Here is a 113,237-nt window from a genome sequence, read left to right on the forward strand (position 1 = left end):
TGTCGTGACCAATACTCAGTGGGCAGGGAAGAGGCGGTTCACAGATGAACCGCTGGGCGTAGCTGCCGGCGGGATCGTGGCCGCCCCGCCCCTCGTCGGACGGTCGCCGTCAGGACGCCACCGCCACCGCCCCCACCGCCGGAGTGCGCAGCATCCGCCGGGCCGTCGCCAGGCTCGTGCCCAGCGTCACCGTCGCCGCGATCGCGACGACCGCCGCGCCGATACCGAGGAACTCACCCGGCAGCACCCCGTCGGTGCGGACCACGGTGAAGGGGACGATCCCCGCCAGCGCGGCCGGCGCGCCGAACAGGACACCCGTGACCGTCAGGATCAGCCCCTCGGCACCCACCGTCCCGAGCACCTGACCCGCAGTCGCCCCCGCGAGCCGCTGCTGCCCGAACTCCCGGGCACGGTAACTGGTCGCCGCGTACAGCGAGTTGACCAGCATCACGCAGACGAAGACCACGATGATGCCGACGACCGTGAAGTTGAGGGTCTCAAGGGTCTTGTCGTCGACCGACTTGGTGGCGCCCAGCTTCTCGACCGTGTCGCTCTCCACCGCCTGCATGGTGAGCGTGGCCGTGGCCACCGCCGTGAACAGGATCAACGACACCAGGATCCCGGCCAGATGACCGGCCCGCTCCCGCAGATTCCGCACGGCCAGCCAGCCGCTCGCCCCGCTCAGCGGCAGCCGGTCCAGCACGGCTTCCAGCAGCCGCGGCGCCCTCAGCGCGCACCCCACCGAAAGGAGGATCGCCCCATAGGCCGGCGGCGCCATCAGGGCCGCGTCCGCCGCCGAGAACGCGAAGGTGGAGCAGACCGCCCCGGCACCGGTGAGCAGCGCGGCGTACGCGAGGAACGTCCGCGCCCGGTCCCGCCGTTCGTGCCCGCGCGTCGCCCGCCGCACGGCGAGGAAGGCAGCGCCCGCCGACGCGAGCAGCGTGATGCCGAGGCCCGTCAGATACGCGATCGGCCCGAAGGAGTGGTCGACGGACCCGGCGACCTGGCCGCTGTCGCGGAACACCTCCAGCAGCGCCCCGCCGCCCAGCATCGCCGGACCGATCGCCGACGCCGCGCCCACCAGCGCCACGGCCACCGCCTCACCCACGACCATCCGCCTGAGCTGCGCCGCAGTCGCCCCCGAGCAGCGCAGCAGCGCCAACTCGGCGGCGCGCTGACGGACGTTGACCGTCAGGGCCGAGGCGACGGCGAAGAACACCAGCAGCGTGCCGTAACCCCCGACGACGCCCGCCGCGGTGGACAACGTCTCCGCGCTGGTCGCGTCGACGCCGTCCTGCGCCGCCGTGTCGTGCATCGAGTTGAACGTCATGATGACCGCCGCGCCCAGGAAGGCGGACAGCAGGGTGGCGAGGAACCGCCCGGGACGGTGCCGGATCGACCGCATGGCCAGCATGAACATCGCTCAGACCCCCATCGCCACGTCGTCGCCCAGGTGCGCCAGGCGCTCGGCCACCGCGTCCGCCGTCGGCGCGTCCATCCGGCCCGCCAGCCGGCCGTCCGCCAGGAACAGCACCGAGTCCGCGTAGGAGGCGGCGACCGGGTCGTGGGTCACCATCACCACCGTCCGGCCGTGCACCCGCACCGCCTCCTGGAGCAACCGCAGCACAGCGCGGGCGCTGCGCGAGTCGAGGGCGCCCGTCGGCTCGTCCGCGAAGATCACCCGGGGTTCGGTCACCAGGGCACGGGCGATCGCGACACGCTGCCGCTGCCCGCCGGACAGCTGGTCGGGGCGGTGCCCGAGCCGGTCGCCGAGGCCGACGGACGCCAGGACCCGCTCGGCCCGCCCGCGGTCGACGCGCCGCCCGGCGAGCTTGAGCGGCAGCACCGTGTTCTGGGCGACGGTCAGCGTCTCCAGCAGGTTGTACTGCTGGAACACGAACCCGATCCGGCCGCGCCGGAACTTCGTCAGCTCCGCCTCGCCGCCCCCGGTCAGCTCCGTGCCGTCCACACGGACGATGCCGCTGTCGGGCCGGTCCAGGCCGGCCGCGCAGTGCAGCAGCGTGGTCTTGCCGGAACCCGACGGCCCCATCACCGCGGTGAACGTGCCGCGGCCCAGACCGAACGTCACCCCGTCCAGAGCGGTCACGGCACTGTCGCGCGCGCCATGGGTCTTGGTGACCTTGACCAGCCGGAGCGCCTCGGCGGCGGGTCCCTGGTCGTGGTCGCGTCGCGAGCCTGCGCGAAACATCGTCATCACTCTCCGTCCGGCACTCCCTGTGCCCTGCCGAAGACGCTACGGAGACGGCGGTCTGACGGCATTGGGCGCAGAACCCGTATCGCGGGGTGTACTTGGCGACACCCTCCGGTCGAACCTCCGGTCGAACGTGGGCGACCCCGCCGACGCCCGGCGACAGCCCGCGCGGGACCGAGGACGACACCCGGACCGCCCTGCTCCGGTCACGCGAGCCCGGCCTCCACGACTCCCAGGCCCGCCGCCTGCTCGTCGGCCGACCCGCGCCCTCGGCTGATCCGGACACCGTCGTGTGGCCGAGCCGGTCCGGGGAACTCGGCCGCCATGGACGATCAGGCCCGCACCCACACGTCGTACTGGATCGAGACGGCACCCCCCGGCGACCTCGCGCCCCCGCCGGACGGTGACCTCACCGTCGAGGTCGCCGTGGTCGGCGCGGGCATCGCCGGACTCAGCACGGCCTGGGAACTGACCCGGCGGGGCCACTCCGTCGCCCTGCTGGAGGCGGACCGGGTCGCCGCAGGGGTCACCGGGCACACGACCGCCAAGGTGAGCGCCCAGCACACCCTGATCTACGACCGGCTCCGCCGCACCCGCGGCAAGGACGGTGCACGCCTGTTCGCGGCCTCCCAGATGGACGCGATCCGGCACGCCGCCGAGACCGCGGACGCCCTCGGCATCGATTGCGACTGGGAGGCCACGGCGGCGTACACCTATGCCGAGGACGGCGACCGCACCGACGAGCTGCGGGCGGAGGCCGCCGCGGCCCGGGAGGCGGGCCTGACCGCCGAGTACGTCACCGACACGGACCTGCCGTTCCCGGTCGCGGGCGCGGTCCGGGTCGAGGGGCAGGCACAGTTCCACCCCCGCAAGTACCTGCTGGGACTGGCCGAGGACCTGCGCCGCCTGGGCGGCCGCGTGCACGAGCACACGCGCGTGGTCGGCCTCTCCGAGGGCGACCCCTGTGTGCTGACGACCGAGGACGGGGTCAAGGTGACCGCGCGGTCCGTCGTGGTCGCCACCCACTATCCGATCTTCGACCGGGCGCTGCTGTTCACCCGGCTCTCCCCCCGCCGCGAACTGGTGGTCGCCGCTCCCATCGAGGCGACCGCCGCGCCGACCGGCATGTACATCACCCCCGAGCAGAACACCCGCTCGGTCCGCACAGCACCCTACGAGGACGGCAGGCGCCTGCTCATCGTCACCGGAGAGCACTTCACGCCGGGCACCGGCGGCGATGTCGAGGCCCGGTTCGAGGCCCTGTCCGGCTGGGCGGTGGAGCGCTTCGGGGACCTCGACTTCACGCACCGGTGGGCCACGCAGGACAACGACCCCACCGACTCGGTGCCCCTCGTCGGCCCGCTGCACCCGGCGAGCCGGCACGCCTACGTGGCCACCGGCTTCGGCGGCTGGGGAATGGCGAGCGGGATCATGGCGGGCCGTCTGCTCTGCGATCAGATCACCGGCCGCGAGAACCCCTGGAGCGGCCTGTACGACCCGCGCCGCGTGGCGTCCGTCCTCCGCGAGGGCATGGACTTCGTCAAGCAGCAGGCCGAGGTGGCCCGCCACTTCGTGGGCGACCGGCTCCAGCACCTGCCCGGCCCCTCGCGCGCGTCGGTGGACGACATCGAGCCGGGCGACGGCGCCGTCGTCCACCTCGCCGGAAAGCGCTGCGCCGTCCACCGCGACGAGGACGGCAAGCTGCACGCCGTCTCCGCGAAGTGCACGCACCTGGGCTGCGTCGTCTCCTTCAACCGCGCCGAACGTGCCTGGGAATGCCCGTGCCACGGCTCCCGCTTCGATCCGGACGGCCGAGTGGTGCAGGGCCCGGCGGTGCGGCCCCTGGAGCCGCGGGACATCTGAGACGCGCCCCTCAGCCGACCAGGACCACCTCCAGCGTCCGCGGCCCGTGCACGCCCTCCACCCGGTCCAACTCGATGTCGCTGGTCGCCGAAGGGCCGGAGATCCACGTCGACGGGCGGACCGGATCGAGCCGTTCGAGCGCCAGCGGCACGGACGACACAACCTGCTCGGGGACCCGTACGACACAGATGTGATGGTCGGGCACGAGCGTGATGCGGCGTCGGCCCTGGTCGGGGGAGCCGTCCAGGACGATGGTCCCGGTCTCGGCGATGGCGAGCGCGCAGCCCGTCACCACGCTGTCGACGCGGTCCAGCTCGTGCGGGGTGCTCTCCGCCCGGTCCGGGACCCGCTCGACGTCGGCCTCCGCGAGCCACCCGGCCTCCAGCCCCGGCGGCACCAGCACCGTCCTCGCGCCCCGCGCGGCGAGCATCCCGGCGATCGTCGCCGCGAGGTCGGCGGGCGTGCAGCGGTGCACGACGGCCCGGTAGTCCGCCAGGTTCTCGGCGAGCAACCCGACCGTCTCCTCGACGCTCCGCTCCCCGTGTTCGCGCAGATAGTCCCGCGCAACCGCCTGCTCGTACGGCGTGTCGCCCTGCCGTACGTCCTCCGGGACGTCCGCCAGCGCGCGCCGCACCCGGCCCAGGATCCTCTCCCTGCCGCTCACTCGCCACCGTCCTTCCCACTCCGCGTCCGCTGCCACCAGTCCCGGAACGGCTCCTGAGGCACCGTCGGCAGATCCCGGGTCCCGCTCCACGCCCTGCCCGGACCCGGCAGCGACCGCGGATGCAGACGCCGGGTGCGCGAGGCGAGCCGCTGACCGGCGCGCAGGGCGCCCGGGCGGCTGAACGCCCAGCGCGCCGCCCGCATCGCGGCCCGCTCGGCGGCATGCCCCTTCGCGGGCTTCAGCACCACCTTGTTGCCCCGCGAGGTGACCGCGCCGCCCTCCACCACCCGCTCCCGCAGATGCACCAGCACCTCGGGGATGTCGATGGCGACCGGGCACACCTCGTAGCAGGCGCCGCACAGGGACGACGCGTACGGCAGCGAGGCGTCGATCTCACTGGTCACGCCCCGGAGTTGAGGGCTGAGGATGGCGCCGATCGGGCCCGGGTAGACCGAGCCGTAGGCGTGGCCGCCCGCCCGCTCGTACACCGGGCAGACGTTGAGGCACGCCGAGCAGCGGATGCAGCGCAGCGCCTGGCGGCCGACCTCGTCGGCGAGCGTGTCGGTGCGGCCGTTGTCGAGCAGGACCAGATGGAAGTCCTTCGGCCCGTCCTCGTCGGTGGTCCCGGTCCACATGGACGTGTACGGGTTCATGCGCTCGGCCGTGGAGGAGCGGGGGAGTGTCTGCAGGAACACCTCCAGGTCCCGCCAGGTGGGCACGATCTTCTCGATGCCGACGACCGAGATCAGCGTCTCGGGCAGGGTCAGGCACATCCGCCCGTTGCCCTCGGACTCCACGACGACCAGCGTGCCGGTCTCGGCGACCATGAAGTTGGCGCCGGAGACGCCGACCTTGGCGCGCAGGAACTTCTCGCGCAGGTGCAGCCGGGCGGCCTCGGCGAGTTCGGCGGGAGTGTCCGTGAGGCCCTCGGGCGCCGGCCGGCCCCACGCGCCCATCTCACCGCGGAAGATGTCCCGGATCTCACCCCGGTTGCGATGGATCGCCGGAACGAGGATGTGCGAGGGCCGGTCCTTGCCCAACTGCACGATGAGCTCGGCGAGATCGGTCTCGTAGGCGCGGATGCCCTCGGCCTCCAGGGCCTCGTTGAGCCCGATCTCCTGCGTGGCCATCGACTTGACCTTGACGACCTCGGTCTCACCGGTCGCCTTGACGAGGTCCGCCACGATCCGGTTGGCCTCGTCGGCGTCGGCGGCCCAGTGGACCGTACCGCCCGCCGCCGCGACGGACTCCTCCAACTGCACGAGATAGCGGTCGAGATGACGCAGCGTATGGTCCTTGATCCGCTTCCCGGCCTCCCGCAGTGCCGCCCAGTCGGACACCTCCGCGACGGCCTTCGCGCGCTTGGCGCGGATGGTGTGCGTGGCGTGCCGCAGATTGCCCCGCAGCGTCGTGTCGTGCACGGCCTCGTGCGCGGCCTTCGGAAAGGCCGGCATCCCCACGAACGTCCCGCTCATTCGGCCGGTGCCTCCTCCGTGCTCGCCAGGATCTCCGCGATGTGCACCGGCCGCATGCCGGTGCTGAGCCGCGCCATCGTGCCGCCGATGTGCATCAGACAGGAGTTGTCGGCCGCGCACAGCACCTCGGCGCCCGTCGACTCGGCGTTGCGCACCTTGTCCGCGCCCATCGCAGCCGAGACGTCGGCGTTCTTCAGCGCGAAGGTGCCGCCGAACCCGCAGCACTCCTCGGCCCCCGGCAACTCGACCAGCTCCAGTCCCTTGACGGCCTGGAGCAGCCGCCGGGGCCGGTCGCCGAGCCCCAGCCCGCGCAGCCCGTGGCAGGTCGGGTGGTAGGTCACCTTGTGCGGGTAGTAGGCCCCGACGTCCGTCACACCCAGCACGTCCACCAGGAACTCGGTGAGTTCGTACGTCTTCGGCACCACGGGCGCCAGCGTCGCCGCGAGCGTGTCCCCGCGCCCCTCGGCCCGCGCCCGCTCACCCATCCGCGGATACAGCTCCCGCACCATCGCCCCGCATGAGCCGGAGGGGGTGACGATCGCCTCGTACTTCCCGAAGACATCGGAGAAATGCCGGGCGAGCGGCTCGGCCTCATGCCGGTAGCCCGTGTTGTAGTGCGCCTGCCCGCAGCAGGTCTGAGCCATCGGGAAGTCCACCTCGACGCCCAGCCTGGTCAGCAGGTTCACCACGGCGCGCCCGGTGTCCGGATAGAGCGTGTCGTTGACACAGGTCAGGAACAGGGCGACACGCATCGCGGCTCCTAGTGATCGATCATCGGATGAGTGCAGGGTAGTGCGGGCGCGCGGCCCGGGGGAGACCCCGCTCACCGTGCGGTGAGCCGGGCCTCCGCCTCGTCCCAGCGTGCCGTGTCCCCCCGCGGCTCGTACCGTGTCAACGGCTGCGTACGGGTGAGCAGGCGCCGCCCGTCCGCGAGGTCGCCGACCAGCCCGTGGACCCGCGCCTGCACGAGGACGTTCCCGAGGGCGGCGGCCTCGGTCGGACCGGCCACCACCGGCAGCCCGCAGGCGTCGGCGGTCAGCTGGCACAGCAGGGCGTTGCGGGTACCGCCACCGACCACGTGCACGACGTCGACCGGGTGACCGGCCAGCCGCTGTGCGTCCGCGATCGCCCGGCGATGAGCGAGGGCGAGCGAGTCGAGGATGCAGCGCGTGATCTCACCGGGCGACTCCGGCACCGGCTGCCCCGACGCCCGGCACGCCTCGGCGATCCGCTCCGGCATCCGCCCCGGCGCGAGGAACGCCGCGTCCCCCGCGTCCACGACCGACCGCAGCGCCGGCACCTTGGACGCCTCCAGCAGCAACCCGCCCAGGTCAGGGTCCCCCCAGGCCCGTACGCACTCCTGGAGCAGCCACAGCCCCATGATGTTGCGCAGATAGCGGACCGTGCCGTCCAGCCCCAGCTCGTTGGTGAAGTTGGCGGCCCGGCTCTCCTCGGTGAGCACGGGGGCGTCGAGCTCCAGCCCCGCCAGCGACCAGGTGCCGGTGCAGATGTACGCGAACCGCTCACCGTCCCCGGCCGGTACGGCGGCCACCGCGGAGGCGGTGTCGTGCGAGCCCACCGCGGTCACCGGAACCGGTCCGGACAGGCCCGTCTCCTCCAGCACCTCGGGCCGCAACAGCCCGGCCGGATCGCCCGGTTGCCGCAACGGCGCGAACAGATCCAGATCGATGTCGAGCCGTTCGGCGATCCCGTACGCCCAGGTGCGGGTCCGGGGATCGATGAGCTGGGTGGTGGAGGCGTTGGTCAGCTCGGTGCCCTGCTCGCCGGTCAGCCAGTACGTCAGCAGGTCGGGGATGAGCAACAGCCGCTGGGCGTGGGACAGTTGCCGTGTCTCACGGGCTGCCGTCAGCTGGTACAGGGTGTTGAAGGGCGCGTACTGCAACCCGGTGGCCGCGTACAGCTCATGAGTCGGCACGGTCGCCCACACCTTCTCCGCGACCCCGTCCGTGCGGGAGTCCCGGTAGTGCACCGGATTCCCGAGCAGGGCCCCGTCGGCGTCCAGGAGGCCGTAGTCCACGGCCCAGCTGTCGATGCCGACGGAGTCGACCTGCCCGGCCGCCTTCAGCCCGTCCAGCACCCCGGCATACAGCCCGAGCACGTCCCAGCGCAGCCCCTCGGGCACCCGCACGGGCCGGTTCGCGAACCGGTGTGCCTCGCTCAGCTCCAGGCTGTCGGGTCCGACGCGGCCGACCATGACCCGCCCGCTGGAGGCGCCCAGGTCGACCGCGGCGTACGACTTCACGGCCGCGTTCACCGCAGGAAGGCGGCCGCGACGCCGGCGTCGACCGGGATGTGCAGCCCGGTGGTGTGGGTCAGGTCGCCGCCGGTCAGCGCGAAGACGGCGTTCGCGACATGCTCGGGCAGCACCTCCCGCTTGAGGATGGTCCGCTGGGCGTAGAACTCACCGAGCTTCTCCTCCTCGACCCCGTACACGGCGGCCCGCTTGGCGCCCCATCCGCCGGCGAAGATCCCGGAGCCGCGCACGACGCCGTCGGGGTTGATCCCGTTGACACGGACGCCGTGCTCACCCAGCTCGGCGGCCAGCAGCCGTACCTGGTGGGCCTGGTCGGCCTTGGTGGCGGAGTAGGCGATGTTGTTGGGCCCGGCGAAGACGGCGTTCTTGGAGGCGATGTACACGATGTCGCCGCCCAGCCCCTGCGCGATCATCACCCGCGCCGCTTCCCGCGACACGAGGAAGGACCCCCGCGCCATGATGTCGTGCTGGAGGTCCCAGTCCTTGGCGGAGGTCTCCAGCAGCGGCTTGGAGATGGAGATGCCGGCGTTGTTCACGACGAGATCGACCCCGCCGAAGGCCAGCACGGCGGTCTTGAAGGCCGCGGCGATCTGCTCCTCGGACGTGACGTCGACGGTCACGGCGACGGCCTTGTCCGATCCGCCCAGCTCCTCGGCGACGGCCCGCGCGTTCTCGGCATCGAGATCGGCGACGACCACACACGCCCCCTCCGCGACGAGCCGGTGCGCGATGGCCTTCCCGATCCCGCTTCCGGCACCCGTGACGAGCGCGACCCGCGTCGCGAGCGGCTTGGGCCTCGGCATCCGCTGGAGCTTGGCCTCCTCAAGGGCCCAGTACTCGATACGGAACTTCTCGGACTCCTCGATGGGCGCGTACGTGGAGACCGCCTCGGCGCCCCGCATCACATTGATGGCGTTGACGTAGAACTCCCCGGCCACCCGGGCGGTCTGCTTGTCCTTGCCGAAGCTGAACATGCCGACCCCGGGGATCAGCACGATCGCCGGGTCGGCGCCGCGCATGGCGGGGGAGTCGGGCAGTGCGTGCCGCTGGTAGTAGGCGGCGTACTCGTCGCGGTACTCGGCGTGCAGCTCCTTGAGCCGGGCGACGGCCTCGTCGAGGGGCGCGGTCGGCGGCAGGTCGAGGACGAGCGGCCGCACCTTGGTCCGCAGGAAGTGGTCCGGGCACGAGGTGCCCAGGGCCGCGAGCCGCGGGTGCTCGGCGCTCGCGAGGAAGTCGAGGACGACTTCGGAGTCGTTGAAGTGACCGACCTGCGGACGGTCCTGCGAGGCGATGGCGCGGATGGCCGGCGCCAGCGCCGCGGCCCGCTCCCGACGCTCGTCGGCGCCCAGCGCCGCGTAGCCCTCGACCACCGGCCCGAAGGGCTCCGGCTTCCCTCGCTCGGCGAGGAACGCCTCGGCGGTCCGGATGATGTGCAGCGAGTTCCGCTCGCACTCCTCGGAGGTGTCACCCCAGGCGGTGATCCCGTGGCCCCCGAGAACGCACCCGATGGCCTGCGGGTTGGCGGCCTTCACCGCGGCGATGTCGAGCCCGAGCTGGAACCCGGGCCGCCGCCACGGCACCCACACCACGGTGTCACCGAAGCACTCTGCGGTCAGCTTCTCACCATCGGCGGCACAGGCCAGCGCGATGCCGGAGTCGGGGTGCAGATGGTCCACGTGCGCGGCCTCGACGAGCCCGTGCATGGCGGTGTCGATGGACGGAGCCGCCCCACCCTTCCCATGCAGGCAGTAGTCGAAGGCGGCGACCATCTCGTCCTCACGCTCGACGCCGGGGTAGACGTCGACGAGCGCCCGCATCCGGTCCAGCCGCAGCACGGCGAGCCCCGCCTCGGTGAGCGTCCCGAGGTCACCACCGGACCCCTTGACCCACATCAGCTCGACGTCACCACCGGTGACGGGGTCGGTGGCGGTGCCCTTGGCCGACGCGTTTCCGCCGGCGTAGTTGGTGTTACGGGGGTCGGAGCCGAGCCGGTGGGAACGGGCGAGGAGGGCGGCGGCTTCGGGGTGGGGTGCCATGAGTAACAGTCCTATCTGAGAGGGGGAGCGGTTATGCCCCTAGGGGCGCGGGGAACTGCGCGACCAGCCACACACGGCCCGCAGTCCGCAGACAACAGAACTCGGCAGATGCTTACGCCCCCCACCCGGCTTGCTCCCCACCAACCCGCTCGGCCACGATCTTCTCGGCCCACCCGGACCGGCGGTACGCGGCAATCGGGTCGGCATCGAGGCCCATCTCCTCCCGCACCTCACCCAGCAGCGGCCGCACATCCGTGTTGTACGCGTCCATCAGCACGGCATTCGCCTCCAGCACGTCACCAGAGGCCTGCGCCTCGGCCAACGCCGACCGGTCGACCAGCAGCGCCTTCGCCGTGGCCTCCTGCACGTTCATCACCGACCGGATGATCGCCGGGATCTTCGCCTCGATGTTGTGGCACTGATCGAGCATGAACGCGACCTCGGGAGTGAACCCACCCCCACGCACGACCTCGTACATGATCCGGAACAACTGGAACGGGTCCGCCGCCCCCACCATCAGGTCGTCGTCGGCGTAGAACCGCGAGTTGAAGTCGAACCCACCGAGCTTCCCCTCCCGGAGCAGCGTCGCGACGATGAACTCGATGTTGGTGCCGGGCGCGTGGTGCCCGGTGTCGACCACGACCTGCGCCTTGTCTCCGAGCTTCAGACAGTGCGCGTACGCCGTCCCCCAGTCCGGCACATCCGTCGCGTAGAACGCCGGCTCGAAGAACTTGTACTCCAGCAGCATCCGCTGCCCCTCGCCCAGCCGCCCGTACACCTCCAAGAGGCCCTCGGCCAGCCGGTCCTGCCGCGCCCGGATGTCGTCCTGCCCGGGGTAGTTGGTGCCGTCCGCGAACCACAGCTTCAGATCCCGGGACCCCGTCGCATCCATGATGTCGACGCACTCCAGCAGATGGTCCACGGCCTTGCGCCGCACCACCGCGTCCGGATGACAGATGCTGCCCAGCTTGTAGTCGTCGTCCTGGAAGGTGTTGGAGTTGATCGCGCCCAGTTTCACGCCGCGCTCCTCGGCGAACTTCGCCAGCGCCGCGTAGTCGTCGACCTTGTCCCAGGGGATGTGCAGCGCGACGGTCGGGGCCACGCCGGTGAACGCGTGCACCTGAGCGGCGTCCTCCAGCTTCTCCCGCGGCGTACGCGGAACGCCCTGCTGGGCGAACACCTTGAAGCGCGTCCCCGAGTTCCCGTACGCCCACGACGGCGTTTCGACTGCCTGGGTCTTGAGTGCGGCCTTCACCGCGGCGAGCTCGGTCACTGAGGGCTCCTGTGACGTCGGGACGGAAGTCGGACGGTAGGCATCTGAAAGGCTTCGCTGTGAAACGATTCAAGACGGGAACGTATGAGTAGGCCGGAGGGGTGTCAACCCCCGCGACCAAGGCTGTTCGTCGTGGCCTGACCGTGACCTTCATTCATCGAAACTTTTTCGACACGGACCCATTGACGTGACATGCCGTCCATGCCTAACGTCCCGGCAACCAAGTTGAAACCTTTCACGACGCCGATAGGGCCGTCCCGCCGGCGTCGTCGAGGAGCCCCCATGACCCACCCGTCCACCACGGGTCCGGCCCCGGTTCTGGCGCTCAGGGACGTCTCCAAGTCCTTCGGCGCGGTCCGCGCCCTGCGGGACGTCTCCCTGGAGCTGTTCCCCGGGGAGGTGCACGCCCTCGCCGGCGAGAACGGCGCGGGCAAGTCGACCCTCATCAAGACGCTCGCCGGCGTGCACCGGCCCGACGCGGGCCAGGTGCTGCTCGACGGCGCCCCCGTCGTCTTCCACGGCCCCGGTGACGCCCGCGACGCCGGCATCGCCGTGATCTACCAGGAGCCGACCCTCTTCCCCGACCTGTCGATCGCCGAGAACATCTTCATGGGCCGTCAGCCCAAGCGCGCCCTCGGCCGCATCGACCACAAGGCCACGCACGCCGCGACCCTCGCCCTGATGCGGCGGCTCGGCGTCGAACTCGACCCCGACCGCCCCGCGCGCGGCCTGTCCATCGCCGACCAGCAGATCGTCGAGATCGCCAAGGCGCTCTCCTTCGACGCCCGCGTCCTGATCATGGATGAGCCGACCGCCGCCCTCACGGGCAGCGAGGTCGCCCGCCTTTTCGGAGTCGTCCGCACCCTGCGCGAACAGGGCGCCGCCGTCCTGTTCATCTCCCACCGGCTGGAGGAGATCTTCCAGATCTGCCGACGGGTGACCACCCTGCGCGACGGCGCCTGGATCGCCAGCGAGCCGCTGGAGGGGATGACCGAGGACGACCTGGTGCGCCGGATGGTCGGCCGCGACCTCGACGAGCTGTACCCGAAGCAGCACGTGAAGCCGGGCGAGGTCGCCCTGAGCGTGCGCCGGCTGACCCGCGAGGGCGTCTTCACCGACGTCTCCTTCGAGGTACGCCGCGGTGAGATCGTCGGCTTGGCGGGCCTCGTCGGCGCCGGCCGTACCGAAGTCGCGCGAGCCGTGTTCGGCATCGACCGCTGGGACGCCGGCGAGGTCTCCGTCGACGGCAAGGCCCTGATCAACGGCGCCCCGTCCACCGCCATGGCCTCCGGCCTCGCCCTCGTCCCCGAGGACCGCCGCGCCCAGGGCCTGGTGATGGACATGTCCATCGAGCGCAACATCGGCCTCACCGGACTCCGTACGACCGTCAAGGCGGGGTTGATGGACCGCGGCGCCGAACGCAGCCGCTCCCTCGACTGGGCCGTCAAGCTCCAGGTCAAGTACGCCCGGATCGCCGACACGGTCAACACCCTGTCCGGCGGCAACCAGCAGAAGGTCGTCCTCGCCAAGTGGCTCGCCACCGGCCCCAAGGTGCTGATCGTCGACGAGCCCACCCGGGGCATCGACGTCGGCACCAAGGCCGAGGTGCACCGGCTGCTCAGCGAACTCGCCGCCGACGGCGTGGCCGTCCTGATGATCTCCTCCGACCTGCCCGAGATCCTCGGCATGGCCGACCGCGTGCTCGTGATGCACGAGGGCCGCCTCACCGCCGAGATCCCGCGCTCCGACGCCACCGAGGAAACCGTGATGGCCGCAGCCACCGGGAGGGCCGCCGCATGACGGTGACCACTCCCCAAGAGGCTCCCGTGACCGACGTACCCAAGTCCGGCGGCACCCGTCTCGTCGACCGCGTCTTCAAGATGCGCGAACTCGCCATCCTGGTCGTCTTCCTGGTGATGATCGTCGTCACCCAGCTGGGCAACAGCGAGTTCCTCACCGAACAGGGCATCAAGGACCTGCTCCTGAACGCGACGATCCTCGTCCTGGTCGCCACCGGTCAGTCCCTGGTCGTCATCACCCGCAACGTCGACCTGTCGGTCGGCTCCACCCTCGGCATCAGCGCCTTCGCCGCCGGTACGTATCTCCAGGGCGGCGGGAACCCGGTCGTCGCCGTGCTCCTGGCGGTGCTGATGGGCGTCGGCTTCGGTCTGCTCAACGGCCTCCTCGTCAGCCTCGGCCAGGTGCCCGCCCTCGTCGTCACCCTGGGCACGCTCTACATCATCCGCGGCATCGACTCCATCTGGGTCGGCTCCCGCCAGATCACGGCGGCCGACCTCCCGGACGGGTTCGTGAACTTCGGCTCCGGCGGCGTCTCGGCGGTGCCGTGGCTGGCGCTGATCGCCGTCACCGTCCTGGTGGCGACCGCGTACTACCTCAAGCACTTCGGCAGCGGCCGCGAGCTGTACGCCCTCGGCTCCAACCCGGAGGCCGCCCGCCTCGCCGGCATCCCCGTGCGCAAGCGGATCCTGGCCGCGTACACGTTCTGCGGTGCGCTGGCCGGACTCGCGGGCGCCATGTACCTGGCCCGCTTCGGCAACGTCGACTCCGGCACCGGCACCGGCTACGAACTCACCGTCGTCAGCGCGGTCGTCGTCGGCGGTGTCGTCTTCACCGGCGGCTCCGGCAGCGTCTACGGCGCGGCGCTCGGCGCGCTGCTGCTGACCTCCATCAACAGCGTGCTGCCCGCCCTCGGCGTCAGCTCCGTCTGGGTGCTCGCCATCAACGGCATCCTGCTCATCCTCGCCATCGCCGTCGACCGGATCGTCGCGCTGCGCGTGGCCTCCGCCCTGAAGAAGAGGAACGCCCGCCATGGCTGACGTCTCCCTTGGCCGCGCGATCCGCTGGTCCTCCGTCAAAAGGTGGGATTCAGCCGTCGGCGCCCTCCTCGTCGTGGTCCTGCTGCTGTCCTTCGGCACCGTCGACGGCTTCGGCAACGCCCTCAACCTGTCGTTCCTCATCGGCAACACACTGCCGATCGCCCTCATCGCCCTGCCGATGACCCTGCTCGTGGTCTCCGGCGAGATCGACCTCTCCGTCGCCTCGACGGCCGGTCTGTCGGGTGCCGTGATGGGAGCCCTGTGGAACCAGGGCATGGCGATCGAGACGATCATCCCGATCTGTCTGCTGCTCGGCGTCGTGTGCGGACTGATCAACGGTCTGCTGGTGACCAAGCTGGGCCTGCCCTCCCTCGCCGTCACCATCGGCACCCTCGCCGCCTACCGGGGCATCGCGCAGATCGTGCTCGGCTCGGACGCGGTGACCGACTTCCCCACCCCGTACCTGGACTTCGCGTCCGGACGCATCGGCGACACCTTCGTCCCGTACGCCTTCCTGCCCTTCCTGGTCCTGCTCGCGATCGCCGTGGTCGTCCTGCACGCCACCCCGTTCGGGCGGTCGCTGTTCGCGATCGGCGCCAGCGAGGAGGCCGCCCGGTTCGCCGGTATCCGCGTCAAGCGGCAGAAGCTGATCCTGTTCACGGTGACCGGCCTGATGGCCGCCCTCACCGGCGTCTTCTGGGCCCTGCACTTCGCCAGCGCCCGCTACGACAACGCCACCGGCCTCGAACTCTCCGTCGTCGCCGCCGTGTTGCTCGGCGGCATCGACTTCGACGGCGGCAAGGGCACGCTCGGCGGCGCCATCGCGGGAGTCTTCCTGCTCGGCGCGCTGCAGAACGTGATGAGCCTCCAGGACGTCTCCGCCCAGTCGCAGATCGTCGTCACCGGTGTCCTGCTCGTCCTCTCCGTGCTCGGCCCCCGGGTCGCACGCCAGATCTCCGTAGCGAGGGCGGGCCGCAGAGCCGCCGCCTCGACTCCGGCCTCGTAACCCAGCCCTTCCTCGTAAAGGACCATCGCCATGCGCAAGTCATCCCTCCGCCGCACCTGCGCGGCCCTCGCCGCCGTCACCTCCCTCGCCCTCGCCGCCACCGCCTGCGGCGGCACCACCAAGGAGGACGTCAAGAACGAGGGCGGCTCCGCGGCCTCGGCCGGCAAGGCGAACCCGAACGCCGAGCTGAAGAAGGGCCTGACCGTCGGCTTCCTGCCCAAGCAGGTCAACAACCCCTACTTCACCGCCGCCGACAAGGGCGGCGAGGCGGCCCTGAAGGAGCTGGGCTCCAGCTACAAGGAGGTCGGCCCGTCCAGCGCCACCGACACCGCCGGCCAGGTCTCCTACGTCAACACGCTCACCCAGCAGCAGGTCGACGCGATGGCCGTCTCCGCGCAGGACCCGGGCGCCCTGTGCACCGCGCTCAAGCAGGCCATGAAGAACGGCATCAAGGTCGTCACCTACGACTCCGACACCACCGCCGACTGCCGCAACGCCTTCGTCTCGCAGGCATCCGCCGAGGACCTCGGCCGCACCGAGGTGCAGCTGCTCGCGAAGCAGATCGGCTACAAGGGCGAGATCGCGATCCTGTCCGCCGCGCAGACCGCGACGAACCAGAACATCTGGATCGACTTCATGAAGGAGGAGCTGAAGGACCCCAAGTACAAGGACATCAAGCTCGTCAAGGTCGCCTACGGTGACGACGACGCCCAGAAGTCCTTCCAGCAGACCCAGGGCCTGCTCCAGGAGTACCCGAACCTGAAGGGGATCATCTCCCCGACCACGGTGGGCATCAAGGCCGCCGCCCAGTACCTGTCGGGCTCCAAGTACAAGGGCAAGGTCAAGCTGACCGGTCTCGGCACCCCCAACGACATGCGCAAGTACGTCAAGAACGGCACCGTCGAGGCGTTCGAGCTGTGGGACCCGGCCAAGCTCGGCGACCTGGCCGCCCGCACCGCCGTCGCCCTGGTCTCCGGCCAGATCACCGGCAAGGAGGGCGAGACCTTCAAGGCCGGCGACACCACCTACACCATCGGCAAGGACGGCGTGATCAGCCTCGGCAAGCCCACCGTCTTCGACGCCAAGAACATCGACCAGTACAACTTCTGACACCCGGAGGGTTGTTGATGCAGCGCGTGTGCTTCCTGCTGAAGGTCAGGGCGGACCGCCTCGACGAGTACCGCGAGCGGCACGCCGCCGTGTGGCCCGAGATGCTCGAAGCGCTCTCGGCCACCGGCTGGCACAACTACTCGCTCTTCCTGCGCGAGGACGGCCTGCTCGTCGGCTACCTGGAGACCGAGGACTTCGCCACCGCCGTGGCCGGTATGGAAGCCACCGACGTCAACGCCCGCTGGCAGGCGGAGATGGCGCCGTTCTTCGAGTCGCTGGACGGCGCCCGGCCCGACGAGGCCATGAAACCGCTCACCGAGGTGTTCCACCTCGCCTGACCCACCCCGCGACACCCGCGTTCCCACCCCGTTCCCCTCCCGCACCTCGCCGACAACGGAGTCCCCCGAGATGAAGAGACGTACGCTGCTGGGCGCCGCCCTCGCAGGAGCCGTGATGACCCCAGCCCTCGCCTCCGGAACCGCCCGCGCCGCCGACCCCGGTCCGTCGGTCACCCTGACCGGCACCACCACCCTCGACACGCAGGCCATCTTCTTCGTGTCGTACGACGGCCTGGTCAACAACAACGCCTTCCAGAAGAACGGCCTGCTGACCTACAAGGGCTACCAGTACGCCGTCTGGTACACGGCCGACCGCAACGCCGTCGTCGGCCGTCGCGCGCTCGGCGCCGGCACCTGGTCCACGGTCAAGGTCGGCCACACCCTGCGCTACAACGACTCCCACAACGTCATCTCGATGGGGATCTCCAAGGTCGACGGCCGTCTCCACCTGAACATGGACTCGCACAGCGACGGCTTCACCTACGTCAAGTCGGTCGCCGGCCTCATGGACAACCCGTCCGGCCTGAGCTGGACCACGAGCCGCTTCGGCGCCCCCCAGTCCACGCTGGACGGCCTCGCGCTCACCTCGCAGTTCACCTACCCGCAGTTCGTCTCCACACCCGACGGCAAGCTGCAGCTCAGCTACCGGGTCGCCGTCTCCGGCAACGGCCGCAACGCCCTCGCGGAATACGACGGTTCGAAGTGGACCAGCCTCGGCGAGTGGACCAGCTCCACGGGCACGTACACCAGCGAGCACGGCTCCTCCACGGCCCGCAACATGTACCTGCACGGCATCGACTACGACCGGAACGGCCGCCTGCACTCCTTCTTCACCTGGCGTGAGCAGAACGGCGCCGTGATGTGCTCGGGCGGCGGCATCACCAACCACGACACCGGCTACGTCTACTCCGACGACCGCGGCCGCACCTGGCGCAACGACGCGGGCACCGTGGTGGGCGTCACCGGCGGCTCCGACAAGGTGTCCGTGAACGACGCCGGCCTGGTCGTGGACCCGCTCAACCCGGACCACTCCCTGATGAACCAGGAGAGCCAGTTCACCGACTCCGCCGGCCGCCCGCACGCGATCATCTCCTACGTCCCGGGCCGCTTCGGCCAGTGCACGACGAACTACGTCGCCGACCGCACGAGGAACGGCCGCGCCTTCCACGTCCGCAAGAACGCCTCCGGCACCTGGCAGAAGACCGAGATCCCCGTCCCGCTGAACTCCAGCCAGCGCACCAAGCTGATCCTGGACAAGTACGACAACGCGTACGCGATCTTCCCGTTCTGTCGTATAGCCGGCGCCTCCAAGGCCTCCGGATACACGGACTGGACGATGCTGTACGACGGCGTCACGGCCGGGCTGAACGCCTTCGGCGAGGTCGTGATCGACGAGACGCGCGTCGGACAGGACCACTTCCTGTCGATCATGTACCAGGAGAAGTCCAGCGGTACGACGCCCTCGGCGCTGCGTAACCTCAACTTCCGTCTGCCTGCCTGATCGCAGCCGTTGCGGGCGGCGTGACGGTAATGTGAAGACCTTCCCGCCGCCCACGTCTCAACTGTCTTCCTGGAGGTCCCTGCCCGATGGCCCAGTCGGTGGGTATCAAGGACGTCGCCCGCGCCGCCGGAGTCTCCGTCGGCACGGTCTCGAACGTCATCAACCGTCCGGACACGGTCGCGACCGAGACCCGGGCGCGGGTGCAGTCCGCGATAGACCGGCTGGGTTACGTCCGCAGCGAGTCCGCGCGCCAGCTGCGCGCGGGCCGCAGCCGGATCATGGGGTTGCTCGTCCTCGACATGGGCAACCCCTTCTTCGTCGACGTCGCGCGCGGCGCCGAGCGGGCCGCGCGGGAAGCCGGGCTCGGCGTCATGGTCTGCAACAGCGCCCAGAGCGCGAGCGAGGAGGCCGACTACCTCTCGCTGTTCGCCGAGCAGCGGGTCCGCGGCGTCCTGCTGACCCCGGCCGACGCCACCGGCCGCAACATCGAGATGTTCCGGCGGCACAACATCCCCTTCGTCCTCGTCGACCGGGTCGCCGAGGGCACCACCGAGTGCTCGGTCTCCGTCGACGACGTCGCGGGCGGGGCGCTGGCGGTGCGCCATCTCGTCGACGCCGGGCACCGCTCCATCGCGTACGTCAGCGGCCCGCCCGGCCTCAACCAGGTCCGTGACCGCCGCACGGGCGCCCTGAACGCGCTGCGGGAGGCCGGCCTCGGCCCCGAGCACCTGCGCGAACTGCCCACCGAGCGGCTCGACGTCGCCGCCGGCCGCGACGCCGGTGCCCGCCTGCTCGGCCTGGCCGAGCGTCCCACCGCCGTCTTCTGCGCCAACGACCTGCTCGCCCTCGGCGTCCTCCAGGCCATGTACGCCGCGGGCGTCGGCGTCCCCGACGACCTCGCGATCGTCGGCTACGACGACATCGAGTTCGCGGCCGCCGCGGCCGTCCCCCTCACCTCCGTACGGCAGCCCGCGGTCACCATGGGCACCCTCGCGGCGGAGATGCTGCTGGAGGAGACGGAGGAGGAGACCGCGGCGAAGAAGCACGAGCACCGGCGGGTCGTCCTCCAGCCGGAGCTGGTGGTCCGGCGCTCCAGCCTGTCGGCCCGCTGATCCGCCGTTCCGTACGATTTCATGATCCCGGGGCTCGGTCGGCGGACGACCATGTGCTGAACTGGGACGCGGCCCGAAAACCATCCGTCCCGGGAGCCCTGTTGACCCTCAGCTACCGCCAGCCCGGCGTCGTCCTCACCGACCGTCACTTCACCGTGCCCCTCGACCACGACGCCCCGACGGGAGAGACGATCGAGCTCTACGCCCGTGAGGTCGTCGCCGCCGACAAGGCGCAGCAGGACCTGCCGTGGCTGGTCTACCTCCAGGGCGGCCCCGGCTTCGGCGCCAACCGCTTCGTCGGCAAGGGCGCCTGGCTCGGCCGCGCGCTGAAGGAGTTCCGCGTCCTGCTCCTCGACCAGCGCGGCACCGGCCACTCCACTCCCGCGGGCCGCCAGACGCTCCCGCTGCGCGGCGGCCCCGCCGAACAGGCCGACTACCTCACGCACTTCCGCGCCGACTCGATCGTCCGCGACTGCGAGGCGATCCGCCGGGAGGTGACCGGCGGCGCCCCCTGGACCGTCCTCGGCCAGAGCTTCGGCGGTTTCTGCACCGTCACCTACCTCTCCACCGCCCCCGAGGCCCTGACCGCCGCCGTCATCACCGGCGGCCTGCCCTCCCTCGACGCGCACGCCGACGACGTCTACCGGGCCGCGTACCCCCGCATCGAGCGCAAGGTCGCCGCGCACTACGCCCGCTACCCGCAGGACGTCGAGCGCGCCCGCCGTATCGCCGACCACCTCCTCGCGCACGACGTGGTCCTGCCGAACGGCTACCGCCTCACCGCCGAGGCCTTCCAGTCCCTCGGCATCCTCCTCGGCGGCAGCGAGGGCAGCCACCGCCTGCACTACCTGCTGGAACACGCCTTCGTCCGCACACCGCAGGGCCCCGCCCTCTCGGACGCGTTCCAGGAGGAGGTCCAGGGCCTGCTGTCGTACGCGAGCCACCCGCTGTACGCCCTCGTCCACGAGGCGATCTACGGCCAGGACGCGCGCCCCACCGCCTGGTCCGCCGAGCGTGTGCGCGCCGAGTTCCCGCAGTTCGACGCGGCCAAGACCCTCGCGGGCGACGGGCCGCTGCTGTTCACCGGCGAGACCATCCACCCCTGGATGTTCGAGTGCGACCCGGCGCTGCGCCCGCTGCGCGAGACCGCCGAACTCCTCGCCGCCCGCGCCGACTGGAAACCCCTGTACGACTCCACACGCCTCGCCGCCAACGAGGTGCCGGTCGCCGCGGCCGTCTACCACGACGACATGTACGTCGACACCGCCCACTCCCTCGCCACCGCCCGCGCGATCCGCGGGCTGCGCACCTGGGTCACCGACGAGTTCGAGCACGACGGCGTACGGGCCGGCGGTCCGCGCGTCCTGGACCGGCTGCTGGCGCTCACACGTGACGAAGCGTGATGTCGGTGTCACGCGTTAGTGTGCGGGCATGACCGAGCCGACGACCACTCGACTGAAGCCCATGCCCGCCGACTGGCAGCGCGCGCTCGCCGTCGTCGCGCACCCGGACGACCTCGAGTACGGCTGCTCGGCGGCGATCGCCGCCTGGACCGACGCCGGCCGTGAGGTGGCCTACGTCCTGGCGACCCGCGGCGAGGCCGGCATCGACACCCTGGAGCCCGCGAAGTGCGGCCCGCTGCGCGAGCGTGAGCAGCGGGCGAGCGCTGCGGTGGTCGGTGTGTCGGCGGTGGAGTTCCTCGACCACAAGGACGGCGTCATCGAGTACGGCACCGCGCTGCGCCGCGACATCGCGGCCGCGATCCGCAGGCACCGGCCCGAGCTGGTGATCACCCTCAACCACCGGGACACCTGGGGCGGCGTCGCCTGGAACACCCCGGACCACGTGGCGGTCGGTCGCGCCACGCTGGACGCGGCCGGTGACGCGGGCAACCGCTGGATCTTCCCGGAGCTGGTGGAGCAGGGCCTGCAGCCCTGGGACGGCGTCCGCTGGGTCGCCGTCGCGGGCTCCAGCACACCGACGCACGCGGAGGACGCGACGCCGGGCCTGGAACGCGCGGTGCGCTCGCTGCTCGAACACCGCACCTACATCGAGGCGTTGACGAACGAGGACCCGGAGGCGTACGCCCGTGGTTTCCTGACCGAGCACGCCAGGGCGACGGGGGAGCGGTTCGGCGGGAAGCCGGCCGTCGCCTTCGAACTGTTCGGCCGCTAGGGCCTGTTGCGAAAGTGGCGCGGTCCCGTCTCCAGGCGGACATGACGCTGATGGCATGAACGATCATCCAGCCGCCCTGGCCGACCTGCGCGGGACTGCGCCACTGCCTGCCGGAACCTCCAGGACGCCCACCGCTGCGGCAGCCACGCGCGGCTCCGGCAGCGGGGCTTCACCGGCTGCACCGTCTACGACTGCTTCGGCGCGGGTCAGAAGGTTTCGCAGCTCACCTTCGGCGGCCAGGACCGGCACACCGGCTCCCGAGCGCACGCCCGGCGCATGTTCGCTGTCTTCCCGGTCGTCCGCCGGCTCCACGAGCTGCTCTGGTACCTGACGGAGGCGCTGGCGTTCCGGTCCCCCGAGGAGCTCGCGGAGGTGGACGTGACCGCCCATCGGCAGGAGGTCAACCAGCTCCTGCTGAAGACCAGCGAGCCGGCACGGGCGGGCGTACGCAGCCGCAAGAAGGACCGCCGGGGCGCGGACCTGATCGGCGCCCGCCTCAGTCAGCCGCCCCGCGCACGGGACAGCGGACGCCTGAGGGCTTGTCCTCGACGGACCCGGGAGCGTCGGGTGCGGTGTTCGGGGTGTCTGGCGCCGCCCGCCGCTCCAGGTGCAGCCGCAGCCCCTCCGGCATCAGCGTCAGCCGCTCCGTCACCCGCAGGCGATAGCCCGGGTCGGCCCGCAACTCGTAGCGGCGCAGCAGCAACCCCAGCACCAGCGTGGCCTCGTGCAGCGCGAACTGCCGACCGATGCACGCCCGCGCCCCCGTACCGAACGGCTTGAAGGTGTGCGGCGGCCGCGTCCGTACGGCCCCCGCCTCGAAGCGGTCCGGGTCGAACCGCTCGGCGTTCGCGCCCCACACCTCGGGATCCCGGTGCAGCATCGCGGTGAGCACCAGCGCCCAGGCACCCCGCCGCATCGGATGGACCCCGCCCAGCACGGTGTCCTCGCGTGCCTCGCGGGCGAAGGCGGGCGCCGTCGGCCACAGCCGCAGCGACTCGTCGAGGACGCGGCGCACGTACCGCAGCCTCGCCACCTGGTCGTACGCGGGCGCCGCCGTGTCGCCCCAGACGCGGTCCACCTCGGCGCGGGCGCGGGCCGCGACGTCCGGGTGCCGCGACAGGTAGTGCAGGGCGAAGGAGAGCGCGCCCGAGGTGGTCTCGTGTCCGGCCACCAGGAAGGTGATCACCTGGCGGCGCACATTCTGCGCGGAGAGCCGCTCGCCCGTCTCCGGATGGGCCGTCTCCAGCATCCGGTCCAGCAGGTCCCCGTCCCCGGGCCCGCCCGCCGTACGGGCGCGGACCAGGTCGTCGACCGTGCGGTTGAGGTACGCGATGTCGGCGTCGTTGCGGCGCCCGGCACGCCGGAGCAGGAAGGGCCACGGCACGGCGTTGAGCCGCTGCGCGTAGCTCAGCGTACCGACCATCGCCGTCACGAAGGGATGCGGACGGGCGCGTTCGAAGGAGCCGAAGTCGTGCCCGAACCCGGTGCGTGCGATGGTCTCCAGGGTCAGCTTGGTCATGTCGCCGGGCACGTCCACCGCCCGGCCCGCCGCCCGTTCGCGGTCCCAGTGGTCCATGAGCCGGTCCGCGACGGCCAGCATCATCGGGTGGTAGCCGGTCATGGCCTCCCGGCTGAAGCCCGGGGCGAGGACGTCGTGCGCCAACCGCCAGTTCGGCTCGTGGTTGTAGGCCGTGAACAGCCCGTCCTTGACGACCGGCCGCAGATTGGCGATGCCCAGCCCGACATGCTTGGCGAAGCGCGCCTCGTCCGCCATGTCGGCCGTCAGGCCGGCGCCCCACACGAACACGAACTCCCTGGTGAACGCCTTGCGCCGGAAGATCGGACCCAACTGACGGGCGTGGCGCAGCGAGTCCTGCAGCGGCGTGCGCCGGTCGGCGCCGAGCACGTCGCCGAGCAGCGGGAGCCGGTGCGGGGGGTGGGGTATGCGGTGCAGCTCGGGCCAGCCCTGCTCGGCGCTGCGGAACCCCTTCGGCAGTCCGTTCCCGGTCGTGGTGTCCGCCATGACGCGATCTCCCTAGATCCAGCGGCAGTTGAGCTAGTTGTACATGGGTTCAATAACGCGCTCCAGTGTGGTCCCGTCGTTGAATCCACGTCAAGTAAAGTGCGGGCATGGCCGCGAACCAGGGCGAGCGCACCCGCCGCCGGCTCAGCACGCAGGAGCGCCGTGAGCAACTCCTCGCGGTCGGGGCCCGCCTGTTCTCGGAGAGCCCGTACGACGACGTGTGGATCGAGCAGGTCGCCGAGATCGCCGGTGTCTCGCGCGGGCTGCTCTACCACTACTTCCCGACCAAGCGGGACTTCTTCGCGGCCGTCGTCGAGCGGGAGAGCGAGCGCATGCTGCGGATGACCGCGGCCGTGCCCGGGGTTCCGGTGCGCGAGCAACTCGCCGCGGGGCTCGACACCTTTCTGGAGTACGTGCACGCCCACGCCCACGGCTACCGCGCCTTCCACCGCGCCGACGCGGCGGGCGACCAGGCCGTACGCAAGGTCTACCAACGCGCCCTGGCGGCCCAGGAGGAGCAGATCCTGGCGGCGATGGCGGCGGACCCCGAGTTCGGCGCGGCCTTCGAGGACCGGCCCGACGCCCGGCTCGCCGTGCGGGGCTGGCTGGCGTTCACCACCGCCGTCTGCCTGGAGTGGCTGAGGGGCTCGGAGCTCTCCCGGGCGCAGGTGCGCGACCTGTGCGCCCGCGCCCTGCTGGGTGTCATCGCGCCCTGAGTGCCTCGTGCGCAGGCAAAGAGATCGCACAGGATCGCGTGGGTCGGTTGGCGTGCGGCTCGATCTTCGATAGGTTAGGTGAGGCTTACCTAAGGAGGCATGGGATGGGTGACAGCCAGACCTGGGCGGCCGCGCCTTCCACCGCGGAACGGGCCCGCTCGATGCTCGCCGCCGCGTGGTCCTGCGCGGTGACCGCGGAGGGCTGCCGCGAGGAGCTCGTCGGCGCGCACACCGTGACCGAGGACGGCCGCGTCCTGCTGGACGTGCCGGAGGACAGCGTGCTCGTGACGGCGGCGATCTGCGCTCCCCGCGGAGAGCCCTCCGCCGTCCTGGAGTTCGCCGACGTCGCCCCCGTACCCGTACGCAAACGGATCCGCGCCCGGCTGTGGCTGTCCGGCTGGTTCACCCCCGAGGACGGCAAACTCGCCTTCCACGCCACCCGCGTGGTGCTGCGGCAGCCGTCCGGTGCCGTGGTCGTCGACCTCGACGAGTTCGCCGCCGCCGCGCCCGACCCGCTGGCCACCGCCGAGGCCCGGCTGCTCACCCACCTCGCCGACTGCCACCCGGACGCCGTCGAGCGGCTCACCCGCCTCGTCGAGTCCGTCAGCCTGCACGGCGCCGTGCGCGTCCAGCCCCTCGCCGTCGACCGGCACGGACTGACGCTGCGCATCGAGCGCGCCCGCGCCCAGGGCGACGTACGACTGCCGTTCCACCGGCCCGCCGACGACGTCGCACAGCTCACCGAGCGCATGCACATCCTGCTCGCCCAGGCCAGCGCCGCCGCCTGCCCCCGCGCCCTACAGCGGCAGCGCGCAGACGGCGACGGGTGACGCGAACGGCTCCCCCGCGAGCCGCAGTTCACCGCTGTCCCCGTCGATCTGGAAGACGCTGACGGTGCTCGACCGCTGGTTCGCCGCGAACAGCAGCGCACCGTCCGGCGAGAGGGCGATCTGGCGTGGGAAGTCCCCGGCGACCGGCACCGTGCCGAGGAGCCTGAGCCGGGCGCCGTCCGACTCCACCGCGTAGCGCGCGAGACTGTCGTGGCCCCGGTTGGCGAGATAGGCGTACCGGCCGTTCGGCGTCACCACGATCTGCGCCGGATAGTTCGTGCCCGAGCCCGTGCCCGTGGACTGCTCGTCGCCGATCGTCAGCCGACCCGACTCGGGGTCGTACGCGCAGACCGCGACGGTGTTGTCGGCCTCGTTGGCCAGATACGCGTACCGGCCGCCCGGGTGGAAGGTGAGATGGCGCGGCCCCGCGCCCGGCTTCGCCTGCGCGCGCCCGACGGCGGTGAGCGTGCCGGCCTTCTGGTCGAGGCGGTAGCTGTAGACGGTGTCCGTGCCCAGGTCGACGGCGAGCACATGGCCGCCGTCGGGGCTGGTGAGGAACTGGTGGGCGTGCGGACCCTCCTGGCCCGGGCCGGGCGGCGGACTGGAGTGCGTGACCAGGTCGGTGCGCTCGCCGAGCGCGCCCGAGGCGTCGATCGGGTGCACGGCCACGCTGCCCGTGCCGTAGTTGGCGCTCAGCAGCCAGCGCCCGCTCGGGTGCACCGACAGGTGGCACGGCGCCGCCCCGCCGGTGCTCCGGCTCCCGAGAACCTTGCGGTCGCCGAGGCGGACGGCGGTCACGGCACCTTCCTCCCGCTCGTCGACCGCGTACAGCGTCCGGCCGCTCGGGTGCAGGGCCAGATACGACGGGTCGCCGACACCCCCGATCGTTCCGGTGCCGGTGATCCGGCCCGTGGCCGGGTCGTAGGTGGCGAGGCCGATGCCCGTGCCGCCGCCCTCGACGGAGGTGTAGGTGCCGAGGTAGAGGGGGCGCGGGCCGGACGGCGCACGGCTCTCGGTCTGGGCGCTCGGACGTGGCCCGGGCGAGGTCGCCTCGGGAGCCGCCGTGTCGGGCGGGTCCGCCGGGGCCGGCGCGTCGTCGCACGCCGTGGCCGCCGGGAGTGTCACGCCGGCGGCCGAGCCCGCGAGGGTTCCGACGAATCGGCGCCTGCTCAGCCCACCACTGCCCATGTCCACACCTCAGGTCGTCGGTCGTCGTGGTCGCGACAGCCACCTTGGCGTGGATCACCCGCGGAGCGCAAGAAAAGCAACGCTCGTTGCGCAGGGCGCAACGGACTCAGGGCTTCGCGCCGCCCACCGTTCCCCTCACCACTCCCCGTCCGCCACCGGCTTCCCCGGTGCGTGCCCCAGCGGCGTCACCTGGTCGGGCGAGGGCGCCTGCCAGGGCTCGTGGTCGTCGCCGAGCCAGTCACCGACCGGCTGCACCGCCTCCAGTGTGTCCGTGGGCGCGAGATCCTCGGCGTCCTGGTCGTAGTAGTCGAACCAGGGCAGCCCCGCGCGCGTGTACGCCGCCCGGTCCACCGGCGACGGCGGGGGAGCCTCGCCCGTGATCCGCCGCCACTCGGGAGGCGTCACCAGATGGACGAAGACCCGGCCGGCGGGGCGGTCGGCCCAGTCCGACAGCGGGCGGTCGTCCTCGTAGACCTCCTGGCGCATCGAACCGCCGACGCCCAGGCCCATGGCCGCGGCGGCCCGGTGCCGCCGGCCCCCGGGAGCGGCGGCCGGTGCCGGGACCGAGCCGGGGGCGGGCGGCGCGGCCATCATCGGCATGGCGGCTCCCCAACCTCCGTGCTGCGGCATCGCCTGCGCCTGGGCCCGCCCGCGCGCCGACTCCGCCCGGCGCCGCTCCTCCGCACGCCAGCCGGCCAGCGGCTCCTCCTTCAGCGGGAACGACTGAAGCTGTACGCCGCCCCAGACCTCCTCGCCGGTGACCTGGCCCTCGACGGTCGCCCCCAGTCCCAGCGGGACCGCCACGAACTGGCGGACGGTGCCCTTGCCGGAGCTGATGCCGTCCAGCCAGGGCTGCCGGGGCAGCACGACGTAGTTCTGCGGCGTGCGGGCCGGCCGGTCGCTCCACGGTTTCCCGGAGACCGCGCACACCTTGCCCACCCCGACCTGAAGGGCCGCCGGCTCCGTCGTGCCCCCGAAACTCAGCCACATCGCCTCGCGCAGATACACGGGCAGCATCACACCGCCGCGCGCCCGCCACTCCTCGGGAACCGTGTCCGCGTAGTCCGCCACCCGCCGCACCGGGAACTCGCCGAGCCCCGGCGGCAGCGGATGCGTGCCGGACTCGGGCAGCCGCAGCGTACGGATGAACCGCACCGCCACACCGCCCGGCAGCCGCAGTGTGTTTCCGTCGATCCGCACGGTGGCGTCGGCCATCGGCCCGCTCCTCGCATCCCCGCGCCGGCCCCGTACCGGCCTTCTCTCACCGATAACGCCCGCCCATCCCCGTACGGTTCCGCCACAGCTGCTCCTGAACGCCCATGCGCTCGCGCAGCCGGTTCAGGCGCGGCATCCGGGCGCGCTGCTCCTGCGAGACGCGGTCCAGTTCCTCCAGCAGTCGACGCGAGCGGTGCTCGGTGTCGAGCTCGTCGAGGATGCGGTTCACCTCGGTCAGGACGGCCCCGAGCAGTTGCCAGTGCCGCGTCTCGCGCTCGGCCTCCTCACGCAGCAGCAGGGCGAGCTTGTCGCGGGTGCCCGTCGCCGTGCGCAACTCCGCGGACAGCCGGGACTCGGCCGCGTCCGCGTTGCTGCTGACGTGCGTGGTGACCAGCACCGAGAAGCTGACCACCGCGTCGGCGATCTCGGACAGCAACTGCTCCACGACGGTGCCGGTCTCCTTCGCGAACAGCGGCTCGGGCTCCCGCTCCTTCGCGAGATCGGTGAGCGTGCGCGCGAGCACCCGCAGGACGACCGTGCAGATCTCCAGCGTGTCCAGCCCGGTGCGCAGCACGACCCGGTGCAGCAGGCTGTCACGTACGCGCGGATTGAGTCGCAGGCTGTCCTCCGCCTGCTTCAGCGCCGCGTCCACCTCGACGATGTCGTGGTCGAGCCGACGCGCCTCGTGCAACCGTGCCGCGGCCTGCTCGAACGCTGTGCGGCCGGCGGCCTCCTCGCCGATGCGCAGCATCAACTGCCGCAGCCTGCGGGCCAGTCCCTCCAGCGACTCGCCGGCCTCGTCCACCCACACGGGCGGCGCGAGGAGCAGATTGAAGCCGAGCCCGACCACCGCGCCGATCAGTGTCTCCAGCACCCGCGCCCACGCGGTGTCCCCGACGGTCGTGACCCCGAGGACCAGCATCGCGCTGATCGCCACTTCGGGCACGTACTCGTTGACCCGCACCAGATGCCCGACCGCCAGCGCGGCGACGATCAGCAGCGCGAGACTCCACCAGGTCAGGCCGACCAGGAGGCTGAAGGCGATGGCGACCAGCACCCCGGCGACCACGGAGTTCACCCGGCGGATGCCGTTGGTGAGCGTGGCGTAGAAGGTGACCTGGACGACCAGCAGCGCTGTCAGGGGCGCGGTCAGCGGCGCGGCCTCCGGACTCAGGCGCAGTGCGATGACATAGGCGATCGTCGCCGCGGCCGCCGACCGCAGCGTCTGGACCACCACGGGATCCCGGCGCAGCCTTCCGAGCCACTCCCGGAACTCCGTCCCCTCACTCACGTCTTGCATCCTCGGGTCGTTCCCTTTCCACAGATGCGTCGGCCCACCGCTTGCGGAACGTAACCGTCCGCAAGGAACCCCAGACTGATCGCAGCGGCCGAGTACGGCAAGGGGCCGGGCTGGTGATCATCGACACCCGCGCGAAGCCTGGGGAGAACCCCCGCCGCCACCGGGTGGCTGTCCGCACCCGGGGACGGAGGACCGCCCCATGGTCCCCCGCCGGTCCGGAGCGCAAGCCTTGGATCATGCATCGTCATCGGACCGGACTGTTACTGACCCTGTTCATCATCCTCGCCGCCCTGACGACCGGCATCCCGGCCGCGGCGGCCCCGTACCCCGCCTCCGCCGCCGCTTCCTCCTCCACCACCACCGTCGTCGACGCACTCGACCGCGCCGCCCACCCGCTGCGGACGGTCGAACCGGGCGGCGACAGCGGTGATCTGCGGCCCCTGGACCGGATGATCGGCGGCGCCCGGGTCGTCGGCCTGGGCGAGGCCACCCATGGCTCGCACGACTTCTTCGCCCTCAAGGACCGCGTCTTCCGCCACCTCGTCGAGGAGAGGGGTTTCCGCACCTTCGCGCTGGAGGCCCCCTGGAGCACCGGTCTGCGCCTCAACGACTACGTGCTGTACGGCAAGGGCGATCCGCGGCGCATCATGCGCGAGGAGTTCCAGCGGGACTTCCTGTGGTGGAACAACACCGACTATCTGCGGCTCGTGGAGTGGATGCGTGCCTACAACCGGCACCATCCGGACGATCCGGTCCAGTTCATGGGCGACGACTTCGCCTGGGCCGGTCCCGAGCTGTACGACGAGGTCACGGACTACGTGGCGGGTGCGCACTCGGGCCTCCTGGCCCGCTTCACGGACCTGTACCGGGGGTTGCGGCCCACGACGGCGACGGGTGCGTACATCGAGCAGTACCTGAACAGGCCGTACGCCGAGCGCCAGCAGATGGCGGCCCGGACCGGCGAGGCGCTGGCGCTGTTGCGGCGACAGGCGCCGGGCGCCGACCGGGAGGCGTACGACTGGGCGGTCCAGCACGCCACCGCCATCGACCAGACGGCCCGGGGCTACGCGTTCGACTTCGAGGACGCGCAGCAGCTCAGGGCAGCCATGCGCTACCGCGACTCGGTCATGGCCGACAACGTGGCCTGGTGGGCGCGGCACACGGGCACCAAGATCCTGCTGTCGGCGCACAACGCACACGTCGCCTATGTGCCGGACGACCCCGCCCACTACCCGAAGATGCAGGGCGCGTTCCTGCGTGACCGGCTCGGTGACGCGTACGTCAGCGTCGGCTTCACCTTCTACCGCGGCTCGTTCAACGCCACCGCGCCGGACGGGAACGTGCGGGAGTTCACCCTGGGGCCGGCGGGACACGGCAGCAATGAGGCGACGCTCGACCGTGTACGCCATCGTGACTACGTCGTCGACCTGCGGACCGTGCCGCCACCGGCCCGTACCTGGGTGAGGGAGGCGAGGCCGACCCGCAGCATCGGCACGGCGTACCCGGAACCGGAGTACGACACAGCCCTCGCCCGGAGCCACGACGTCCTGATCCACCTGCACAGCGTGGCGGCGGCCAGGCTGCTGGACCGCTGACCGGTCAGGTGTACAGCTGGTCCAGGAAGGCCGCCAGATTGCCCGTCGCCCGCGCGATCTGCTCCTCCAGCGTCAGGCTCTCCTCGATCCGCGGGCCCGCCTCCGGGATCTTCTTGCCGCGGAGGTAGAGCGAGCAGGCGAGGTCGGTGCACATGTACAGGCCGACCGAGTTGCCCTCACGGCCCGCGGCCCCCGCCTTGCGGGCCGTCATCAGGGAGACGCCGCCGCGCGGATGGGACGTCAGGCACAGGGAGCACATGCTGCGGTGCAGGAAGCCGCGTTGCGAGGACGGGAAGCGGAGGGTGACGCCCACCGGGCGCCCCTCCCGCTCGACGACCAGGTAGCTGCGGTCGGGCGCACCCGGATCCCGCCAGCCGAGGAAGTCGAGGTCGTCCCAAGGGCGTTCGTCGAGATCACGGGGTACGGACAGACGCTTGGCCTCGCCTTTCGAGCAGTTGATGAAAGAGTTGCGGATGTCCTGCTCGGTGAGTGGCCTCATGGGAGCTCCTGGGAGTCGTTCGACAGGGTTGTTCGGTAAAGTCGTTCCGCAAACCTAGGGTCCCTAGGTTGTTGGCTAGGGTAGGCAGCTTGTTGAAGGGGGAGCCAGTGAATTTCGGCGCGGTCGGGTCACCTCGGGCCCGGGCGGCACTGCGGCATGTCGCGGCTGCCTCCGCGGGTCCGGCCCTCGACCCCGACGTCCGCATCACCCTCAATTTCCACCCGGACCGGCTGGTGCGGGGCGTGCCGATCCTGCGGGCACTGGCCGAGGACGGCACGTATCACTCGCAGTTCGTGACCGGCACCAGCAACGGCGGCCTCACCGCCCACCCCGGCGGCGATCGCTGGCGCTGGGAGAGCCGGATCTTCGGCGGCGTCTACGACGACGCCGCCGACGACGAGCGGCCCGTGTACGGCGCGCTGAACTTCCGCCGCCAAGTGGTGGGCGCCGCGCCGCGGTTCGGCTCCTCGCACTTCAGGCTGACCGGCGCCGCGCTCGCCCGCGCCACCTTCTGCTACCCCGACAGCGCGGCCGAGCCGACGGACTTCGGCGTCGCCGCCGGTACGCACCTCGTCGCACTCGCCGAGGCCGACGAACAGGACGCCCTCAACGACTACATCGAGGCGCAGGTCCACGGCGGGGTCGTCCTCGCCCGTGACGTCGAGGCCGTCGTCCTGGACTCCTGCTACCGGGGCACGCCCGTCGAGGCCGCGGCTCGCGAGCTGTCCCGCCCCGTCGAGTGGCACCCGGGCTACCGGCTCACCATGGCGCAGTTGCGCCGCCACGCGGACTACCGCGGCCAGGAGTACGCCGAGCTGGGCGCGCGGATCGCCGAGGACGGCCGCGTCGACCCGCGTGTCATCGGGGACGCCGCCCGCACGGGCCGGTACGAGCTCCAGGACCTGAAGATGGTGTGGCACACCCTGGCCCGCTTCGGCGCACCGCGGGGCGCGGGCACCGCCTACTCCGGCTCGACCGAGGAGGCGGGCGTCGGAGGCCACACCCCGGGAGCCAGCACGCCCAGCGCATAGGCCCGGGCGACCAGTTCCGTACGGTTCGCCGCGCCCCACCGCGCAGACAGGCGCCGCAGGTGGTAGTTCACGCCGTCCACCGTGAGGCCGCCTCCCGGGCGGCCCGCGCGGTGGTGGCGCCCCCGGCGAGCAGCGCCAGGACGCGCGCCTGCATCGGCGCCATCCGCACGGGCCTGTGCTCATGCGCCTCGCGCTCACCCAGGACGCGGAGCATCACCAGCAGCGCCGGCGTCTCCTCCACGGTGTCGCTCACCGGGTCCGCCGTCAGCTCCCCGTACCGCTCAGCACCGCCCGGCCCCTCCCAGCGCACCGACACCTGGTACCGCGACCGGTGCCGCAGCCGCAGCGCCTCGGCGATCCGCTCCACCTGCGTCGCCTCCTGCGGCCGGAACAGGTCCAGCCCGTCCCGCCCGCGCAGCCACCCCGGAGTCGTACCGCACTCCGCCGCCATCGCCGGATTGGCCAGCTGGACCGCGCCGTACACATCACACACCGCGACCGGCACCGAGACGCAAACTCGCCCCGGCCCTCTGCTACTTCGGCTGCGACGCCCCGGACGCCGACTTCCTGCACGCCGACGAGGTCTGGAAGCTGCTCGGCGCGGGCGCCCGGGTGTACGTGTGCGGCGACGGTTCCCGAATGGCGCCGGGCGTACGGGAGGCGTTCCGTACGCTGTACCGGGAGCGCACACCGGGCGCCGACGACGCGGCGGCCGGGCGGTGGCTCGACGGGCTGATCGCGGACGGCCGTTACGTCGAGGACGTCTACGCGGCCGGCTGACCGAAAGAGGGGTGGGCGCACGGTGGTGGACTCCTGGGAACGGGCCCGGCAGGTCCTGGAGGCGGCGGGCCTGCCGCCGGGACACCTCGCCCACCTGCGGCCGCTGTCGGGGGGCACGTACAACACGGTCGAGGAGCTGCTCCTGACCGACGGCCGCCGGTACGTGCTGAAGGTGCCGCCCGCGCCGACCGTCCCGGGGCTGACCTACGAGAGTGAACTCCTGGTGTCCGAGGCCGAGTTCTACCGGGTGGCAGCGCAGGCGGACGTCCCGGCGCCGCGTGTCGTGGCCCTGGGGAGCCACCTGCTGATGACGGCCTGCCCCGGGGACCCGTGGAACGGCTCGCTCACGGACCCGGAACGGGCGGCCCTGCGTACCGAGTTGGGCCGTCAGGTCGCCCGACTCCACACCCTCACGGGCCCGGGCTTCGGCTACCCCTCCGGTGCCCTCGGCCCGCTCGCCCCCGACTGGCGCACCGCCTTCACGGCCATGCTCGACGCCGTCCTCGACGACGCCCGCCGGTACGCGGCCCGGCTGCCGCGCCCCGCCGACGCCGTAGCCCGCATGCTCCGGGCCGCGTACGACGCCCTGGACGAGGTCACCGTCCCGCGTCCGGTCCACTTCGACCTGTGGCCGGGCAACATCCTGGTGGACCGTGCGTCGGGGGAGGCCCGGATCGGCGGGCTCATCGACGGGGAACGCATGTTCTGGGGCGATCCGCTCGCCGACTTCGTCTCCCTGGCGCTGCTCGGGGACATCAAGAGGGACGAGGCGTTCCTGGCGGGGTACCGGGAGGCCGGCGGCCGGGCCGACTTCGACGTACCGGCCCGCCTCCGGCTGGCCCTCTACCGCTCCTACCTCTACCTGATCATGCTCACGGAGACGGTTCCCCGGGCGGTCGACACCGCACAGGACCGCTGGGTCCAGGAGACGGTCGCTCCCGAACTGGCGGCGGCGCTGGCCGAGGTCGAGGACCTCGCGTCGTAGTGGTGCTGATCGACGGTTGGCGCGAGGGGCGGGCGGGTGAGTTGTCGGCGGGTCCGCGGGCTGGCGCACGGCGCCGGCGGAGCGGTGTCGCGCTGAGGTTTCGCCGGTGGCCGGGGCGGTACTCGCGGGTCCTTCGAACGGCCTTGGACGAGACGAGGGAGGTGCGCCATGGCCGACGACCGTCACAAGACTCCGGGCCAGACCGCCGAGCCGATACCGCGGGACATGCCGGACCAGCAGGCGGCAGAGGGGGAGGACCCCTGGGAGGCGCCTGTCGAGTCCACGGACGCCGGGGAGCGGTCGGACGACGTCCCCGACACCGACGAGGCGGGCACGGGCCGCCAGGGAGAATCCCGGTCGGACACGGCCCATCCCGAGCATCCGGAACCCGAGGAGCCGACCGGCTGAGAGGATCCCTGGGGCAGACGGGCGTCAGCCCACCTTGCGGCCGCGCAGGGGCTCCGTCTCCGCGCCCTCGCCGCGCTGCAGGCCCTGCAGGAACTCCTCCAGCACCTCGGGCGCGGTCCGTTCCGGGCGCCAGCCCAGCTCCGTACGCGCGCGTGTGCAGTCCATCAGGGGCAGCCTGAGGACCGCGTCGAAGAGGTGCGGGGAAGCCGGCAGCAGGTGCAGCCCCCACGCGGCGGCGATCGCCGAGCGGGCCGCCGTACGCGGGAGCCGGACCCGGCGCGTGGTGCCGAGCACCTCGCTGAGCAGGTCCGCGTCGACCGGCGGTTCGGCGGCGAGGTTGAACGCCCCGCGGACGTCGGACTTCAGGGCGAGTCGATACGCCGTGGCCGCGTCGTCGGTGTGCAGGGCCTGCACCCGCAGGCCCGGAATGTCGGGCAGGAACGGCAGCAGCTCCGGGCGCGCCAGCGGACCCGGCAGGAAGCGGCCGCCGAAGATACGGCGCTGCTCGCTCGCCGACTCCCGCTTGAACAGGAAAGCCGGCCGCATCCGCACCACACGCACCTCGGGGTGCGTCCGGTCGAAGGCGTCCAGCGCCCGTTCCAGATAGGCTTTCTCCCGGCAGTACGCGGCGTCGGGCCAGCCGTGCGTCGGCCACGACTCGTCCACGGCGTGGTTCTTCGGCCCCGGAGAGTACGCACCGACCGAGGACGCGTGCACCAGCGTCGGGACCTGCGCGGCGGCCACCGCCTCGAACACGCGGATACTGCCCAGTACGTTCGTCCGCCAGGTCACCGCCGGATCGTGCGTGGGCTGGAACGCCCAGGCCAGATGCACGACGGCCGAGGCGCCCTCGAAGAGGCTCACCAGATCGGCCTGCGCGGACGCCAGGTCCACCGCGGCCCAGTCCGTCTTCGGCGGCGACCACTCGGGAGTCCGGCGGGCCAGCCCCAGGAGGGAGCCGACCTCCGGATCCTCCGAGAGGAGCCGCACCACGCTCGTACCGACATTGCCCGTGGCACCGGTGACCACGATCCTGAGGGCCGATTCGCTGCTCACCTGCGGCTCCTCTCAAGGAGTGGGGACGGGAGCCCCGAGTACCCGCTCCGGGACGCCCGCACGCTCCCGACCCGCATCGCATGGCATCGCATCGCGCCGCGAACGCGTGCACGTCCGTCAGCCCGGCCGACGGCGGTCCGCGTCACCCTCACCGGATGTCGGTCAAGGGGCTGTCCGCCAGGGACGCCAGCAGGTGGGCCGGGTCGTCGTAGACCGCCTGCGCGCCCGCGTCCAGCAGGTCGGCGCGGGGGATGCCGCCGCACAGGACGCCCACACACCGCACACCGGCCAGGGTCCCGGCCCGCATGTCCCACACGGTGTCGCCGACGAAGACCGCGCGCTCGGCGGGCACGCCCACCAGTTCCAGGGCGTGCTCGACGGGCTCCGGCGCGGGCTTGCCCTCCTCGACGTCGTCGGCGCTCGCGGTGGCGGTGATCGCGTCGTCCGCGGAGATCGCCCGGCGCAGGGCGGACAGCTCCGCGCCCCCGGCCGAGGTCGCGAGGACGACACGCCAGCCGTCGCGGTCCAGGCGCCGCAGCAACCGGCCGGCGTCCCGCAGCGGGGGCAGCCGGTCGAAATACTGGCCGTACAGGGCCTTGTGGGCGGCGCTCAGCTCGGCGTCCCGGTCCTTGTCGCGGTCGTCACCGAGGAGGTGGGCGATCAGGTCGGTGGCGCCGAGGCCGACGGCCCGGTGGACGGCGTGCATGGGCACCTGGTGGCCCGCCTGCCGGAAAGCCTCCCACCAGGTCGTCACATGGAGGTGGTTGGTGTCGACGAGGGTGCCGTCGACGTCGAACACGGCCGCCCGTTCCATGGACCGCCCCTTCCTGCGCGGGCCGTTCTTCCCACTTCTCGTGTCGCTTCCCGCACCACTTCCCGCACTGCTTCCCGCATCGCTCTCGCGCCGGCCGGGTACCACGTCAGGCGCCCGCCACTCGGGACGGTGTCCGGCCCTCGCGGGTCCAGGCCAGCAGTTCCTCCAGGGCCCAGGTGGTCACCACCCGCTCGGCCGGCACCCCGCACTCCTCCGCGCGGGCGCAGCCGAGGATCTGCCAGTCCAGCTGGCCGGGCGCGTGCGCGTCGGTGTCGATCGAGAACAGCACGCCCGCGTCGACGGCTCGGCGCAGCAGCCGGCGCGGCGGGTCCAGCCGCTCCGGGCGGCTGTTGATCTCCACCGCCGTGCCCGACTCGGCACACGCGGCGAACACCTCGTCCGCGTCGAACTCCGACTCCGGCCGCCCGCGCCCGCTGACCAGCCTGCCCGTGCAGTGCCCCAGGACGTCCGCGTGCGGATCCCGTACGGCCCGCACCATGCGCCGGGTCATGGAGCGGGCGTCCATGCGCAGCTTGGAGTGCACGGACACCACCACGACGTCCAGACGGTCCAGCAGCTCCGGCTCCTGGTCCAGCGAACCGTCCTCGAGGATGTCGCACTCGATGCCGGTGAGCAGCCGGAACGGCGCCCAGGTCGCGTTCAGCCCGGCCACCACGTCCAGCTGCCGCAGCAGCCGCTCGGGAGACAGGCCACGGGCCACGGTCAGCCGCGGCGAGTGGTCGGTGAGCGCCGCCCACTCGTGGCCGAGCTCCGCCGCGGTCCTGCCCATCTCCTCGATCGGGCTGCCGCCGTCCGACCAGTCGGAGTGCAGATGGCAGTCCCCGCGCAGCAGCGCCCGCAGCCGCTCGCCGGCCCGGCCCCCGGGCGGTGCGGCGGACTCTCCCTCCAGCTTCTCCAGATAGCCCGGCGTCCCCCCGGCCAGCGCCTCGCGGACCACTTGGGCGGTCTTCGGGCCGACGCCCTTGAGAGACTCCAGCGACCCGTCCTCCGCCCGTTCGCGCACCTCGCCCTCGGGCAGCCGGGCCAGCACGCGGGCCGCCGTGCGGAAGGCACGGACACGGTAGGTCGGCGCCAGGGACCGCTCCAGCAGGAAGGCGATCCGGTCCAGTGCCTCGACGGGGTCCATCGCCACCTCCTCCTCCAGAGTTGCCCAGGCGCACGGGGACCGCACGACGGGCGGAGGAGTCGGTTCGTGGAGTCGGTTCGTGGAGTCGGTTCGTGGGTCGGCGCGGCGGGGGGCGTCCGTTCGTGTGCGACCCGGTGTGGTGGTGGCGCCGGTTTGTCCGTCGGCCGGCCGGGTACTGCGATCGGCCGGTACTGCGATGCCTCATCGCTCTCGGACCGTCCACGAGGAGGCCCTGCCATGTCCGCACCCACCGCACCGCGCAGCAAGGTGGCCGTGATCACCGGTTCCGACTCGGGGATCGGGAAGGCGACCGCCGTCCGCCTGGCCCGGGCGGGCATGGACGTCGGCATCACCTGGCACAGCGACCTCAAGGGCGCCGAGGAGACCGCCGAGGAGGTCCGCGCCCACGGGCAGCGGGCGGCCGTGGCGCAACTGGACCTCACCCGGCTGCCCACCGCCGCCGGCACCGTCGACGAGCTGTGCGACCGGCTCGGCCGGCTCGACGTCCTGGTCAACAACGCCGGGACGGGCACGATGACGCCGTTCCTCGACCTGGAGCTGGACACCTTCCGCGAGGTCATCGACGTCGACCTGATCGGCCCCTTCCTGTGCGGACAACGGGCGGCCCGGCACATGATCCGCCAGGGTGACGGCGGCCGGATCGTCAACGTCACCTCCGTCCACGAACACCAGCCGCGCGTCGGCGCCGCCCCCTACTGCGCGGCCAAGGGGGGCCTCGGCCTGCTCACCCAGGTCATGGCCCTGGAACTCGCCGAGTACGGCATCACCGTCAACGCCGTCGCGCCCGGCGAGATCGCCACGCCCATGACCGGCCAGGAGGACACCGACGTACACACCGAGGACCGCCCCGGCGTCCCGCTGGGCCGTCCTGGCGACGCCCGCGAGGTCGCCGCCGTGATCGCCTTCCTCGCCGGTCCCGATGCCTCCTACGTCACCGGCGCCTCCTGGAGCGTGGACGGCGGCATGCTCCGCATGGGCCCGCAGGCCGGCTCCCACCTCGGGGACGACGAGTGGCGGCGCCCCTGAGCCCGGACCGCCCGTACCGCGGCCTCATCCTCATCCTCATCCCGGCCACGCCGCCGCCCGCGTCGCGCTCCGCGTCCGCTTCGCGGATGACTGGAGGATCCCTTGACGCGGGTTGCGCTCTACGCTCTATGCATGACCGAAATCGCGAGCCCGCACATTTCACACCCGCGGATCATGGTGCTCGGGGTTCAGCCGGGCACGCCTCCGTTCCGCATCATGGAGATCGACGGTGTGGTCGTCGGCGAGGCCAGGACCATCACCGACGTCCTGGAGACCGCCGCCGCCTTCGGCATCACGGTCCATGACCTGGACGACCCGGACGTGGTCCGCTGGGTCGGCGGAGACAAGTTCACCTGGCACCACCACTAGACGCCCGACCGGTCGGCCGACCATCCCTTCGCCGGTCACGTCCAGGCGCCGTTGCGGTCGTGGAGCCGTCCGCGACGAGGTGCGGCCCGCGCCGGTGAACGCCTGCGCGTTTGCCCGTGATCCTTCGGCCACCGCCGAAGTGTTCGGTTTCTAAGCTGTCCGCCATGAGTGCCGCAGAGCTGTGGGAGATGAGCGCCGTCCTCGGCGCGGGCATCGCCGCGGGCGCCGTCAACGTCGTCGTCGGCTCGGGGACGCTGATCACGTTCCCTGTGCTGCTGGCGACCGGCCTGCCGCCCGTCACCGCCACGGTCTCCAACGCGCTCGGCCTGATCCCCGGCTCGATCAGCGGGGCCGTCGGATACCGACGCGAGCTGCGCGGTCAGCGCCGGCGCATCCTGAAGTGGGGCGCCGGCGCCCTGTTCGGCGGCGTCACCGGGGCCGCGCTGCTGCTGTCCCTGCCCGCCTCGGCGTTCGAGCGGATCGTGCCGGTCCTGGTGGGGCTCGCCCTCGTGCTGGTCGTCCTCCAGCCCCTGATCGGCAGGAGGCTGCGCGATCGCCGGGAGCGGCAGGGGAGATCCGCACGCGCCGACGGAGGCCCGCTCCTGCTCGCCGGACTGACCCTGGCCAGCGTCTACGGCGGCTACTTCTCGGCCGCCCAGGGCATCATCTACGTCGCCCTGATGGGCATGCTTCTGGACGACGACCTGCAACGCCTCACCGCCGTCAAGAACGTCCTCGTCGCCGTGGTCAACTCCGTCGCCGCGCTTTTCTTCCTCATCGCCGCGGACTTCGACTGGACGGCCGTGGCCCTCCTCGCCGTCGGGTCCGCGATCGGCGGCCACGTCGGCGCCACCGTGGGCCGCCGCCTGCGCCCTGCCGTCCTGCGCGCGTTCATCGTGGTGGTCGGCACGGCGGCCATCGTCCAGTTGGTGCTGCGCTAGGGCCTGTTGCGAAAGTGGCGTCGCGCGGCAGGCGCCACTTTCGCAACAGACCCTAGGACCTACGACCGACGCTCCCGGGCGTGCACGGCCCGGCTCAGTCGCCGGCCCAGCACGAGGTAGCCGATCAGGGCGCCGGTGGTGTTGAGGATGACGTCGTCGATGTCGAAGGCCCGCCCCGTCACCAGGGCGCCCTGGGCGAACTCGACGAGGAGCATCACGGTCGCCGTCAGCAGCAGGACGCGCAGGACACCGCGCGTCCGTGGGGCGACGACGGGCACCAGGATGCCGAACGGAACGCCCAGCAGCAGATTCCCGCCGATCTGCCGGACGGCGTCGCGCAGTTCGGGCTGGTCCAGATAGGCCCGCAGGGAACGGCCGGGCCGCAGGTTGGTGTGCGTCAGCGCCTCCGACGCGGGCGACGGCTGGAGGGTGAGCTTCGCCAGGACGACGGCGAAGGCGACCATGAACGCGAAGGCGCACAGCATCGCGAGGAGCCGGGCGAGGAAACGCAGGGGAGCGCCGGGGCGCAACGCGGCGCGCGAACGTGCGGTGTCACGGGCCATGCGGTCCTCCAGTCTTCAACTTCCCTTCGTGGTAAGCGGATTACCCCGGAACCGCGCCCCGATGCCACCGCACTGGAGCCCGGCCGGGGTGCTGCCGGACCTCGCAGGGATCAGGCCCCGTACGTCACCTTCACCTCCTTGAACCCGAGGGAGTGCAGCAGCCCTTCGAGCATGTCGGTGGTGTTGGTCTCGGCGCGTGCGGTCAGCCCGCTCTGCTTCGCCGCCTCGCCTATGTGCTCGACCGCCAGTTTCTGCACGGCCTGCTCGCTGTTCGGGTTGTCCGAGAAGAGATCGCCGAGGCGGTCGAGGAGCCCGCGCTCCTTGGACACGGCGTAGGAGCGCGCGGGGTCGAGGGACGGTGTGCCGAGGGCGGCGTGCGGCAGCCGGAGGGTGGCGGACGTACGGTCGTCGTTGACCGTGACGTCGTCCTCGCCGACCTTCCCGAGGTCGACATAGGCGTCCACGGTGCCCGCGCCGACGTACAGCGTGCGGGTGCCGCGGATCGCGTCGGGCAGGAACTTGGCGTCCTTCTCCAGATCCACGACGATCTGGAAGTTGCCGGAGGCGGCGTCGTAGCGGCTCATGTCCTGGATGGACTGGAGCAGTGCGGGGCCCGAGCGGTCGTTGGTCTCCGTGCCGAACAGGTCCTTGAGGCCGGGGAGCACGCTCAGCCGGATCCCGGCGAAGAAGACGACGAGCACCAGTACGACGGCGCTCACCGCCTTCGCCCAGCCGGGCATGCGCTTGTCGATGCGCTTGTTGGGAGTCGTCATGTCGACGTCCCTCCTTCCCTGCTGTTCGGATACCCGCAAATGCCTTGCGGGACCTGTCCGTTGGCCGACTTTGGCCCCCTGACCGGAGCGGGGACGGCGCGACGGCCGGACGACGCACAGCCCCGCCGGTGAGCCGCAACGTTTCTGCCGAGGTCAGTAGCATGAGTCCGCCATCCGGAATGATCATGCGAGGAGCGGATCGTGCGAGAGATCGCCGTGTTCAGCGGTAGTGCCCACCCCGAACTGGCGGCGGAGGTCTGCGCGCACCTGGGAGTGCCGCTCAGCCCCAGCCGGGTCAGCCGGTTCGCCAACGACTGCCTGGAGGTACAGCTCCAGGCCAACTGCCGGGAACGGGACGTCTTCCTGATCCAGCCGCTGGTCCGGCCGGTCCAGGAGCACCTCGTCGAGCTGCTGCTGATGTGCGACGCCGCCCGCGGGGCGTCCGCCAGCCGGATCACCGTCGTCATGCCGCACTACTCCTACGCCCGCTCCGACAAGAAGGACGCCCCCCGTATCTCGCTGGGCGGCCGGCTCGTCGCCGACCTGATGGTGGCGGCCGGCGCCGGCCGTGTCCTCGCCATGACGCTGCACTCGCCCCAGGTGCACGGCTTCTTCACGGTGCCGGTCGACCACCTGCACGCGCTACGGGAACTCGCCGCGCACTTCCGGCAGTACGACCTCTCGCGCACGACCGTGGTCTCCCCGGATCTCGGCAACGCCAAGGAGGCCGCCGCGTTCGCGCGGATGATCGGCGCCCAGGTGGCCGCCGGCGCCAAGCAGCGATTCGCGGACGACCGGGTCAGCATCAACTCCGTCATCGGCGAGGTCACCGGGCGGGACGTCATCGTCCTGGACGACGAGATCGCCAAGGGCAGCACGGTGCTCGAACTGCTCGACAGGCTGCGGGAGTTGGAGCCGCGATCGATCCGGGTGGCCTGTACGCACGGCCTGTTCGCGTCCGGCGCGCTGAAGCGGATCGGCGAGCAGCCCGACGTACTGGAGATCGTGTGCACCAACACCGTGCCCGTCGCGGCGGAGGAACGTACCGACAAGCTGCGGATCCTGTCCATCGCCCCCGCGCTCGCCGAGGCCGTGCGCCGCATTCACAACGGGGAGTCCGTCAGCGCCCTGTTCGACGCGCCGGGCACCTGATAGACGCCCCATCACGTGCCGGACGTGGCCTCGGACTGATCCAGTGCCGCGTCCGGCGTCGGATGCGGGGGCAGCAGCCGGGACAGGCCGGTGATCCTCAGGACGCGCAGGGTGAGCGGGTGGGTGCAGACCAGGTGCAGCCGGCCGCCGTGGTCGAGCACCCGGCTGCGGGCCCGGTACAGCAGGCGCAGCCCGGAGCAGTCGAAGAACTCGACGCTCCTGAGGTCGATCACGATACGGGCGTCGGGGTGGCTCGTCACCCGGTCCAGGTACGGGGCTATCTCCACCGCCGCCGCGATGTCGATCTCGCCGCGGAACTCCAGCACCGTGTGGCCCCGGTGCCGATGGACGCGCAGATGCCGACTGAACGGCGCAGGACCCTGCTGCACGACGACATCGCCTCCCACCTGCTCACTGCGGCGGATGCTCAAATCCCGCCCCCGCACTGCAAGTTACCCTCGATCGAGCGAATTTGAGCATGTTCGATTGACATATGTCTTCGAATTGCGACAGAGGATTCGCCGGACGTGGCGGAACTTGGCAGCGGCGGCGCTACGACAGCGCGTGCCAGGCCCTGGAGAGTGCCTGGCGGAACTGCTCGGTCTGATGGGCCGTGAGGTCCCGCACCATCCGCTCCTCCAGTTCCCGTACGGGCCCCTCGTGCCGGGCGAGCAGCTCACGCCCCGCGTCGGTCAGCAGGATCAGCAGCTCCCGGCGATTGCGCGGATTGCGCTCCCGGCGGATGAGCCCGCGGCTCTCCAGGCTCCGTACCAGATCGGCGATCGACTGAGCCGTGACGAACGAGTCGCGGGCGAGCTGCGCGGCCGACAGTCCGTCGTGCCGCTCCAGGACGGTGAGCGCGGTGTACTGCAATGCCGTGATCCCGGACGGCTTGACCAGCTCGTCCAGGTGGGAGCGAACGACGAGCTCCACCTGTTTCACCATGTAGAGGAGCGAGGGAGTCGCCTTGGCCGCCTGGGTGTCGAGCATGGGTTCAGCCTAGAGCATTGACAGGAAACCTGTCTGTAAAGAGACTGCGCAACAACAGGAATCCTGATGGTTGAAATCTTGGCGACGGAGCTGAGGAGCGGCGATGACCCCCTACGAGATCGAACCCGGCCGGCTGTTCATCGGGGGCCGGTGGCGCGAAGCCGTCGACGGAGCGCGCACCGAGGTGGTCGATCCGTCCCGCGGCGCGGCCGTCACCACCGTCGCCGACGCGGGTGCCGCCGACGTGGACGCGGCCGTGCGCGCGGCACGGGAAGCCTTCGACGACGGCGCCTGGTCCGGGCTCAGCGGCCGGGAGCGCGGCAGGGTGCTGCACCGGGTCGCGGCGCTGATCCGGGAGAACGCCGACACCATCGCCGAGCTGGAGAGCCGTGACGTCGGCAAGCCGATCACGCTCGCCCACGCCGTCGACGTCACCAACGCGGCCAACGACTACGAGCACTTCGCCGCCCTCGCCCACGCCCTGGACGGCTCCGTCCGCGACACCCCCATGAACGCCCTCGCCTATGTCCGGCGCCGGCCGATCGGCGTGGTCGCGGCGATCACGCCGTACAACTTCCCGCTGATCCTGGCCGGGTCGAAGATCGCCCCGGCGCTCGCGGCCGGCAACACGGTGGTGCACAAGCCCGCCGAGGAGACCCCGCTCAGCGCCCTGTACATGGCCGAGATCTTCAAGCGGGCCGGTGTTCCCGACGGTGTGGTCAACGTCGTCACCGGCGGACCCGCGGCCGGTGAGGCGCTGCTGCGGCACGCCGGGGTCGACAAGATCGCCTTCACCGGCTCGACGGCGGTCGGCCGGAAGGTCGCGGGCATCGCCGGCGAGTCGCTCAAGCCGGTCACCATGGAACTCGGCGGCAACGCGGCCCACGTCGTCTTCGAGGACGCCGACCTGGAGAAGGCGGTCGGCGCGGTCATCAAGGCGTTCGTCTTCAACACCGGGCAGTTCTGCATGGGCGGACCCCGGCTGCTGGTGGCGCGGCAGGTCTACGGCACGCTGCTCGGCATCCTCGCCGACGCCGTGCCCGCCGTGCCGCTCGGCGACCCCCGCGAGCCCGAGACCGTGATCGGCCCGATGGCGGGGGAGCGGCACCTGCGCAAGGTCGAGGAGTACGTCGACCTCGCCCGCAAGGAGGGCGGCCGCATCGTCTGCGGCGGCGAACGGCTCGACCTCGACGGCGGCTACTACTACCGGCCCACGGTGATCGCCGACCTGCCGAACGACTCCCGAGTCGTCCAGGAGGAGATCTTCGGCCCCGTCCTCACCGTGCAGCCCTTCGACTCCGAGGACGAGGCCGTCGAACTCGCCAACTCCACGCCGTACGGCCTGGCGTCCGGTGTCCAGACCGGCAACCTGGCCCGCGCCCACCGCGTCGCCGACCGGCTGGACGCCGGCATCGTCTGGGTCAACGACTGGGCGATGCTCGACCCCTCGGTCCCCTTCGGCGGCGTCAAGGACTCCGGCTTCGGCCGCGAGTACGGTCCCGAGGCGCTCGACGCCTACACCACCACCAAGTCCGTCGTCGTCTCGCTCGACTGAGCGCACTGCCGAGGAGATCGGTCCGATGTCCATCCCCACCCGTGCCGCCGTCGTCGAGTCCGGCGGCGCCCCCTTCACCCTCTGCGACGTCGAGCTCGACGAACCCGGCCCGCACGAGGCCGTCGTCCGCATGGTCGCGACCGGCCTGTGCCACACCGACCTCGGCGTGGCGAGCGGCGGACTGCCCTTCCCCCTGCCCGGCGTCCTCGGCCACGAGGGCGCGGGCGTCGTCGAGGCCGTCGGCCCGGCCGTGACCGGCGTCGCGCCGGGCGACCATGTCGTGCTGTCCTTCACCTCCTGCGGCGACTGCCGCAACTGCCGGGGCGGTCACCCCGCGTACTGCGCGACCTGGCTGCCGCTGAACCTCATCGGCGGCCGACGGGCCGACGGCACCCGCACGATCAGCCGGGGCGGTGAGGCGATCGGAGGACACTTCTTCGGGCAGTCCTCCTTCGCCGAGCGGGCGTTGGTGGACGAGCGCAGCCTCGTGACGGTCGACCCGGAGGTGCCGCTGGCCTCGATCGCCCCGCTGGGCTGTGGGGTGCAGACCGGCGTCGGCGCGGTCTGGAACGTACTGAAGCCGGTCACCGGCGGCACGATCGTCGTGCTCGGCGCCGGAGCCGTCGGCCTGTCCGCCGTCATGGCCGCCGCGCTCACCCCCGCCACCGCCATCGTCGCCGTCGACAGGATCGGCGAACGCCTGTCGCTGGCAAGGGAGTTGGGCGCCACTCACACCGTCGACGCCGCCGAGGCCGATCTCGGCGAGGCGCTCGCCGAGATCACCGGCGGCCAGGGCGCCGACGGCGTCGTGGAGACCACCGGCAACGTCGCCGTCCTGCGCCAGGGCGTCGACGCGCTCGCCGCGCGCGGCACCGTGGTCGTCGTCGGCGCCCCGCCCTTCGGCACCGAAGTCGCCCTCGACGTCAACGGATTGCTCGGCGGCAAGCGGATCGTCGGTCTGACCCTCGGCGACGCCGAGACGCAGACCTTCGTCCCCGCCCTGGTCCGGCTGGTGAAGGAGGGGCGGCTCCCGCTGCACCGCCTGGTCAGCACCTATCCGTTCACGGACATCGACCGGGCGGTACGGGACATGGGGGCGGGCAAGACGATCAAGCCCGTGCTCACGTTCTGACTCAGTCGACCGTGAGGACCAGCTTGCCGGTGGTCCGGCCGGTGTCACCGAGCGCGTGTGCCTCGGCGGCATCGGCCAGCGGGAACGTCCCGGCGATCTCCGCGCGCAACTCACCCTTCTCGACCAGGTCCACGATCGCCCGCAGATCGGCACGATCGGCGTCCACGAGCATCCGCACGGCCCGCACGCCGAGCCGCGCGGCCTCCTCGGAGAACTCGTCCGATCCGACCGGCAGGATCGAGACGACGATGCCTCCCGGGCGCAGCACGCGCAGAGAGCGCACGGACGTCTCACCGCCCAGGGTGTCCAGCACGACGTCCACCTCCTTGACGGCGTCGGCGAAGTCCGTCTCCCGGTAGTCGATCAACTCATCGGCGCCGAGGCTCCGCAGGAAGGCATGCTTGCCCGCGCTCGCCGTACCGATCACATACGCGCCGCGCGCCTTCGCTATCTGCACGGCCACGTGCCCGACCCCGCCGGCCGCCGCGTGGATCACCACGCGCTGACCGGGCCGCACGTCGGCGTACTCGACCAGGGCCTGCCAGGCGGTGAGGGAGACGAGCGGCAGCGCGCCCGCCTGCGTGTGGTCGATCGAGGCCGGCTTGTGCGCGAAGACGCGGGCCGGCGCGGTGACGTACTCCGCGTGCGAGCCGTGGCCGAACGGGTAGGACAGCATGCCGAAGACCTCGTCGCCGGGCTCGAAGCGGGCGACGCCGACGCCGACCGCCTCGACCACGCCGGAGACGTCCCAGCCCAGGACGAAGGGCGGCTCGCCCAGGAAGCCGCCGGTCGCGCGGTGCTTCCAGTCGGTCGGGTTCACGCCCGCCGCGCGCACGCGGACCAGTACCTCGTTCGGGCGCGGGGCCGGGCGCTCGACTTCCACTTCCTTGAGGACCTCGGGGCCGCCGAGGACGTCCTGGCTGATGGCTCGCATCGTGTTCACAGTGCTCATGGTCAGACAGCCTGCCCGGGAGCCGCCTCTCCGGAAAATGGCACGATTGCCAACCTTCGATAGGATCGTGCCATGAGGCGAGAACGAAGCGGTGAGCGGCGAGTGGAACGGGTCGTCGTGCTGGCCCTGGACGGCGTCTACCCCTTCGAGCTGGGCATCCCCAGCCGGATCCTCGGCGCGGCCGACGGCCACTACGAGGTGCTGACCTGCAGCGTCGACGGCCGGCCGGTGCGCACCAACGCGGACTTCACGATCGGCGTCCTGCACGGCCCGGAGATCCTCGCCACGGCCGACACCGTGGTGGTCGCCTCCATGGCCACCGCCTGCATCCCCACGGAGCTGTCCGTCGAGCTCGCCGACGCGCTCGCGCTGATCCGCCCGGACGCACGCATCGTGTCGATCTGCACCGCCGCGTTCGTCCTCGCCGCGGCCGGCCTCCTCGACGGGCGCAGGGCCACCACGCACTGGCAGGTGACCGAACCGTTCCGGCGCCGCTACCCGCACGTCGACCTGGACCCGGACGTCCTCTTCGTCCACGACGGCCGCATCCTCACCTCGGCCGGCGCCGCCTCCGGCGTCGACGTCTGCCTGCACATCGTCCGCACCGACCACGGCAGCGAGCTGGCCAACGCCGTCGCCCGGCGCTGTGTCGTGCCCCCCTTCCGGGACGGCGGCCAGGCCCAGTACATCGAGCAGCCGGTGCCGGTCAGCGCAGCCGCGAGCACCGCCGCCACCCGCGCCTGGGCCCTGGAGCGCCTCGACGAACCCCTCACCCTGGCCGACCTCGCCGCCCACGCCCGGATGAGCCTGCGCACCTTCGCCCGCCGCTTCAACGAGGAGGTCGGGCTCAGCCCCGGCCGCTGGCTGATCCAGCAGCGCGTCGCCCGCGCCCGGCATCTGCTGGAGTCCAGCGACCTGTCGGTGGACCGGATCGCCGGCCAGGTCGGCTTCGCCACGGGCGCCTCGCTGCGCCAGCATCTGCACGCCGCCATCGGGGTGTCGCCACAGGCTTATCGGCGTACGTTCCAGGCGGCGACCCGATAGACGCGAACGTTCCTGCCCACCGCCGCGTCGAAGGATCAAGGCAGCGGAGTGAACAGGGGGAGCAGGTCATGCGCGGAGGGATCGTGGCGGCGGCGGTGCTGGCGGCGACGGCCGTCGTGGGATGCGGTGCCGCTGACCGGAGCGCGGTCGTCGAGGGCACACCGCCGGCCACGCCGTACGACGGACCCCTGTACGTGCCCGCCCGCGACCTCGACGAGGACGGTCCGCGGGCGACCCGCGTGGAGTCGGGCGCCGCGGGCCGGGCCCTGGAGTGCGACGGGGAGATCTACTCCGGCGGCGGCAGCGAGGCGTGGAGCGAGGGGGACGGCGGATCGACGCCGGAGGAGGGCTTGACGGCGTACTTCGACTTCGAGCAGCCCGATGTGCCGCGATCCGGCTACCGCGTGGAGCGGGAGGAGAAGGGCCGGGTCCTGTTCTCCTACGACGTCGACGGACGCACCAAGGTCGCCGTCGTCATCGCCGAGGACGGGAAGAACCGCCCGGGTTGGGGCCCGGAGACCAGCGCCTCCTGCGACCCCGCCGAGCTCCCCGAGAGCTTCACGGCCTCCCTGGAGTACGAGATCTGGACGGACGAGCACGGCCGCCGCGTGCCCACCACCGAGATCAGCGGCTCCGTGGGGTCGGCCCACTGCGGCTGGGAGAAGGTGCACTTCCTGGCCCTCGGCGAGTACCGGGACCGCCGGATGTACGCCCGCGATCCCGACGGTGTGCTCGAACCCGGCATGCTGACCGCCGCGTACGACGGCGACGTCCCCATGCCCGCCGACGCGCGCGACACCGGATACCGGCTCGGCGACCGGCGGTTGTGGCTGACCGGTGGCAGGTCGACGGCGTACGTGCGCACCCCCGACGGCGTCGAGGCATGGCCCCTGGTGAAGGACGGCGTGGGCTGCAGGTGAGCCCCCTTTTTTCGAGCCCTTTGCGGACGGTGACGGAATCCTCACTTCTGTCAATCGGTGAGGTTGATCCTTTTGCGTTCAAGACCCGATGGGCTCCCGTGCGGCGCTTCGGGTTGACTGGGTCGAGATCGACCTTCGCGGTGCGTACTCATGAGTGCGATCGCCCTGCACACCCCCCTTGATCGATCGACGCCCTGCGCCAGTTGCGGCCGACCCTCAACGGCGCCGGAGTGCCGCAGGCCCGCCGGGCCGCACCGCCGACGCCCCAGCTGGACCAGCTCGCGCAGTCGCCTGATCAGCCCCCAGCAAGGCGTCGATGTTCCGCAGACGCCGCAAGGCATCGAGTCACGCGGCGGGCAGGTCACGCGGGATTGCCTCGCCGTTGGTCATGCCATCACCCGACTCGCTGCAGGGCGCGCTCGCGGCGTTCGGCCACGGCCGAGCCGGATTCCCGGCGTGCCATTCGCCGCAGTACGACCGGCGCCACGAGCAGGCCGAGCACCGCCCAGGCGCCCAGCACGCCCGCGGTCTCGAGGTGCCGCCAGGACTCGTCGATCTCGACCGCGGCCGCCGATTCCGGCAGCAGAGCCGAGCGCATGCCGAGGCCGAGCCAGTAGATCGGGAAGCCCTGGGCGAGCCACTGCACCCACTCCGGCAGCACGGTGACCGGGTAGAAGATCCCGGAGATCGCGATCAAGGCGAGTATCGGGAGCGTGAGAAGTCCCTGGCTGCGGACACTGGTGAACACCGATCCCAGCACCGCGCCGAGCGGCAGGGTTGCCACCAGGCCCAATGCCAGCACCCAGATCAGGGTCAGCCAGGGCCCCGGGCCACCGACCGCGAGGCCGGAAATGAGGAACAGGGCGGGGATCAGAAAGAGCGCGAGGTCGACCAGCAAGCCGCCGGACACCGAGACGACCTTGCTGACCAGGTATCCCTGCATGCCGTGCGGTGTCGCCTTGGCGCGCAGCAGAGTTCCGTCCTCGCGGTCGGCGGTGAGGGTCTGGCTCATGGTGACCATACCCATCGCGGCGTTCATGCCAAGGATGCTGGGCAGCACAAGGGCACCGAGCATGAATCCGCTCTGCTCGAAGGACACGTCCCGCATGAAGAACAGCGTGGCCAGCATCACCACGGGCCAGAAGAAGTGGTTGAACAGATCCCCGCCGTTGGTGAACGTCTGCCGCAGCTCGATCAGGCCGCGGGACCAGCCGGCCCGCAGCGCCGTCGCCGTCGCTGTCGGATTCATCGAGCCACCTTTTCCTCGGACTTGTTCCCGTGCGCTGCTTTGTCGTCGCCGGACTCGGCTTGCCGCACCAGCGAGAGATAGGTGTCCTCCAGTGAGGCCCGGCGGATTTCGAGGTTCTCGATCGCCGCGCCGTACTGCTGGAACAGGTCGAAGGCGAACGCGGTCGACTCGGTGGTCGAGTGCCGGAAGTGCCGGCCGTCGCGGGTCCAGCGCACCTGGTCCTCACCCGCGATCTGCCGGGCGAGTTCCGCTGCCGTACCGTCGGCGACGATCCGGCCGTGGTTGAGGACCAGGATGCGGTCGGCGAGGTTCTCAGCCTCGTTCAGATCGTGGGTGGTGAGCAGGATCGTGGTCTCGCCTTCATCGGCGAGGCCCTGGACGAGGTCGTGGAACTCCCGCCGGGCAACCGGGTCGAGTCCGGCGGTGGGCTCGTCGAGGAACACCAGCTCGGGGCGGCCCACGAGGCCGATCGCCACATCCAGCCGGCGCCGTTGCCCCCCAGAGAGTGTGCTGATCTTCTGGTTCGCGTGCTCGGTCAGACCGACCACCGCTATGAGGTCATCCGCGGCCCAGGGGCGGGTGATCCGTGCGGTGGAGTAGCCGGCGTAGTAGGAGCCGAGGTGGGCGAGTAATTCACGCACCCGCCATTTTCCGTGGTCCCGCCAGGACTGCAGGACGACACCCACCCGCGCCCGCCACCGCTCGTCGCCGTGGGCTGGATCGGCGCCGAGCACCTCGACCCGGCCGGCCGACCGCCTCCGGAAACCCTCCAGGATCTCGATCGTGGTGGTCTTGCCCGCCCCGTTCGGCCCCAGCAGGGCCAGCACTTCGCCGTGGCGGACCTGGAAGGTGACGTCGCGCAGGACGTCGACCGGGCCGTAGCGCATGCGCAGCCCGTCGACGTCGAGCACGACTGTCTCGCTCGTCGTCATGAGATGACCTCTCTTCGTGAGTGGATGCCCTCGCGTCGCGACGCGTGTCGGCCGGACTCGTCGCGAGGGCATGGCGCATCACGGTCCTGACTGACCGGCCCACACCACTGGGCGGGCGGCCGTGGCAAGGCCCGTGGCATACAGGGATTACGGTGGGGAATCAGGCAGCTCGCAGGCTGCCTGGCCGCGCATCGCCGGAGAAACCGAACGGCTTGACCGCATCGGCCGGATCGAACCGGAGGAGGAAGGGGCGGTTCAGCCCTGGTCGAACGGGCTGTGCGGGCAAGTGCATCGGTGGGCCCGATTCACCAGCTGCCGTCGGCGAGTGTCTCCCGGGCGCGTGCCATCAGGTCCACCCGGTCGACGCCGGCCAGGGCGAGCGCGCGCGGTACGGTGCCGATCTCGGTGTCCAGGACGCCGAGCAGCACATGCGTGGGACGCAGGTCCTTCTTACCGGTGGAGGCGGCGAAGCCGCGTTCGAGCGCGAGTCTGCCGGAGGCACCGAGCTTTGGCGGACGCTTGGAGTACCGGCTCGGCTTCGGGAGGTTGAAGGAGGCGAGGGACACCCCGACCGCGTTCAGACTGTGCTCGAACTCCCGGTCCAGTGCGTTCCTGATCGGCTGCCGTCCGAGCCCCACCGCCGTCAGTACGCGGTGCGCGGCGGTTCCCTCGTGGGTGGCGATCGCCAGCAGGAGGTGGTGGGCCTCGGTCGCTGCGGAGCCGTCCTCCTGCGCCTCCGCCATCCCCTGCTCAATGATCGCGTTGATGTAGTGGTCGATCGCGCTCACGGTCGCCTCCTCAGCGTGACGCCGGCGGCGATGAGCCGCTTGGCATGCTTCTTGTGGACCGCCTGACGGGTGACGCCGAGGGCCTCGGCGACGTCGGGCCAGCTCCAGCCCGCGCGCATGGCCTGCTCCACGGCAGCGTCCTCCAGTTGGTCGGCCAGGCGCCGCAGCGCCGCGACGGCCGCCAGCGCGTCGGCGGGGCCCTTGGGCTCGGGTACGTCTTCTGCCGGCATGTAAGCAACTCTAGTTGACTATTGCCAATAGTCAACCTCGGTTGCTTGATGCGACTCGATGAGGCAGACCGGAACGAGCAATCCGCGACGGGGGAAATGGGTACGGGGCGCGGTGCGGCAGTTGATCGAGTCGGTGAATGACACCCTGAAAGGCCAGCTCGTCCTGGAACAGCACGGCGGCCGGACTTTTCGAGGGCGTCACCGTGCGCGTCGCTCAGCGCCTCCTCGCGCCGGCCGGCAGCCCGACCGGTCGGAACCTGACAGCGACCGGTAGAACCCGCCTGGGCCTCGGGCCGGCTGCGACCCGCGTCGACTCACCACGCCCTACCTGTACTTCCGCGTCCGGCCGACGGCGCGTGCAGGCGTGGCGTGAGGCCGACGAGCTGGCCGGGCGGGAGCTGATCAGGGAAGGGGAGTGGCTGGTGGCGGACTGAAACGGCCGGGCGGGGACACCCGGAGGGAACAGGGCGCGGGACAGGACCGTCCCGCGCCCAGGACACTCCGGAGGAGCCATGCCATTGGTGAAAGCGGGCTTGGTGGTGCTCGACTGTGCCGAGCCCGAGAAGCTCGCCGTGTTCTACACAGAACTGCTGGAAGGCGAGCAGACGGACGCCACCGCCAACCGTGTGGAGATCAGGGGCGCCGACGGGACCCGGCTGGCGTTCCGCCGCGACATGAACGCCACCCCGCCGAGCTGGCCGCGCCCCGAGAACTCCCTCCAGGCCCATCTGGACTTCATGGTCGAGGACCTGGACGAGGCCGAGCGCAAGATCGTCGGGCTCGGCGGCCGCCCGCTGGAGGCGAAGGAGGCGCCAGGCCCGTACGAGGAACGCGGCTACGCCGACCCGGCCGGCCACTCCTTCACCCTGCGCCGCGTCGCGGCCACGGCGCCGAAGCAGGGCTGAGCCGGTTCCGGCCGGTCCGGCGAGGAGCGCCCCTCAGTCACGCCCGCCCTTCTCGCTGACCGGCCACACACCCGTCGAGCGCTCGATGGCCTTCGCGCCCGTGCGGTCCGCCAGGCTGCGGGCCACCGCGAAGAGAGCCCCCTGGACCGCGGCCGCCAGCAGGATCTCCCCCCAGCCGCGATCGCGGTCCAGGGCGTCGGGGGCGTCCTCCTCGTGCCGGATCGCCATCCAGGTCTTGCGGAAGGCGAGCCCGGCGAGCGCCCCGCTCGCCCAGCCCAGCGCGAATCCCAAGGGCTTGTAGGCAAGGGGCAGCTTCATCTTCTTCTGACTCCTCTTCTTGGCCATGTGTGCCTGCGCCTCCTTCATGGTCAGGGCAGTCCCCGCCGCGGGACCCGCTCGGCCGCGGGAACCGGCCCGGGCGGCGTGCCGTCACCGAACGGCCTGCCGCCCAGCTCCTCACGGCGGTGCGGTGTCAGCCAGCCCGACAGATCCGGCCCGAGGGGCACGATGCCGGTCGGGTTGATGCCGCTGTGCACCTGGTAGTAGTGCCGCTTGATGTGGTCGAAGTCGACGGTGTCACCGAACCCGGGCGTCTGGTAGAGATCGCGGACATACGCCCACAGCACCTGATTCTCCGTCAACTTCCAGCGGTTGCACTTGAAGTGACCGTGATACACGGCGTCGAAACGCACCAGCGTGGTGAACAGCCGGATGTCCGCCTCGGTGATCGTGTCGCCGACGAGATAACGCTGCTCCGCCAACCGCTCCGCGAGCAGCTCCAGCCGCTGGAACAGCCGCGCGCACGCCCCCTCGTACTCTTCCTGGCCGGTGGCGAAGCCCGCCCGGTAGACACCGTTGTTGACATCCTCGTAGACGTCCGCCGTCACGGCGTCGATCTCGTCGCGCAGCGCCTGCGGGTAGAGGTCGGGCGCCCCCTGCCGGTGCAGGGCCGTCCACTCGGTGGCGAGGTCGAGCGTGATCCGCTGGTAGTCGTTGGTGACCAGCTCGCCGCTCGGCACGTCCACGATCGCGGGCACGCTGACACCGCCCGGGTAGTCGGTCTCCCGCTTGTCGTAGGCCTCGCTGAGGAAGCGGATGCCGAGCACCGGGTCACGGCCGTCCGGGTCCAGGGTGAAGCGCCAGCTGCGGTCGTCCTGGATCGGGTCGGCGATCGCCATCGGCAAGGCGTCCTCCAGGCCGAGCAACCGACGGGAGATCACCGCCCGGCTCGCCCACGGACAGGCACGGCTCACCACCAGCCGGTAGCGGCCCGCCTCCACCGGCCAGCCGTCCCGGCCGTCCGCGGTGATCCGGTCGGTGAAATGGGCCTTCGACCGCTGGAACGACTTCCTCCCATAGGCGGTGTTGCCCCCGCCGCTCATGATCGGACTCCTCTCCGGCATACGCCCTGTGCGGTACCCGGGTTCCCCGTCCACCGGGTCTCCCGCTGTACCGACGGGTCCCCCGATTTACGCCGACGGCACGGGTGTGAGCCCGATCGGCCGGGGCAAACGGCGTTGAATGAGCGACACGCCCAAGGCTCCGAGGACGGACCGCAGGACCCGAGTGACCGTGCTGGTGGCTCTCGCGGCCAACCTCGTCATCGCACTCGCCAAGACGATCGGCGGCCTCCTCGCCCACTCGCCCGCGCTGCTGTCGGAGGCGGCGCACTCCGTGGCGGACAGCATGAACGAGGTCTTCCTTTTGGCCGCGCTGCGCCGCAGCCGCCGCCCCGCCGACGACCGCCACCCCTTCGGCTACGGCAAGGAGCGCTTCTTCTGGTCGTTGCTCGCGGCCGTCGGCATCTTCGTGATGGGCGGCTGCTTCTCCTTCTTCCAGGGCTTCGAGGCGCTGCACGGCGGCGCCGAGGCCGAGTTCAGCGGCTATGTGGCGGGCATGATCGTGCTCGGCGTCGCCTTCGTCGCCGAGGGCCTGTCGCTGGTGCGGGCGCTGTACCAGGTACGCCGGCAGGGCGGTGTCGGCAACGGTCTGCGCGACCCGGCTCTGCGCACCGTCGTCGCCGAGGACGGCACGGCGGTGCTCGGCGTGACCCTCGCCCTCACCGGCATGGTGCTGCATCTGATCACCGGGCAGGTCGTGTGGGAGGCGTCCGCCTCGCTCGCCATCGGCGCGCTGCTCGTGTACGTCGCCTACCGGCTGGGGCGCGACGCCCGCGACCAGCTGATCGGGCAGGCCGCCGACCCCGAGGCAGACGCCCGGATCCGCGCCCTGCTTCAGGCGCAGCCCGAGATCGACAGCGTGGAGGCGCTGTACACGATGAAGACCGGCCTGGAAACGGCCCTGGTGGCGGCCCGCGTCGACCTGGTGCCCGGCCTCGACAGCGAACAGGTGGAGGAGGTCGCCGTACGGATCAAGCGGTCCATCGGCCTTGCCGTCGCCGAGGCGGACCAGATCTTCCTCGACGTGACCGAACGCTCCGCCCGCGAGGCACAAGGAAGCCCCGCCGCGACGGGGGAGCGCGGCGGGGCCTGACGCACGTGTGCCCGGCGAACGCGGGTTCATGCGCCCCGACAGAAAAAAATCCGAGAAACCGAATCGGCCCCCGGTCGGGACCCTTCAGTCCTGGTCGAACGGCTCCAGCACGAACACCGGGATCACCCGGTCCGTCTTCTTCTGGTAGTCGGCGTACGGCGGGTACGCGGCGACGGCACGCTCCCACCACTCGGCCTTCTCCGCACCGGTGACCTCGCGGGCCCTCATGTCCCGCTTCACCGGGCCGTCCTGGAGCTCGACATGGGGCCCGGCCTTGACGTTGTGGTACCAGACGGGGTGCTCGGGCGCCCCGCCCAGCGAGGCCACCGCGGCATAACGGCCCTCGTGCTCGACGCGCATCAGCGGTGTCTTGCGTATCTTCCCGCTCCTGGCACCCCGGGTGGTGAGCAGGATGACCGGCATTCCCTGAATGGTCGTCCCCTTGGTGCCGCCGGAGCTCTCGTACAGCTCCACCTGGTTGCGCACCCACTTGGTCGGGCTGGGCTCGTACTCGCCCTCGAGAGGCATCTGATCGGTCCCATCGTCGTGTTCCGCGCACTGACGCCGGTCTTCAACACCGGGACGCGCGGGATTCATCCTGCCCGCCGCCACCGAGCACCCGTACGGCTACGCGAGCATCCGCACCGCCAGCGCCAGGATCACGCCGCTCGACACCAGCGCCGTCACCAACCGCCCCCGACGCCCCGTCAGCACCCGCCCCAGCAGCGCCCCGCCGCCGGCCAGCAGCAGTTGCCAGCTCGCCGACGCGGCGAACGCGGCCAGGACGAACACGCCCTGATCCAGCGGCGATACGGCGTCCGCGGCGCGGGTGCCGAGGACGAGGGCCGCGAAGTAGATCACGGTGGTGGGGTTGAGCAGGGTGATGCCGAGCAGCGCCAGGTAGGCGCGCGCCGGGCTCGGGGGAGGGGGCGCGGAGCGGGTGGCGAGCCGGTGGTCGCGGTAGTGGCGTACGGCGGTGACCGCGCCCCGTACCGCCAGGACGGCCAGCACCAGGGCGGAGGCCCACCGCAGCGGCACCAGCACCGGACGCAGCACGGCGGCGAGCGCGGAGCCGCCGACGGTGGCCGCGAGGGCGTAGAGCCCGTCGGCGGTCGCGACGCCGAGCGCGGCGCAGATCCCGGTCCGCAGGGACGTGCGGGCGGTGAGGGAGACGAGGTAGGTCGCGACCGCGCCGACCGGGACGGCGATGCCGTAGCCGGCTAGCAGGCCCGCGACGAGCGCGGCGGTCACGACGCGGGAAGCGTCGGCCTCCGGGGGACGCCGGGCTGCTGCTGGTACCGCACCGGGAAGGCGGCGGTGGTCAGCGGCAGGAAGGCGATGGTCGTAGGCATGGCCGGATTCTGCGCGTGACGGCCGCTCGCCGACAAGCGCTTTTCGGTGGCCGCTCGCCCGCTTGCTCGCCGTCCCTGCGGAGGAAATCCCCTTCAAACCCGGCGACACGATCCAGGGGATGCTGGAACTCCCCGTGGCCTGGTAAGAGGCTCCGGTCATGGACAACAAAACGCACGAAACAAACGAAACAAACGAAACGCGCGAATCACGCGAAGCGCGCGATCTGCACATCGACATCGACCACGACCTCTGCGTCGGCGCCGGCCAGTGCGCCCTGGCCGCCCCGTCCGTCTTCACCCAGGACGACGACGGCTTCAGCGCCCTGCTGCCCGGCATGGAAGACGGCGGCGGCGACCCGATGGTGCGGGAGGCCGCCCGGGCGTGCCCGGTCAGCGCCATCACCGTGTCGGAAACGGGGAGTTGACGCCGGGCTCGTCGCTCGTCGTCCACCGCCGTGGGCCGGCCCGCGCCTGAGGTCGGGCCCGCCCGCGGCGGCCGGTCCCGGCCTCAGCGCGCCGCCAGCAGCGACCGCGCCGCCTCCCGGGCCTCGGCCGCCGGCCGCGTACCGCCCGTGACGCCCGCCGTGACCATGGCACCCTCGGCCAGCAGATACAACGGCCCGGTCAGGGCCTCGGGCAGCCCCGCCCCGGCCACCAGCGAGGCGAGGTAGTCGCGGAACGCCCGCTTGTGCGCCCGGACCTGGTCCGCCACCCGCGGGGACCGGGCGCCCAGTTCGCCGTACGAGTTGATCCAGGCGCACCCACGGAAGTCCTCCTCGGCGAACCACTCCTCCAGCCAGTCGAACACGGCCAGGATCCGCTGCTCGGGCTCCGCCCGCTGCTCCACATGGGCGGCGAGCCGCTCGCGCCAGCGCACGTCGCGCCTCTCCAGATACGCCTCGACCAACTGCTCCTTCGCCGGGAACAGCTGATAGAGCCGCTTGAGCGAGACCCCGGACGCGCCCCGGATGTCGTCCATGCCGACGGACTGGATGCCGCGCCCGTAGAACAGCTTCTCCGCGGCGTCCAGTGCCTGCTCCCGAGCGGTTGCGCTGTCCATGTACGGCCTCTCCTTGACGCGAGAACGAGCGTGGGCTGTCCTTCCCGGTGCGCTAGGGCCGGTCGAGTGCGTTCAGTAGAGTTCCCGAGTGACCCGACAGGCCCGCACTCCCTTCCTCTACGTCGTCGTCTGCGCCGCCGGGATCGCTGCGGACGTGAGCAAGCTGATCACCGCCGCGCAGGAGCGGGACTGGGAGGTCGGCGTCATCGCGACGCCGGTCGCCATGAATGGCTTCTTCGACAGCGCCGCCGTAGAGGCCCTGACCGGCCGCCCGGTCCGCTCCGCCTGGCGCACGCCCGCCGACCCGCGCCCCTTCCCGCCGCCGGACGCCGTCGTGGTCGCACCGGCCACCTTCAACACGATCAACAAGTGGGCCGCCGGCATCGCCGACACCCTCGCCCTGGGCACCCTGTGCGAGGCGTACGGCCTCGGCGTCCCCATCGCGGCGCTGCCGTGCGTCGCCGACGCGCTGGCCGCCCATCCCGCCTACCGGGACAGCCTGATACGGCTGCGGGGGATGGGCGTGCGCTTCGGGGAGCCGCACACCGGCGCGGTGGGGTCGGACGGCGGACGGCCGGACTTCGGGTGGGAACGGGCCCTGGACCTGCTGGGGTGAACCGGACGACCCGGGGCTCAGCGCCCCGGGTCGCGGTCCGTCAGCCGATGACTCGGCCCAGTTCGATCCGGTCGATGTTCGGCGCCCAGGCGGTCGCGTTGCCGAACGTCACCTCGTTGGCACCCTTCTCCAGGTCGACCGGGACACCCACGGTCCAGTAGTCGTCCCAGCTCCAGGTGTTCTTGAAGGTGACCTTCACCGGAGCCGCGGACCCCACCCTGATGTCCGCCGTACGGGACATGATGTCCGTGTTGTAGGCGTGGCCGTTGTCCCGGCGGTCGTTGTGCGCGTAGTGGACGACCAGCAGATAGCGGCCGGACCGGGGCGCGTCCACCGTGAACTCGGCGGTGCTGGAGGGGCTGTTGCCCAGCCAGCCGATGTAGGAGCCGGCGGACGCGTGCGGGGAGTCGACCAGCCTGGCACCGCCCGCGAGGGTGGCCTCGGCCCCCTCGTAGGACAGGGTGCCGGTCGCCGACCCGTCGCCGGAGACGTCGAGGGAGCGGACGGCGGCGTGGCCCGACGTCATCGCGACGCGGTTGTTGCCCGCGACCAGGTAGAGCCGCAGCGGGCGTCCGGGTGCCGCCGTGACCGTCTCGCCGTGCAGCGCGAGCTTGACGGCCGCCGTGGACCGCGGCGTCACCGTGTAGTAGCCGTCCCGCGGGGCGTAGACGTCGAACACCGCCTTGTCGCCGGAACGCAGGACCAGGGCGCCCGTACCGACGCCGGTCGACGACGAGTAGTCGTACGACGGCCTGCCGCTGATGTCCGCCAGCGTCGCCTCGTACGACGCGGAGGCCGCGCCCGTGCGCGTGGTCAGGTCGATCCGGTCGAGCGTCACCTCGGCGTCACCCTTGGCCAGGGTCAACTGGTGGGTGCCCGCCGTGAGGTGGACGCCGACGTCCTTCTTGGCGCGGTAAGTCCAGTTCTCGGTGGACGGGTAGCCGACCGTCACCGGGGCGCCCCCGTCGACCGACAGTTTCTGCGTGGCGGGGCCGCCGGACTGGTTGCCGTACAGGATCGCCAGATCGTACGTGCCGTCCTTCGGCACCGTCACCGTGAAGGCGACCTTGCTGCCGGGCCGGTTGAGCGAGCCGACGTCCTTGGTGCCGGAGGCCGCGTAGCCGTTGGCGTTGCTCACCGTGCCCTGGGTGTAGACCCTGCCGTCGGTGATGGCCGCGTCCTCGGCCTCGTACGACGCCGACCAGGGGACCGAGGAGGGGGAGGGGCTGCCGGAGCCGCCGGGGGTGAGGACGATCCGGTAGGCCGACATCTTCCGCATGCCGCGCAGCGGGACCGTCACCGAACCGTCGTCCGCCACCCGCACCTTGGTGCGCGCGAGGACCCGCGGCGTCGCGTGCTGTCCCTCGTAACCCGACCAGGCGGCCTCGGCCACGGTCGCCGTGACCGTACGGCCGAAGACGGACCGGGGGACGTTGCGCACCACGACGTCGGAGTCACCCGCGGAGCCGCCGAGCAGCACCTGGGCCTGGCGGCGGGAGGTGTCGAGGGAGGCGAGACCCTGGAGGGTGTCGATGGTGTGGGGCTGCGGCGGAGTCACCTTCACGGTGTCGCCGGTCAGGCCCGCGTACCAGCGGAACAACCACCAGCCGCCGTTGGGGATGTTGGATCGCACCACATGGCCGCTGAGGTTGCCGGCGGCGTCCCAGTAGGCCATGTTGGCGTACACCTTGTTGCGCTCGAACATCGACACCCACTGCACGAGCTGCCCGGGTACGGACAGGTCGCGGCGGTTGGCGTACTCGTCGATGTTGATCTTCAGAGGGGCGATGCCCAACTCCCGCTCCAGCGAGCGGTAGTGGTCGTAGTGCGCCTGGAAGTCCCGCAGCGAGCCCGAGTCAAGTTCGTGCCAGGTCATGATCTGCGGCAGGACGTTCTCCCGCTTGGCGAAGGTCAGGAAGTCCTTCAACAGGCGTCTGTCGTAATACGCTTCGTTGGGGCCCGCGATCCTCGCGTCGGGATCGATCGCACGGATGCGCTGGTACACCGTCTTCCAGTCCTTGAGGAACCGGTCGCGGTTGGTCTCGTACTGGGCCTGGTCGGAGACGTTGAGCTTGTACCAGATCCAGTCCGGCTCGTTGAACGGGATGTAGACGAACCGGTCGCTGTCCGGGCTCGCCGACACATCCTTGGCGATCTTGTCGACCTTCTGGAGGTAGTCCTGGATGCCGAGGTCCTCGTACGGCCACTTGGCGTAGATGTCCTGCATCATCACGTTGATCTCGCCGCCGCCGTTGCGGAAGAACGACTTGGAGACCGTGAGCGCGTCGCCGTTCGGGTGCTGGGCGCCGCCCTCGGGCTTCTGCGAGATGCTGGTGATCTTCAGCGGCTCCATCGCGGCGTCGCTGGGCACCCCGTCGTCGCTGAGCCCGTACAGCGAGCCGTTGGCGCCGAGCATCACCGGCCCTTCGGAGGCGTTGAGGTCGACGGTGAGGCGCTGCGGGTCGGCCGCTGCAGCGGGACCTGCCGCGGGGAGTGTGCCTGCCATGGCGGCTGCTCCGAGTAGTGCGGTGATGAGCGCGGTTCTTGTTCGGGTTCTCGTGCGGGCGGGGTTGCTCACGCTGCTGGACCTCCGGTCACTTGACGGCTCCACTGGTGATTCCGGACACGATCTTTCGCTGGCCGACGAGGAAGACGGCGACCATGGGCAGGCTCATCACCACGACGTACGCGAAGACGAGATGCCAGTTGTTGAGGTAGAGCTGGGCGCTGGCGACCTGGTAGAGGTTGAGCGGCAGGGTCGCCCGCTCTCCGCCGCCGAGGACGAAGAACGCGTAGAAGATGTCGCTCCAGGCGTAGAGCATCACCATGATCGTCGCGGTGGCGATCACCGGCCGGAGCAGCGGCAGGACGATCCGCCAGAAGATCCGCCCCGGCGTCGCCCCGTCGATCCTGGCCGCCTCCTCCAACTCCATCGGGATGGCGCGGATGAAGCCGGTCATGAAGAAGATCGACGTGGACAGGTACATGCCGGTGTAGACGGCGATCATCCCCGGCCGGGTGTTGGCCAGCCCCAACTGCCGCAGTTCCATCACGATGGTGATGACGGCGGGCGGCAGCAGCAGTCCGCTGATGCACAGCGCGTACGCCGCCGAGACCAGCTTCGACTTGCGGCGGGCGAAGACCCAGGCGGCGCCTGCCCCGAGGATCAGCACCAGGACGACCGAGGGCACCACGACCAGCAGCGAGTTGAGGAAGCCGCGCAGCATCTCGCCCTGGCCGACGGCGTCCGCGTAGTTGCTGCCGGGCTGCCAGTGCCGGGGCAGGTCGAGGTTCGGCTTGATGGCCTCGGCCTGCGGCTTGGCCGACGTGACGGCGACCAGCCACAGCGGTACGCCGACCGCCAGCCCGGCGAGCAGGACGACGAGGGAAGGGCGGCCGTACCGCCACACCGTGGTCACAGCATCTGCTCCCTTCGCCGCAACCCCACGACCAGCGGAATCGCCACCGCGACCACCACCAGGAACAGGACGAGGCTCATCGCGGAGGCCTGGGCGTACAGGCCCTGCCCGAAGATCCGGAACATGTAGATGTTGAAGACCTCCGTGGAGGCCGCCGGACCGCCGCCCGTCGTGGCCTGCACGATGTCGAAGGTGTTCATCGAACCGATCAGCGCGGTGGTGACGTTGAAGGTGACCGCCGGGGCGAGCATCGGCCAGCGCACCGACCAGAAGGTCCGCCACGGCCCGGCGCCGTCCATCCGGGCGGCCTCCAGCATGTCGCCCGGAATGCCCTTCAGCCCCGCCAGGTAGATCAGCATCGACAGGCCCATCCACTTCCACCCGTGGATGAGCGTGACGATCACCAGCGTCCAGGTCGTCGACCCCAGCCACGGAAAGTCCGTACCGAGGACGGAGTTGAGAGCGCCGTCCTGGTCGAGCAGCGCCTGGAAGACGTAACCGGTCGCCAGCGCCGAGATCAGCACCGGCAGGAAGAAGACCGCGCGGAAGAACCGGTTGAAGCGGCTGTCGTCCTCCAGCAGCAGGGCGAGCACCAGCCCGAACCCGTTCTGGAACAGCGCCGCCAGCAGCGCGTACAGCAACGTCGTACGGATCGCGCGCAGCAGCGAGCCGTCGTCGGCGATGGTCCGGAAGTTGTCCAGGCCCGTGAAGGCGATGTCCGCGTGGTACGAGGACCAGTTGGTGAACGGGTAGTAGAAGTTCAGCAGGTTCGGCACCAGGAAGAAGCCCGCGAAGACCGCGATGGCGGGCAGCGCGAACCACCAGGGGTGGTGCACGGCGGCGCGCGGAAGTCGTCCCACGCCCTTGGGCGCGCCTTGCACGGATGGCTGCTTGCGCGTACGTACGACCGTGTCCGCCATGGTCAGAACCCGGGTGCGCCCTGGGCCTTGGCCACCTGCGCGAACTGGTCCTGGATCGCCTGCGCGACCTGCTGCGGGTTCTTCTTGCCGAAGATCATGTCGGCCAGGTACAGGTGCGTGTCGGGGGCGACGATCGCCTTGGCCTGGAAGACGCCGATGGCCTGGGGCAGGGCCGCGACCTGGGCCTTCGACGTCCCGGGCAGACCGTCGGGGGTGGGCACGGACGGCTGCACGGACGGGATCTTCATCGTCTTGATGTAGTCCGGGTAGTCCGGTCCGAGCCAGAAGGCGAGGAACTGCCGGGCCGCGTTCTGCCGCTTGTCGTCACCGGTCTTGAAGGCGACCACGCCGTTGGTCTGGTCGGGGGAGTACAGGCCGGTGGCCGAGGAGTTGGCGACCGGGAACCAGCCGATCTTCTTGTCGATCTCGGCGGTGGAGTACTTGGCCTGCAACTGGCTCTGGAAGGAGGTGACGTTGAGGACCATGCCGGCCTCGCCCTTCCAGAGCGCGTCGGCCTGCCCGGTGAAGGTGCCCGTCCGGAAGTTCTTCTGGGCGAGCCCGGCGTCGAGCAGCTTCTCCTTGTACTTCTTGATCGCGCCGACGACGACCGGGTCGGTCCACTTCTTCTTGTTCTGGTTCAGATCGGCCCACCACTGCTTGTCGAGGTCGGTGAGCTGGACCTGCATCTGCCACTGCAGGGGCCACTTGTCGCCGCCGGCCTCGTAGAAGGCGGCCGCGTCGGTCTTGTCGACGACCTTGTGGCCGAGGGCGAGCAGTTCGTCGTAGGACTTCGGGAAGTCCTTCTCGGTCAGACCGGCCCGCTTGAAGACGTCCTTGTTGTAGTAGACGCCGAGCATGGCGGGGCTGGTGACGATCGCCGCGTACCGCTTGCCGTCGATCATGCCGAGCGACTTCTCGGTGTCGCCGAGCTCGGCCTCCCACGGCTCCCCGTCGAGGGTGAGGAGGTTCTTCTGGGGCTGGACGAAGGGCAGCGTGGAGATCGACGGCTGCCAGAACATCAGGTCGGGACGGTCGCCGGAGGCCAGCTTCGTCGGCACGTTCTGCTCGTAGAGGTCCGGGATCGCCTGCGTCTCCACCTGGGCGCCGGTGGCCTTCTCGAAGGCGTCGATGACCTGTTTGGGCGCGTTGACCGTGTTCTGCGCGGTCCACATGGTCAGCTTCACGCCGTCCAGCCGCGCGGTCGGGTTCACCGCCGTCCGCTCGGCGTCCGAACCGGAGTCCCCGGCGGTCGGGTCACTGCACGCGGTGGCGGCCAGACCGGCGGCACATATCAGCGCCAGTGCGGGGAGAGCTCTTGTCTTCATCTCGTGCCTTTCGGAGCAGGCGGTTCGGTTCGGATGCGGGACTCACAACTGCTGGGCGCGCGGGGGACGTTCAGTCGCCGGGAGCGGGCGGTGGCCCCGAGCTCTCCCGCACCACCAGTTCCGGTACGGACACGGGATGCGGGGCGACCGGCGCGGACTCCTCCAGCACGCCGTGCAGCAGGGCGAACGCGGCCCGTCCGAGCCCGGTGAAGTCCAGGCGTACGGTCGTCAGGGACGGGGTCAGGAAGGCGGAGTGCGGGGCGTCGTCGAAACCGGCCACGCTGACCTCGCCCGGCACCGGCCGGCCCGACTCGTGCAGGGCGCGGAGCACGCCGAGCGCGAGGTCGTCGTTGCCGCACAGGACCGCCGTGACGGACGGGTCCTTCGCCAGCCTCAGCCCGGCCGCGTGACCGCCCGCCGGTCCCCAACTGCCCTGCACGGGGCGGGGTTCGGGGGCGCCGGCCTCCTTCAGGGCCTGCCGCCAGCCGCTGGTGCGGGCGCTGGTGCGGCGGGTGCTGGACGGGATGGCGACGTAGTGCACGGTCTCGTGGCCCAGGGCGAGCAGATGGCGGGTCGCCTGGTAGGCGGCCTCGCGGTCGTCGGTCCACACCCAGGGGCGGTCACCGCCGGGCGGGCTCGCCGGGGTCTCGACGACGCCGACGACCGGCAGCCCGGCGGGCACGGCTCCCAGCGCCCGTACCCCGGCCGGATCGTAGGCGATCACGATGAGTCCGCCGCCCGCGTCCGCCGCGCGCTGCACCTCGGCGGCGACGGCGGCCTCGTCGGCCGATTCCAGGACGCCGATCCCGACCGCGTAGGACGCCGCACGGGCGGCCTCCTCGATGCCCTGGAGGATCGAGGCGTAGCCGTAGTGAGTGGTGTTGGCGGTGAGCACGGTCACGGCGCGGCTGCGCCCGCTGGCCAGGGCGAGCGCGGTGGCGTTGCGGCGGAAGCCCAGCTCGTCGATGGCCGCGAGAACCCGTTCCCGGGTGGCCGGCCGGACGCTCGGGTGGCCGTTGATGACCCGGGAGACCGTCTGGTAGGAGACCCCGGCGGCGGCCGCGACGTCCCTGATGCTCGCCGGGCTCCTTGTGTGACCGGTCACATTCATGCCAGGATTGTGACCGGTCACACAGGGGTCGTCAAGAGAACGCAACGAGGGATTCACGAGGGGGCAGCACCTTGACCGGTACGGCGGACACGGACGTCAACGACGCGCAGAAGGCGTTCACTTGGGGGCACACGGCCCTGGAGGCCGAGTTCGCCGTCGCCTCCGACGGAACGCCGCGGCTGGTCAGGCTGGGTGACACCGATGCCGCCGACCCGGAAGCCGCCCTCCCGCTCGTCGAGCTGACCGCGCTCGGCCACGGCAGCGGCTGGTCGGGCCCGCGCTTCACCGGGACGGCCTTCGGCTCACGCCTGAAGTACCGGGGCCACCGCACCGGAACACGCGGCGACTGGGACTGGCTGACCGTCGAACTCCACGACGAGAGAACCGGGTTGAGCGCCTTCGCCGAACTGTCCTCCCCCTCCGGACTGCCGGTGCTCCGCTCCCGCGTCCGGCTCCGCAACGACGGCGGCGAACCCCTCGTCCTGCAGTCCGTCAGCAGTCTGCTGCTCGGCGGCCTGCCCTCCCCGGACGCCCTGGACGTGCACCGGGCCCGCAACGACTGGCTCGCGGAGTGCCGTTGGCAGTCCGAGCCGCTGCGCCGGACCGTCGCCGACATCAACGTCGACGCCCATCAGCACGACAGCCGGGCCGCGCTCGTCCTCACGGGGCGCGGAAGCTGGCCGACCGACGGCCATCTGGCGATGGGGGCGCTGACCCGGCGGGACAGCGGCCTGACCTGGCTGTGGCAGATCGAGTCCCCGGCCGGCTGGCGCTGGGACCTCGGCGAACGCGCCCACGGCACGTGTCTCGCGCTGAACGGCCCCACCGACGCCGAGCACCAGTGGCGGGTCCGGCTCGCGCCGGGCGAGGAGTTCACCACGGTGCCGGGGGCGCTGGCGCTGGGCTCCGGGTTGGACGCGGCGATGGGCGCGCTCACCTCCTACCGCCGAGCCGTACGCCGCCCGCACCCGGATCACACCGCGCTCCCGGTCGTCTTCAACGACTACATGAACACGCTGATGGGCGACCCGACGACCGAGAAGCTGCTGCCGCTGATCGACGCGGCCGCCGAGGCCGGGGCGGAGTACTTCTGCGTCGACTCCGGCTGGTACGACGACTGGGCGGACGGCGGCTGGTGGGACAGCGTCGGCGCATGGCTGCCCTCCGCGCGACGCTTCCCCGACGGCGGGATCCAGCGCGTCCTGGACCGGATCCGGGAGCGCGGCATGGTACCCGGGCTGTGGCTGGAGCCCGAGGTCGTCGGCGTCCGCAGCCCCGTCGCGTCCGCGCTCCCGCCGGAGGCCTTCTTCCAGCGGGACGGTGTCCGCCTCACCGAGCAGGGCCGCCACCAGCTCGACCTGCGGCACCCGGCCGCCCGCGCCCACCTCGACAGGACGGTGGACCGGATCGTCGGCGAATGGGGCGTCGGCTATCTCAAGCTCGACTACAACATCGTCGTCGACCCGGGGACCTGCGCGCCCGGCGACATCGCCCCCGGCGCCGGGCTGCTCGGACACGCCGAGGCGTACCTGGACTGGCTGACGGCCATCCTGGACCGCCACCCCGGACTGGTCGTCGAGAACTGTGCCTCCGGCGGCATGCGCATGGACGGCGCCACCCTGGCCGTCACCCAGCTCCAGTCCACCAGCGACCAGCAGGACCCCCTCCTCTTCCCTCCCATCGCCGCCGCCGCGCCGACCGCGGTCCCGCCCGAGCAAGGCGCCGTCTGGGCCTACCCGCAGCCCGAGTACGACGACGACCTGATCGCCTTCACCCTGGGCGGGGCGCTGCTCGGCCGCATCCATCTGTCCGGCCATCTGAACCGGATGTCCGAGCACCAGCGCGCCCTCGTCCGGGACGCGGTGAGCGCGTACAAGACGATCCGGGGGGATCTCGCGTCGGCCGTACCGTTCTGGCCGCTCGGCCTGCCGGGCTGGACGGACGCGTGGCTGGCGCTGGGGATGCGGGTGCCCGGCGGCCGTGCGGCGTACCTCTCGGTGTGGCGGCGGGGCGGGGAGCGTGAGCTTCGGGTGCCGGTCGCGCACTTGGCGGGCCGGGAGGTGCGCACGGAGATCCTGCATCCGTCCGGGGCGGCTGCGGGCACGGCGGTCTGGGAGGGAGAGGGGCTGCGGGTGACTCTGCCCCGTTCTCCCGGCGTGGTGTTGATCCGGCTGACATCGGACGTATAGGGACGCAGGGCCGTTGACGTACGCTCCCCCTGTTACTCCACCCCCCGAAGGCAGGAGCAGCAAGGATGCAGTACGTGAAGCTCGGTTCGACGGGCCTGGACGTGTCGCGGATCTGTCTGGGCTGCATGACCTACGGGCTCCCCGACCGCGGCGCGCACGAGTGGACCCTCGACGAGGGGGCGTCGCGGCCGCTGATCCGGCAGGCGCTGGACGCCGGGATCAACTTCTTCGACACCGCCAACGTCTACTCCGACGGCACCAGCGAGGAGATCGTCGGCAAGGCGCTGCGCGACTTCGCCCGCCGGGACGAGATCGTGCTGGCGACGAAGGTGAACGGCCGGATGCGGCCCGGACCCAACGGCGCCGGCCTCTCCCGCAAGGCGATCATGACGGAGATCGACCACAGCCTCACCCGCCTCGGCACCGACCACGTCGACCTCTACCAGATCCACCGCTTCGACCCGCACACCCCGGTCGAAGAGACGATGGAGGCCCTGCACGACCTGGTCAAGGCGGGCAAGGTGCGCTACATCGGGGCGAGTTCGATGTACGCGTGGCAGTTCTCCAAGATGCAGTACACGGCCGAGCGGCACGGCTGGACCACGTTCGTCTCGATGCAGAACTACTACAACCTCCTCTACCGCGAGGAGGAGCGCGAGATGCTGCCGCTCTGCGCGGACCAGGGCGTCGGCGTACTGCCCTGGAGCCCGCTGGCGCGCGGCCGGCTCACCCGGGACTGGGGCACGGTCACCGAGCGCAGCGCGGGCGACACCTTCGGCAGCCGCCTGTACGTCGACGGTGACCGCACCGTCGTCGAGGCCGTCACCCGCGTGGCGGACGAACGCGGCGTCCCGCGCGCCCAGGTCGCCCTCGCCTGGCTGCTGCACCAGGACACGGTGGCGGCCCCGATCGTCGGCGCCGCCAAGCCGCACCACATCCAGGACGCGGCGGCCGCCGTCGAACTCCGGTTGAGCGAGAAGGAGTTGGAGGAACTCCAGCAGCCCTACGTGCCGCACCCGATCATCGGCCACTGACGGTCCGAGGTGTCTCAGTGAGGTCCGTGCGGTTCGAACTCCGTGCCGCACGGGCCCGCGCCCTCGCTCTCCGGCAGCGGGACGCGGTCGCCGCTCATCGTCAGCGTGCGGTAGTAGCGGCCGATGCGCTCGGCGGAACGCCCCACGTAGTGGCCGATGAACGAGCGGCGGAAGCGGTCGGCCGTACGGTTGGGCTGTGAGCCGTGCACCAGGCTGCCGTTGAAGAACAGGACGTCACCCGGCTCCATGTCGACGGGTACGGCCGCCAGGCCGGGCGGCGGCGGCACGTACTCGCGGGCGAAGGACACCTCGGCGTCCGCGGTCTCCGGACAGAACAGGTCCATCTCATGCGTGCCGGGCACGACTTCGAGACCGCCGTTGCCCCGGTCGATCACATCGCAGGCGATCCACGCCGCCACACAGGTGCCCGGCTCGACCCGCAGATAGAAGTTGTCCTGGTGCAGCGCCTGTCCCCGGGCTCCCGGCGGCTTGAAGTAGAACATGCTCTGCGCGGCCAGCACCTCCTCCCCGAGTAGCACCTCCAGCACGCCCCGCAGCCGGGAGTCGAGCAGCACCCGCCGTGACAGCTCGTCGATCTCGTGCGGGTGCATCACCCTCGGATACACGCGCAGCGGGTCGGTGTCCGAAGGCCGGGGCTCGAAGTGCCCGGGCACCGGCCCGGCCGCGTGCAGCGCCGTGAACCGGTCGCACAGTGCCTCGATCTCGTCGCGGCCGAACAGCCCGCGTACGACGGTGAAGCCGTCCTCGCGGAACCGGCGGAGCCCGGCCTCGGGCAGGATGGGGGCGCCGGCGGCGCCGATGTCCGTGGCTGTCATGCGTCCACTCCTCGGTCAGGTGTCCTCGCCCGCCACGCTAGGCCGACCTGCGCCCGAGGAGGATGACCGTGAGCGCTGACGCATTGCCCGAGACTGCCGCGCCCGGCGACCCCGCCCCGCCCCCGGGCCTGGTGGTGGTCGGGCATTACGACCAGCCGCCGGGATACGGGGTCGACCGGCCGCGCGGCGCGGACAGCTGGCTGGTCACATGGACGACCGGCGGCCGGGGCCGGCTGCGGCACGGGTCGGCCAGGACGCGGGCCACGGCGGGCGCCCTGGTGGTGCTCGCGCCGGGTGTCCCGCACGGCTACGGCGTCGAACCGGGCGCACGGCACTGGGAGTTCTGGTGGGTGCACTGCCAGGCCCGGCCGTCCTGGCGGACCTGGCTGCGCCCGTACGACACCGGCGCCGGCCTGTACGTCGTGACGCCGACGCCGGATTCGGTGCACAGCCGTGTCGAGGCGGCGTTCCGCCGGATGCTCGCCGACGCCCGCTGGACGGGGACGGAGGCGCCGCCCGTCCTGGTGCCGGGGGACGAGTCCGTCGCCGTGGCCCACGGCACCGCTGCCCGTGAACTCGCCCTGTGCGCACTGGAGGAGATCGTCCTGCTCACGACGGGCACCGCGCGGGCACCGCGGCCCAGCCCCGGCGTGGACGCGCGGATCAGCCGGGCCCAGGCGCTGATCGCCGCGGATCCGGCCGCCGCGCACACGGTCCGCTCGCTCGCCGCGCACGTAGCGCTCTCGCCCTCCCGGTTCGCCCACCTCTTCACCCAGCAGCTCGGTCGGTCGCCGATGCGCGCGCTGCGCGAGGCACGTCTGCGGCACGCCGCCCGGCTGCTGGAGAGCACCGACCTGTCCGTGGAACGCGTGGCCGCCGCCTCCGGGTTCGCGAGCCCGTTCCACTTCAACCGGGTGTTCCGCGAACGGTACGGGACGCCGCCCGGCGCGTACCGGGCACCCGGTTCAATGGTTGGCGCAGGACTTGTGAAGGCACCGTGAAGGCGCGCGCGGGCGCATGACCAGGCGAAAAAGCGGGAGTGCGGCGTTTCAATGGTTTGCACTCACGTCGCTGGTGCGCTGAGTGAATGCCATTTCCGATTGTCTCGCGGATAGGCCGCAATGGTCAGGAAACCGGCTGTTGACCGTTCGTCAAATACCGACGGCCGTGCACGCAATGCACAATAATCCGGAGTCCCTTGTTCCCTGTCCCTGGCCTGTGCAAAGGTGTGCTTCGCTCCCACAAGTCCCGCGCTTCACAAGAGTCGCGTCCGGAGCATACCCCTTGGTATGGACCTTCAATGCCGCATGCCCTCCGGAGGAATGCCACCGTGCAAGACGCTGGCCTGTCGAATTCCCCTCACGACGCCCGTCTCTTCGAAGTGACCGACGCTGAACTGAGCACCGAACTCAAGAGGTGGACAGGGGCGACACCGGCGCTTCATCCCGTCGGTGAACTCCTCGACCGGCACTGGGAAGCGGGCGTCGCTTACGCGCGGCTGTGCACCGCGGACGCCGGATCCGCGGGAATGCTCACCACCGCGGCATTCACCCGGCTTTTCGGCGAAGCACTGCGACAGACCGGACCGACCGCCGCATGGCGTCCCCAACTGCTCGTCACCGTGGGCCGTATCGCCGCGGAGTGGGACACCGACCACAGACGGGAAATGCTCCACCCCGAACTGCGTTCCCAGGCGAACGACACGGAACGCGCCCGCGCCCGGCTGCTGCCGCCGGCGAACCGCCGGCTGCTGTCCGAGGCCTTCCAGCGGCTCCCCCAGTCGGCACGCTGCCTGCTGTGGCACACCGAGGTGGAGGCCGAACCGCTGGCCGTACCGGCCGGGCTCCTCGGCCTCGACGAGGAGTCCGCCCGCGTCGACCTGGGCCGGGCCCAGGAGCGGTTGCGCGAGGAGTGCCTCCAGGTCCACCGCGAACTCGCCCCTGAGCAGGAGTGCCGGCGTTACCTGCGGATGCTGGACGTGACCTACCGGCGCGGCGGCGTCGACATCGACCCCGACCTGCGCGAGCACCTGAACCGCTGCGGGCACTGCAGCGAGACCGCCGAGCACCTGCACGTCTTCAACGCGGGACTGGGTCTCGCCCTGGCCGAGGCGGTGCTCGGCTGGGGCGCGAGAGCCTACGTGGAGTCCAGAGCGAGCCGGCCCGACGAGCCGGCGCAGCCGGCGCCGGAGCCGACCGCGGCGATAGCGGGCGAGTCCTTCTTCTCCGACGGCACCGCCTCCCCTCCCCAGGGCGAGGTCCCCGGCCCTCCCACAGGCGCCCCCGGCCGCCCTGCGGCAGGCGCCCCCTGGGGAGAGGCTTCCGCGGACGCGGGCCTCGGCTCCGCGACAGCGACCTTCGCTCCCCTCGGCGAGGCACACGGCCCCGTGGGTGCGGCGTCCGCCTCTGGGGCAGGGACGTCCGCCCCCGCCGGTGAGACCCCCGCCGCGGCGGACGGGGTCCCCTCGGCCACGGGAACGCGCCCCCGAAGGGCACGCCGGACCGGCCGTCGGGCCGCCCCGCGAACCGACGTCGCCACCGCTTCCCCTGCCGGTGACGTCACCGCGTCCTCCCGCCCCGCCGACCCCATCGCCGCGCCCCGCCCCGGCACCCGTACCTTCTCCGGCCGCGCCGGCCTCAAGGCCGCCCGTCGCGCCGCCCGGCGCCGCAATCTCACCGCCGCGGTCGCGACCGTCAGCGCCCTGGTCGTCCTGCCGCTCGTCGTCTGGTCCGCCCTCGACTCCGGCGACGGACCCGCTCCGGCCGCACAGGACCGCCCCTCCGACGCGCCCAACTCCGGCGGAGGCTCCACCACCGGCAACCCCTCCTGGGCGGGCGCCGCCGAGGCGGCCAAGGGCGATCTGCGGGGCCGGCTGTACAACATCGGGTCGGGGCTGTGCGTCGGCGTCGCCGGCGGGAAGGCCGTCGAAGGGGCGGAGACCGAACTGGCCGCCTGCTCCTCGGCACCCGGCCAGCAGTGGTCGTACGAGACCGACGGCCTGCTGCGCAGTGGCGCCGACCCCGATCTCTGCCTCGACTCCCACCTCGGCTACTCGGTCCGGCTGGCCCCGTGCACGGCCGCCTCGGAATCCGCGACCAAGAACGTCCGCTACGACTTCACCCTCCAGGGCACCCTGGTTCCGCGCTTCGACCAGGACCTGGCCCTCAGCCCCGCCGCCACCGACGGCTCGGGCGCCCTGGTCCTCAAGTCCCGCGACGACGACGGTGACGCCCAGCACTGGGTGATCGACACCTCGAAGACGGAGCTCCAGATGGAGGTGGTCAACTGGGGCTCGGACGCCGGTACCGACACGGCGAGGACCCCCACGCCGACCCCGCCCCTCACCCCCGAACCGTCGAGGACACCGACGCCCACCCCGACCCCGTCCGCGACGCCGTCGTCCCCCAGGCCGACGCCCACGAGCCCGTCCCCGACCGACGCGTGCTCCTCCAACCCGTACTCCTGCTCATGGGACGGCCACTACGACTCGTCCGGCGGCGGGTACGGCGGTTCCGACGGCTATGGGGGTCCGGGCGGCCAAGGGGGCTACGGGGGCGGCGACGGATACGACGGCGGCGACGGATACGGCGGCGGAGACGGATACGGCGGCGGCCGCCGCTGACCCCGCCGACGCGGGCCGGCCCCGCGCCTCAAACGGATCAGCCGCCGGTGCCGGGCTGGACCACCGTCAGGAACACCGACGACTCGTTCCCGGCCACGGGCACCGCACCGGCCGTCCACGCCACCTTGAGCGGATCCCGCTCGTCCGGCGGTGTCACCAGCAGCGCCTCCGGCACCGCCGTACGGGCGCCGCTGATCTCGGGGCTGGCGAAGGTCAGCCCGGCCCACGCGCTGCGGCCGGGGGCCAGTTCGACGGTCGTGGGCGTGTCGGGGGAGCGCTTCGGATCAGGTCCGAGCTGTTCGCCGGACGCGTCCACGAACGCGGCACCGGGGTAGCCGCAGACGGTGCAGGTGCGGTCGGACTGGTTGGTCAGCACGATCGGGAAGTTCCGCTGCCCGGCCCCCGGGCTGGGGCGGCCGATGGACGCGCGCAGCTCGGAGGTGTGACAGCGCGCGGCGGAGGCGGCCGATTCGGTCGTAGGGCCGCCGGTGCCGGCCGGTGTCCGCACGGCGCCCGACGAGTCGGCGCCGTTGCCGCAGGCGGCCAGCAGGCCCAGGAGCGCTACGGCGCTCATCAGGGGAGGCGCCCGGTGTCCTCGTGCTGAGGTGGGAAATGCCCATGTACGTCCCATGGTGGTGACGACTCCCCGTTTTCGCACCGAGTACGCACGCAGGCTCATCCCTCGTCGAGGAGCCCGATCTCCGCCCAGATCGTCTTGCCGTCCGCCGTGTGCCGGCTGCCCCAGCGCTGGGTGAGCTGAGCGACCAGCAGCAGCCCGCGGCCACCCTCGTCGAAGGTCTTGGCGCGGCGCAGGTGCGGCGCCGTGTGGCTGGTGTCGGACACCTCGCAGATCAGGGTGGCCGCGTCGTGGATCAGCCGGAGCCGGATGGGGTGGGCGCCGTAGCGGATGGCGTTGGTGACCAGCTCGCTGACCACCAGCTCCACGGTGAACGACGCCTGGCTCAGACTCCAGGTGCCGAGCTGCTCCAGGGCCTGCTTGCGGATGGGCGCGACGAGCGCCGGATCGGCGGGGATGTCCCAGGTCGCGACCCGGGAGGCCGGCAGCCCCTGGGTGCGGGCCAGCAACAGCGCCACGTCGTCGGCGGCGCCGCCCGCCGGGAGCAGGGCGCGCAGGACGTGGTCGCAGGTCTCGTCCAGCGAGTCGGAGGGGGACGACAGCGCGTCGCACAGGAGCGCGTGGCCGGCGTCGACGTCGCGCTCACGGCTCTCGATCAGGCCGTCGGTGTAGAAGGAGAGCACCGTGCCCTCGCGCAGTTCGATCTCGGCGGACTCGAACGGCAGTCCGCCCAGTCCCAGCGGCGGCCCGGCGGGCAGCTCGATCTCCCGCGCCCGGCCGCCGGGCGGGACGATGACCGGCGAGGGGTGCCCGGCCCGGGCCAGCGTGCAGCGTCGGGAGACCGGGTCGTACACCGCGTACAGGCAGGTGGCGCCGACCTCGCCGGGACTGCTCCCGTTGCCGGTCTCCTCGGACAGCCGTACGACGAGATCGTCGAGGTGGGTGAGCAGTTCGTCGGGGGCGAGGTCGATGTCGGCCAGGGTGCGCACGGCGGTGCGCAGCCGCCCCATGGTGGCCGAGGCCTGGATGCCGTGGCCGACGACGTCCCCGACCACCATCGCGACCCGCAGCCCGGACAGCGGGATCACGTCGAACCAGTCGCCGCCCACCCCCGACCGCGCCGCCGGGAGGTACCGGGAGGCCGCGTCGAGTGCGGCGGTGCTCGGCAGGGACTGGGGCAGCAGGCTGCGCTGCAGGGCCAGGGCGGTCTCGCGTTCGCGGGAGTAGCGGCGGGCGTTGTCGATGCAGACGGCCGCGCGGGCCGTGATCTCCTCGGCCAGCAGCACGTCGTCGGGCGTGAACGGCTCGGGGTTCTTGAACCGGGTGAGCACGGCGACCCCGAGGGTGGTGCCGCGGGCCTGGATCGGCACCGACATGGTGGTGTGGATGCCGTACTCCTTGATCCGTTCGGCGCGTGCCGGGTCCCAGGCCAGCCACTCCTCCAGGTCGCCGGTCGACGCCGAGGCCACGATGGTGTGGCCCGCCAGCAGCGCGTCCGCCTGGGGCGACGGGGCGGGATACACATCGACCTGCCCCGGCTGGGCCACCGCTTCCGGGTCGCCCGCGTTGACGGACCGGTGGGCGGCCCGGCGCAGGCCGACCGGCGCGGTGAGCCGGCCGGTGGGCAACTCGCCGCCGTGCTCCTGGGGGTCCAGCAGGTCGACGCTCACGAAGTCGGCGAGCGCGGGGACACAGACGTCCGCCAGCTCCTGGGCCGTCCGGGTGACGTCGAGGGTGGTGCCGATGCGCACGCTCGCCTCGTTCACCAGTTGCAGCCGCTCCCGCGCCAGGTACTGCTCGGTGAAGTCGTGCGCGGCCACGGACACGCCGCGCACCCGCCCCTTGCCGTCGGTGATCGGCGCCATGCGGGCCAGCCAGGTGTGGGTTCTGTCGCCGCCGACCGGAATGTACGCCCGTACGTCGGTGCCCCGCCCCGTCGTGAGCACGCGCAGCAGTTGCCGCTCGATGTCGTAGCTCTGAGGTCTGCCGGTCAGCTCCGGCGCCCGCAGTCCACGCACGTTCTCCTCGGCCAGCATGAGGATCTGCGACATCACGCCGTTGATCCTGCGCAGCCGGAGCCGGTCGTCGTAGATCGCGATGGCGCAAGGGGAGGCGAGGAGCCCGACATGGTCCAGCGGATCGTCCGGCAGCCCTGGGCCGTCCGCCTCGACCGGCGTGACCACGAGCCAGCGGTCCGGGCCGTCGTCCTGCGCCCGCACCCGATGGGCGAGCAGCCAGACGGGCAGTGTGCCGCCGTCGCGATGACGCAGGGTGAGGACGCCGTCCCAACGGTCGCCCTCCGGAGCGAGGGTCCTGCCCCTGCCCCTGCCCCTGTCCGTGTCGGCCAGCAGATCCCCGGCGGGCAGCCCCACGACTTCGGCGGCGCGATGGCCCAGCAGCCGCTCGGCGCCGGCGTTCCACTCGACGAGCACGCCGTCGGCGTCGATGACCGCCCGGGCCGTCGCGGCCTCGTCGAACGGATACTCCGGGCTCATGCTCGCCACTCCACCACGCACACTCACCGTGAACAAGCGTGTCACTGAGGCCTCAGCCTAGTGCTTCGGCGACGCGCCCGTACCGGACCTCGGTCGCACCCTTGACTGGTCTCCGTGCCATCGCGTCAGAATCTGTTTGTTCGCGATCAGTTGTGAGTAATTCTGGGCCCTGATGAGGGAGAGCCGGCATGACAGTCACTCGAAGATCGGTACTGCTCGCCTCCACGGCCGCCCCGGTGGCCGGAGCGCTGCTGAGCTCGACGGCACAGGCCGCTGAGGCCGCGGACGCCGCTGGAGCCGCCGGTGTCGCGCACGGCCGCCGCACGGTCCCCCTGCGCGACGGCTGGCGCTTCGCCCTGGTGAACCCCGGCGGGATCACCGACCCGACCGGTGCCTACGCGGGCGCCGCCGAGCCCGGCTACGACGACTCGGGCTGGCGCGAGGTCGCGGTGCCGCACGACTGGAGCATCGAGTTCGCCCCGACCACCGAGCACGGCACCACCAGCGGCACCGGCTTCTTCCCCGGTGGCCTCGGCTGGTACCGCCTCGCCTTCACCTTGCCGCCGGCCCTCGCGGGCAAGCGGATAGCGGTGGAGTTCGACGGCGTCTACATGGACTCGTCCGTCCACTGCAACGGCAAGGAGGTCGGCCGCCACCCCTACGGCTACACCGGCTTCGCCTTCGACCTCACCGATCTGCTGCACACCGACGGCAGCACCGAGAACGTGCTCGCGGTCAAGGTGCAGAACCGGCTGCCGAGCAGCCGCTGGTACTCGGGCAGCGGCATCTACCGCGAGGCCCGCCTCGTCGTCACCGAACCGGTGCACGTGGAGCGCTGGGGCACGTACGTCACCACCCCGGAGATCACCGGGGAGCGGGGTGTCGTCCGGGTCCGGACCTCGGTGGTGAACGCCTCCGGCGGTGGCACGGACGTCGAGATCGTCTCGCGGATCCTCGATCCCAGGGGCCGTACCGTCGCCCGTACGTCCTCCACGGTCGCCGTCACCGACAAGACCACCGAGACCCATCAACTCACCGTTGACAAGCCCAAGTTGTGGGACTTCGCGACCCCGCACCACCGTTACACGCTCAAGACCGAACTGCGCGTCGGCGGCCGGGCGACCGACACCTACCGCACGACCTTCGGCTTCCGCACCTTCCGCTTCGACCCGGACGAGGGCTTCCACCTCAACGGCGCCCACGCCAAGATCAAGGGCGTCGACCTCCACCACGACCTGGGCGCCCTAGGCGCCGCCGTCAGCATCGACGCGATCCGCCGGCAGCTGACCATCATGAAGTCGATGGGCGTCAACGCCTTCCGTACCTCTCACAACCCACCCACGCCGGAGATGATCCAGGTCTGCGAGGAGCTGGGCATCGTCATGCTGGTGGAGGCGTTCGACTGCTGGCGCACCGGCAAGAACCGCTACGACTACGGCCGGTTCTTCGACGAGTGGGGTGAGAAGGACGCCACCGAGATGGTCCTCGCGGCCCGCAACTCGCCCGCCGTGCTCATGTGGTCCATCGGCAACGAGGTCCCCGACTCCACCTCCACCGCCGGGCTCGCCATGGCCGACCGGATCATCGACGCCATCAGGGCCGCCGACGACACCCGCCCCCTGGTCATCGGCTCCGACAAGTACCGCCGCCTGCCGGCCAAGGGCTCGGCGGCCGATCTGATGCTGGCCAAGCTGGACGGCCTCGGCCTCAACTACAACACCGCCAAGTCCGTCGACCAGTTGCACGCCGCCTATCCCCACCTGTTCCTCTTCGAGTCCGAGTCGTCGTCGGAGACCTCGACCCGAGGCGCGTACCAGGAGCCCGAGCGCCTCAACACGGGTGAGAACCACACGCCGGGCAGGCGGGCGACCTCGTCGTACGACAACAACCTCGCCTCCTGGACCATGAGCGGCGAGTACGGGCACAAGAAGGACCGGGACCGCAAGTGGTTCGCCGGGCAGTTCCTGTGGTCGGGCATCGACTACATCGGCGAGCCCACGCCGTACGACGTGTTCCCGGTGAAGGCGTCCTTCTTCGGCGCGGTCGACACGGCCGGATTCCCCAAGGACATGTACTACCTGTTCCAGAGCCAGTGGATCAGTGAGCCGATGGTCCATCTGCTGCCGATGACCTGGAACCACCAAGAGGGCGACACGGTCGAGGTGTGGGCGTACTCCAACGTCGACACGGTGGAGCTGTTCCTCAACGGGAGGTCCCTCGGCACGCGGACCTTCGACACCAAGAAGACCGTCGACGGTCGGGTGTACCTGGAGACCACCGAGGCGACCGGCGACGACAAGACCTTCACCGACGGCCCTTACCCGGGCAGCTACACCAGCCCGAACGGCAGTGCCGGCAAACTCCACCTCACCTGGAAAGTCCCTTACCGGCCGGGGGAGTTGAAGGCCGTGGCCCGCAGGGACGGCAAGGTCGTCGCCACCGACGTACTGCGCACGGCCGGGGAGCCGAGAGCCGTGCGGCTGACCGCCGACCGCACGTCGCTGGCCGCGGACGGCCGTTCGCTGGTCTTCGTGACCGCCGAGGTCGTCGACGCCCGGGGCGTGGTGGTGCCCGACGCCGAGGACCTGATCTCCTTCGAGGTGGCGGGCGGCTCGCTCGCCGGGCTCGACAACGGGAGGCAGGAGAGCGCCGAGCGCTACCAGGCCAGTACGCGTACGGCCTTCCACGGCAAGGCGCTGGCGATCGTACGGTCCGGCACGAGGACGGGCTCCCTGAAGGTGACCGCACGGGCCGAGGGGCTGCGGGCGGGCAGCGTGACCGTGCGCAAGACCTCCGCCCGGTCGGCGGCGCTGACCCCGGCCGCGGTGTTCGGACCCGACCTCCCCGCACCCCCGAACCACCCCCATGCGGACGCCAGTTACTCGGGCCGGCCCGACACCCTCCCGGCCGCGATGCTCGACGGCGACCCGGCCACCGGCTGGTCCAACGGCTTCCTCAAGGCGGCCACGGCCCTGCTGCCCGCCTTCGACGGGGCCCGGCCCGAGGACTGGGTCTGCGTGGACTTCGGACGGAGGCGGACCTTCGACCGGGTGGAGGTCTCCTTCACCGTGGACGCCACGCACACCCTGCCCGCCTCGGTCGCCGTCGAGGTCTGGGACGGCCGGCGCCATGTGCCCGTGAAGGGGGCCGCCGTGGACTGGGCCACGGCCTCGGACGCGCCGACCGCCGTCACCTTCGACGCCGTACGCGGCTCCCGGGTGCGGCTCACCCTGACCAGCGCTCATCCCGGGGAGGCGCGCGGGGCGGTGCGGATCAGCAAGCTGGAGGTGCCCACGAGCTGAGCCGCCGAGCGGTCCGGGCGGGAACCAGTCCCGTCCGGACCGTTGACGGGGTGTCATGCCGCCGACAAGCATGGCTGCGTCCGCATCTGGGAGCGCTCCCACAGCGAGCGTCACCCGCACCTCACCCGAGGAGCCCAGACGTGAAACGACGCAGAACCACCCTGCTGTCCCTGACGGCCTTACTGGCGGCGGGTCTCACCGCCCTCCCGGCCGCACCGGCGGCCGGCGCGGAAGAGGTCGAGCAGATCCAGAACGGCACCTTCGACACCGGCACCGACCCCTGGTGGGCGACCAGCAACGTCACCGCCGGCCTGTCCGACGGGCAGCTCTGCGCCGATGTCCCCGGCGGCACCGCCAACCGCTGGGACGCCGCCGTCGGCCAGAACGACATCGCGCTGGTGAAGGGGGAGTCGTACCGCTTCTCCTTCACCGCGAACGGCTCACCCGAAGGACACGTCGTGCGGGCGATCGTCGGCCTGTCCGCCGCGCCCTACGACACCTACTTCGAGGTGACGCCCCAGCTGAGCGTCTCCGGGAACTCGTACGCGTACACCTTCACCTCGCCCGTCGACACCCCGCAGGGCCAGGTCGCCTTCCAACTCGGCGGCAGCGCGGACCCGTGGCGCTTCTGCCTGGACGACGCGTCGCTGCTCGGCGGCGTCCCGCCCGAGGTGTACGAACCCGACACCGGGCCGCGGGTGCGGGTGAACCAGGTCGCGTATCTGCCCGCCGGGCCGAAGAACGCCACGCTCGTCACCGACGCCACCGCGAAGCTGCCCTGGCGGCTGAAGAACGCGTCCGGGGCCGTGGTCGCCGAGGGCTGGACCGTGCCGCGCGGCACCGACGCCTCCTCCGCCCAGAACGTCCACTCCATCGACTTCGGCGCCCACCGCAAGCAGGGCGAGGGCTACACACTGGTCGCCGACGGGGAGGTGAGCCGCCCCTTCGACATCGGTACGGCCGCCTACGAGCGCCTGCGGCTCGACGCCGTGAAGTACTACTACACGCAGCGCAGCGGCATCGCGATCCGCGACGACCTGCGCCCCGGCTACGCCCGCCCCGCCGGACACGTCGACGTCGCGCCCAACCGGGGCGACGGCGCCGTGCCCTGCCAGCCGGGCGTGTGCGACTACACGCTCGACGTCACCGGCGGCTGGTACGACGCCGGCGACCACGGCAAGTACGTCGTCAACGGCGGCATCTCCGTGTGGGAGCTGCTGAGCACGTACGAACGCGAACTGCTCGCCCGCACCGGGGAGTCGGAGAAGCTGCGCGACGGCACGCTCGCCATCCCGGAGAGCGGCAACAAGGTGCCCGACATCCTGGACGAGGTCCGCTGGGAGCTGGAGTTCCTACTGAAGATGCAGGTGCCCGCGGGGCGACCGCTGGCCGGCATGGCGCACCACAAGATCCACGACGAGCAGTGGACAGGCCTGCCGCTGATGCCGCACGACGACCCGCAGAAGCGCGAACTGCACCCGCCGTCCACCGCGGCGACCCTCAACCTGGCCGCGACGGCCGCGCAGGCGGCACGCCTGTACAAGCCGTACGACCGGGAGTTCGCCGCGAAGACCCTGGCGGCAGCACGCACGGCCTGGTCCGCGGCGCTCGCGCACCCCGACCGGTACGCCTCCGAGAGCGACGGCATCGGCGGCGGCACGTACGCCGACGGTAACGTCACCGACGAGTTCTACTGGGCGGCGGCCGAGCTGTATCTCACCACGGGGGAGAAGGCGTTCCAGGACTACGTCCTCGCCTCGCCCGTCCACACCGCCGACATCTTCGTCCCCGTCGGCTACGACTGGGCCCGGACCGCCGCCGCGGCCCGCCTGGACCTCGCGACCGTGCCGAGCGGGCTGCCCGGGCGCGACAAGGTCCGGCAGTCCGTCGTCAAGGGCGCCGACCGCTACCTGGCCACGCTGAAGGCCCACCCGTACGGCATGCCGTACGCCCCGGAGGGCAACCTCTACGACTGGGGCTCCAACCACCAGGTCCTGCACAACGCCGTCGTCATCGCCACCGCGTACGACATCACCGGCGCCTCGAAGTACCGGGACGGCGCCGTGCAGAGCATGGACTACATCTTCGGCCGCAACGCGCTGAACATGTCGTACGTGACCGGCTACGGCGAGGTGAACTCCCGCAATCAGCACGCCCGTTGGTACGCCCACCAGCTCGACCCGAGCCAGCCCAACCCGCCGCGGGGGACGCTGGCGGGCGGGCCGAACTCGAGCATCCAGGACCCCTTCGCGCAGAGCAGACTCAAGGGCTGCGTCGGCCAGTTCTGCTACATCGACGACATCCAGTCCTGGTCGACCAACGAGCACACCATCAACTGGAACTCGGCCCTGGCCCGGATGGCGTCCTTCGTGGCGGATCAAGGCTGACACGCGCGTGCTCCACCAGCTCACCGGGCCGCTCGTGCGCGGTGAGCGTGTGGAGCCGCGCCTGATCGAGCGGCTGGTGCACCTCGACGTACTCACCGTGCGGCAGCCGCTTGATCACGCCGGTCTCACGACCGTGCGGCACCAGCTCCCGGTCCCGCAGCCGACACCACCGGGACGACGAACACCGCGATCCGCACCAGCCACGTCACCGTGTTGATCGACAGATGCAGCCGGGTCGCCACGATGTCGTTGCCGCCGCCCGCCAGCAGGACCAGGTACAGGGCTATCCAGGCCGCGCCGATCGCCGTGCGCACCGGCCGGTTGCGGGGGCGGTCCAGCAGATGGTGCTCGCCCTTGTCGCCCGTGAACCGGGCCTCCAGGAACGGGTACACGCCGATGAACACCAGCAGGAGCGGGAAGACCACGACGGGGATCAGTACCCCGAGGACGAGCGTGTGGCCCCACAGGGTGATCTCCCAGCCCGGCATGATCCGCACCAGGCCCTCGGCGAAGCCCAGGTACCAGTCGGGCTGGGCGCCGGTGGAGACCTGGTCGGCGCGGTAGGGGCCGTAGGACCAGACCGGGTTGATCGTGGCCACCGCCGCGATGAGCGCCAGGGCACCGAAGACCAGGAAGAAGAAGCCACCCGCCTTCGCCAGGTACACCGGCAGGACGTGCGCCACGACCAGCGCCGCCATCATGCCGGGGATCACCAGGACGTGCAGCGCGTAGAAGCGCGCCACGATGTCGGTGCCCGGGAACTCGCCGCCGAACAGGAACATCGACAGGTACGTCCCGACGATCGGGACGGAGAGCAGCGCCCCGTTCACGAACGCGCCGTCCACGACAGCCAGGTCTCCTGAAGGACGTCCTCCGTGTCGGCGACGCTGCCGAGCATGTTGTAGACGACGCCGAACATCAGCTCGCGGTGCTCGACGAAGACGCCGGTGGCGTCGTCGGTGACGGTTACGGGGATGTCGGACATGCGTGGGCCTCCCGGTGCGCGCTCACTACTGCGAGGCCCGGCGGGGGGCGGAATGTGACATCCCGCGATCGAGTGTGACCTACGTCTCGCGAGCGCGGCCGCCGATGCCCCGCCCGAGAGTCCGTTCGCTCGTCTCCGGTACCGGCGTACATCACACTTGACCTGCGCGTATTTACCACTGAGTACCCGAGCGGTACCGTGAGGGCATGCCAGCTCTCAACGTGGAGTTCAGCGACCGCGAGCTTGAGGACTTGCGGCAGATCGCCAAGGAACGCGGTACGTCGATGAAGGCCCTGGTGCGCGAGGCGGCCGCGGCCGACATAGCGCGGCACCGGGCGCTGCAGGAGGGCGCCGAGGCGTTCCGCCGGTTCTTCTCGTCGCACGCCGACGAGTTCGCGGCCGCCTTCCCCGACGACGAAGCACCCGCCAAGGGCGAGGGGCGGGCCGCCTGACCGATGGCACCCGTCATCCATATCGACGTGCCCTGGCTGCTCCAGCGCCACGAAGAGGTCCTGCCGGACCAGCCCACGGTCAACGACTTCTCCGCGCTGGTCGCGGCCGTCGCCCGCCATCGCGTGGATCCGCCCCGTCTGGGCGTCGACTCCGACCCGGCCTGGCGGGCCGCCGCGCTGCTGCACACCCTCGCCCTGCTCAAGCCGCTGCCGTCGGCCAACGCCCGCTTCGCCTGCGCGTCCGCGGTCGCCTACATGTTCGTCAGCGGCGTCGGCATCGACCCGCCCTACGGCGCCCTCGTCGACCTCGCCCGCGACCTGATGTCGGGCGAGACCGACGTGTACGGCGCGGCCGACCGGCTGCGCTCCTGGCAGATCTGAGGCCGCCCGCCGGATCCGTCGCCCCGCTCCGCACGCGTTTCACACGGAGCGCGCGGAATGCCGAAAGGCGGCGCGGGTCCGGCTGGGCGCCACCGTATCTGACTTTCTTTCAACGGTACGGATGTTGCCCAAGTGCCTTGTTGGTCATGAGTGGCTGTGCCAGGGTGAAGTACCCGTGGGGGGTGGAAAAAGCCGGGCTCATTGGTGCCGTGGGGAACCGGGGCGGATGAACGTGGGCGAATTCACGCTCCCCTCGCTCGCGTCGAAAAGGTACGCACCACAGCGCTCGTCCTTTTCGACGACCAGACCTCTGTGTCACATGCGCGTGGGAAGGAACCCGTTCAGTGCCCACCCCCCACCCCCCTCGTCCCCCTTACCCTCCGCCCGGAGGCGTTCCCGAGGAATCCGACGAAGGTCTCGCCGCCCGGCTGCGCGGCCGCCCGGACGGGGAGGCCACTTCGTCCGTCGCGCTGCTCATGGCACGGCACTGGGAGCCCTGCCGCGCATACGCGGTGATCTGTCTCGCCTCCCCGGCCGGCGTCGCCGACATGGTCACCGCCGCTGCCTTCCACCAGGTCCTCGACCGCCTGGCGCTGGGCGAACCGGCTCTCGCGCTGCGTCCCCGGCTCCTCGTCGCCGTCCGGGACACGGTCCGGCAGTGGTCGGCCGAGGAGCGAATAGCGGGTGTGCTGCCGGAGCTGGCGAAACCCGCGGGCGGTCGCGGTATGCGTACGGCGACGTCCTTGACGCCCGAAAATCGGAAGCTCGCCGATCGGTCGTTCCAGGCCCTTCCGGGACTCGCCCGATGCCTGCTCTGGCATACCGAGGTGGAGGCCGAGCCGCTAAGCGTCCCCGCCGGCCTACTGGGCCTGGATACCGTTACCGCCACGGCCGCTCTCGAACAAGCGCGTGATAAATTCCGTGAAGGTTGTGTACATGCCCATCGGGAACTCGCGCCGACGAAGGATTGCCGGTTCTACAACCGCCTCCTCGACGTCCCGATCCGCCGGGGCGGGGCACTGCTGCCGGATGTCCAGCAGCATCTGACGGAGTGCCGTTACTGCCGTGACGCCGCCGAACAACTGAGTCATTTCGAGGGCGGGTTGGGCGTGCTCATCGCCGAGGCGGTGCTCGGCTGGGGCGCGCGCCGCTATCTGGACACCCGCCCGGCCCGTGCCCAGGGCGACGTGCCCGGACCGCGCCGCTCCGCCCGGCACGGCGCCGGACGCCGCCGCCTGCTCGCGCGGATCCCCGCGCAGGTCCGCAGGGTGCCCGGCGGACCGCGCTCCCCACGGACGCTGCTCACGGGGGTGGGCCTCGCCTCCGCCGGGCTGATCGCGGCCATGCTCGCCGCCGGCCTGCTGTCCGACGACGACGGCGTCGACCCGGCCGCCTCCGCCACCGGCGGCGGTAACGCGTCCCAGGTTCCACCGGCGGTGTCCGCCTCACCGCCGGGCACGGCGCAACTGCCCACCGTGCCGCGGCAGACCAGGCTGCGCAACGCCGACGCCGAACTGTGCCTCGACATCAAAGGTGAGCCGAAGGCGGGCGCCGGGACCGAGCTGGCCGCGTGCTCGGCCGACGACACCCAGCAGTGGTCGTACGAGGAGGACGGCCTGCTGCGCAGCGTGGCGGATCGCGAGCTGTGCCTGGACTCGCACGTGGACGCCGGCGTGGTGATCCTCGGTGAGTGCGCCGACGACGACTCCGATCGCGCCGACGACGTGCGCTACGACCTCACCGTGCACGGCGAGTTGCTGCCCCGCTGGGACGAGCAGCTCGCCCTGGCGTCCACCACGGCGGACCCGGGCGCCGACGTCGTCGTCAAGGTCCGCGACGGCTTGGACGGGCAGCGCTGGCTGACCGATCCCGTGACCTCGGCGAGCCCCGGTTCGCTGTCGAGCGCGGAGAGCGGGAAGCCGGGGGCGCGGGTGGTCCGGGCGGGGGAGGGGAACGCGTAGGCAGGTCCTGGCCGGGCCGGCCGGCCGCCTGGTTCACGACGTCCCGCGGTGCCCCGCCCGACAGGAAGGCGGTCACGTTCTGGACCGCCGTGAGGGGCTGCGGACCAGGGACTCGCGGGTGCCGGGTCGCGTCGGTGAGCGGGGCGTGCGGGGAGAGGTAGTCGGCGGTGCGCGGCAGTTCGTCGAGCGGGACATGCCGGGCACCGCCGCACTCGGCCGCGCCTCGCCGGGGAAGGCGGCGTCGCCCGGTGGGGACGACGCTCATGCCGGACGCCACCGCTCGGCGGGCTGCTTGGCCAGCGCGGGCATGAGGACGAAGGTCTGCTCGGCCACGTTCTGGGCAGGCTCCGACTCCGTTGCGACGGCGAGGCGTTCGGCGGTCACCGGGGCGAGTGCGGTGATGACGACGTGCGCCGCGCGGCCGCCCTTCGGGCGACGACGCCACTTTCGCAACAGGCCCTGGGGAAGACCGTGGCGAGACCGGCGCCGATGGCACGGCCGCCCACGTGCGGTGGGATGACGGCGAGGACGTCGCGCGCGGCGGTCACGCGGAGCCCTCGACGAGGTCGGCCGGGCCGATCGCGGCGGGGGTGGCGTGCCCGGACAGGGCGAGGGTGAGGTCGAGTTCGGCGAGCAGGCAGCGGACGACGTGCTCGACGCCCGCCTGTCCGTCGAGGCCGAGCCCGTACACGTACGGCCGTCCGACGAGCACCGCCCGGGCGCCGAGGGCGAGCGCCTTGTAGATGTCGTCGCCGGTGCGGATGCCGCTGTCGAACAGCACGGTCAGCCGGTCGCCGACCGCCGCCACGACCCGGGGCAGGGCGTCGGCCGCGGCGACGGAGCCGGCCACCTGGCGGCCGCCGTGGTTGGAGACGACGACCCCGTCCATCCCGGCGTCGGCGGCCTCGCGGGCGTCGTCCGGGTGCAGGATGCCCTTCAGCACGATCGGGCCGTCCCAGTGCTCCCGCAGGAACGCAAGGTCAGGCCAGGTCTTGGCGGGGTCCGCGAACATGCCCACGAAGTGCGTCACGGCCGCGTTCGGGTCCTCGTGCACCGGCTTGGCGAGGCCCGCCTGGAAGGCCGGGTCGGTGAAGTAGTTCGCGGTGCCCACGCCGTGCAGGAACGGCAGATACGCCTGGTCGAGGTCGCGCGGACGCCAGGCCAGCATCGGCGTGTCCAGGGTGACGACGAGTACGGTGAACCCGGCCGCCTTCGCCCGGGCGAGGAAACTCCGGGCCACCTCCGGGTCCTTCGGCCAGTACAGCTGGAACCAGCGCTCGGCGTCCCCCATCGCCTCCGCGACCTGCTCCATGGGCGTGCTGGACGCGGACGACAGGACGAACGGCACGCCCTGCGCGGCGGCGCCCCGGGCGGCCGCGCACTCGGCATCCGGGTGCATGATCGACAGCACGCCGACCGGGGCCAGCGCCAGCGGAGCGGGCAGCGCGCGGCCCAGCACCGCCACGGACAGGTCCCGCTCGTGCACGTCCCGCAGCATGCGCGGCACGATCCGGCGCCGCCGCAGCGCCTCCCGGTTGGCGCGGGCCGTGCTGCCGTCGCCCGCGCTGCCCGCCACGTATCCGACGGGACCCGGTCCGAGACGCCGCTCGGTCAGCTCCTCCAGCCGCGTCAGATCGGTGGGCAGCCGGGGTACGGCCCCCGTCATCCCGTTCAGATAGATCTCGTACTGGAAGTCCGCCCAGTGCCTGGCCATGCGTACGCCCCGCCTCTCGTCACTGAGAACGCGCTGTACGCAGACCATACCGACGGGTAGGTGGGAGGAGGGATCAGGGGCTGTCGCGGTCCGTGCCCCCGTCCTCCGGCTCGGCGTCCGGCCCCTCGGCACGCACCCGCTGGACGTGCTCCAGGGACTCGCGCAGTTCGGTGAGCCAGTCGTCCGTGTGTCGCTGGACCAGCCGTACGCACCAGGCCAGGGCGTCACTGCGGCTGCGGGCGACCCCGCCGGCGATCAGGGTGTCCAGGACCTGGCGTTCGGGCTGACGCAGCCGGGTCATGACGGGGGCGGCGACATGTGTGAACAGGGCGCGTTCGCCGCCGCACTCCACGCCCCAGGAGACCTTGCGGCGGAACCGGTGCTCCGCCTCGCGGGCCACCCCGATCCGGGTCTCCCGGGTGCGCTCCCGGAACTCCTGGATCCGGCCCTCCACGGCCGCCTCCCGCTCGGCGGCCGAGGCGCCCTCGACCAGGTGGGGTTCGGGGATGCGGCCGATCACGGTGATCTCCTCGCGGTCGACCGTCACCTCGGTCAGCTCCTCGAAGAGGTCCTCGGGCAGGCGGCCGGCGAACCAGCCGCGCAGCTTCTCTCGTTGGTCGCTGGTAATCATGTAATGACGATTACTCCTCGCGCCCATGAACACAAGGGCTGCGGGACGGGTCAGCCGAGGGCTCAATCGGAATGTTTCAGGCCTATTAATGAGCGTGCGGGATCCGGCCACTCGGCGGCTTGGAACGATCAAGAGGCGCCAAGTTTCGGCGTTGGAACGTTCGAAGTCCGTTACTTCACGCCACTGATTCAATACGCAAGGTTACTGAAACCGGTGGTGTCGATGTGAGTTTCGGCGGCGGACTCGGCAGACTCCCGCTCGTCGCTCCGGCACCGATCGCGCCGGAGCCGGCACACCCTCGACTCGAGCGGAAGGATGCACACAATGCGGAACACCGCGCGCTGGGCAGCGACCCTCGGCCTCACGGCCACCGCCGTCTGCGGACCCCTCACCGGATCCGCCCTCGCCACCCCGGACGCCGCCCCCGCCTCCCTCTACGCCCCTTCGGCCCTCGTGCTCACGGTGGCCCACGGTGACGACGTCACCATGGCCACGCCGGTGCGAGCGGTCACCCTGAGCTGTGCCCCGACGCCGTCGGGCACCCACCCCGCCGCCGCCTCGGCCTGCGCCGAACTACGCGGAGTGAACGGGAACTTCGACGCCCTGCAGAGCAGAGAAGGCGTGCTGTGCACCAAGCAGTACGACCCAGTGGTGGTCACGGTCGACGGGGTCTGGCAGGGCCAACGTGTCTCCTATGAGCGCACCTTCGCCAACGAGTGCGTGAAGGGCTCCTACGCGACGAGCCTCTTCGCGTTCTAAGGGCCGGGATCGCATGGTCCCCGTGCAGTTCGGCAGAGGTCGCAGATGGGGAGTGCGACTCTGCCGAGGGACCACCGCGATCTCGTACCGGGGGTCGGCCGGGCGGAGTGGGGCCGCCCGGCCGGCACCTCGGATCACCGCCGGCACCTCGGATCACCATCGATCAGCCGACCTCCCCGGGGATCCCGGGCAAGGGCGTGAAGCGGCCCAGCAGGCCCGCGCCGCGCAACAGCCGCCGTATCCGCGCCGCGTCGGAGACGATCCGGAGGCGGCCGCCGCGGTCCCTGGCCCGCGTGTCGGCCCGGCACAGCACGCGCAGTCCCGAGCAGTCGAAGAAGTCGGCCCGCCGCAGATCCACCAGCACGTCCGACTCAGGCCGTGCCGTCGCCGCGTCCAGATGTTCGGCGACGAACACCGCCGTCGCCAGGTCGATCTCGCCCATGACCTCGACCACGGTGAACGGACCGCTTCTGCGGGTGCGGGCATGCGTGTTCGCCGGGGGCGGCAGGGGCCGGGAGAAGTCCGCGGCCAGGTCCTCGGGCGAACGGGGGGCGAGGTCGTCTGCGTCCGGCGTCATGTCCGCTCCACCTCGGCAGGGGCGTATGTGATCCGGGTAGTTACCCTCAGGCGGGTATGTGCATCCCTGAGGCGCGGCGGACAAGATCTGGTTCACTCGACCTGGTGAAAATCGGGCTGAGGGGGTTGACTCCGTGTCGGTGTTGGCCCTCGACGTTCGCTGAAAGTTCCGTCCCGCCGCGTTGAGTGAGCGAGCGAGCAAGGGGTACTCGGCCGTGCTGTGGAGCCCTTTCTCTCACCGGTCAATTCACACAATGAGTGGGACCCGTTGGAGGAGATTCTCGTCGGGCGCCTCGAAGGCGCGACGTTTCCCTCCCGTCATCCGGTTGTCACCTGCAACGTCCCGCCCTGGGCGGCGCGGTTGCTGGGCCTCGCCGGCGGCCTCAAGTATCCGCGCGTGCTGATCGAGAGCGCCCAGCGCGAACTCGAGGAGTTCGTCGCCCTGCTGCGCTCCCTCGACATCACGGTCAGGCGCCCGGACGAGGTCGACCACAAGAGACGCTTCGGCACCCCGCACTGGAGGTCGCGCGGATTCTGCAACACCTGTCCGCGCGACAGCATGCTCGTGATCGGCGACGAGATCATCGAGACGCCGATGGCCTGGCCGTGCCGGTACTTCGAGACCCACTCCTACCGGCCCGTCCTGAAGGACTACTTCCGGCGCGGCGCGCGCTGGACGGCGGCACCGAAGCCGCAGCTCACCGACGAGTTGTTCGAGCCCGGTTTCCGAGCGCCCGCGCCCGGCGAGCCCATGCGGTACATCCTCACCGAGTTCGAGCCGGTGTTCGATGCGGCGGACTTCGTACGCGCGGGACGCGATCTGTTCGTCACCCGGAGCAATGTCACCAACCGGATGGGCATCGAGTGGCTGCGCCGCCATCTCGGCCCCGGCTATCGCATCCATGAGATCGAGAGCCGCTGCCGCACGCCCATGCACATCGACACGACGTTCGTCCTGCTCGCGCCCGGCAAGGTCCTGGTCAACCCCGAGTACATCGACGTCGACCACCTGCCCGAGGTCCTGAGTTCGTGGGACGTCCTGGTCGCTCCCGAGCCCGACCCGATCGACGACCGACTGCTCGGCATCACCTCGATGTGCGGCAAGTGGCTCAGCATGAACGTGCTCATGCTCGACGAGAAGCGCGTGATCGCCGAGCGCCACCACACCGGCATGCTGCGCGCGCTCGAACAGTGGGGATTCGAGCCCATCCCGTGCGACCTGCTGCACTACGCGCCGTTCGGCGGCTCGTTCCACTGCGCGACGCTGGACATCCGCCGACGCGGCACGCTGGAGTCGTACTTCGACTGATGACGTCGACTGACCGACGACGTGACCGACGACCGTCGGCCGGCCCTCAACGGGCCCTTGGCGCGTCGGTCTTGGCGCGGTCGCGATGGCTGGTGTCGCACCACGGATAGCGGCGGCTGCGGCGGCAGGTGCACAGGGCGACACAGAAGCGGTCGGAGGACACGGTCGTGCCGTCCTCCAACTCCACCTCGACCGGGCCCTCCACCAACAGGGGGCCCGGGCGCCGGACCTTGATCCGGCGCGGCTCGTCAGACCGGGAGTTCGGCACGGACGACCACCAGTTCCTCCCTCGGCTCCGGGGCGGACAGCAGGCCGCGCCGCCGCAGCCAGCCCTCCCGGGAGCGCAGTACGGGGCCGAACGGAACCACCCGGCGCCGTGTCACGGAGGCCTTCAGTCCCTCCCCGCGCAGGTGCGACAGCGTCCGGTCGGGGCTGCTGAACGCCGAGTGCACGACCAGCAGGACACCGCCGGGGCGCAGCAGGCCCGGGGCCTCCCGGCAGATCCGGTCGATGACGAGACGTCCGTCGCGACCCGCGTCCCACGCCCGGGCCGCACCGTGCGGCGCGCGGCCCGTCTCGGGCGCGGGCACATACGGGGGATTGGCCAGAATGAGGTCGAACGACTGCCCGCGCACCGGGGCGAAGAGGTTGCCGTGCCGGATCCGCACCGGGCTGCGGGCGAGCCAGGCGTTCAGCCGGGCCGTGCACACCGCCCGCCACGACACGTCCACCGCGGTCACCCGGGTACCGCGGCGTGCGGCCTCGATCGCCAGCGCGCCCGAACCGGTTCCCACGTCGAGGACGTCCGCGCCGCTGGGCAAGGGCTCGTCGCGCAGCGCACCGACCAGGAGGTCGGTGTCTTCCTGAGGGGCGTACACGCCCGGTGGCACCAGTGGTTTCACGGAGTCCGGGTACCCCGGCATTCAGGAAATAAGGGAGATTCCGGAATCCTGGGGCGTGCGCAGCGACGATCGTCCGGTGCGCCAGGCGTCGAGCAACCGGTCGCCGAAGCGGTCCTCCAGATGTCCGGTGACGTCGATCCCGAAGGCGATGTCGGGGGCGAGACGCGGTTCCTCGGCGAGCAGGCCGCCGATGACCTCGTGGCGGACGACCTGCTCGTGCACCGCGTCCGCCTCGACGTGCTCGTCGTAGAAGTGCTCGGCGGCGGGCCCGGCGCCCGTCCGCCGCATCGCCTCGGCCAGTCGCCGCGAGCCCGGCGACGAGGTGATCTCGACCGCCGCGAAATGACCGACCAGCGCTCCGCGCAGCGCCCGGTGCAGGCCGAGCAGGGACATGAGGTTGACCGTGGCCAGCGCCTCCGCGGTCGCCGCGTCGAGGTAGTGGCCGTAGGTGGTGTCCAGGCCGAGGTCCGTCATCAGGTCGGCGAACAGGCGCGCGTGGACGCGGTCGGGGCGGCCGCCGCCGTACTCGTCGAACTCCACCGCGGCCATGCCGGCCTTGGCCCTTCCCCACAGCCGGGGCAGCACCCAGGCGTGCGGGTCCGCCTCCTTGAGGTGGTACAGGGAGCGCTGGGCGGCGTACTCGCGCAGCTGCCACAACTCGCCCTCGGCGGCCAGGTAGTGACTGACGCCCGCGCCGTCGACGGGTTCGACGAGCAGGTCGGCCAGCGCGTCCTCGACGCTGTCGTGGCAGGACACGTCCGTGCGCAGGGCGGTCAGGAAGCGGTGCTCCAGCGCGGCGCGCACGCGCAGCAGGTCCGGATCCCACTCGTGGGACTCGGGCACGCCGGCGAAACCGCGGTAGTGCAGCTCGTAGCAGAGGTAGAGCGCCAGCTGGAGATCGTCGCCGTAGACGGCCGCACGCCCGATGTCGGCCTGCCGGGGCGGCGGGCCGGCGCCCCGCAGATAGTCCTCGACGGCGGCGGAGACGGGGCCGCGCGCGGACGGCAGGCGGGGGCCCTCACCGGCGTGTGCCATACGGACGTCGTGTGCCATGGCGGCCGGGTACCCGTGAGCTGCCGGGCCACCCGTCCGCGTGGACTCGGGGCGGTGGTACTCCGGGTCGGATGAAGGCACCCGTGATCAACAGCAACCTCAGGGGCCACCGGAGCCCTCCGACACGGACGCGCCGGCCGCGATGCTGTCCAAGGCGGACGAGGAGGGCGGTCCGGTCGCCGACAACCGGGTCGCGGGGCCGCCGCCGGGACAGGCGGCCCCGCCCGCTCACTCGCCCTCGGACTCCTCCTGGGCGCGCGTGTTCGGGGTGATGGCCTCGCCGGCCTCGCCCCTGCGGCGGCGCTGCTCGGCGGTGTCCCGGGTACGGTGCTCGGCGTCGGCGATCTCCTCCATGACCTCCTCGAACGCCGTCTCGGGGTGTTCCTCGGTGTGCTTCTTGTCGTGGGGCACGAAAGTCTCCCTCCGCCGTGCTCCGTCGTCCTGCTCCGTCGTCCTGCGTCGTCGGGTGTCAGTGGGTCGCCGGCGTGCTCGCGATCCGCAGGGGCACCGGTTCAGGGGCGTCCTCGGCCTCCTCGTCGAGGCGGCTGACCTCGGCCCACCAGGACGCGCCGTCCTCGATCTGCCGCAGCATGATCCCCTCGCGGATCGCCCAGGGGCAGATCGTCACCGACCTCAGTCCGGTCAGCTTCATCGCCGTGTGCGCGACCACCGCACCGGCCAGGCTCTGCGCGGCACGTGGTGCGGAGATCCCGGGGAGCAGGGCGCGTTCGGCGGCCGGCAGCGGAGACAGGCGCTCGATCGCCTCGCTCAGGTCCGAGCGCGTCAACTCCCGTTCCACGAACGGTCCGTGACGCCCCGGCGCGGCCCCGCACAACCGGCCGAGCTGCTGGAACGTACGCGACGTGGCGGCGGCCGTGCGCGGTCCCTCCCAGCGGATCCGGGCCGCCACGTCCCGCAGTTGATGACGGACCTTGCGGCGCAGCTCCCGGATGCGGGCCGGCGCCGGCGGGTCCTCGTCGGCGAAGAACTCATGGGTCAGCCTCTGCGCGCCGAGCGGCAGCGACGCCACGAAGTCGGGCAACCGGCCGCGGCCGAAGGCGACTTCGAGCGAGCCCCCGCCGATGTCCAGCAGGGCGAGCGGCCCCGCCCGCCAGCCCATCCACCGCCGTGCTCCGAGGAAGGTCAGCTCGGCCTCCAGTTCGCCCGGCAGCGTGCACAGGCTCACCCCGGTCCGCGCCCGCACGGTGCGCAGCACCTCCCGGCGGTTCGGCGCGTTGCGTACGACGGCCGTCGCGAAGGCCAAAGGAGCGGTGGCCCCCCACCTGGTCGCGGTCCGGCTCGCGGCGCAGACCGCGCCCACCAGCTGCTCGACGGCCTCCTCGGGGATGCCGTCCCCCGGCTTGACCTGTTCGGACAGCCTCAGCCGCCACTTCTCCGTATGGACGGGCAGGGGCACCCCGTCCTGGGCGTCGGCCACCACCAGCCGGACCGTGTTCGACCCCACATCCACCACGCTGATTCGCATGCGACGGCGTGTACCCGTTTCGAGGCCGGTGCAACGGGGGCGCACGGGAGCGAGGGCTCGTATTCCTTGAAAGGAATACGAGCGGCCGCGGTCCGTCGGGGAGATCGTGGCGGCATGCGGGCTGAGCCAGCCGAGCACCTCGAAGCATCTGAAGGTGCTGCGCGAGGCCGGCATGGTGCGGGTGCGGCAGGACGCCCAGCGCCGTGTCTACGCCCTCGACCCCGCCCCGATCGCCGAACTCGACGCCTGGCTCGCCCCGTACCGCAGGCTCTGGAACCGCAGCCTGGACGCCCTGGGCCGCCGCCTCGACGAAACGCCGGACGACACCTCGGACGACGACACCCCGGTCGACCCCCGAGAGCTCACCACGAAGGACTGATCCACCACGACCGCCGACCTCACCGGCACCTGTCTGACCCTGGACGACGGCCGCCCGGCCGTCCGCTCGCGCCCCGGCGGCGCGATCAAGTTCGGCGGCGACCGGAACTTCGGCGACGAACTGCACTTCGACCTGGCGGCCCCGGAGGACGGGCGCACCCGGTTCACGCTCCCCGACGTGCTCGTCGCCGAGAACACCGCCGCCCGCAACAGCGCGGGCCGGGAGGTGTGCCTGGCCGCCCTGGCCGCCCCGGACGCACACGCGCGCGGGGCGCGTTTCGAGGGGCCGCACGCCGGGGCGAGCGCGCCCTGGAAGGAGTTCTACGACGCCTACGTGGCGGCCGGTGTTCCCTCCGGCGCCCCCGTTCCGGGCCTGGACGCCTGACCCGTCACGCCATCTGGCGTCGCACCAGCTCGTGCAGCCGCCCGCCGGTGTCCGCGAGAAGCTGTGCGGGCGGACCCTGCTGGGCGACCTTGCCGTCCTCCATCACGATCACACGGTCGGCGTCCAGCACCGTCGACAGACGGTGTGCGATGACGACGCGAGTGGCGTTGAGGGCCCTGGTCGACTCGATGACCGTGCGCTGCGTCTCGTTGTCGAGGGCACTGGTCGCCTCGTCGAAGAACAGGATGCGCGGGCGGCGGATCAACGCCTGGGCGATCATCAGGCGCTGACGCTGGCCGCCGGAGATCGCGCCGCTGCCCGAGACGATCGTGTGCAGTCCCATCGGCATCCGCTTGATGTCCTCGGCGAGGCCCGCCATCTCGGCCGCGGCCATCGCCTCCTCCGGCGTGTACGGCTCCGTACCGCAGATGACGTCCAGGATGGACCCGGTGAACGGCTGCGCGTGCTGGAGCACGACCCCGCACTGCCGCCGCACGGCGGACTGGTCCAGCGCGGCCAGGTCCTGGCCGTCGTACAGCACACTGCCCGAGACCGGTTTGTCGAAGCCGATCAGCAGCCTGAGCAGCGTCGACTTGCCGCAGCCGCTCGGGCCGACGATCGCCACGAACTCGCCGGGCCGGACCTCGAAGGACACGTCGTCGAGGACGAGGGGACCGTCGTCGGAGTAACGGAAGGACAGCCGGCGTGCCTCGATCGCCCCGGTCAGCGGACCCGGGCGGGTGCTCGCCCTGCTCACCTCGGGTGTGGCCTCCAGGACCGGCTTGATCTCCTCGAACAGCGGCAGCGCCGCCACGGCCGAGACGAACGCGCCGGTCAGCTGGGTGACCGAGGTCAGCAGCATCGTCACCGAGGTGTTGAAGGTGAGGAACGCGGCCGCCGACATCGACCCGCGCGCGGGGCCCGCCAGCAGCATGAACATCAGCAGGGTGCACAGCGGCAGATACACCGCGCCCAGCACCGTGGTGAGGTTCTTGATCCGCCCCACCTTCTGCTGGAGCTCACGGCTGCGCGCGAACCGGTCCGCCCAGGCCGCGTACGCGTAGTTCTCGGCCGCCGCGACCCGCAGCTTCGGCAGACCGCGCAGCGTCTGGAACGCCTGGTTGTTGAGCTTGTTGCTCAGCACCACCAGCCGCCGCTGCCAGCGCACCTGCCACAACCCCAGCCCCAGGAAGACGGCCGCGATGACGACGAGCATGCCGATCGCCGCCAGCGCCATCGGCACGCTGAACCAGAGCAGCAGCGCCAGGTTCATCACGCCCACCGTCACCGACTGCGCGACGACGGGGCCGACACCGGCCAGCAGGCGGCGGATCGCGCTGATGCCCATGGCCTGGCTCGCCAGTTCGCCGGTCGAGCGCTGGGTGAAGAACTTCGTGGGCAGCCGCAGCAACCGGTCCCACAGGGCCGGTTGGAGCGTCGCCTCGATCCGGCCCTCCAGCCGCAGGATCGTCAGGTTCTGCAGCAGCATGAACGCAGCGGCCACCACACCGCTGATCATCACGGCCAGGCAGAACTGCACGATCAGCTCGGTCTGTGCCTTCGGCACGAACTCGCCGAGCACCTTGCCGGTCGCGATCGGCACCAGCGCGCCGATCGCCACGGTCACCAGACCGCTCAGCAGAAGGTTGGTGAGGTCGCCTCCCGTGCCCCGCATCGTGAACCGCAGCAGCCGCAGCGGGCTCAACGCGCGGTCGGGCAGCGGACGGTAGAACATCACCGCGCGCGGCTCGAACTCCTCGGCGTTGGCCTTCTCGACCGGCGTCTCACGACCGGTCGACGGATGGACGGCCACATAGCCACCGCGCCGCCACAGCAGCGCCACCGGCGCACCGGACAGCGCCCGGTGGCCGACCAGCGGGCCGATGTTGTCCCGCCACCACCGTCCGTCCAGCCGTACGGCCCTGGTGCGCACGCGGGAGGCGAGGGCGACCTGCTCGATCAGGTCCAGCCGGTCGCTCTCGGTGCCGCTCTGCGCGGGCTCGGCCAGCGTGATGCCGGCGGCCTGCGCGACCAGCTTGCAGGCCGCGTAGCCGGCGTCCGCGTCGGCGGCCGTCGTGCGCTTGTCGCCCCGCTTGCCGATGGACGCCAGCAGCGTCTGGTCGGCCTGGGCCCGCACCGCCTCGCCGGCCTTGATGCCCGCCGCGGTGCGCGTCTCGTGCGTGCGCTCCAGCTGCTCGATCCAGCGGTCCAGCGTGGTCAGCAGGCGGTACTGCTGGTCGACCATGGACTGCCAGACCGCCGGGTCCATCAGCAGGTCGGCGGCCGCCTCCGCGCCGTACAGCGATCCGTACTGCACGCTCCCCGGCGGCACCTGCATCCAGAACACGTCGTCGTCGGTCACCTCGGCGGCCGCCCCCTCGGTCGCCATCGGCGCCTGGAAGAGGATGGAGAGGCTGCGGCCGACGCCGAGCGCGAGGGCGTACTCCAGCGGGCTCGTCGTCGGGGGGATGTACTGGGGGTTGCCGTACTCGTCGTAGGACCAGGTCTGCGTGTGCGCGGGCTGGTAGAGCTCGCGCAGCCCGATGCGGTGCACGACGCAGTCCCTCAGCGGGCGTGCCACCAGCGTGTGCTGGGGCCCGGCGACCGGGCCGAGCAGCAGCGAGCCCGCCTCCAGCCGGCCGAGGTGGTGCCAGTGGCCCTGCTGCCCGGCGTCGACCGCGAACAGGTCCACGGCACCGGACGCGACCAGCCACAGCACCTGCGGTCCTTCGAGGTCGAGGCGGTTGAAGCCGGCGCAGTCGATGCGCGTGCCCATCTGCCCGAGCGCGTCGAGAACGAGGTCACCCTCGTGGACGGAGGTCATCTCACCGCTCCTTGACCAGCGCCGCGTACGCGCCGCCGCGCGCCACCAGCTCCTCGTGCCGCCCGCGCTCGACGATCGTGCCGTGCTGGAGTACGACGATCTCGTCGCTGTCGCGCACGGTGCTGAGCCGGTGCGCGATCACCACGCAGGCACAGCCGCGCTTGCGCAGGTTGTCCATCACGACCAGCTCGGTCTCGGCGTCCAGGGCGCTGGTCACCTCGTCGAGGACCAGGATGCTGGGGCGGCGCACCAGCGCCCGCGCGATCTCCAGGCGCTGGCGCTGCCCGCCGGAGAAGTTGCGGCCGTCCTGCTCGACCTTGCTGTGGATGCCGCCGGGGCGGCGCATCACCACGTCGTACAGCGCCGCGTCCCGCAACGCGTCCACCACGGCGTCGTCCGGGATCGACGGGTCCCACAGCGCCACGTTGTCGCGGACCGTGCCCTCGAAGAGGAACACCTCCTGGTCGACGAAGGAGACGGAGGCGGCGAGCGCGCCGCGCGGGATGTCCTCGATGCGCCGGTCGTCGATACGGATGACGCCCTCCCAGGGCGCGTACAGGCCCGAGATCAGCCGGGAGACCGTCGACTTCCCGCTGCCGGAGCCGCCGACCAGGGCCACCTGCTGGCCGGGTCCCACCGTCAGGTCGAAACCCGTCAGCAGGGGCTTGTCGAGCGGGCTGTAGCCGAAGGTGATGTTCTGCAGCTCGACGTGGCCGTGCAGTCGGCGCGTCGACTCGCCGGTGCCGGGGCGTCCGTAGAGCGGGTCCGCCTCGAAGTTCTCCACGTCCTTCAGGCGGGCCACGTCGGCGGCGAAGTCCTGTATGCGGCCCGCGACGCCGTTGAGGCGGGTGATCGGGGCGGTGAAGCGGGTGACCAGGGCCTGGAAGGCGACCAGCAGGCCGACGGATATGCCACCCTCGACCGCGCGCATGCCGCCGATCCAGAGGATGAGCGCGCTGTTGAGCGTGGCGAGCGTGGGGGCGACCACGCCCAGCCAGGCGCTCGGCACGCCGAGGCGCTGCTGCTCCTCCAGCGTGGTGGCGTGCTGTCCGGCCCACTTGCGGAAGTAGCCGTCCTCGCCGCCGGTCGCCTTCATCGTCTCGATGAGCTGGAGCCCGGTGTAGGCGGTGTTCGTGAGCCGGGCGTTGTCCGCGCGCAGCTTCGCCGTGCGGGTGGCGCGCAGGCGGATGACGACCCGCATGGCGACGACGTTCAGCAGGGCGACGCCGATGCCGACGAAGGTGAGCTGGGGGTCGTATGTGTAGAGGAGGAGCGCGTAGAGGACGACGACCACCGCGTCCACGCCCGCCGCCGCGAGGTCGCGGGCCAGGGTCTCGGCCACGGCGTCGTTCGACTGGAGGCGCTGCACCAGGTCGGCCGGGCTGCGCTGGGAGAAGAACGTCACCGGCAGCCGCAGCAGATGCCGCAGGAAGCGGGCGCTGGACAGGGTGGAGGAGATGATGCGGCCGCGCAGCAGGTTCGCCTGTTGCAGCCAGGTCAGCACCACCGTGAGCAGCACGCAGCTGCCCATCGACGCGAACAGCACGCCCAGCAGGGAGGTCTGGCCGCCGATGAGGAACATGTCGATGTAGGTGCGGCTCAGCGCGGGCACCGCCGCGCCGACCACCACCAGGAGCAGGCTCGCCAGCACGGCGGCGGGCATCGTGCCCGCGGTGCCGCGCAGCCGGGCCGGCATGGCGCCCAGGATGCCCGGCTTGCGGCCGCCCTTGCTGAAGCCCTCGCCGGGTTCCATGACGAGGACGACGCCGGTGAAGCTGCCGTCGAAGTCCTCCATGGGCACGAAGCGGCGGCCCTTGGCGGGGTCGTTGATGTACACGCCCCGGCGGCCGAAGCGGCGGCCCATGCCGTCGTAGACGACGTAGTGGTTGAACTCCCAGAACAGGACGGCCGGCGTCTTCACCTCGGCGAGGGCGGCCGTGTCCATCTGCATGCCCTTGGCCGTCAGGCCGTAACTGCGCGCCGCCTTCAGCAGATTGCTCGCGCGTGAGCCGTCCCGGGAGACACCGCACGCGATGCGTAGCTCCTCCAGTGGGACGTGGCGGCCGTAGTGCCCGAGCACCATCGCGAGGGAGGCGGCACCGCACTCCACGGCCTCCATCTGGAGCACGGTGGGGGTACGGACCGTCTTCGCCCGGCCCGTGGGGACCGGGCGCTTCGGCGGGGCGGCGCGGCGCCTGCTGCGGGTCTCCTGTGCGGTGCTCACGGCAGCAGCCAATCGACGGGACGCTGGTCGGCCAGCCGGATCGAGGCGTCGGCCATGGTCATGGAGGTGAGGGAGAACGGCGGCCCGTCGGCGGACGACCACTTGTAACCGCTCTTGGTGCTCGACTCCTTGTCCAGCTTCACCAGCACGGCGACCGGCCTGCCGTCCTTGGTGAACTGCTCGCCCAGCTGGTTGTCCCCGAGGTACGCGGCGATCTGCTGCGCCGACTGCGCCGTGCGGTCCACGGACTTCACATGACCGCGCAGGACGCCGTACTCCTGGGTGGGCACCGACTGGACGGTGAGGTCCACGGCGGCGTCGTCGGGGATGGAGGCCGCGTTCTCGGCGGGGACGTAGACCGTGGCGTACAGCGGGTCCTTGCTGTGGGCGACCTTCTCCACGGCGGCGACGTTCGCGCCGGTGGAGATGATCTGCCCGATCGTGGCGGCGAGCGCGGTGACCCGGCCCGCGGCGACCGTGCGCACGATCGTGTCGCCCTTGGCGGTGCGGACCTTCAGGACCGGGGAGTTCGGCGGGAGCCGCTCGCCCTGCTTGGCGAGGACGGCGGTGACCTGGCCGGCGACCGGGCTCTGCAGGACGTAGCTGCCCTGGCCGTGGGTGAGGATGGCGGGCGCGCCGACCGTGGAGGCGACCGAGCCGGTCATCGCCCACACGGACGCGGCGGCCATCACGACCACCGTCACGGAGAGGACCAGCCAGCCCTGCGGGCGGGCGAAGCGCACCGGAAGGTCGAGCTCCTCCGGTGACTGGAGCTTGGCGAGGGCCTGTTGGCGGAACTGCACGGAACTTTCCCTCACCTGAGGATGACGGGAGACCGGCTCGCGTGGGCCGGTCGTGCTGCGGTGGTGCCGGTTCGTTTTACGGCACCCGAGAGCCCCGGAGCCGGGGAACGGCTCCGGGACTCACCGGCTACAAAGGCGCGATCAGAGACCGGCGACCAGGCCGTGAACCGGGGCGGTGTTCAGGCCGGTGACACCCTCCACGGTGCCGACGACCGTGTTGACCAGGCCGGAAACCGGGGCGATGCCGTTGACAGCGTCGAGGGCACCGTTCACGGCGTTGACCTGCAGGCCGCCGGAGACGTTGTCGAGCTCGGCGTCGGAGATCTCGACGGTCTCAACCTGGGGGGTGGAGTTCATGATGGAACTTCCCTTCCTAATGGATATTTCACAAGGGGGAGCGGCCCCCTCTGGGGACAGATGACGGCCGCGACCGCGGGCGCCCGGCGCCCGTTTCCGGAAAACCGTTCGCGGCCCCCGCGGTGCGATGGATCAAAGCACGCTGCGGGTGCGGGCTTCCAATCAACCAGCGGCCTCACCAGGGCACTTGGATCACGGATACAGGCATCCGTGCAGACGCGGTCACGTCTTGCCGAAGACTTCTTCACATGCGTCACAGCATCGGCTCGAACGCGCTGTTGCATCTGCTCGGGGGGCTCCGGGGTGCCGCGGTGGCGAATCCGACACTCCCGCCTCAAGGGGGTGACCGTCGGTAGCCCCTTGTGCAGAACCGCGGCGCCCGGTGACTTCGCTGAGTATTGAATGTGCAGATTCGCTGAAGCCAGGATTCCGCTCGACATTCACAACCGACCGTTACTGATCGGTGGCGGACCGTGTCAGCCCAGAAGTGCGTACACCGTGTTCGCTCGGGCCGCGATGTCCCCCGATCCCTCGTCGGTCATCGTGATGTCGGCGAACGCCATACGGCGGCCCAGCTTGGTGACGACCGCTTCGATCAGGACATCCGAACCGGTCACCGCGCGCTGGAACGACGTCGACTGCTGCACCGTCGTCATCGGCCCGTACGCCCCGCGCGCCGCCGACACGGCGATCACGGTGGCCGTGTCGGCGGCGGCCATCAGCGCCTGCCCCGACAGTGCGCCGCCCTCCCGGGCCAGCCCGTCCGACCAGGGCAGACGCAGGATCGCGCGGTGATCCGCCACGGCCTCGACGGACAGGCCGAGGGCGAGCACCCAGGGGGCGAAGTTGGCGGAGAGGATCTTGTCGGCTTCGGCGGTGGTCATCGTCATATGGGGGATTGTTCCCGCCGCCGGTCCCTGCGGCGCGGTCCTTGGCCGATTCGGTGTCCCGAGTCAGGCACGCGCGAACGGAATTGAACGCCCCGTGCGACCCGTGCGTACCCACTGCCAACCAGGCGCCCCGAACAGCTGCCGCACACAGGCGGCACAGACCCCGTCCCCCCAGGAGGTCGAGAAGTTTGAGTCACAAGCGAATTCCGAAGCGCAAGGCCGCGATAGCAGCGGGCAGCGTGGTGGCGCTCGGAGCGGCCGCGATCCTGCTGCCGAACGCCAACGCGTCGCAGGACGGCGCGGCGCAGGACGCCGCCGCCCCCAAGACCCTGAAGGCGGCGGACGCCTCGGATCTCGCCTCGCAGCTCGCGGGCATGCTCGGCGACGCCTTCGCCGGTTCCTACTACGACGCCGAGAGCCGGCAGCTCGTCGTCAACGTCATCCCCGGCGACAACAACAACGTCATCGTCCAGGCGAAGAAGGCCGGCGCGAAGGTGCGCGAGGTCGCCAACAGCCTGGCCGAGCTCGACGCCGGCGCGCAGACCCTGAAGTCCGAGGCGACCATCCCGGGCACCGCCTGGGCCGTCGACCCCAGAACGAACAAGATCCTCGTCACCGCCGACAGCACGGTCACCGGCGACAACTGGGACCAGCTGGAGTCGACCGTCGAGAGCCTCGGCTCGGGCATGGCGACCATCAAGAAGTCGGCCGGCACCTTCAAGACGTTCCTCTCCGGCGGCGACGCCATCTTCGCCGGTGGCTCCCGCTGCTCGGCCGGCTTCAACGTCACCGCGGGCGACGGCTCTCCCGCCTTCCTGACCGCGGGCCACTGCACGCTCGGCGGCAACGAGTGGTCGGACACCGAGGGCGGCCAGCCGATCGCCACCGTCGACCAGTCCACCTTCCCCGGCGCCGGCGACTTCGCGCTCGTGAAGTACGACGACCCGGCGACCCAGGCCCCGAGCGAGGTCAACGTCGGCGACCAGACCGTCCCGATCAGCCAGGCCGCGGACGCCGAGGTCGGCCTCCAGGTCTTCCGGATGGGCAGCACCACCGGACTGAACGACGGTCAGGTCACGGGGCTCGACGCCACCGTGAACTACCCGGAGGGCACGGTCACCGGGCTCATCCAGACGAACGTCTGTGCCGAACCCGGCGACAGCGGCGGCTCGCTGTTCACCCAGGACGGCCTGGCGATCGGCCTGACCTCCGGCGGCAGCGGTGACTGCACGGTCGGCGGCGAGACCTTCTTCCAGCCGGTGACCACCGCCCTGGAGGCGGTCGGCGCGACCCTCGGCGGCGGCGCCGGCGGCGGCGTCGGGGGCGGCGCGGGTGCCGGTGAGGGAGCTGGAGCCGGTGAAGAGGCCGGCGGCGGACAGGCCGGTGCCGGTGAAGAGGCCGGAGCCGGTGAGGAAGGCGGTGCCGGTCAGGAGGCCGGAGCCGGTCAGGAGGCCGGTGAAGAGGTCGGCGGCGGCAACGCCGACGGCACGGGCAACGGCCTCGGCGAGATCGTCGGCAACGGAGTCGGCGTGAACTGACACCGGCACCGTCCCGAGTACCCGCGTGGTCCGGCCCTCCGGCGGGAGGGCCGGACCTCCCGTGTTGCGGGTCCCTCACCCCCGCGCCCGCAACAACAGCAGCGCCACGTCGTCGACCCGTTCCCGTACCGAGGCGCTGTGCTGGACGAGGAGGTCGGCCAGCTCGTCCAAGGGCCGGTCGCCGGCCTCGGTGAGCACCTGGCCGAGATCGGCGAGGGCGTCCTCGATGTCGACGCCCGGGGACTCGATCAGGCCGTCGGTGTAGAGGACGAGCACACAGCCGGGCGTGAGCTCGACCTCCGTCGTCGGATAGGTGGGCGAGCCGTCGATCCCGAGCAGCGGGCCGCCCGCGAGGTCGAGCACCCGCACCCGTCCGTCCGGCCGCCTCAGCAGCGGCGGCGGATGCCCGGCACGGGCCATCACCGCTCGCCCGTGCTCCGGGTCGAGGCGCAGGTACAGGCAGCTCGCGAACAGGTCGGCGCCGAGATCGAGCAGCAGCCGGTTGGTGCTGCGCATGACGTCCGCGGGCGCCTGGCCGACGGTCGTGTACGCCCGTACGGCGGTGCGGATCTGGCCCATCAGGCCGGCCGCGGTGACGTTGTGGCCCTGCACGTCCCCGATCACCGCCGCCGTCTGGCCCCGCTCCGTCGGCACCAGGTCGTAGAAGTCGCCGCCGATCTCCATGCCCTGCGTGGCGGGCAGATAGCGCGCGGCCGCGTCGACGCCGGGCAGCGGCGGCAGGGAGTGGGGGAGCAGGGCGGCTTGGAGGCCGTGCGCGAGCTGGTGCTTGGCGTCGTAGAGCTGGGCCCGCTCCAGCGCCTGCGCGATGAGCCCGCCCAGGCTGGTCAGGACCGCCCGTTCGTCCGCCGGGAACGGATGCGGCTCGGCGTAGGCGAGCACACAGGTGCCGACCGGCCGGCCGGAGGCGATCAGCGGCAGATACGCCCAGGCCGCGAAACCGTCAGGCGTCGCGTGCCGCGCCGGATACAGCCGCTCCAGTTCCTGCCGGGAGTCGAAGAACGCGGGCACACCGGTGGTGAGGGCGTGGGTGCCCGGGGTCTGCTCGGTCAGCGGCATGCCGTCGAACCGCTCCACGAGCTGCGGATCCGGATAGCCGCGGTGCCCGAGCACATGCAGCCGGCCCGCCCGCGAACCCAGCAGGACCAGGGCCTGACTGCCGACGGCCGGCGCGATCTGGTCCGCGACCAGCTGCACCACGTCCTGCACGCCCGCCGCCTCGGTGAGCGCGCCGGCCAGGCTCAGCACCTGGGAGATGGTCACCAGCCGGGCCGGCGCCTCCCCGGGCAGCGGCCCGCCCCGGCCCATCTCGGCCACCGCGCGGGCCCTGCTGATGCGCACGCTCAGGCCGGTCGTGCTCGGGTACATGCGGAACGACAGCCAGTCGCCGGGCGGCCGCAGCGCCACGAACGACGTGGTCTGCTGGCTCATCAGCGCGGCCCGGTAGCGGTCCTCGTACACGGGGTCGTTGAGCCAGGGCACCACGGCCCACAGCTGGTTGCCGAGCAGCCGGTTGACGGGGACACCGATCAGCTCGGCCGCCGCCGGGTTGGCGAAGCTGACCCGGCCGTGCAGATCGAGCGAGCACAGTCCGTACGGCAGCCGCGACACCATCCGTGCCGCCTCCACCGTGCCGAGCGTGCCGGCCGAGCCGCTGAACGCCGGTCCGGCGATCAGGTCGGGTTCGGGCAGCGGCGGGCGGCTGTCCTCCATGGCGCGCTCCAGCCGCACCGCGAGCCGCCGGCAGGCGGCGGTCAGATGCTCCTGGTCCCGCTCCGACAGCTCCGGGGGATGCGAGCCGGGCCAGGTCACGAAGATCGCGCCGTACGCGGTGGTCTCGGTGGCCACGGGCAGCGCGGCCAGCGCGAACGAATAGGGCAGCACGACGGCGATACGCGGATACCGGGCCGCCATGTCCTCCTCGCCCCGGACCCAGACGAGCCGCCGCTCCCGCACCGCCTCGGCGACCGGGATCGGCGCGCTCAACCCGACTCGCTCCCACGGCGCCGCGAACGCCCGGGGCAGCCCCGCCATCACCGCCATCTCCAGTACGGGCTCGTCGGCGGCCAGCAGGTACACGGCACCGGAGTGCGCGTGCACCTCGTCCATGATCGACGCCAGCGCCAGCGACAGCAGCGGCCGGCCGACCCGCGTTCTCGCGGCCGCCGGCGCCTGGGCGGACGTCTGCCCTTCGGACACGCCGACCACCTCCTCGCACCGGGCGCGCCCCGGTGGCGACCCGAGCCGCTGACACGGCAGCGGGCCCCCAGGGCTCAAATCTCCCCCGTAACGGCCCTTCGCGCACGGCGAGCGCCCAGGGGCACGGACGCCGGCACGGGCGCGGGCCCGCGCGCGGCGCACGGGTACCCGCGTCCTGGCGAGTGCGCCGCATACCCCTTCGGCCCAGGGCCATGCCTCCGGACTCGAAGCGCGTGGCCGCGTACGGGCGCCGCGTGTGCGCCCCCGCGCACCCTGATGGCCGGTTCTTCGCGCCCGGTGGCGGTGCGGCACGCGAAGAATGGGGCACGCGTTTGTGACCACGGAACCGGTGTACGGCGAGCCGAAGGGACGAGCAGTGATCCGGGTGCTTCTGGTGCATGACGCGTGTCTGGTCAGATCGGTGCTGGCGCAGTGGCTGCGCCGGGAACCGGACCTCGGGGTGTACGACGCCTCGTGGCGGAGTGCGTCCGTACGTCTGCGGTCCGTGCGGCCGGACGTCTGCGCGGCCGACCTCGACTGCTCGGACGCCTACGGCATCCCGCCGCTGGGCGACCTGTGCGCACGCGAGGCGGGCCGGACACCGCCGCGGCTCCTCGTGCTCGCCGGCGCGAACCGGCCGGGGCTGCTGAAGCGGGCCGCCGAGGCGGGGGCGCTCGGCTACGTGGACAAGGAGGGCTCGCCCGAGAGCCTCGTGCGCGGGATCCGGCACGTCGCCGAAGGGAAACGTTTCGTCGATGACTCGCTGGGCTTCGGCTTCCTCAAGGCCGCCGAAATGCCGCTGACCGGGCGGGAGCTGAGCGTGTTATCCCTCGCCGCCGAGGGAGCCTCGGTGGCGGAGATCGCGGGGAACCTGCATCTGTCCCACGGGACCGTGCGCAACTACATGGCCGCCATCACCCGAAAGACCGGTGCCCGCAACCGCATCGACGCGATCCGGATCTCCCAGGGCGAGGGCTGGCTGTGACGGCACGGGTGACCAGCCGCCCACGAGATCGCGGTAGGCGGTCGAGCGGCACAGGAGCTCGTCGTGTGTGCCGTACGCCGTGCGGGGGCCGTCCATGACCAGCACGTGGTCGGCGCGGCGGGCCGAACTGATGCGGTGCGCGACGACGACCAGGGTGCCGCCGGGCCGGTCGGCGAAGGCCCGCTCCGCACGTTCCTCGGCCCGCGCGTCCAGGTGGCAGGTCGCCTCGTCGAGCAGGGCGAGCGGTGCGCGTGACAGATAGGCCCGGGTCAGGGCGACGAGTTGCCGCTCGCCCGCGCAGAGCGCCGCCGGGTCCACCGTCGCGCCGGGCCCGCCGAGCGCTTCGAGCAACGGAAGGAGCCCCACGGCATCGGCCGCGGCGAGCAGCTCCGCCTCGGGCACGGGGTCCGGCCGCAGATGTCCGAGGTTCTCGGCGAGCGTGCCGGTGAACACGTACGCCTCCTGCGGGATGAGCACCCGCAGCGCGGCGGCCTCCGGCCCGGGCACCGGGTGACCACCGAGCCGGACGGTTCCGCGTGCCGGCTCCACCAACCCGGCGATCAGCGAGGTGAGCGTGGACTTCCCGATGCCGCTCGCACCCACGACGGCCAGATGGGCGCCGGGTGGGACGGTGAGGTCCAGCTCCTCGATGACCGGGGCCGCGGCGGGGCCGTAGGCGAAGGTGACGGAGGCGAGGGAGAGGGCGGGTGGGGCGGAGGGCGCTGTGGCCGGGTGGGCGGGGCGTGCGGTGGGGGTGCGGGCGCCGATGGGGCGGGTGGAGGGCTCCGGCCTAGGAGCAGCGGCACCGGCCCCGGCGGGTCGGTCGAGGGTTGTGCGTCCGGCCTCGGTGGAGGGGCCGTGGGTTGGCCGCGCAGCCTCGGTGGAGGGGCCGTGGGTTGGCGGTCCAGGCTCGGAGCGGGCTTCGCCGTTAGGCCGTTGGGCCTCGGAGAGGGCTTCGCTGATACAGAGTCCGGCCCGGGGGGAGGGCTCGCGGTTTGTCCGCCCAGTGGTTGGTCGTCCCGTTCCGCAGGGGGCCTCGTCGGTGCGGAGTGCGGCGTCAGCGGAGGGTTCGCGGGTCAGTCGGCGGAGTACCACCGCCAGTCGGGAGCCGCTCGTGCCCAAGCCGTGGATCAGGTTGCGCAGGGCCGGGAGGAGGGACTGGGTGACGTAGGCGAGGGCGCCGACCAGTGCGCCGGGGGTGACGCCGTGGGCGAGGAGCCAGGGTGCGCAGAGCAGGAGCAGCACGATGGGGAGCCGTCCGCCGAGCGCGAGCGAGGCCACGCGCAGGACGCCCCAGCGGGCGAGGGAGCAGGCGGCCCGCCGCTCGGCGTCGACCTGGCGCCGCGTGACGGCCGCGACCCGCTCCTCCGCACCGGCCGCCGTGATGTCCCGCAGCCCCGGACAGACGGCGGCGAGACCGTCGGCCAGCGCCTCGTCGGCGACGAGGAACGCCTCCTGGCGGCGGGCCAGCGGTCGCAGCGTCGCCGCGAACAGGCCCAGACCGGCGGCGAGCGGCGGCCCGACGACCAGCAGGAGCAGCGGATCGAGCGACACGAGCCCCACGACGGCGCCGGCCGCGGTGAACACGAACGAACGTGACACCATCACCAGCCCGGCGAAGGTGTCCCGCGCGATCTCGACCTGCTGGGTCAGCCCGGACAGCGCCCCGGCGTCCGCCTCCCGCACGCCCCGCGCGACGACCCGCGTGACCAGCCGGTCCCGCAGCGGCTCGGCCAACGCGGCGACCGCGCCGTACACCCGCGCGGTGCCGTACGCCCCGACCAGGACACCGAGTCCGGCCACCGCGAGCCAGGCCAGCCCGGTCCCGGGCCGTCCGGTCAGAAACCCCTCGTCCAGGGACTGGGCGAGCGCGTACCCGGTGAGGAAGGTCTGCCCGGTCTCCAGCACCGACCAGCCGGCCAGGCGCACCAGGACCCGCCACCGATCCCGGAGGAAACGCAGACCACGACGGTGGACGGCCTCGGTCATGGCCGCTCCCCGTCCGCGAACACCGCCCGGTACTCCGGGACCCCGCAGAGCTCCTCGTGCGGTCCCACCGCCCGAACCCGGCCCCCGTCCAGCCAGGCCACCGCGTCCGCGCGGGCGGCCGTCGCGGCGCGGTGGGCGATCAGGAGCCGGGTGCCGCCGTGCGGACCGTCGTGCACGAGGGCCGCGGTGATGCGGGCCTCGGTCACCGTGTCGAGGCTGGAGAGGGCGTCGTCGAGGATCAGCAGCCGCCCGCCGTGCGCGAACGCCCGGGCCAGACCGAGGCGTTGGGACTCACCGCCGGAGCACGGGGCGTCGGCGACCGCGGTGGCGTACCCGTGGGGGAGGCGGCGCACGAACTCGTGCGCGTGGGCCGTGCGGGCCGCCTCCCGGACGCGGGCGGGGGAGGGGGACGACAGGGCGAGGCCGATCTCCTCCTCGACCGTGCCGCCGAGCAGGGCGGGGCGCTCGAAGGCGTACGAGACGGCCCGGCGCAGCGCGTCGTGGGTGAGTTCACGCAACGGCACCCCGTCGAGCAGCACCTCGCCGGCGTCCGGCTCGGCCAGCCGCCCGGCGACCGCGGCGAGCAGCGACTTGCCCGCGCCCGACCGGCCCACGACGGCCAGTGTCGTCCCGCCGGGCACCACGAGGTCGACCCCGTCGAGCACGGCACGCCCGCCACGTACGGCGGTCACACCGCGCAGTTCCAGCCGGCCCGGCCCAGGGGGAAGATCCCGCTCGCCGTGAGCGGGCGCCGGCTCCGCGAGCACCTCGTGCAGGCGCCCCGTGGCCGCGCGGGCCCGGGCCAGGCCGGCGAGGTGTCCGACCAGGACACCGACCCCGGTGGCGAGGACCGCGTACCGGGAGGCCGCGAGCACCTCACCCACCGTCAGCCGGTGCCGGGCGAGCAGGACTCCGGCCACGGCGACGACGCCGAGTTGGAGCAGCGGGGCCACGGCCACCGACCGGCCCGCGGCCCGGCCCTGCACTCGCCACATGCGGTGCCCGGCCCGGGACAGTTCCGGCAGGGGCCGCAGGATCCGTGCCGTCTCCCGCTCGGCCGTGCCCGCCGCCTCGATGGTGCGGTGGCCGCGGACGGCTTCCGAGAGTGCCTGCGCGATCCGCCCCTGCGCCTCCTGGTAGTGCGTGACGCACTCCCTGGTGTCGTGGGCGAACGCGCGCAGCAGCAGCACCAGCACGGGTGCTCCGGCCAGCAGGACGGCCGCGAGCCACGGGTCGATCAGCGCGAGGGCCACCATGCCGCCGACGGGTCCGGCGAGCGCGGCGAGCACAGCGGCGCGGGCGGTGGGTGCGATGCCGGCCTGGGCGGCGTTGCCGACGAGGCGGGCGACGAGGTCTCCGGGCCCGAAGCGGGCGGCGGCGCGCGGGCCGACGGCCAGGACATGGCCGGTCAGACGGCGGCGCAGCCAAGCGGTGGTCCGGGCGTCGACGGTGCCGCCCAGCACGGTCTCGCAGGCGTCGAACAGGGCGAGCAGGAGGACGATCGCGGTGCAGTACACCACCCAGCGCGTCGCCGGAGTCCGCGCCAGCAACAGGTCCAGGGTGTGTCCCAGAGCGGCGGGCAGCAGCAGGCCGACGCCGGTCGCGGCCGTGCTCACCAGGCACAGGAGCAGACAGCGAGCGGGAGTCGGACCGAGCGGCCCGGGGAGCGTCCTGACGGCTTGTGTCATACGGCGGCGGCCTCACCCTCGGTGCGCGCGGGCCCCGGACGGCCACTCCCTCGCGGGAAGCGGACCGCCCGGAGCCATGGGCACACGGTGCTCGTCAGAGACAGAGCGTGAGGCTCGCCGCGCTGACACAGGACAGCAGGCTGAGGGTGCTCGCGCCGCCGCCGCCGGTGTGCTCCTCGGACTCCATCGCCTGCAGGTCGAGAAGTGCCATGTCGTCTTCCTTCCTCATCGGTGTCGTCCGCCCGTGGGGACGGGGTGGTGTCACGGCTCCGTCACAGTGCGCAGCCGCGTGGTGAGGGCCGCCCGAGCGGCGGCAGGAACGGCAGGTGTGCGGTGGCCGGGTCGCCGGGGGCCGCGTGGGCCGCTCCCAGCGCGAGCAGGCATCCTGCCGTTCCGGTGCCCAGGTCCATCGACAGACGCATCATCTGGTGACCCGGGAAGGCCAGTTGGCCCTGGTAGTCCATCGCGAACCAGCCGAGCCCGGCGATCTGCTCGGCGAGCCGCTCGCCGGTCGCTCCCGGCGTGTCCGTGCGGGCGAGGTGCAGGATCATCCCGGCACGCCCCTGGAAGAGGCCGGGTTGCACATAGAAGCGGCTGGTGGCGGCGGTCAGGATCCCGGCGCGGGCCCGCTCCAGCTCCCCGTCCGCGTCGGCGGCACGAGCGAGGCGGAGGTAGTCGTCCAGGACCATCCCGATCCCGGCGCTCCCGTCGCCGAGGTACGGCAGCGTCCGCCAGCCCTCGTCGACCTCCAGCGAGCCGCTCGGGTGCGTCACGCAGCACTCCAGGTCCCGGCGCAACGCCACCCCGGCGGCATCCAACAGCCCCGGTTCACCGGTCCGTTCGTACTGCCGCAGCAGGAACAGCGCGGGACCGCTCGCACCGCGCAGCAGTCCGGCCCGGCGTCGCCGGGGGGAGTCCGGCAGCGGCTGCGCGAGTCGTCGTACGAGGATGTCGGCGACCTCGGCGGCACGCTCCCGCAGCTCCGCCTCACCGGTCGCGTGCGCCAACTCGCCGAGCACCAGGCCGAGTCCGGCCAGCCCGCCGTGCAGGTCGGAGGAGAGGTTCCGCCACCGCTCCCCGAGGATCCGCGCGACCAGGTCCAGGGCGCGCTGCCGGTGGCCGAGCCGGTCCAGGACGTGGGCGACGCCCGCGAGACCGTCGTACAGCCCCAGCGGCGTGCCCGTCGGCGGTGGCGCGGTCCGCGCCAGCAGCCAGCGCTCGCCCTCCTCGTACCGTTCGGCGCCGACCGCGTCCAACGCGTACAGCACCCCCGCCGCACCGTGCGCGAGGCCGAGGCCGCCACCGTCGGAGAACTGCGTGATGTCGCCGGGGAAAAGCCGGTCGTCCCGCTCCGGAGTCGCCGAGGCCAGGAGCGCCTTGACCATGGAGTCGCGGCTGTACGGCCAGTCCGCGGGCTCCACGAACGACGGTGCCGGCGCGGTCGTGCCGCGGGTGATCTCGGTGACGGCCTCGTCCAGGAACTCGCGGGGCACGTCCGGGAACTGGCGGGAGATCACCTCGGCGAGGTGGGCCGCCTTGCCCCGGTCGACCACGAACAGCGTGGTGACGGGCAGGAACAGGGCGAGCCGGAGGCAGGCCAGCGCATAGCGGTCGACGTCGACGCCCTTGCGGTCCGGCGGGGCGAAGAAGCCGGGATGGGCGACCACCTGCCGGCCCTGTTCGGAGACCGGCGCCGCCGCCTCGAAGTCCAGCAGGACCACCGACTCCTCGTCGGGCGCGACCATGATGTTGAAGACGTGCAGGTCGTTGAAGACGATCCCGCGCGCGTGCACCGCCTCCACCGCCCGCTCGACCGCCCCGTGAACGCGTACCGCCCACGCCGTGTAGTCGGCCACCGCCTTCGGGTCGGGGTCCGGGGTGAGCAGCGGATGCCGCTCGGCGAAGAACGAGTTCAGCGGGCGCCCCTGAACGAAGTCCATGACGAGGAACCGGTGGTCGCCGAGCGTGAACCAGTCCCGCACCTCGGGCACCACCCCCGTCCCGGCCACCTGCTCCAGAGCGGCCCGCTCCCGCTCCAGACGCGCGATCGCGTCCGCCCCGTCGGCGGCCAGCCCCGCGTGCGGCCTGCCCTCCTTCAGCACGACCCGCCGTCCGTCCCGGGTGTCGGTGCCCGCGTACACCCCGCCGCCGTTGGAGAAGTGCAGCGCCTTCTCGATGCGGTACGGCAGTTCGCCCACCGTCGTCGTGTTGCGTGCCGCCAGATGCGGCTCCAGGAAGGCCGGCAGCGTCACCCACTCCGGCACCTGGAAGGATGGCGCCCGCCGGTCCGGCACCCGCCTCCCCTCGCCGTCCAGCACCGCCGGCACGAGCGAGCCGCGCTCGTCGACGACGAAGGTGCGCGCGAACGCGCCGTAGCGGACGTAGAGCGGACCGTCGTACCACCGCAGATCGGTCAGGATGTACGGCCCCTCGAAGCCCTCCAGGAGCCCGCCGAGCTCGCGCAGCACCCTGTGCAGCTGCTCCTCGTCGGCGGGGTAGACGGTGACGAACTTGCCGCTGGTGTCACGGGCGGCGTACTTGGTGTTGCGCAGATGCAGCAGATGCGGGCCCGGCACGAACTTGAACGGGATCCGCCGCGGCACGCAGTAGTCCCACACGATCGCCGCGATCCGCTCGGCGTTCGCCCGGGTGGCCGAGGCGTGGATCTTCCAGCCCTGGGCCGGGCCGGACACGCGCGCCCCGTCCGCGCCGAGCGGCGTGAGCGCCAGCCAGTCGCCGATCCGCGCCGCGTCCCAGCCCTCCGGCACCTCGCGCCAAGCCGTCTCGTAGAGCGCGGGGCCCCGGGCCGCCTGGGACATGCGTTCAGGCGTCTCGTAGAAGTGCCTGTCGGCGAGCGCGTACACCTCGTACCGCTTGTCCATGCGTCCCCCTCCGTCGTCCGCAGCCGAGACTTCCAGTGGGGCGGCGGGCATGGACAGTCATGGCTGTCACGAGATCGCCGTGCGGAACGCATGCGTCAAGAACTGTTCGGAGGGTTTCGAGCAC

At 71.7% G+C, this 113,237-nt stretch carries 98 protein-coding genes and 10 pseudogenes; 47 read left to right on the forward strand and 61 right to left on the reverse strand.

Going from position 1 to position 113,237, the window contains the following annotated elements; all coding sequences use genetic code 11:
* Nucleotides 1-109: 109 nt before the first annotated feature.
* Together ABZ078_RS17155 and ABZ078_RS17160 are read right to left on the reverse strand one after the other, a co-directional pair.
* Nucleotides 110-1,420, reverse strand: a complete 1,311-nt coding sequence (locus tag ABZ078_RS17155) for an FtsX-like permease family protein (protein ID WP_356575990.1) — start codon at nt 1,418-1,420, stop codon at nt 110-112.
* Nucleotides 1,421-1,423: 3 nt separating this feature from the next.
* A complete protein-coding gene (locus tag ABZ078_RS17160; protein WP_356576224.1) occupies nt 1,424-2,209 on the reverse strand; it encodes an ABC transporter ATP-binding protein in 786 nt (261 codons plus the stop codon).
* Nucleotides 2,210-2,536: 327 nt separating this feature from the next.
* Between ABZ078_RS17160 and ABZ078_RS17165 the strand changes: the two genes are divergently transcribed.
* Nucleotides 2,537-4,075, forward strand: a complete 1,539-nt coding sequence (locus ABZ078_RS17165; protein ID WP_356575992.1) for an FAD-dependent oxidoreductase — start codon at nt 2,537-2,539, stop codon at nt 4,073-4,075.
* A 10-nt stretch (nt 4,076-4,085) separates the two neighbouring features.
* Here ABZ078_RS17165 and ABZ078_RS17170 read toward each other — a convergent pair whose 3' ends face one another.
* The 6 genes from ABZ078_RS17170 to rhaI form a co-directional block, all read right to left on the reverse strand.
* Entirely contained in the window at nt 4,086-4,739 is a 654-nt protein-coding gene (locus tag ABZ078_RS17170; protein ID WP_356575994.1) for an LUD domain-containing protein, read from the reverse strand.
* Entirely contained in the window at nt 4,736-6,214 is a 1,479-nt protein-coding gene (locus tag ABZ078_RS17175; protein ID WP_356575996.1) for a LutB/LldF family L-lactate oxidation iron-sulfur protein, read from the reverse strand. The genes ABZ078_RS17170 and ABZ078_RS17175 overlap by 4 nt, the downstream gene beginning before the upstream one ends.
* Nucleotides 6,211-6,966: a (Fe-S)-binding protein gene (locus ABZ078_RS17180; protein WP_356575998.1), complete on the reverse strand. Its 756-nt coding sequence runs from the start codon at nt 6,964-6,966 to the stop codon at nt 6,211-6,213. Before ABZ078_RS17180 ends, ABZ078_RS17175 begins: the two co-directional genes overlap by 4 nt.
* 71 nt (nt 6,967-7,037) lie before the next feature.
* The gene (locus tag ABZ078_RS17185) at nt 7,038-8,489 is read right to left on the reverse strand and encodes a rhamnulokinase family protein (RefSeq protein WP_356576000.1); all 1,452 of its coding nucleotides are present in this window, start codon (nt 8,487-8,489) and stop codon (nt 7,038-7,040) included.
* Nucleotides 8,486-10,525: a bifunctional aldolase/short-chain dehydrogenase gene (locus ABZ078_RS17190; protein WP_356576002.1), complete on the reverse strand. Its 2,040-nt coding sequence runs from the start codon at nt 10,523-10,525 to the stop codon at nt 8,486-8,488. Before ABZ078_RS17190 ends, ABZ078_RS17185 begins: the two co-directional genes overlap by 4 nt.
* A gap of 112 nt (nt 10,526-10,637) precedes the next feature.
* Nucleotides 10,638-11,798, reverse strand: coding sequence for an L-rhamnose isomerase (gene rhaI, locus ABZ078_RS17195; protein WP_356576003.1), 1,161 nt, complete (start codon nt 11,796-11,798; stop codon nt 10,638-10,640).
* A gap of 282 nt (nt 11,799-12,080) precedes the next feature.
* Between rhaI and ABZ078_RS17200 the strand changes: the two genes are divergently transcribed.
* From ABZ078_RS17200 to ABZ078_RS17245, 10 genes and pseudogenes are all read left to right on the forward strand, one after another.
* Entirely contained in the window at nt 12,081-13,598 is a 1,518-nt protein-coding gene (locus ABZ078_RS17200) for a sugar ABC transporter ATP-binding protein (protein ID WP_356576005.1), read from the forward strand.
* Nucleotides 13,595-14,635: an ABC transporter permease gene (locus ABZ078_RS17205; protein WP_356576007.1), complete on the forward strand. Its 1,041-nt coding sequence runs from the start codon at nt 13,595-13,597 to the stop codon at nt 14,633-14,635. Before ABZ078_RS17200 ends, ABZ078_RS17205 begins: the two co-directional genes overlap by 4 nt.
* Complete coding sequence (locus ABZ078_RS17210; protein WP_356576009.1) at nt 14,628-15,641, forward strand: ABC transporter permease; 1,014 nt, start codon at nt 14,628-14,630, stop codon at nt 15,639-15,641. The genes ABZ078_RS17205 and ABZ078_RS17210 overlap by 8 nt, the downstream gene beginning before the upstream one ends.
* Nucleotides 15,642-15,671: 30 nt before the next feature.
* The gene (gene rhaS, locus ABZ078_RS17215) at nt 15,672-16,751 is read left to right on the forward strand and encodes a rhamnose ABC transporter substrate-binding protein (protein WP_356576011.1); all 1,080 of its coding nucleotides are present in this window, start codon (nt 15,672-15,674) and stop codon (nt 16,749-16,751) included.
* Between the two features lie 17 nt (nt 16,752-16,768).
* Nucleotides 16,769-17,089, forward strand: coding sequence for an L-rhamnose mutarotase (locus ABZ078_RS17220; protein WP_356576013.1), 321 nt, complete (start codon nt 16,769-16,771; stop codon nt 17,087-17,089).
* A gap of 70 nt (nt 17,090-17,159) precedes the next feature.
* Entirely contained in the window at nt 17,160-18,590 is a 1,431-nt protein-coding gene (locus ABZ078_RS17225) for a BNR repeat-containing protein (RefSeq protein ID WP_356576015.1), read from the forward strand.
* An 86-nt stretch (nt 18,591-18,676) separates the two neighbouring features.
* Nucleotides 18,677-19,702 (forward strand): LacI family DNA-binding transcriptional regulator, encoded by a 1,026-nt coding sequence (locus ABZ078_RS17230; protein WP_356576017.1) that lies wholly within the window; start codon nt 18,677-18,679, stop codon nt 19,700-19,702.
* A gap of 101 nt (nt 19,703-19,803) precedes the next feature.
* On the forward strand, nt 19,804-21,105 hold the full coding sequence (locus tag ABZ078_RS17235; RefSeq protein ID WP_356576019.1) for an alpha/beta fold hydrolase: 1,302 nt from the start codon (nt 19,804-19,806) through the stop codon (nt 21,103-21,105).
* Between the two features lie 28 nt (nt 21,106-21,133).
* The gene (locus tag ABZ078_RS17240) at nt 21,134-21,877 is read left to right on the forward strand and encodes a PIG-L deacetylase family protein (protein WP_356576021.1); all 744 of its coding nucleotides are present in this window, start codon (nt 21,134-21,136) and stop codon (nt 21,875-21,877) included.
* Between the two features lie 108 nt (nt 21,878-21,985).
* Nucleotides 21,986-22,375, forward strand: a pseudogene (locus tag ABZ078_RS17245) (pentapeptide repeat-containing protein); the annotation flags it as partial.
* Here ABZ078_RS17245 and ABZ078_RS17250 read toward each other — a convergent pair.
* Nucleotides 22,374-23,900 (reverse strand): cytochrome P450, encoded by a 1,527-nt coding sequence (locus tag ABZ078_RS17250; protein ID WP_356576023.1) that lies wholly within the window; start codon nt 23,898-23,900, stop codon nt 22,374-22,376. The pseudogene ABZ078_RS17245 and the gene ABZ078_RS17250 sit on opposite strands and share 2 nt — an antisense overlap.
* A 107-nt stretch (nt 23,901-24,007) precedes the next feature.
* Here ABZ078_RS17250 and ABZ078_RS17255 point away from each other — a divergent pair, with 107 nt between their 5' ends.
* Both ABZ078_RS17255 and ABZ078_RS17260 read left to right on the forward strand, forming a co-directional pair.
* The gene (locus tag ABZ078_RS17255) at nt 24,008-24,616 is read left to right on the forward strand and encodes a TetR/AcrR family transcriptional regulator (RefSeq protein ID WP_356576025.1); all 609 of its coding nucleotides are present in this window, start codon (nt 24,008-24,010) and stop codon (nt 24,614-24,616) included.
* A 104-nt stretch (nt 24,617-24,720) separates the two neighbouring features.
* Complete coding sequence (locus tag ABZ078_RS17260; protein ID WP_356576026.1) at nt 24,721-25,446, forward strand: DUF2470 domain-containing protein; 726 nt, start codon at nt 24,721-24,723, stop codon at nt 25,444-25,446.
* On the opposite strand, the gene ABZ078_RS17265 is transcribed toward ABZ078_RS17260, so the two are convergent.
* The 3 genes from ABZ078_RS17265 to ABZ078_RS17275 all read right to left on the reverse strand — a co-directional run bounded on the left by ABZ078_RS17265 (nt 25,414) and on the right by ABZ078_RS17275 (nt 29,140).
* A complete protein-coding gene (locus tag ABZ078_RS17265) occupies nt 25,414-26,634 on the reverse strand; it encodes a lactonase family protein (protein ID WP_356576028.1) in 1,221 nt (406 codons plus the stop codon). The two genes, ABZ078_RS17260 and ABZ078_RS17265, sit on opposite strands and share 33 nt — an antisense overlap.
* A gap of 135 nt (nt 26,635-26,769) precedes the next feature.
* The gene (locus ABZ078_RS17270) at nt 26,770-27,849 is read right to left on the reverse strand and encodes a hypothetical protein (RefSeq protein ID WP_356576030.1); all 1,080 of its coding nucleotides are present in this window, start codon (nt 27,847-27,849) and stop codon (nt 26,770-26,772) included.
* Nucleotides 27,850-27,895: 46 nt separating this feature from the next.
* The gene (locus ABZ078_RS17275; protein ID WP_356576032.1) at nt 27,896-29,140 is read right to left on the reverse strand and encodes an FUSC family protein; all 1,245 of its coding nucleotides are present in this window, start codon (nt 29,138-29,140) and stop codon (nt 27,896-27,898) included.
* A gap of 245 nt (nt 29,141-29,385) precedes the next feature.
* Here ABZ078_RS17275 and ABZ078_RS17280 point away from each other — a divergent pair, with 245 nt between their 5' ends.
* Nucleotides 29,386-30,744, forward strand: coding sequence for an erythromycin esterase family protein (locus tag ABZ078_RS17280; protein WP_356576034.1), 1,359 nt, complete (start codon nt 29,386-29,388; stop codon nt 30,742-30,744).
* A 4-nt stretch (nt 30,745-30,748) separates the two neighbouring features.
* Here the strand turns inward: ABZ078_RS17280 and ABZ078_RS17285 are convergent, their stop codons facing one another.
* Nucleotides 30,749-31,243 carry an FBP domain-containing protein gene (locus ABZ078_RS17285; RefSeq protein ID WP_356576036.1) on the reverse strand — a complete coding sequence of 165 codons (495 nt, stop codon included), beginning with the start codon at nt 31,241-31,243 and terminating at the stop codon, nt 30,749-30,751.
* A gap of 107 nt (nt 31,244-31,350) precedes the next feature.
* Between ABZ078_RS17285 and ABZ078_RS17290 the strand changes: the two genes are divergently transcribed.
* Nucleotides 31,351-32,274 carry a DUF3626 domain-containing protein gene (locus ABZ078_RS17290; protein ID WP_356576038.1) on the forward strand — a complete coding sequence of 308 codons (924 nt, stop codon included), beginning with the start codon at nt 31,351-31,353 and terminating at the stop codon, nt 32,272-32,274.
* Here ABZ078_RS17290 and ABZ078_RS17295 read toward each other — a convergent pair.
* Nucleotides 32,205-32,779: pseudogene (locus ABZ078_RS17295) on the reverse strand (PAS domain-containing protein). The gene ABZ078_RS17290 and the pseudogene ABZ078_RS17295 overlap by 70 nt on opposite strands.
* Before the next feature lie 8 nt (nt 32,780-32,787).
* On the opposite strand from ABZ078_RS17295, the pseudogene ABZ078_RS17300 reads away from it, so the two are divergent.
* The 3 genes and pseudogenes from ABZ078_RS17300 to ABZ078_RS17310 all read left to right on the forward strand — a co-directional run.
* A pseudogene (locus ABZ078_RS17300) lies at nt 32,788-33,054 on the forward strand (hypothetical protein); the annotation flags it as partial.
* 22 nt (nt 33,055-33,076) lie between these two features.
* The gene (locus tag ABZ078_RS17305) at nt 33,077-34,039 is read left to right on the forward strand and encodes an aminoglycoside phosphotransferase family protein (RefSeq protein WP_356576040.1); all 963 of its coding nucleotides are present in this window, start codon (nt 33,077-33,079) and stop codon (nt 34,037-34,039) included.
* A gap of 168 nt (nt 34,040-34,207) precedes the next feature.
* Complete coding sequence (locus ABZ078_RS17310; RefSeq protein ID WP_356576042.1) at nt 34,208-34,447, forward strand: hypothetical protein; 240 nt, start codon at nt 34,208-34,210, stop codon at nt 34,445-34,447.
* A 24-nt stretch (nt 34,448-34,471) separates the two neighbouring features.
* Here the strand turns inward: ABZ078_RS17310 and ABZ078_RS17315 are convergent, their stop codons facing one another.
* The 3 genes from ABZ078_RS17315 to ABZ078_RS17325 form a co-directional block, all read right to left on the reverse strand.
* Nucleotides 34,472-35,503: an SDR family oxidoreductase gene (locus ABZ078_RS17315; RefSeq protein WP_356576044.1), complete on the reverse strand. Its 1,032-nt coding sequence runs from the start codon at nt 35,501-35,503 to the stop codon at nt 34,472-34,474.
* Nucleotides 35,504-35,651: 148 nt separating this feature from the next.
* Nucleotides 35,652-36,317 carry an HAD family hydrolase gene (locus ABZ078_RS17320; RefSeq protein WP_356576046.1) on the reverse strand — a complete coding sequence of 222 codons (666 nt, stop codon included), beginning with the start codon at nt 36,315-36,317 and terminating at the stop codon, nt 35,652-35,654.
* A gap of 106 nt (nt 36,318-36,423) precedes the next feature.
* On the reverse strand, nt 36,424-37,464 hold the full coding sequence (locus ABZ078_RS17325) for a PHP domain-containing protein (protein ID WP_356576048.1): 1,041 nt from the start codon (nt 37,462-37,464) through the stop codon (nt 36,424-36,426).
* Nucleotides 37,465-37,701: 237 nt separating this feature from the next.
* On the opposite strand from ABZ078_RS17325, the gene ABZ078_RS17330 reads away from it, so the two are divergent.
* The 3 genes from ABZ078_RS17330 to ABZ078_RS17340 all read left to right on the forward strand — a co-directional run bounded on the left by ABZ078_RS17330 (nt 37,702) and on the right by ABZ078_RS17340 (nt 39,821).
* A complete protein-coding gene (locus tag ABZ078_RS17330; RefSeq protein ID WP_356576050.1) occupies nt 37,702-38,511 on the forward strand; it encodes an SDR family oxidoreductase in 810 nt (269 codons plus the stop codon).
* Nucleotides 38,512-38,643: 132 nt separating this feature from the next.
* On the forward strand, nt 38,644-38,880 hold the full coding sequence (locus ABZ078_RS17335; RefSeq protein WP_356576052.1) for a hypothetical protein: 237 nt from the start codon (nt 38,644-38,646) through the stop codon (nt 38,878-38,880).
* A 164-nt stretch (nt 38,881-39,044) separates the two neighbouring features.
* A complete protein-coding gene (locus ABZ078_RS17340; protein WP_356576054.1) occupies nt 39,045-39,821 on the forward strand; it encodes a sulfite exporter TauE/SafE family protein in 777 nt (258 codons plus the stop codon).
* A gap of 59 nt (nt 39,822-39,880) precedes the next feature.
* On the opposite strand, the gene ABZ078_RS17345 is transcribed toward ABZ078_RS17340, so the two are convergent.
* Both ABZ078_RS17345 and ABZ078_RS17350 read right to left on the reverse strand, forming a co-directional pair.
* Nucleotides 39,881-40,384: a VanZ family protein gene (locus ABZ078_RS17345; protein ID WP_356576056.1), complete on the reverse strand. Its 504-nt coding sequence runs from the start codon at nt 40,382-40,384 to the stop codon at nt 39,881-39,883.
* Between the two features lie 110 nt (nt 40,385-40,494).
* Complete coding sequence (locus tag ABZ078_RS17350) at nt 40,495-41,157, reverse strand: DUF4230 domain-containing protein (protein ID WP_356576057.1); 663 nt, start codon at nt 41,155-41,157, stop codon at nt 40,495-40,497.
* A gap of 201 nt (nt 41,158-41,358) precedes the next feature.
* On the opposite strand from ABZ078_RS17350, the gene ABZ078_RS17355 reads away from it, so the two are divergent.
* Nucleotides 41,359-42,309 carry a ribose-phosphate pyrophosphokinase gene (locus ABZ078_RS17355; protein WP_356576059.1) on the forward strand — a complete coding sequence of 317 codons (951 nt, stop codon included), beginning with the start codon at nt 41,359-41,361 and terminating at the stop codon, nt 42,307-42,309.
* An 11-nt stretch (nt 42,310-42,320) separates the two neighbouring features.
* Here the strand turns inward: ABZ078_RS17355 and ABZ078_RS17360 are convergent, their stop codons facing one another.
* On the reverse strand, nt 42,321-42,698 hold the full coding sequence (locus ABZ078_RS17360; protein WP_356576061.1) for an anti-sigma factor antagonist: 378 nt from the start codon (nt 42,696-42,698) through the stop codon (nt 42,321-42,323).
* A 163-nt stretch (nt 42,699-42,861) separates the two neighbouring features.
* A complete protein-coding gene (locus tag ABZ078_RS17365) occupies nt 42,862-43,299 on the reverse strand; it encodes a MarR family transcriptional regulator (RefSeq protein WP_356576063.1) in 438 nt (145 codons plus the stop codon).
* A gap of 103 nt (nt 43,300-43,402) precedes the next feature.
* On the opposite strand from ABZ078_RS17365, the gene ABZ078_RS17370 reads away from it, so the two are divergent.
* Together ABZ078_RS17370 and ABZ078_RS17375 are read left to right on the forward strand one after the other, a co-directional pair.
* A complete protein-coding gene (locus ABZ078_RS17370; protein ID WP_356576065.1) occupies nt 43,403-44,854 on the forward strand; it encodes an aldehyde dehydrogenase family protein in 1,452 nt (483 codons plus the stop codon).
* Between the two features lie 25 nt (nt 44,855-44,879).
* Complete coding sequence (locus tag ABZ078_RS17375; protein WP_356576067.1) at nt 44,880-45,986, forward strand: NAD(P)-dependent alcohol dehydrogenase; 1,107 nt, start codon at nt 44,880-44,882, stop codon at nt 45,984-45,986.
* 1 nt (nt 45,987) lies between these two features.
* On the opposite strand, the gene ABZ078_RS17380 is transcribed toward ABZ078_RS17375, so the two are convergent.
* The gene (locus ABZ078_RS17380) at nt 45,988-46,938 is read right to left on the reverse strand and encodes an NADP-dependent oxidoreductase (protein WP_356576068.1); all 951 of its coding nucleotides are present in this window, start codon (nt 46,936-46,938) and stop codon (nt 45,988-45,990) included.
* 72 nt (nt 46,939-47,010) lie between these two features.
* Here ABZ078_RS17380 and ABZ078_RS17385 point away from each other — a divergent pair, with 72 nt between their 5' ends.
* Together ABZ078_RS17385 and ABZ078_RS17390 are read left to right on the forward strand one after the other, a co-directional pair.
* A complete protein-coding gene (locus ABZ078_RS17385; protein WP_356576069.1) occupies nt 47,011-47,982 on the forward strand; it encodes a helix-turn-helix domain-containing protein in 972 nt (323 codons plus the stop codon).
* A 68-nt stretch (nt 47,983-48,050) separates the two neighbouring features.
* Entirely contained in the window at nt 48,051-48,902 is an 852-nt protein-coding gene (locus tag ABZ078_RS17390; RefSeq protein ID WP_356576070.1) for a hypothetical protein, read from the forward strand.
* Between the two features lie 394 nt (nt 48,903-49,296).
* On the opposite strand, the gene ABZ078_RS17395 is transcribed toward ABZ078_RS17390, so the two are convergent.
* The 4 genes from ABZ078_RS17395 to ABZ078_RS17410 form a co-directional block, all read right to left on the reverse strand.
* Nucleotides 49,297-50,151 carry an ABC transporter permease gene (locus ABZ078_RS17395; protein ID WP_356576072.1) on the reverse strand — a complete coding sequence of 285 codons (855 nt, stop codon included), beginning with the start codon at nt 50,149-50,151 and terminating at the stop codon, nt 49,297-49,299.
* Nucleotides 50,148-51,083: an ABC transporter ATP-binding protein gene (locus ABZ078_RS17400; RefSeq protein WP_356576074.1), complete on the reverse strand. Its 936-nt coding sequence runs from the start codon at nt 51,081-51,083 to the stop codon at nt 50,148-50,150. Before ABZ078_RS17400 ends, ABZ078_RS17395 begins: the two co-directional genes overlap by 4 nt.
* A 305-nt stretch (nt 51,084-51,388) precedes the next feature.
* A complete protein-coding gene (locus tag ABZ078_RS17405; RefSeq protein ID WP_356576076.1) occupies nt 51,389-51,871 on the reverse strand; it encodes a Clp protease N-terminal domain-containing protein in 483 nt (160 codons plus the stop codon).
* Nucleotides 51,868-52,101, reverse strand: coding sequence for a hypothetical protein (locus ABZ078_RS17410; RefSeq protein ID WP_356576078.1), 234 nt, complete (start codon nt 52,099-52,101; stop codon nt 51,868-51,870). The genes ABZ078_RS17405 and ABZ078_RS17410 overlap by 4 nt, the downstream gene beginning before the upstream one ends.
* A 106-nt stretch (nt 52,102-52,207) precedes the next feature.
* Here ABZ078_RS17410 and ABZ078_RS17415 point away from each other — a divergent pair.
* The 3 genes and pseudogenes from ABZ078_RS17415 to ABZ078_RS17425 all read left to right on the forward strand — a co-directional run.
* A pseudogene (locus ABZ078_RS17415) lies at nt 52,208-52,337 on the forward strand (IS982 family transposase); the annotation flags it as partial.
* A pseudogene (locus ABZ078_RS17420) lies at nt 52,332-52,535 on the forward strand (pyridoxamine 5'-phosphate oxidase family protein); the annotation flags it as partial. The pseudogenes ABZ078_RS17415 and ABZ078_RS17420, both read left to right, overlap by 6 nt.
* A gap of 78 nt (nt 52,536-52,613) precedes the next feature.
* A complete protein-coding gene (locus ABZ078_RS17425) occupies nt 52,614-53,006 on the forward strand; it encodes a VOC family protein (RefSeq protein WP_356576080.1) in 393 nt (130 codons plus the stop codon).
* Between the two features lie 33 nt (nt 53,007-53,039).
* Here the strand turns inward: ABZ078_RS17425 and ABZ078_RS17430 are convergent, their stop codons facing one another.
* Together ABZ078_RS17430 and ABZ078_RS17435 are read right to left on the reverse strand one after the other, a co-directional pair.
* On the reverse strand, nt 53,040-53,351 hold the full coding sequence (locus ABZ078_RS17430) for a DUF4235 domain-containing protein (protein ID WP_356576082.1): 312 nt from the start codon (nt 53,349-53,351) through the stop codon (nt 53,040-53,042).
* A 23-nt stretch (nt 53,352-53,374) separates the two neighbouring features.
* Nucleotides 53,375-54,388 (reverse strand): glutathione S-transferase C-terminal domain-containing protein, encoded by a 1,014-nt coding sequence (locus tag ABZ078_RS17435; RefSeq protein WP_356576084.1) that lies wholly within the window; start codon nt 54,386-54,388, stop codon nt 53,375-53,377.
* 139 nt (nt 54,389-54,527) lie between these two features.
* Here ABZ078_RS17435 and ABZ078_RS17440 point away from each other — a divergent pair, with 139 nt between their 5' ends.
* Nucleotides 54,528-55,499 (forward strand): cation diffusion facilitator family transporter, encoded by a 972-nt coding sequence (locus ABZ078_RS17440; RefSeq protein WP_356576086.1) that lies wholly within the window; start codon nt 54,528-54,530, stop codon nt 55,497-55,499.
* 84 nt (nt 55,500-55,583) lie between these two features.
* Here ABZ078_RS17440 and ABZ078_RS17445 read toward each other — a convergent pair whose 3' ends face one another.
* Complete coding sequence (locus tag ABZ078_RS17445; protein ID WP_356576088.1) at nt 55,584-56,027, reverse strand: nitroreductase family deazaflavin-dependent oxidoreductase; 444 nt, start codon at nt 56,025-56,027, stop codon at nt 55,584-55,586.
* Nucleotides 56,028-56,126: 99 nt separating this feature from the next.
* Nucleotides 56,127-56,750 carry a LysE family transporter gene (locus tag ABZ078_RS17450; RefSeq protein ID WP_356576090.1) on the reverse strand — a complete coding sequence of 208 codons (624 nt, stop codon included), beginning with the start codon at nt 56,748-56,750 and terminating at the stop codon, nt 56,127-56,129.
* A 325-nt stretch (nt 56,751-57,075) separates the two neighbouring features.
* Between ABZ078_RS17450 and ABZ078_RS17455 the strand changes: the two genes are divergently transcribed.
* Nucleotides 57,076-57,276: a ferredoxin gene (locus ABZ078_RS17455; RefSeq protein WP_356576226.1), complete on the forward strand. Its 201-nt coding sequence runs from the start codon at nt 57,076-57,078 to the stop codon at nt 57,274-57,276.
* Nucleotides 57,277-57,359: 83 nt separating this feature from the next.
* Here ABZ078_RS17455 and ABZ078_RS17460 read toward each other — a convergent pair whose 3' ends face one another.
* Complete coding sequence (locus ABZ078_RS17460; protein WP_356576092.1) at nt 57,360-57,911, reverse strand: TetR/AcrR family transcriptional regulator; 552 nt, start codon at nt 57,909-57,911, stop codon at nt 57,360-57,362.
* 88 nt (nt 57,912-57,999) lie between these two features.
* On the opposite strand from ABZ078_RS17460, the gene ABZ078_RS17465 reads away from it, so the two are divergent.
* Nucleotides 58,000-58,527, forward strand: a complete 528-nt coding sequence (locus ABZ078_RS17465; protein ID WP_356576094.1) for a flavoprotein — start codon at nt 58,000-58,002, stop codon at nt 58,525-58,527.
* A gap of 40 nt (nt 58,528-58,567) precedes the next feature.
* Here the strand turns inward: ABZ078_RS17465 and ABZ078_RS17470 are convergent, their stop codons facing one another.
* From ABZ078_RS17470 to ABZ078_RS17490, 5 genes are all read right to left on the reverse strand, one after another.
* Complete coding sequence (locus ABZ078_RS17470; RefSeq protein ID WP_356576096.1) at nt 58,568-61,033, reverse strand: CBM35 domain-containing protein; 2,466 nt, start codon at nt 61,031-61,033, stop codon at nt 58,568-58,570.
* An 88-nt stretch (nt 61,034-61,121) separates the two neighbouring features.
* Nucleotides 61,122-61,946 (reverse strand): carbohydrate ABC transporter permease, encoded by an 825-nt coding sequence (locus ABZ078_RS17475; RefSeq protein ID WP_356576098.1) that lies wholly within the window; start codon nt 61,944-61,946, stop codon nt 61,122-61,124.
* Nucleotides 61,943-62,866: a sugar ABC transporter permease gene (locus ABZ078_RS17480; protein WP_356576100.1), complete on the reverse strand. Its 924-nt coding sequence runs from the start codon at nt 62,864-62,866 to the stop codon at nt 61,943-61,945. Before ABZ078_RS17480 ends, ABZ078_RS17475 begins: the two co-directional genes overlap by 4 nt.
* 2 nt (nt 62,867-62,868) lie before the next feature.
* On the reverse strand, nt 62,869-64,191 hold the full coding sequence (locus tag ABZ078_RS17485) for an ABC transporter substrate-binding protein (protein WP_356576102.1): 1,323 nt from the start codon (nt 64,189-64,191) through the stop codon (nt 62,869-62,871).
* A gap of 70 nt (nt 64,192-64,261) precedes the next feature.
* Nucleotides 64,262-65,302, reverse strand: coding sequence for a LacI family DNA-binding transcriptional regulator (locus ABZ078_RS17490; RefSeq protein WP_356576104.1), 1,041 nt, complete (start codon nt 65,300-65,302; stop codon nt 64,262-64,264).
* A 71-nt stretch (nt 65,303-65,373) separates the two neighbouring features.
* Here ABZ078_RS17490 and ABZ078_RS17495 point away from each other — a divergent pair, with 71 nt between their 5' ends.
* Together ABZ078_RS17495 and ABZ078_RS17500 are read left to right on the forward strand one after the other, a co-directional pair.
* Nucleotides 65,374-67,491, forward strand: a complete 2,118-nt coding sequence (locus ABZ078_RS17495; protein ID WP_356576106.1) for a glycoside hydrolase family 36 protein — start codon at nt 65,374-65,376, stop codon at nt 67,489-67,491.
* Between the two features lie 65 nt (nt 67,492-67,556).
* Nucleotides 67,557-68,525: an aldo/keto reductase gene (locus ABZ078_RS17500; RefSeq protein WP_356576108.1), complete on the forward strand. Its 969-nt coding sequence runs from the start codon at nt 67,557-67,559 to the stop codon at nt 68,523-68,525.
* Nucleotides 68,526-68,539: 14 nt separating this feature from the next.
* Here the strand turns inward: ABZ078_RS17500 and ABZ078_RS17505 are convergent, their stop codons facing one another.
* A complete protein-coding gene (locus tag ABZ078_RS17505; protein ID WP_356576110.1) occupies nt 68,540-69,361 on the reverse strand; it encodes a phytanoyl-CoA dioxygenase family protein in 822 nt (273 codons plus the stop codon).
* Between the two features lie 62 nt (nt 69,362-69,423).
* On the opposite strand from ABZ078_RS17505, the gene ABZ078_RS17510 reads away from it, so the two are divergent.
* Both ABZ078_RS17510 and ABZ078_RS17515 read left to right on the forward strand, forming a co-directional pair.
* A complete protein-coding gene (locus ABZ078_RS17510; RefSeq protein ID WP_356576112.1) occupies nt 69,424-70,362 on the forward strand; it encodes a helix-turn-helix domain-containing protein in 939 nt (312 codons plus the stop codon).
* Between the two features lie 329 nt (nt 70,363-70,691).
* Complete coding sequence (locus ABZ078_RS17515) at nt 70,692-72,983, forward strand: ricin-type beta-trefoil lectin domain protein (protein WP_356576114.1); 2,292 nt, start codon at nt 70,692-70,694, stop codon at nt 72,981-72,983.
* A gap of 37 nt (nt 72,984-73,020) precedes the next feature.
* Here ABZ078_RS17515 and ABZ078_RS17520 read toward each other — a convergent pair whose 3' ends face one another.
* Together ABZ078_RS17520 and ABZ078_RS17525 are read right to left on the reverse strand one after the other, a co-directional pair.
* Nucleotides 73,021-73,557 (reverse strand): DUF4232 domain-containing protein, encoded by a 537-nt coding sequence (locus ABZ078_RS17520; protein ID WP_356576116.1) that lies wholly within the window; start codon nt 73,555-73,557, stop codon nt 73,021-73,023.
* Between the two features lie 101 nt (nt 73,558-73,658).
* The gene (locus tag ABZ078_RS17525) at nt 73,659-76,055 is read right to left on the reverse strand and encodes a SpoIIE family protein phosphatase (protein ID WP_356576119.1); all 2,397 of its coding nucleotides are present in this window, start codon (nt 76,053-76,055) and stop codon (nt 73,659-73,661) included.
* 188 nt (nt 76,056-76,243) lie between these two features.
* Here ABZ078_RS17525 and ABZ078_RS17530 point away from each other — a divergent pair, with 188 nt between their 5' ends.
* Together ABZ078_RS17530 and ABZ078_RS17535 are read left to right on the forward strand one after the other, a co-directional pair.
* Entirely contained in the window at nt 76,244-79,357 is a 3,114-nt protein-coding gene (locus ABZ078_RS17530) for a glycoside hydrolase family 2 TIM barrel-domain containing protein (RefSeq protein ID WP_356576120.1), read from the forward strand.
* A gap of 140 nt (nt 79,358-79,497) precedes the next feature.
* Nucleotides 79,498-81,744: a glycoside hydrolase family 9 protein gene (locus tag ABZ078_RS17535; protein WP_356576122.1), complete on the forward strand. Its 2,247-nt coding sequence runs from the start codon at nt 79,498-79,500 to the stop codon at nt 81,742-81,744.
* Here the strand turns inward: ABZ078_RS17535 and ABZ078_RS17540 are convergent.
* A pseudogene (locus ABZ078_RS17540) lies at nt 81,689-82,577 on the reverse strand (cytochrome b N-terminal domain-containing protein); the annotation flags it as partial. The gene ABZ078_RS17535 and the pseudogene ABZ078_RS17540 overlap by 56 nt on opposite strands.
* Nucleotides 82,577-82,729 (reverse strand): annotated as a pseudogene (locus ABZ078_RS17545) (sigma factor); the annotation flags it as partial. The pseudogenes ABZ078_RS17545 and ABZ078_RS17540, both read right to left, overlap by 1 nt.
* Before the next feature lie 206 nt (nt 82,730-82,935).
* Here ABZ078_RS17545 and ABZ078_RS17550 point away from each other — a divergent pair.
* From ABZ078_RS17550 to ABZ078_RS17560, 3 genes are all read left to right on the forward strand, one after another.
* A complete protein-coding gene (locus ABZ078_RS17550; protein ID WP_356576124.1) occupies nt 82,936-83,181 on the forward strand; it encodes a hypothetical protein in 246 nt (81 codons plus the stop codon).
* Nucleotides 83,182-83,184: 3 nt separating this feature from the next.
* Nucleotides 83,185-83,562, forward strand: a complete 378-nt coding sequence (locus ABZ078_RS17555) for a toxin Doc (protein ID WP_356576126.1) — start codon at nt 83,185-83,187, stop codon at nt 83,560-83,562.
* A gap of 344 nt (nt 83,563-83,906) precedes the next feature.
* Entirely contained in the window at nt 83,907-85,523 is a 1,617-nt protein-coding gene (locus tag ABZ078_RS17560; protein ID WP_356576127.1) for an RICIN domain-containing protein, read from the forward strand.
* 178 nt (nt 85,524-85,701) lie between these two features.
* Here ABZ078_RS17560 and ABZ078_RS17565 read toward each other — a convergent pair.
* From ABZ078_RS17565 to ABZ078_RS17580, 4 genes and pseudogenes are all read right to left on the reverse strand, one after another.
* Nucleotides 85,702-85,788 (reverse strand): annotated as a pseudogene (locus tag ABZ078_RS17565) (hypothetical protein); the annotation flags it as partial.
* A complete protein-coding gene (locus ABZ078_RS17570; protein WP_356576129.1) occupies nt 85,785-85,976 on the reverse strand; it encodes a hypothetical protein in 192 nt (63 codons plus the stop codon). The gene ABZ078_RS17570 and the pseudogene ABZ078_RS17565, both read right to left, overlap by 4 nt.
* Before the next feature lie 91 nt (nt 85,977-86,067).
* Complete coding sequence (locus ABZ078_RS17575; protein ID WP_356576131.1) at nt 86,068-87,237, reverse strand: lactate 2-monooxygenase; 1,170 nt, start codon at nt 87,235-87,237, stop codon at nt 86,068-86,070.
* A 73-nt stretch (nt 87,238-87,310) separates the two neighbouring features.
* On the reverse strand, nt 87,311-87,868 hold the full coding sequence (locus ABZ078_RS17580) for a hypothetical protein (protein ID WP_356576133.1): 558 nt from the start codon (nt 87,866-87,868) through the stop codon (nt 87,311-87,313).
* Between the two features lie 324 nt (nt 87,869-88,192).
* Here ABZ078_RS17580 and ABZ078_RS17585 point away from each other — a divergent pair, with 324 nt between their 5' ends.
* Nucleotides 88,193-88,627 carry a protease inhibitor gene (locus ABZ078_RS17585; RefSeq protein ID WP_356576135.1) on the forward strand — a complete coding sequence of 145 codons (435 nt, stop codon included), beginning with the start codon at nt 88,193-88,195 and terminating at the stop codon, nt 88,625-88,627.
* A 163-nt stretch (nt 88,628-88,790) separates the two neighbouring features.
* Here ABZ078_RS17585 and ABZ078_RS17590 read toward each other — a convergent pair whose 3' ends face one another.
* Nucleotides 88,791-89,204, reverse strand: coding sequence for an STAS domain-containing protein (locus ABZ078_RS17590; protein WP_356576137.1), 414 nt, complete (start codon nt 89,202-89,204; stop codon nt 88,791-88,793).
* A gap of 219 nt (nt 89,205-89,423) precedes the next feature.
* Here ABZ078_RS17590 and ABZ078_RS17595 point away from each other — a divergent pair, with 219 nt between their 5' ends.
* Nucleotides 89,424-90,512 carry an amidinotransferase gene (locus tag ABZ078_RS17595; protein WP_356576139.1) on the forward strand — a complete coding sequence of 363 codons (1,089 nt, stop codon included), beginning with the start codon at nt 89,424-89,426 and terminating at the stop codon, nt 90,510-90,512.
* Between the two features lie 46 nt (nt 90,513-90,558).
* Here ABZ078_RS17595 and ABZ078_RS17600 read toward each other — a convergent pair whose 3' ends face one another.
* The 5 genes from ABZ078_RS17600 to ABZ078_RS17620 all read right to left on the reverse strand — a co-directional run bounded on the left by ABZ078_RS17600 (nt 90,559) and on the right by ABZ078_RS17620 (nt 93,953).
* Nucleotides 90,559-90,780, reverse strand: coding sequence for a CDGSH iron-sulfur domain-containing protein (locus tag ABZ078_RS17600; RefSeq protein ID WP_356576141.1), 222 nt, complete (start codon nt 90,778-90,780; stop codon nt 90,559-90,561).
* A complete protein-coding gene (locus ABZ078_RS17605; protein ID WP_356576143.1) occupies nt 90,761-91,435 on the reverse strand; it encodes a HemK2/MTQ2 family protein methyltransferase in 675 nt (224 codons plus the stop codon). The genes ABZ078_RS17600 and ABZ078_RS17605 overlap by 20 nt, the downstream gene beginning before the upstream one ends.
* A complete protein-coding gene (locus ABZ078_RS17610) occupies nt 91,436-92,449 on the reverse strand; it encodes an iron-containing redox enzyme family protein (RefSeq protein WP_356576228.1) in 1,014 nt (337 codons plus the stop codon).
* 246 nt (nt 92,450-92,695) lie between these two features.
* On the reverse strand, nt 92,696-92,878 hold the full coding sequence (locus ABZ078_RS17615) for a hypothetical protein (RefSeq protein WP_356576145.1): 183 nt from the start codon (nt 92,876-92,878) through the stop codon (nt 92,696-92,698).
* 58 nt (nt 92,879-92,936) lie between these two features.
* Nucleotides 92,937-93,953: a Ppx/GppA family phosphatase gene (locus tag ABZ078_RS17620; RefSeq protein ID WP_356576147.1), complete on the reverse strand. Its 1,017-nt coding sequence runs from the start codon at nt 93,951-93,953 to the stop codon at nt 92,937-92,939.
* A gap of 79 nt (nt 93,954-94,032) precedes the next feature.
* Here ABZ078_RS17620 and ABZ078_RS17625 point away from each other — a divergent pair.
* Nucleotides 94,033-94,332: pseudogene (locus ABZ078_RS17625) on the forward strand (metalloregulator ArsR/SmtB family transcription factor); the annotation flags it as partial.
* Between the two features lie 177 nt (nt 94,333-94,509).
* Entirely contained in the window at nt 94,510-94,716 is a 207-nt protein-coding gene (locus ABZ078_RS17630; protein ID WP_356576149.1) for a hypothetical protein, read from the forward strand.
* 4 nt (nt 94,717-94,720) lie between these two features.
* Here ABZ078_RS17630 and ABZ078_RS17635 read toward each other — a convergent pair whose 3' ends face one another.
* The 5 genes from ABZ078_RS17635 to ABZ078_RS17655 all read right to left on the reverse strand — a co-directional run bounded on the left by ABZ078_RS17635 (nt 94,721) and on the right by ABZ078_RS17655 (nt 101,814).
* Nucleotides 94,721-97,540: an NHLP bacteriocin export ABC transporter permease/ATPase subunit gene (locus ABZ078_RS17635; RefSeq protein WP_356576151.1), complete on the reverse strand. Its 2,820-nt coding sequence runs from the start codon at nt 97,538-97,540 to the stop codon at nt 94,721-94,723.
* 1 nt (nt 97,541) lies between these two features.
* A complete protein-coding gene (locus ABZ078_RS17640) occupies nt 97,542-99,764 on the reverse strand; it encodes an NHLP family bacteriocin export ABC transporter peptidase/permease/ATPase subunit (protein WP_356576153.1) in 2,223 nt (740 codons plus the stop codon).
* A complete protein-coding gene (locus ABZ078_RS17645; RefSeq protein ID WP_356576155.1) occupies nt 99,761-100,567 on the reverse strand; it encodes an HlyD family efflux transporter periplasmic adaptor subunit in 807 nt (268 codons plus the stop codon). Before ABZ078_RS17645 ends, ABZ078_RS17640 begins: the two co-directional genes overlap by 4 nt.
* A gap of 141 nt (nt 100,568-100,708) precedes the next feature.
* Nucleotides 100,709-100,924: a type A2 lantipeptide gene (locus ABZ078_RS17650; protein ID WP_356576157.1), complete on the reverse strand. Its 216-nt coding sequence runs from the start codon at nt 100,922-100,924 to the stop codon at nt 100,709-100,711.
* Nucleotides 100,925-101,400: 476 nt separating this feature from the next.
* The gene (locus tag ABZ078_RS17655; protein ID WP_356576159.1) at nt 101,401-101,814 is read right to left on the reverse strand and encodes a PaaI family thioesterase; all 414 of its coding nucleotides are present in this window, start codon (nt 101,812-101,814) and stop codon (nt 101,401-101,403) included.
* Nucleotides 101,815-102,002: 188 nt separating this feature from the next.
* Between ABZ078_RS17655 and ABZ078_RS17660 the strand changes: the two genes are divergently transcribed.
* Nucleotides 102,003-103,352 (forward strand): S1 family peptidase, encoded by a 1,350-nt coding sequence (locus ABZ078_RS17660; RefSeq protein ID WP_356576161.1) that lies wholly within the window; start codon nt 102,003-102,005, stop codon nt 103,350-103,352.
* Between the two features lie 75 nt (nt 103,353-103,427).
* Here ABZ078_RS17660 and ABZ078_RS17665 read toward each other — a convergent pair whose 3' ends face one another.
* Complete coding sequence (locus tag ABZ078_RS17665; protein ID WP_356576163.1) at nt 103,428-105,578, reverse strand: SpoIIE family protein phosphatase; 2,151 nt, start codon at nt 105,576-105,578, stop codon at nt 103,428-103,430.
* A 310-nt stretch (nt 105,579-105,888) separates the two neighbouring features.
* Here ABZ078_RS17665 and ABZ078_RS17670 point away from each other — a divergent pair.
* Nucleotides 105,889-106,470 (forward strand): annotated as a pseudogene (locus ABZ078_RS17670) (response regulator transcription factor); the annotation flags it as partial.
* Here ABZ078_RS17670 and ABZ078_RS17675 read toward each other — a convergent pair.
* From ABZ078_RS17675 to lanKC, 4 genes are all read right to left on the reverse strand, one after another.
* Nucleotides 106,393-108,543: an ABC transporter ATP-binding protein gene (locus tag ABZ078_RS17675; RefSeq protein ID WP_356576165.1), complete on the reverse strand. Its 2,151-nt coding sequence runs from the start codon at nt 108,541-108,543 to the stop codon at nt 106,393-106,395. The pseudogene ABZ078_RS17670 and the gene ABZ078_RS17675 sit on opposite strands and share 78 nt — an antisense overlap.
* Complete coding sequence (locus ABZ078_RS17680) at nt 108,540-110,231, reverse strand: ABC transporter ATP-binding protein (protein WP_356576167.1); 1,692 nt, start codon at nt 110,229-110,231, stop codon at nt 108,540-108,542. Before ABZ078_RS17680 ends, ABZ078_RS17675 begins: the two co-directional genes overlap by 4 nt.
* 94 nt (nt 110,232-110,325) lie before the next feature.
* Nucleotides 110,326-110,442, reverse strand: coding sequence for a SapB/AmfS family lanthipeptide (locus ABZ078_RS17685; protein ID WP_301994747.1), 117 nt, complete (start codon nt 110,440-110,442; stop codon nt 110,326-110,328).
* Between the two features lie 61 nt (nt 110,443-110,503).
* A complete protein-coding gene (gene lanKC / locus ABZ078_RS17690; RefSeq protein ID WP_356576170.1) occupies nt 110,504-113,113 on the reverse strand; it encodes a class III lanthionine synthetase LanKC in 2,610 nt (869 codons plus the stop codon).
* Nucleotides 113,114-113,237 lie beyond the last annotated feature (124 nt).

Source organism: Streptomyces sp. NPDC006385 (assembly GCF_040612485.1).
In the GTDB taxonomy this organism is placed as follows: domain Bacteria; phylum Actinomycetota; class Actinomycetes; order Streptomycetales; family Streptomycetaceae; genus Streptomyces.

Coding starts and splice junctions, on each gene's coding strand:
- ABZ078_RS17155 (WP_356575990.1), bottom strand. CDS start 1,420: ATGTTCATGCTGGCCATGCGGTCGATCCGGCACCGTCCCGGGCGGTTC.
- ABZ078_RS17160 (WP_356576224.1), bottom strand. CDS start 2,209: ATGTTTCGCGCAGGCTCGCGACGCGACCACGACCAGGGACCCGCCGCC.
- ABZ078_RS17165 (WP_356575992.1), top strand. CDS start 2,537: ATGGACGATCAGGCCCGCACCCACACGTCGTACTGGATCGAGACGGCA.
- ABZ078_RS17175 (WP_356575996.1), bottom strand. CDS start 6,214: ATGAGCGGGACGTTCGTGGGGATGCCGGCCTTTCCGAAGGCCGCGCAC.
- ABZ078_RS17180 (WP_356575998.1), bottom strand. CDS start 6,966: ATGCGTGTCGCCCTGTTCCTGACCTGTGTCAACGACACGCTCTATCCG.
- ABZ078_RS17190 (WP_356576002.1), bottom strand. CDS start 10,525: ATGGCACCCCACCCCGAAGCCGCCGCCCTCCTCGCCCGTTCCCACCGG.
- ABZ078_RS17200 (WP_356576005.1), top strand. CDS start 12,081: ATGACCCACCCGTCCACCACGGGTCCGGCCCCGGTTCTGGCGCTCAGG.
- ABZ078_RS17205 (WP_356576007.1), top strand. CDS start 13,595: ATGACGGTGACCACTCCCCAAGAGGCTCCCGTGACCGACGTACCCAAG.
- ABZ078_RS17210 (WP_356576009.1), top strand. CDS start 14,628: ATGGCTGACGTCTCCCTTGGCCGCGCGATCCGCTGGTCCTCCGTCAAA.
- rhaS (WP_356576011.1), top strand. CDS start 15,672: ATGCGCAAGTCATCCCTCCGCCGCACCTGCGCGGCCCTCGCCGCCGTC.
- ABZ078_RS17220 (WP_356576013.1), top strand. CDS start 16,769: ATGCAGCGCGTGTGCTTCCTGCTGAAGGTCAGGGCGGACCGCCTCGAC.
- ABZ078_RS17225 (WP_356576015.1), top strand. CDS start 17,160: ATGAAGAGACGTACGCTGCTGGGCGCCGCCCTCGCAGGAGCCGTGATG.
- ABZ078_RS17230 (WP_356576017.1), top strand. CDS start 18,677: ATGGCCCAGTCGGTGGGTATCAAGGACGTCGCCCGCGCCGCCGGAGTC.
- ABZ078_RS17240 (WP_356576021.1), top strand. CDS start 21,134: ATGACCGAGCCGACGACCACTCGACTGAAGCCCATGCCCGCCGACTGG.
- ABZ078_RS17250 (WP_356576023.1), bottom strand. CDS start 23,900: ATGGCGGACACCACGACCGGGAACGGACTGCCGAAGGGGTTCCGCAGC.
- ABZ078_RS17255 (WP_356576025.1), top strand. CDS start 24,008: ATGGCCGCGAACCAGGGCGAGCGCACCCGCCGCCGGCTCAGCACGCAG.
- ABZ078_RS17260 (WP_356576026.1), top strand. CDS start 24,721: ATGGGTGACAGCCAGACCTGGGCGGCCGCGCCTTCCACCGCGGAACGG.
- ABZ078_RS17265 (WP_356576028.1), bottom strand. CDS start 26,634: ATGGGCAGTGGTGGGCTGAGCAGGCGCCGATTCGTCGGAACCCTCGCG.
- ABZ078_RS17270 (WP_356576030.1), bottom strand. CDS start 27,849: ATGGCCGACGCCACCGTGCGGATCGACGGAAACACACTGCGGCTGCCG.
- ABZ078_RS17280 (WP_356576034.1), top strand. CDS start 29,386: ATGCATCGTCATCGGACCGGACTGTTACTGACCCTGTTCATCATCCTC.
- ABZ078_RS17285 (WP_356576036.1), bottom strand. CDS start 31,243: ATGAGGCCACTCACCGAGCAGGACATCCGCAACTCTTTCATCAACTGC.
- ABZ078_RS17310 (WP_356576042.1), top strand. CDS start 34,208: ATGGCCGACGACCGTCACAAGACTCCGGGCCAGACCGCCGAGCCGATA.
- ABZ078_RS17320 (WP_356576046.1), bottom strand. CDS start 36,317: ATGGAACGGGCGGCCGTGTTCGACGTCGACGGCACCCTCGTCGACACC.
- ABZ078_RS17325 (WP_356576048.1), bottom strand. CDS start 37,464: ATGGACCCCGTCGAGGCACTGGACCGGATCGCCTTCCTGCTGGAGCGG.
- ABZ078_RS17330 (WP_356576050.1), top strand. CDS start 37,702: ATGTCCGCACCCACCGCACCGCGCAGCAAGGTGGCCGTGATCACCGGT.
- ABZ078_RS17335 (WP_356576052.1), top strand. CDS start 38,644: ATGACCGAAATCGCGAGCCCGCACATTTCACACCCGCGGATCATGGTG.
- ABZ078_RS17340 (WP_356576054.1), top strand. CDS start 39,045: ATGAGTGCCGCAGAGCTGTGGGAGATGAGCGCCGTCCTCGGCGCGGGC.
- ABZ078_RS17345 (WP_356576056.1), bottom strand. CDS start 40,384: ATGGCCCGTGACACCGCACGTTCGCGCGCCGCGTTGCGCCCCGGCGCT.
- ABZ078_RS17350 (WP_356576057.1), bottom strand. CDS start 41,157: ATGACGACTCCCAACAAGCGCATCGACAAGCGCATGCCCGGCTGGGCG.
- ABZ078_RS17365 (WP_356576063.1), bottom strand. CDS start 43,299: ATGCTCGACACCCAGGCGGCCAAGGCGACTCCCTCGCTCCTCTACATG.
- ABZ078_RS17370 (WP_356576065.1), top strand. CDS start 43,403: ATGACCCCCTACGAGATCGAACCCGGCCGGCTGTTCATCGGGGGCCGG.
- ABZ078_RS17375 (WP_356576067.1), top strand. CDS start 44,880: ATGTCCATCCCCACCCGTGCCGCCGTCGTCGAGTCCGGCGGCGCCCCC.
- ABZ078_RS17380 (WP_356576068.1), bottom strand. CDS start 46,938: ATGAGCACTGTGAACACGATGCGAGCCATCAGCCAGGACGTCCTCGGC.
- ABZ078_RS17385 (WP_356576069.1), top strand. CDS start 47,011: ATGAGGCGAGAACGAAGCGGTGAGCGGCGAGTGGAACGGGTCGTCGTG.
- ABZ078_RS17390 (WP_356576070.1), top strand. CDS start 48,051: ATGCGCGGAGGGATCGTGGCGGCGGCGGTGCTGGCGGCGACGGCCGTC.
- ABZ078_RS17395 (WP_356576072.1), bottom strand. CDS start 50,151: ATGAATCCGACAGCGACGGCGACGGCGCTGCGGGCCGGCTGGTCCCGC.
- ABZ078_RS17400 (WP_356576074.1), bottom strand. CDS start 51,083: ATGACGACGAGCGAGACAGTCGTGCTCGACGTCGACGGGCTGCGCATG.
- ABZ078_RS17410 (WP_356576078.1), bottom strand. CDS start 52,101: ATGCCGGCAGAAGACGTACCCGAGCCCAAGGGCCCCGCCGACGCGCTG.
- ABZ078_RS17425 (WP_356576080.1), top strand. CDS start 52,614: ATGCCATTGGTGAAAGCGGGCTTGGTGGTGCTCGACTGTGCCGAGCCC.
- ABZ078_RS17430 (WP_356576082.1), bottom strand. CDS start 53,351: ATGGCCAAGAAGAGGAGTCAGAAGAAGATGAAGCTGCCCCTTGCCTAC.
- ABZ078_RS17435 (WP_356576084.1), bottom strand. CDS start 54,388: ATGAGCGGCGGGGGCAACACCGCCTATGGGAGGAAGTCGTTCCAGCGG.
- ABZ078_RS17440 (WP_356576086.1), top strand. CDS start 54,528: ATGAGCGACACGCCCAAGGCTCCGAGGACGGACCGCAGGACCCGAGTG.
- ABZ078_RS17445 (WP_356576088.1), bottom strand. CDS start 56,027: ATGCCTCTCGAGGGCGAGTACGAGCCCAGCCCGACCAAGTGGGTGCGC.
- ABZ078_RS17460 (WP_356576092.1), bottom strand. CDS start 57,911: ATGGACAGCGCAACCGCTCGGGAGCAGGCACTGGACGCCGCGGAGAAG.
- ABZ078_RS17470 (WP_356576096.1), bottom strand. CDS start 61,033: ATGGCAGGCACACTCCCCGCGGCAGGTCCCGCTGCAGCGGCCGACCCG.
- ABZ078_RS17480 (WP_356576100.1), bottom strand. CDS start 62,866: ATGGCGGACACGGTCGTACGTACGCGCAAGCAGCCATCCGTGCAAGGC.
- ABZ078_RS17485 (WP_356576102.1), bottom strand. CDS start 64,191: ATGAAGACAAGAGCTCTCCCCGCACTGGCGCTGATATGTGCCGCCGGT.
- ABZ078_RS17490 (WP_356576104.1), bottom strand. CDS start 65,302: ATGAATGTGACCGGTCACACAAGGAGCCCGGCGAGCATCAGGGACGTC.
- ABZ078_RS17500 (WP_356576108.1), top strand. CDS start 67,557: ATGCAGTACGTGAAGCTCGGTTCGACGGGCCTGGACGTGTCGCGGATC.
- ABZ078_RS17505 (WP_356576110.1), bottom strand. CDS start 69,361: ATGACAGCCACGGACATCGGCGCCGCCGGCGCCCCCATCCTGCCCGAG.
- ABZ078_RS17510 (WP_356576112.1), top strand. CDS start 69,424: ATGACCGTGAGCGCTGACGCATTGCCCGAGACTGCCGCGCCCGGCGAC.
- ABZ078_RS17520 (WP_356576116.1), bottom strand. CDS start 73,557: ATGAGCGCCGTAGCGCTCCTGGGCCTGCTGGCCGCCTGCGGCAACGGC.
- ABZ078_RS17525 (WP_356576119.1), bottom strand. CDS start 76,055: ATGAGCCCGGAGTATCCGTTCGACGAGGCCGCGACGGCCCGGGCGGTC.
- ABZ078_RS17530 (WP_356576120.1), top strand. CDS start 76,244: ATGACAGTCACTCGAAGATCGGTACTGCTCGCCTCCACGGCCGCCCCG.
- ABZ078_RS17550 (WP_356576124.1), top strand. CDS start 82,936: ATGCCAGCTCTCAACGTGGAGTTCAGCGACCGCGAGCTTGAGGACTTG.
- ABZ078_RS17555 (WP_356576126.1), top strand. CDS start 83,185: ATGGCACCCGTCATCCATATCGACGTGCCCTGGCTGCTCCAGCGCCAC.
- ABZ078_RS17575 (WP_356576131.1), bottom strand. CDS start 87,237: ATGGCCAGGCACTGGGCGGACTTCCAGTACGAGATCTATCTGAACGGG.
- ABZ078_RS17580 (WP_356576133.1), bottom strand. CDS start 87,868: ATGATTACCAGCGACCAACGAGAGAAGCTGCGCGGCTGGTTCGCCGGC.
- ABZ078_RS17585 (WP_356576135.1), top strand. CDS start 88,193: ATGCGGAACACCGCGCGCTGGGCAGCGACCCTCGGCCTCACGGCCACC.
- ABZ078_RS17590 (WP_356576137.1), bottom strand. CDS start 89,204: ATGACGCCGGACGCAGACGACCTCGCCCCCCGTTCGCCCGAGGACCTG.
- ABZ078_RS17605 (WP_356576143.1), bottom strand. CDS start 91,435: ATGCCGGGGTACCCGGACTCCGTGAAACCACTGGTGCCACCGGGCGTG.
- ABZ078_RS17610 (WP_356576228.1), bottom strand. CDS start 92,449: ATGGCACACGCCGGTGAGGGCCCCCGCCTGCCGTCCGCGCGCGGCCCC.
- ABZ078_RS17620 (WP_356576147.1), bottom strand. CDS start 93,953: ATGCGAATCAGCGTGGTGGATGTGGGGTCGAACACGGTCCGGCTGGTG.
- ABZ078_RS17635 (WP_356576151.1), bottom strand. CDS start 97,540: ATGACCTCCGTCCACGAGGGTGACCTCGTTCTCGACGCGCTCGGGCAG.
- ABZ078_RS17650 (WP_356576157.1), bottom strand. CDS start 100,924: ATGAACTCCACCCCCCAGGTTGAGACCGTCGAGATCTCCGACGCCGAG.
- ABZ078_RS17655 (WP_356576159.1), bottom strand. CDS start 101,814: ATGACGATGACCACCGCCGAAGCCGACAAGATCCTCTCCGCCAACTTC.
- ABZ078_RS17675 (WP_356576165.1), bottom strand. CDS start 108,543: ATGACCGAGGCCGTCCACCGTCGTGGTCTGCGTTTCCTCCGGGATCGG.
- ABZ078_RS17680 (WP_356576167.1), bottom strand. CDS start 110,231: ATGACACAAGCCGTCAGGACGCTCCCCGGGCCGCTCGGTCCGACTCCC.
- ABZ078_RS17685 (WP_301994747.1), bottom strand. CDS start 110,442: ATGGCACTTCTCGACCTGCAGGCGATGGAGTCCGAGGAGCACACCGGC.
- lanKC (WP_356576170.1), bottom strand. CDS start 113,113: ATGGACAAGCGGTACGAGGTGTACGCGCTCGCCGACAGGCACTTCTAC.